The 115,343-nt window shown below is 59.4% G+C and carries 87 protein-coding genes and 15 pseudogenes (1 of these 102 running past the window's edge); 35 read left to right on the forward strand and 67 right to left on the reverse strand.

All coding sequences use genetic code 11. The features are described 5' to 3' along the window. Nucleotides 1-48 precede the first annotated feature (48 nt). From CI41S_RS15895 to CI41S_RS44390, 6 genes are all read right to left on the reverse strand, one after another. Nucleotides 49-621: a hypothetical protein gene (locus CI41S_RS15895; protein ID WP_139860260.1), complete on the reverse strand. Its 573-nt coding sequence runs from the start codon at nt 619-621 to the stop codon at nt 49-51. 534 nt (nt 622-1,155) lie between these two features. Beyond that, on the reverse strand, nt 1,156-1,446 hold the full coding sequence (locus tag CI41S_RS15900; RefSeq protein ID WP_139860262.1) for a hypothetical protein: 291 nt from the start codon (nt 1,444-1,446) through the stop codon (nt 1,156-1,158). Between the two features lie 132 nt (nt 1,447-1,578). Then, complete coding sequence (locus tag CI41S_RS15905) at nt 1,579-1,899, reverse strand: helix-turn-helix domain-containing protein (RefSeq protein WP_139860265.1); 321 nt, start codon at nt 1,897-1,899, stop codon at nt 1,579-1,581. After that, nucleotides 1,896-2,027, reverse strand: coding sequence for a hypothetical protein (locus CI41S_RS44385; RefSeq protein ID WP_347339251.1), 132 nt, complete (start codon nt 2,025-2,027; stop codon nt 1,896-1,898). Before CI41S_RS44385 ends, CI41S_RS15905 begins: the two co-directional genes overlap by 4 nt. A gap of 629 nt (nt 2,028-2,656) precedes the next feature. After that, nucleotides 2,657-2,860: a hypothetical protein gene (locus CI41S_RS15915; RefSeq protein ID WP_139860267.1), complete on the reverse strand. Its 204-nt coding sequence runs from the start codon at nt 2,858-2,860 to the stop codon at nt 2,657-2,659. An 88-nt stretch (nt 2,861-2,948) separates the two neighbouring features. Next, complete coding sequence (locus CI41S_RS44390) at nt 2,949-3,164, reverse strand: ATP dependent DNA ligase (protein ID WP_244626558.1); 216 nt, start codon at nt 3,162-3,164, stop codon at nt 2,949-2,951. A gap of 867 nt (nt 3,165-4,031) precedes the next feature. Here CI41S_RS44390 and CI41S_RS44395 point away from each other — a divergent pair. Continuing rightward, nucleotides 4,032-4,382 (forward strand): hypothetical protein, encoded by a 351-nt coding sequence (locus tag CI41S_RS44395; protein WP_244622473.1) that lies wholly within the window; start codon nt 4,032-4,034, stop codon nt 4,380-4,382. Here the strand turns inward: CI41S_RS44395 and CI41S_RS15930 are convergent. After that, a complete protein-coding gene (locus CI41S_RS15930) occupies nt 4,354-5,247 on the reverse strand; it encodes a hypothetical protein (protein WP_139860269.1) in 894 nt (297 codons plus the stop codon). The two genes, CI41S_RS44395 and CI41S_RS15930, sit on opposite strands and share 29 nt — an antisense overlap. 504 nt (nt 5,248-5,751) lie before the next feature. Here CI41S_RS15930 and CI41S_RS45160 point away from each other — a divergent pair. The 3 genes and pseudogenes from CI41S_RS45160 to CI41S_RS15945 form a co-directional block, all read left to right on the forward strand. Beyond that, a pseudogene (locus CI41S_RS45160) lies at nt 5,752-5,942 on the forward strand (aminoglycoside phosphotransferase); the annotation flags it as partial. A 1,021-nt stretch (nt 5,943-6,963) separates the two neighbouring features. Further along, complete coding sequence (locus tag CI41S_RS15940; RefSeq protein ID WP_244622474.1) at nt 6,964-7,671, forward strand: glycoside hydrolase family 12 protein; 708 nt, start codon at nt 6,964-6,966, stop codon at nt 7,669-7,671. Nucleotides 7,672-7,855: 184 nt separating this feature from the next. Continuing rightward, nucleotides 7,856-9,289: an IS4 family transposase gene (locus CI41S_RS15945; RefSeq protein ID WP_139860272.1), complete on the forward strand. Its 1,434-nt coding sequence runs from the start codon at nt 7,856-7,858 to the stop codon at nt 9,287-9,289. Between the two features lie 102 nt (nt 9,290-9,391). Here CI41S_RS15945 and CI41S_RS15950 read toward each other — a convergent pair. After that, nucleotides 9,392-10,257 (reverse strand): annotated as a pseudogene (locus CI41S_RS15950) (branched-chain amino acid ABC transporter permease). Further along, nucleotides 10,257-10,671: pseudogene (locus CI41S_RS15955) on the reverse strand (ATP-binding cassette domain-containing protein); the annotation flags it as partial. The pseudogenes CI41S_RS15955 and CI41S_RS15950, both read right to left, overlap by 1 nt. Nucleotides 10,672-10,828: 157 nt before the next feature. On the opposite strand from CI41S_RS15955, the gene CI41S_RS15960 reads away from it, so the two are divergent. Both CI41S_RS15960 and CI41S_RS15965 read left to right on the forward strand, forming a co-directional pair. Continuing rightward, on the forward strand, nt 10,829-11,107 hold the full coding sequence (locus tag CI41S_RS15960; RefSeq protein ID WP_139860274.1) for a hypothetical protein: 279 nt from the start codon (nt 10,829-10,831) through the stop codon (nt 11,105-11,107). A gap of 87 nt (nt 11,108-11,194) precedes the next feature. After that, a pseudogene (locus CI41S_RS15965) lies at nt 11,195-12,136 on the forward strand (IS630 family transposase). On the opposite strand, the gene CI41S_RS44400 reads toward CI41S_RS15965, so the two are convergent. From CI41S_RS44400 to CI41S_RS15975, 3 genes are all read right to left on the reverse strand, one after another. Beyond that, nucleotides 12,108-12,539 carry a nucleotidyl transferase AbiEii/AbiGii toxin family protein gene (locus CI41S_RS44400; RefSeq protein WP_244626539.1) on the reverse strand — a complete coding sequence of 144 codons (432 nt, stop codon included), beginning with the start codon at nt 12,537-12,539 and terminating at the stop codon, nt 12,108-12,110. The pseudogene CI41S_RS15965 and the gene CI41S_RS44400 overlap by 29 nt on opposite strands. A 66-nt stretch (nt 12,540-12,605) precedes the next feature. Continuing rightward, the gene (locus CI41S_RS44405) at nt 12,606-12,782 is read right to left on the reverse strand and encodes a hypothetical protein (protein ID WP_244626540.1); all 177 of its coding nucleotides are present in this window, start codon (nt 12,780-12,782) and stop codon (nt 12,606-12,608) included. Beyond that, entirely contained in the window at nt 12,779-13,606 is an 828-nt protein-coding gene (locus CI41S_RS15975) for a type IV toxin-antitoxin system AbiEi family antitoxin domain-containing protein (RefSeq protein WP_139860276.1), read from the reverse strand. Before CI41S_RS15975 ends, CI41S_RS44405 begins: the two co-directional genes overlap by 4 nt. A gap of 263 nt (nt 13,607-13,869) precedes the next feature. On the opposite strand from CI41S_RS15975, the gene CI41S_RS15980 reads away from it, so the two are divergent. After that, the gene (locus CI41S_RS15980; protein ID WP_139486131.1) at nt 13,870-14,394 is read left to right on the forward strand and encodes a hypothetical protein; all 525 of its coding nucleotides are present in this window, start codon (nt 13,870-13,872) and stop codon (nt 14,392-14,394) included. A 146-nt stretch (nt 14,395-14,540) separates the two neighbouring features. Beyond that, nucleotides 14,541-15,128 (forward strand): hypothetical protein, encoded by a 588-nt coding sequence (locus CI41S_RS15985; RefSeq protein WP_139486132.1) that lies wholly within the window; start codon nt 14,541-14,543, stop codon nt 15,126-15,128. Between the two features lie 693 nt (nt 15,129-15,821). On the opposite strand, the gene CI41S_RS15990 is transcribed toward CI41S_RS15985, so the two are convergent. The 11 genes from CI41S_RS15990 to CI41S_RS16040 all read right to left on the reverse strand — a co-directional run bounded on the left by CI41S_RS15990 (nt 15,822) and on the right by CI41S_RS16040 (nt 25,548). Continuing rightward, on the reverse strand, nt 15,822-16,352 hold the full coding sequence (locus CI41S_RS15990; protein ID WP_139860279.1) for a hypothetical protein: 531 nt from the start codon (nt 16,350-16,352) through the stop codon (nt 15,822-15,824). A gap of 48 nt (nt 16,353-16,400) precedes the next feature. Continuing rightward, a complete protein-coding gene (locus CI41S_RS15995; RefSeq protein ID WP_139860282.1) occupies nt 16,401-17,003 on the reverse strand; it encodes a hypothetical protein in 603 nt (200 codons plus the stop codon). A 310-nt stretch (nt 17,004-17,313) separates the two neighbouring features. Beyond that, on the reverse strand, nt 17,314-18,444 hold the full coding sequence (gene sctE / locus CI41S_RS16000; protein ID WP_139486135.1) for a type III secretion system translocon subunit SseC family protein: 1,131 nt from the start codon (nt 18,442-18,444) through the stop codon (nt 17,314-17,316). Next, the gene (locus CI41S_RS16005; protein WP_139486136.1) at nt 18,434-18,964 is read right to left on the reverse strand and encodes a SycD/LcrH family type III secretion system chaperone; all 531 of its coding nucleotides are present in this window, start codon (nt 18,962-18,964) and stop codon (nt 18,434-18,436) included. The genes sctE and CI41S_RS16005 overlap by 11 nt, the downstream gene beginning before the upstream one ends. Nucleotides 18,965-19,970: 1,006 nt before the next feature. Beyond that, nucleotides 19,971-21,035 carry an EscU/YscU/HrcU family type III secretion system export apparatus switch protein gene (locus CI41S_RS16010; protein ID WP_139486137.1) on the reverse strand — a complete coding sequence of 355 codons (1,065 nt, stop codon included), beginning with the start codon at nt 21,033-21,035 and terminating at the stop codon, nt 19,971-19,973. A 6-nt stretch (nt 21,036-21,041) separates the two neighbouring features. Beyond that, on the reverse strand, nt 21,042-21,830 hold the full coding sequence (gene sctT, locus CI41S_RS16015) for a type III secretion system export apparatus subunit SctT (protein ID WP_139860284.1): 789 nt from the start codon (nt 21,828-21,830) through the stop codon (nt 21,042-21,044). A 5-nt stretch (nt 21,831-21,835) separates the two neighbouring features. Next, a complete protein-coding gene (gene sctS, locus CI41S_RS16020) occupies nt 21,836-22,066 on the reverse strand; it encodes a type III secretion system export apparatus subunit SctS (RefSeq protein WP_211434478.1) in 231 nt (76 codons plus the stop codon). A 26-nt stretch (nt 22,067-22,092) separates the two neighbouring features. Next, on the reverse strand, nt 22,093-22,755 hold the full coding sequence (sctR, locus tag CI41S_RS16025) for a type III secretion system export apparatus subunit SctR (protein ID WP_139860286.1): 663 nt from the start codon (nt 22,753-22,755) through the stop codon (nt 22,093-22,095). Further along, nucleotides 22,752-23,738, reverse strand: coding sequence for a FliM/FliN family flagellar motor switch protein (locus CI41S_RS16030; RefSeq protein ID WP_139860288.1), 987 nt, complete (start codon nt 23,736-23,738; stop codon nt 22,752-22,754). The genes sctR and CI41S_RS16030 overlap by 4 nt, the downstream gene beginning before the upstream one ends. Further along, nucleotides 23,735-24,391 carry a hypothetical protein gene (locus CI41S_RS16035; protein WP_139860290.1) on the reverse strand — a complete coding sequence of 219 codons (657 nt, stop codon included), beginning with the start codon at nt 24,389-24,391 and terminating at the stop codon, nt 23,735-23,737. Before CI41S_RS16035 ends, CI41S_RS16030 begins: the two co-directional genes overlap by 4 nt. Nucleotides 24,392-24,774: 383 nt before the next feature. Further along, nucleotides 24,775-25,548 carry a hypothetical protein gene (locus tag CI41S_RS16040; protein ID WP_139860292.1) on the reverse strand — a complete coding sequence of 258 codons (774 nt, stop codon included), beginning with the start codon at nt 25,546-25,548 and terminating at the stop codon, nt 24,775-24,777. Nucleotides 25,549-25,821: 273 nt separating this feature from the next. Here CI41S_RS16040 and CI41S_RS16045 point away from each other — a divergent pair, with 273 nt between their 5' ends. After that, a complete protein-coding gene (locus CI41S_RS16045) occupies nt 25,822-27,210 on the forward strand; it encodes a GSU2403 family nucleotidyltransferase fold protein (protein ID WP_139860294.1) in 1,389 nt (462 codons plus the stop codon). Between the two features lie 13 nt (nt 27,211-27,223). On the opposite strand, the gene CI41S_RS44410 is transcribed toward CI41S_RS16045, so the two are convergent. The 5 genes and pseudogenes from CI41S_RS44410 to CI41S_RS16065 all read right to left on the reverse strand — a co-directional run bounded on the left by CI41S_RS44410 (nt 27,224) and on the right by CI41S_RS16065 (nt 29,379). Beyond that, a complete protein-coding gene (locus CI41S_RS44410) occupies nt 27,224-27,466 on the reverse strand; it encodes a DUF3363 domain-containing protein (protein WP_244626559.1) in 243 nt (80 codons plus the stop codon). Further along, complete coding sequence (locus CI41S_RS16050; RefSeq protein WP_244626541.1) at nt 27,444-28,112, reverse strand: DUF3363 domain-containing protein; 669 nt, start codon at nt 28,110-28,112, stop codon at nt 27,444-27,446. The genes CI41S_RS44410 and CI41S_RS16050 overlap by 23 nt, the downstream gene beginning before the upstream one ends. Nucleotides 28,113-28,222: 110 nt before the next feature. Beyond that, nucleotides 28,223-28,363, reverse strand: a pseudogene (locus CI41S_RS16055) (IS110 family transposase); the annotation flags it as partial. 44 nt (nt 28,364-28,407) lie between these two features. Beyond that, a pseudogene (locus CI41S_RS16060) lies at nt 28,408-28,722 on the reverse strand (ParB/Srx family N-terminal domain-containing protein); the annotation flags it as partial. Nucleotides 28,723-29,007: 285 nt separating this feature from the next. Then, the gene (locus CI41S_RS16065) at nt 29,008-29,379 is read right to left on the reverse strand and encodes a hypothetical protein (protein WP_139486143.1); all 372 of its coding nucleotides are present in this window, start codon (nt 29,377-29,379) and stop codon (nt 29,008-29,010) included. A gap of 61 nt (nt 29,380-29,440) precedes the next feature. Between CI41S_RS16065 and CI41S_RS16070 the strand changes: the two genes are divergently transcribed. Next, nucleotides 29,441-30,271 (forward strand): hypothetical protein, encoded by an 831-nt coding sequence (locus tag CI41S_RS16070; protein ID WP_139486144.1) that lies wholly within the window; start codon nt 29,441-29,443, stop codon nt 30,269-30,271. Here the strand turns inward: CI41S_RS16070 and CI41S_RS16075 are convergent. After that, nucleotides 30,259-30,507: a hypothetical protein gene (locus CI41S_RS16075; protein ID WP_139486145.1), complete on the reverse strand. Its 249-nt coding sequence runs from the start codon at nt 30,505-30,507 to the stop codon at nt 30,259-30,261. The two genes, CI41S_RS16070 and CI41S_RS16075, sit on opposite strands and share 13 nt — an antisense overlap. A 599-nt stretch (nt 30,508-31,106) precedes the next feature. On the opposite strand from CI41S_RS16075, the gene CI41S_RS16080 reads away from it, so the two are divergent. Continuing rightward, nucleotides 31,107-32,018, forward strand: coding sequence for a ComEC/Rec2 family competence protein (locus tag CI41S_RS16080; protein WP_139860296.1), 912 nt, complete (start codon nt 31,107-31,109; stop codon nt 32,016-32,018). Beyond that, nucleotides 32,015-32,659, forward strand: coding sequence for a hypothetical protein (locus tag CI41S_RS16085; protein ID WP_139486147.1), 645 nt, complete (start codon nt 32,015-32,017; stop codon nt 32,657-32,659). Before CI41S_RS16080 ends, CI41S_RS16085 begins: the two co-directional genes overlap by 4 nt. Before the next feature lie 1,329 nt (nt 32,660-33,988). Here CI41S_RS16085 and CI41S_RS16090 read toward each other — a convergent pair. The 5 genes and pseudogenes from CI41S_RS16090 to CI41S_RS16105 form a co-directional block, all read right to left on the reverse strand. Then, nucleotides 33,989-35,035, reverse strand: coding sequence for a phospholipase effector Tle1 domain-containing protein (locus tag CI41S_RS16090; RefSeq protein ID WP_283813126.1), 1,047 nt, complete (start codon nt 35,033-35,035; stop codon nt 33,989-33,991). A gap of 97 nt (nt 35,036-35,132) precedes the next feature. After that, a pseudogene (locus tag CI41S_RS45000) lies at nt 35,133-35,459 on the reverse strand (phospholipase effector Tle1 domain-containing protein); the annotation flags it as partial. Between the two features lie 27 nt (nt 35,460-35,486). Continuing rightward, complete coding sequence (locus CI41S_RS16095; RefSeq protein WP_172627122.1) at nt 35,487-36,425, reverse strand: SMP-30/gluconolactonase/LRE family protein; 939 nt, start codon at nt 36,423-36,425, stop codon at nt 35,487-35,489. After that, the gene (locus CI41S_RS16100; protein ID WP_430650027.1) at nt 36,382-38,379 is read right to left on the reverse strand and encodes a PQQ-dependent sugar dehydrogenase; all 1,998 of its coding nucleotides are present in this window, start codon (nt 38,377-38,379) and stop codon (nt 36,382-36,384) included. Before CI41S_RS16100 ends, CI41S_RS16095 begins: the two co-directional genes overlap by 44 nt. A gap of 828 nt (nt 38,380-39,207) precedes the next feature. Further along, the gene (locus CI41S_RS16105; protein WP_139860299.1) at nt 39,208-39,570 is read right to left on the reverse strand and encodes a hypothetical protein; all 363 of its coding nucleotides are present in this window, start codon (nt 39,568-39,570) and stop codon (nt 39,208-39,210) included. A gap of 654 nt (nt 39,571-40,224) precedes the next feature. Here CI41S_RS16105 and CI41S_RS16110 point away from each other — a divergent pair. The 3 genes from CI41S_RS16110 (at nt 40,225) to CI41S_RS16120 (ending at nt 42,343) form a co-directional block, all read left to right on the forward strand. Further along, nucleotides 40,225-41,025, forward strand: coding sequence for a hypothetical protein (locus CI41S_RS16110; protein WP_139860301.1), 801 nt, complete (start codon nt 40,225-40,227; stop codon nt 41,023-41,025). Between the two features lie 44 nt (nt 41,026-41,069). Continuing rightward, the gene (locus CI41S_RS16115) at nt 41,070-41,402 is read left to right on the forward strand and encodes a hypothetical protein (RefSeq protein ID WP_139860303.1); all 333 of its coding nucleotides are present in this window, start codon (nt 41,070-41,072) and stop codon (nt 41,400-41,402) included. 125 nt (nt 41,403-41,527) lie between these two features. Beyond that, nucleotides 41,528-42,343, forward strand: a complete 816-nt coding sequence (locus tag CI41S_RS16120; protein ID WP_172628068.1) for a S1/P1 nuclease — start codon at nt 41,528-41,530, stop codon at nt 42,341-42,343. A 192-nt stretch (nt 42,344-42,535) separates the two neighbouring features. On the opposite strand, the gene CI41S_RS16125 is transcribed toward CI41S_RS16120, so the two are convergent. Then, nucleotides 42,536-43,858 (reverse strand): DUF2252 domain-containing protein, encoded by a 1,323-nt coding sequence (locus CI41S_RS16125; protein WP_244626542.1) that lies wholly within the window; start codon nt 43,856-43,858, stop codon nt 42,536-42,538. A gap of 424 nt (nt 43,859-44,282) precedes the next feature. On the opposite strand from CI41S_RS16125, the pseudogene CI41S_RS16130 reads away from it, so the two are divergent. Both CI41S_RS16130 and CI41S_RS16140 read left to right on the forward strand, forming a co-directional pair. Then, a pseudogene (locus CI41S_RS16130) lies at nt 44,283-46,240 on the forward strand (S1/P1 nuclease). Between the two features lie 141 nt (nt 46,241-46,381). Next, complete coding sequence (locus tag CI41S_RS16140) at nt 46,382-47,089, forward strand: hypothetical protein (protein WP_139486157.1); 708 nt, start codon at nt 46,382-46,384, stop codon at nt 47,087-47,089. A 1,123-nt stretch (nt 47,090-48,212) separates the two neighbouring features. Here CI41S_RS16140 and CI41S_RS16145 read toward each other — a convergent pair. Continuing rightward, nucleotides 48,213-48,969, reverse strand: a pseudogene (locus CI41S_RS16145) (transporter substrate-binding protein); the annotation flags it as partial. Between the two features lie 165 nt (nt 48,970-49,134). Then, nucleotides 49,135-49,461: pseudogene (locus CI41S_RS44415) on the reverse strand (tyrosine-type recombinase/integrase); the annotation flags it as partial. 386 nt (nt 49,462-49,847) lie between these two features. Between CI41S_RS44415 and CI41S_RS16155 the strand changes: the two are divergent. Together CI41S_RS16155 and CI41S_RS16160 are read left to right on the forward strand one after the other, a co-directional pair. After that, the gene (locus tag CI41S_RS16155) at nt 49,848-51,872 is read left to right on the forward strand and encodes a secretin N-terminal domain-containing protein (RefSeq protein ID WP_172628069.1); all 2,025 of its coding nucleotides are present in this window, start codon (nt 49,848-49,850) and stop codon (nt 51,870-51,872) included. A 508-nt stretch (nt 51,873-52,380) separates the two neighbouring features. Beyond that, a pseudogene (locus CI41S_RS16160) lies at nt 52,381-52,870 on the forward strand (lytic murein transglycosylase); the annotation flags it as partial. Nucleotides 52,871-52,885: 15 nt separating this feature from the next. On the opposite strand, the gene CI41S_RS16165 reads toward CI41S_RS16160, so the two are convergent. From CI41S_RS16165 to CI41S_RS44025, 6 genes and pseudogenes are all read right to left on the reverse strand, one after another. Continuing rightward, on the reverse strand, nt 52,886-57,715 hold the full coding sequence (locus CI41S_RS16165) for a shikimate kinase (protein ID WP_430650028.1): 4,830 nt from the start codon (nt 57,713-57,715) through the stop codon (nt 52,886-52,888). Between the two features lie 1,047 nt (nt 57,716-58,762). Beyond that, the gene (gene trxA, locus CI41S_RS16170; RefSeq protein WP_028349587.1) at nt 58,763-59,083 is read right to left on the reverse strand and encodes a thioredoxin; all 321 of its coding nucleotides are present in this window, start codon (nt 59,081-59,083) and stop codon (nt 58,763-58,765) included. A 446-nt stretch (nt 59,084-59,529) separates the two neighbouring features. Then, a pseudogene (locus tag CI41S_RS16175) lies at nt 59,530-59,661 on the reverse strand (IS110 family RNA-guided transposase); the annotation flags it as partial. 26 nt (nt 59,662-59,687) lie between these two features. Next, a complete protein-coding gene (locus CI41S_RS16180; protein ID WP_139860314.1) occupies nt 59,688-67,220 on the reverse strand; it encodes a shikimate kinase in 7,533 nt (2,510 codons plus the stop codon). A 713-nt stretch (nt 67,221-67,933) separates the two neighbouring features. Beyond that, nucleotides 67,934-69,328, reverse strand: coding sequence for an MATE family efflux transporter (locus CI41S_RS16185; protein WP_244626544.1), 1,395 nt, complete (start codon nt 69,326-69,328; stop codon nt 67,934-67,936). Between the two features lie 429 nt (nt 69,329-69,757). Then, entirely contained in the window at nt 69,758-70,018 is a 261-nt protein-coding gene (locus tag CI41S_RS44025) for a hypothetical protein (RefSeq protein ID WP_175607156.1), read from the reverse strand. Between the two features lie 529 nt (nt 70,019-70,547). On the opposite strand from CI41S_RS44025, the gene CI41S_RS16195 reads away from it, so the two are divergent. The 8 genes from CI41S_RS16195 (at nt 70,548) to CI41S_RS16230 (ending at nt 79,813) form a co-directional block, all read left to right on the forward strand. Then, nucleotides 70,548-71,576 carry a D-alanine--D-alanine ligase family protein gene (locus CI41S_RS16195; RefSeq protein ID WP_139860319.1) on the forward strand — a complete coding sequence of 343 codons (1,029 nt, stop codon included), beginning with the start codon at nt 70,548-70,550 and terminating at the stop codon, nt 71,574-71,576. A 1,378-nt stretch (nt 71,577-72,954) separates the two neighbouring features. Further along, the gene (locus CI41S_RS16200; RefSeq protein WP_139860321.1) at nt 72,955-73,668 is read left to right on the forward strand and encodes a type 1 glutamine amidotransferase; all 714 of its coding nucleotides are present in this window, start codon (nt 72,955-72,957) and stop codon (nt 73,666-73,668) included. 180 nt (nt 73,669-73,848) lie between these two features. Then, nucleotides 73,849-74,808: a MurR/RpiR family transcriptional regulator gene (locus CI41S_RS16205; protein WP_172628070.1), complete on the forward strand. Its 960-nt coding sequence runs from the start codon at nt 73,849-73,851 to the stop codon at nt 74,806-74,808. Between the two features lie 22 nt (nt 74,809-74,830). Continuing rightward, nucleotides 74,831-75,913 (forward strand): ABC transporter substrate-binding protein, encoded by a 1,083-nt coding sequence (locus CI41S_RS16210; protein ID WP_139860325.1) that lies wholly within the window; start codon nt 74,831-74,833, stop codon nt 75,911-75,913. Further along, nucleotides 75,910-77,043 (forward strand): ABC transporter ATP-binding protein, encoded by a 1,134-nt coding sequence (locus CI41S_RS16215; protein WP_139860327.1) that lies wholly within the window; start codon nt 75,910-75,912, stop codon nt 77,041-77,043. The genes CI41S_RS16210 and CI41S_RS16215 overlap by 4 nt, the downstream gene beginning before the upstream one ends. Next, nucleotides 77,040-77,882 (forward strand): ABC transporter permease, encoded by an 843-nt coding sequence (locus tag CI41S_RS16220; protein WP_139860329.1) that lies wholly within the window; start codon nt 77,040-77,042, stop codon nt 77,880-77,882. The genes CI41S_RS16215 and CI41S_RS16220 overlap by 4 nt, the downstream gene beginning before the upstream one ends. Further along, nucleotides 77,879-78,670 carry an ABC transporter permease gene (locus CI41S_RS16225; RefSeq protein WP_139860331.1) on the forward strand — a complete coding sequence of 264 codons (792 nt, stop codon included), beginning with the start codon at nt 77,879-77,881 and terminating at the stop codon, nt 78,668-78,670. The genes CI41S_RS16220 and CI41S_RS16225 overlap by 4 nt, the downstream gene beginning before the upstream one ends. Nucleotides 78,671-78,691: 21 nt before the next feature. Then, complete coding sequence (locus tag CI41S_RS16230) at nt 78,692-79,813, forward strand: M24 family metallopeptidase (RefSeq protein WP_139481355.1); 1,122 nt, start codon at nt 78,692-78,694, stop codon at nt 79,811-79,813. Nucleotides 79,814-80,011: 198 nt separating this feature from the next. Here CI41S_RS16230 and CI41S_RS44420 read toward each other — a convergent pair. The 14 genes and pseudogenes from CI41S_RS44420 to CI41S_RS16295 all read right to left on the reverse strand — a co-directional run. Then, a pseudogene (locus CI41S_RS44420) lies at nt 80,012-80,150 on the reverse strand (IS3 family transposase); the annotation flags it as partial. Nucleotides 80,151-80,714: 564 nt separating this feature from the next. Next, the gene (locus CI41S_RS16235; RefSeq protein WP_139481356.1) at nt 80,715-81,638 is read right to left on the reverse strand and encodes a LysR substrate-binding domain-containing protein; all 924 of its coding nucleotides are present in this window, start codon (nt 81,636-81,638) and stop codon (nt 80,715-80,717) included. A gap of 109 nt (nt 81,639-81,747) precedes the next feature. Then, entirely contained in the window at nt 81,748-81,966 is a 219-nt protein-coding gene (locus tag CI41S_RS16240) for an EscF/YscF/HrpA family type III secretion system needle major subunit (RefSeq protein WP_172628071.1), read from the reverse strand. A gap of 17 nt (nt 81,967-81,983) precedes the next feature. After that, nucleotides 81,984-82,235, reverse strand: coding sequence for an EscE/YscE/SsaE family type III secretion system needle protein co-chaperone (locus tag CI41S_RS16245; protein ID WP_139860336.1), 252 nt, complete (start codon nt 82,233-82,235; stop codon nt 81,984-81,986). Then, on the reverse strand, nt 82,222-83,592 hold the full coding sequence (locus CI41S_RS16250; protein ID WP_139860338.1) for an FHA domain-containing protein: 1,371 nt from the start codon (nt 83,590-83,592) through the stop codon (nt 82,222-82,224). Before CI41S_RS16250 ends, CI41S_RS16245 begins: the two co-directional genes overlap by 14 nt. 5 nt (nt 83,593-83,597) lie before the next feature. Next, nucleotides 83,598-85,694, reverse strand: coding sequence for a type III secretion system export apparatus subunit SctV (gene sctV, locus CI41S_RS16255; RefSeq protein WP_139860340.1), 2,097 nt, complete (start codon nt 85,692-85,694; stop codon nt 83,598-83,600). Between the two features lie 414 nt (nt 85,695-86,108). After that, nucleotides 86,109-86,627 (reverse strand): type III secretion system stalk subunit SctO, encoded by a 519-nt coding sequence (sctO, locus tag CI41S_RS16260; RefSeq protein WP_139860342.1) that lies wholly within the window; start codon nt 86,625-86,627, stop codon nt 86,109-86,111. Continuing rightward, nucleotides 86,615-87,988 carry a type III secretion system ATPase SctN gene (gene sctN / locus CI41S_RS16265; protein ID WP_139860344.1) on the reverse strand — a complete coding sequence of 458 codons (1,374 nt, stop codon included), beginning with the start codon at nt 87,986-87,988 and terminating at the stop codon, nt 86,615-86,617. The genes sctO and sctN overlap by 13 nt, the downstream gene beginning before the upstream one ends. Continuing rightward, nucleotides 87,988-88,611, reverse strand: coding sequence for a FliH/SctL family protein (locus CI41S_RS16270; RefSeq protein WP_139860346.1), 624 nt, complete (start codon nt 88,609-88,611; stop codon nt 87,988-87,990). The genes sctN and CI41S_RS16270 overlap by 1 nt, the downstream gene beginning before the upstream one ends. Next, nucleotides 88,590-89,285 (reverse strand): hypothetical protein, encoded by a 696-nt coding sequence (locus CI41S_RS16275; RefSeq protein ID WP_139860348.1) that lies wholly within the window; start codon nt 89,283-89,285, stop codon nt 88,590-88,592. The genes CI41S_RS16270 and CI41S_RS16275 overlap by 22 nt, the downstream gene beginning before the upstream one ends. A gap of 25 nt (nt 89,286-89,310) precedes the next feature. Further along, nucleotides 89,311-90,096, reverse strand: a complete 786-nt coding sequence (gene sctJ, locus CI41S_RS16280; protein ID WP_139860350.1) for a type III secretion system inner membrane ring lipoprotein SctJ — start codon at nt 90,094-90,096, stop codon at nt 89,311-89,313. After that, nucleotides 90,093-90,521 (reverse strand): type III secretion system inner rod subunit SctI, encoded by a 429-nt coding sequence (gene sctI, locus CI41S_RS16285; RefSeq protein ID WP_139860352.1) that lies wholly within the window; start codon nt 90,519-90,521, stop codon nt 90,093-90,095. The genes sctJ and sctI overlap by 4 nt, the downstream gene beginning before the upstream one ends. Next, nucleotides 90,487-90,765, reverse strand: coding sequence for a hypothetical protein (locus CI41S_RS43520; RefSeq protein ID WP_172628072.1), 279 nt, complete (start codon nt 90,763-90,765; stop codon nt 90,487-90,489). The genes sctI and CI41S_RS43520 overlap by 35 nt, the downstream gene beginning before the upstream one ends. A 933-nt stretch (nt 90,766-91,698) precedes the next feature. Further along, complete coding sequence (locus CI41S_RS16295; protein ID WP_244626545.1) at nt 91,699-93,930, reverse strand: C48 family peptidase; 2,232 nt, start codon at nt 93,928-93,930, stop codon at nt 91,699-91,701. A gap of 813 nt (nt 93,931-94,743) precedes the next feature. Here CI41S_RS16295 and CI41S_RS16300 point away from each other — a divergent pair. From CI41S_RS16300 to CI41S_RS44085, 3 genes are all read left to right on the forward strand, one after another. Further along, complete coding sequence (locus CI41S_RS16300) at nt 94,744-96,666, forward strand: NEL-type E3 ubiquitin ligase domain-containing protein (protein ID WP_139860476.1); 1,923 nt, start codon at nt 94,744-94,746, stop codon at nt 96,664-96,666. A 529-nt stretch (nt 96,667-97,195) separates the two neighbouring features. After that, entirely contained in the window at nt 97,196-97,474 is a 279-nt protein-coding gene (locus tag CI41S_RS16305; RefSeq protein ID WP_139860359.1) for a DNA -binding domain-containing protein, read from the forward strand. Between the two features lie 1,434 nt (nt 97,475-98,908). Next, nucleotides 98,909-99,106 carry a hypothetical protein gene (locus CI41S_RS44085; protein ID WP_210242659.1) on the forward strand — a complete coding sequence of 66 codons (198 nt, stop codon included), beginning with the start codon at nt 98,909-98,911 and terminating at the stop codon, nt 99,104-99,106. A 1,912-nt stretch (nt 99,107-101,018) separates the two neighbouring features. Here the strand turns inward: CI41S_RS44085 and CI41S_RS16320 are convergent. The 4 genes from CI41S_RS16320 to CI41S_RS45005 form a co-directional block, all read right to left on the reverse strand. Then, a complete protein-coding gene (locus CI41S_RS16320) occupies nt 101,019-101,432 on the reverse strand; it encodes a 4'-phosphopantetheinyl transferase superfamily protein (protein WP_244626546.1) in 414 nt (137 codons plus the stop codon). Nucleotides 101,433-101,645: 213 nt separating this feature from the next. Further along, nucleotides 101,646-101,846 carry a type II toxin-antitoxin system RelE/ParE family toxin gene (locus tag CI41S_RS16325; protein ID WP_244626547.1) on the reverse strand — a complete coding sequence of 67 codons (201 nt, stop codon included), beginning with the start codon at nt 101,844-101,846 and terminating at the stop codon, nt 101,646-101,648. A gap of 83 nt (nt 101,847-101,929) precedes the next feature. Continuing rightward, the gene (locus tag CI41S_RS16330; protein WP_139481374.1) at nt 101,930-102,208 is read right to left on the reverse strand and encodes a type II toxin-antitoxin system ParD family antitoxin; all 279 of its coding nucleotides are present in this window, start codon (nt 102,206-102,208) and stop codon (nt 101,930-101,932) included. 30 nt (nt 102,209-102,238) lie between these two features. Next, the gene (locus tag CI41S_RS45005; protein WP_175607157.1) at nt 102,239-102,892 is read right to left on the reverse strand and encodes a hypothetical protein; all 654 of its coding nucleotides are present in this window, start codon (nt 102,890-102,892) and stop codon (nt 102,239-102,241) included. Between the two features lie 241 nt (nt 102,893-103,133). Between CI41S_RS45005 and CI41S_RS16340 the strand changes: the two are divergent. The 3 genes and pseudogenes from CI41S_RS16340 to CI41S_RS16350 form a co-directional block, all read left to right on the forward strand. Continuing rightward, a pseudogene (locus tag CI41S_RS16340) lies at nt 103,134-103,889 on the forward strand (Mu transposase domain-containing protein); the annotation flags it as partial. Nucleotides 103,890-103,903: 14 nt separating this feature from the next. Then, nucleotides 103,904-104,663 (forward strand): annotated as a pseudogene (gene istB / locus CI41S_RS16345) (IS21-like element helper ATPase IstB). 154 nt (nt 104,664-104,817) lie between these two features. Further along, nucleotides 104,818-105,732 (forward strand): DUF3800 domain-containing protein, encoded by a 915-nt coding sequence (locus tag CI41S_RS16350; RefSeq protein WP_139860364.1) that lies wholly within the window; start codon nt 104,818-104,820, stop codon nt 105,730-105,732. 70 nt (nt 105,733-105,802) lie between these two features. Here CI41S_RS16350 and CI41S_RS16355 read toward each other — a convergent pair whose 3' ends face one another. From CI41S_RS16355 to CI41S_RS16365, 3 genes are all read right to left on the reverse strand, one after another. Further along, nucleotides 105,803-105,985, reverse strand: coding sequence for a hypothetical protein (locus tag CI41S_RS16355; protein ID WP_139860366.1), 183 nt, complete (start codon nt 105,983-105,985; stop codon nt 105,803-105,805). A gap of 104 nt (nt 105,986-106,089) precedes the next feature. Beyond that, complete coding sequence (locus CI41S_RS16360; protein WP_139481378.1) at nt 106,090-106,902, reverse strand: S1/P1 nuclease; 813 nt, start codon at nt 106,900-106,902, stop codon at nt 106,090-106,092. A 9-nt stretch (nt 106,903-106,911) separates the two neighbouring features. Beyond that, the gene (locus tag CI41S_RS16365) at nt 106,912-108,588 is read right to left on the reverse strand and encodes a phospholipase D-like domain-containing protein (RefSeq protein ID WP_139860369.1); all 1,677 of its coding nucleotides are present in this window, start codon (nt 108,586-108,588) and stop codon (nt 106,912-106,914) included. A gap of 890 nt (nt 108,589-109,478) precedes the next feature. Between CI41S_RS16365 and CI41S_RS16370 the strand changes: the two genes are divergently transcribed. Next, a complete protein-coding gene (locus tag CI41S_RS16370; protein ID WP_172626743.1) occupies nt 109,479-109,649 on the forward strand; it encodes a nucleotidyl transferase AbiEii/AbiGii toxin family protein in 171 nt (56 codons plus the stop codon). A gap of 793 nt (nt 109,650-110,442) precedes the next feature. Here CI41S_RS16370 and CI41S_RS16375 read toward each other — a convergent pair. The 3 genes from CI41S_RS16375 to CI41S_RS16385 form a co-directional block, all read right to left on the reverse strand. Beyond that, nucleotides 110,443-110,856 carry a hypothetical protein gene (locus CI41S_RS16375; protein ID WP_139860371.1) on the reverse strand — a complete coding sequence of 138 codons (414 nt, stop codon included), beginning with the start codon at nt 110,854-110,856 and terminating at the stop codon, nt 110,443-110,445. A gap of 570 nt (nt 110,857-111,426) precedes the next feature. Next, on the reverse strand, nt 111,427-111,633 hold the full coding sequence (locus CI41S_RS16380) for a cold-shock protein (protein ID WP_283810745.1): 207 nt from the start codon (nt 111,631-111,633) through the stop codon (nt 111,427-111,429). Nucleotides 111,634-111,844: 211 nt separating this feature from the next. Then, nucleotides 111,845-113,473, reverse strand: a complete 1,629-nt coding sequence (locus tag CI41S_RS16385; protein WP_139860373.1) for an acyltransferase family protein — start codon at nt 113,471-113,473, stop codon at nt 111,845-111,847. A gap of 978 nt (nt 113,474-114,451) precedes the next feature. Between CI41S_RS16385 and CI41S_RS16395 the strand changes: the two genes are divergently transcribed. Beyond that, nucleotides 114,452-115,343, forward strand: the start of a protein-coding gene (locus tag CI41S_RS16395; RefSeq protein ID WP_139860375.1) for a tetratricopeptide repeat protein. It continues 1,349 nt past the right edge of the window; 892 of the gene's 2,241 nt are visible here — the first part of the coding sequence; it begins with the start codon at nt 114,452-114,454; its stop codon lies off the right edge, out of view.

Raw genomic sequence — 115,343 nt, forward strand, 5'->3', positions numbered from 1 at the left:
ACTCACGTACCGCCCTTGGTGCCTCGCTAAAATCGTTCGGCAGTACCGCTACAGTTCCCGACCAGAGTCCCGCCTCCCCCTCTGCATGTGCGAAGTGCTCCAAATCCTGAGAGCTCGGGGTGTGAGGCGGGCACCGGCAAGTTCTCTCCAGGACTTCCGCACCTCGATCCAGCGGCTTTTTCGAGCGGGCAAGGCATCAAGCATTTTTTGGGCAGTCGGTGCGAGGCGCGCAGCTTCGGAGTTCGGGTGGAGCTTGGCTTCCTCAAGAATTTTAAGCGCGGTCTTTTCGGACAGCGTCCACCCCGACTCGGTGAACCTGCTCTCCGCGAAATACTCAAAACAAGTGCGGAACGTCAAAGCGCGGCCAATGACCGCATGGTTTGATAGTCCCGCTTGGTCCAGCCACCGCCGGAGATACTCACACCACTCTTGGCTGCCAATTTCGGGAGCCCCGCGACATTCGAAGAGCAAAAGCACCGCCATGCCAGCGATCTCGCGACGGACTTCTCCATCCTGCTTTTCGAACCAGTCCCGGATTGCCTGTAATGGCGTCGCCGGCGGCTTCACGACCGGTGCCGTAGCGGTGCGGTGGAACGAGACCACGTTTTCCAGCGGGGGCATGCGTGGCCATGGCCTTCCGTCTGCGTCCCACAAGACCCATCGCTTTGCGATCTTTCTTGCCTCTTCAGGAGACCTGGTTCGCCAAAGCTCCTTGAGCGCCTCATTGACGTAATATGGGACGTCAGCCTTCAGGCCGCATGTACGTGCTATTGCCGCGAGGCGCCCGGCGTCAATCAGCCGCGCCGCGAAGTTATTCTCTGCATTCATTTGCCGAGGCCCTTCGTGTCCTTTCTAGCGCGTTCCGCTATTGGCTCTTCGGCGGCGTAATACGGACCCGCCGGGATTACACCAGCAGGCGCCATCTCTCGCGTAAGTTCCACGTGTCGCCAATTTCACTGACGAGCCATGGCCTCAACTTACGATGCTGGCCATGCCCAAGAGAGGCGCCCAGTGCATTCCGAGGGTCTGCATTCTTCGTGCCACAGTAACGGTCCGAGATTCGTATTGCGTTGCGTCTGCTTTGTTTTCTTTCCGACTTGCGCCCGTCTTGTTCTTTCCACTCGGGGACCATCCGTGGCAACTTCATGTGTCGCCCTAAGGTAATCGATCGACGTCGGTGAATTGTGCCCGCGCCCAATGAGTGAGCATCGCATCGGGAGCCGCGCGCAGCGTTTGTGTCCGCGCCATTGCGGCAGCGAGCGCCTCGGGCCGAAAATCGATCTGCGCGGCCATGGTCGGCGGCACCGAATCCCACCTAGACAGGACTTGGCTTCTGCCGGTGCTGCTGTGCCCAGACACGGGCACGGTTTTCTCGGTCCGCAATAAGGCCGGCAGCGCCGCCGCGGCGACTGTCAACACGTCCCCCAAAGCAAGCTTGTGGTTCAACCAATAATACGCTTGGCGTGTGGCACTAGGCAAAAAAAGTAGTGCCCTTTCGAATGCCCGGCGTATCCATTATTGCAGAAAGCTCTGCCCCATCTCCCGGCGCTCGCCGGAGGCCAGCGACACGGGGATAGATCACGCGGGCACAAGATGCCGCTGCCGCCTCGGCTTCACCTCAATCCTAACTTCGACGTCCTGATTGAGCTTCACGAGCATGGCAATCAGGCGATCGAGCGTAAAACGGTCGAGATTGGCCTTTCGTACGCGCGAGAAGTCGGCCGCAGCAAACCCCGTTAGATCGTGCGCCTTCCGCACGCTGATATCCTGCTTGTCCAGGACGCCAACGATCTTTGCCGCGAGAATAGCCTTGGCCTGCTGAATATCCGCGTCTGGATAGCCAAAATCACGGAAGACATTGCCGCTGCCACGGACGAGTTCCACAGCTTCCTTTTTCATCGCGAAGCCTCCTTCAATCGCTTGATCCGTTCCTTGATGCGGTCCACGTCCATCTGCGGCGTCTTGATCCCGCTTTTGTACTCCTTCTGGAACGCATCTATTACCGACACGTCATCGCCAATCTGCACCGCATAGATCGCTCGAAACGCATCGCCACGGTGTTCAGGGCAATCTCGAACACACCCGAGCCCACGCCTTTAAATGGCTTGGCGATGTCGGCCTTTCCACCCCGCGCGGCAATCGTCAGTGCTGTCAGGATGTCGCGCCGGGCGGAAACTCCTCGAAGTCTTTTCTCGCGGCCTTCAACCATGAGATCGGGCGGACGAATTCGGGCATACACATGTTGTCATATTTGACAACAGACGTCAAGGACCAGGATTTTGCCAGCGGCCCGGCGCGGCCGGGCATGTCGCGGGAGTGCACCTTGCTGCGAACTGCCGGCCACGCGATCGCTCCGCCAAGGCTCTCCACCTCGCCCCGGAAGAGCGTCGTTCACGCCTGGTGCGACATTGTCTCGATAAGGTTGATCGGGATCCGGGGCATAAAGGGGCGCCGAAGGTGGATTTGTCAGCTCACACGGGAGGCAGGGAGATGTCGACGGCGGCCAGTGCGAAGTGCCCAGCCGGCGGCATTTTCCACAAGGGCGTATACACTCATGGTCCTAGAACACGCCGCAGATAAACTCCGTTCCAAACGAAGGGCCCCCGCCGGATACGAGGGCCCTTCCAGAACTTGGAGGAGGAGATGTCTCCAAGCCCTATGTCGGCGACTGCAAACCTGAAGACGATACCCATTGATCGATGTCAGCTGCGATCTCCGCCGTCCTCGCACGCTTCAGCAGCTGGTCGCGCTCGACGCCTGGCGGAAGCCGCGCTGCCCTGTGGAAGATATCGTCAGCAAACACATTGAGCCGGTCCTGAAGCGATGTGATTTGCTTTGCTCTATTTCTGGTTTTCTTCATAACGTCCTCAGCATTCTTTCTCGGGAGCGTTGAGGCTCACCATTCTAATGAGCGTATGAAGTTATGATGATCGTTTCCACAACCTAGGTTACGATCGCGATAACTTTGAACAATTCGCCCGACGAAGACCTTCGGACCTTATGTCGCGGCATTCGATTTTCGCTGTAAGAACAGGCTCTACCCACATTGCTTTGGGTTTCTTGAGCGGCTTACTCAATTTACCTTTTGGGCTAATTTCACTGCCCAGCGTCTTGCGGATCGTGCTCGACGTCGTTCGCTTCCAACCGGTCCCGACCTTGCCCATGTAGACCAGTTCTTTGCCCACCTGTTTTCCCAGGTACAGTGCGACGAAATCCGACAACCGAAAACTCGCGCCGCCGGACAGTCTTCACCTTCAGCCCGGCTACGTTGCGGTCGGAGCGGTACGGGGCGCCCATCTTCATCGAGATAATACCCTTGTAATTGAGCTTCGCAGCGTGTTCGAACAGCTTCTGTCCATCACCCTCGACATGCTCGTTGAAAAAGTACCGGCGGTTCGAGCTGGCAGGTGTCGAACAGCCCCCTGCAACATGATCTTGCGCTCGACCTGCGGCGTCTTCCGCAAGTCCTGGCCATCCAGCGACAAGAGGTCGAAGGCGTAGTAGGGCAAACGATCATGGCCGCCCCGGGCAAAGCGCGGCCTGCAGTTCGCTGAAATTGGTCCGCCCCTCATGGACGACCACCACCGCGCCATCAACGACGGCCTGGCCGGGGACGTCAAACGCCGGGGCGATGAGCGAGAACTGCTCGATCCAGTCGAGACAGTTGCTCGCGTGAGCCTTACCTCTTTCGCTCCGACAGCGCCGCGCCGGAGAAGGGCACAGCGGCGACAACGTCGCGCATCAACGAGATGATCGACGGCCGATATTCGACCAGTGGCTCGTCGCCGAGGCCCGTCGCCCGCCTAACCTCGGTGCGTGGGCGAAGGACAGAAAGGTTGATCGATCGCGACGAGCACATCACGTCAGACAGCGGACCGCCGGCGCGCCCAAACTACTGTTGGGTTCGCTAGTACAGGCAGGCTAACCTGTAGTCGCGAATTCACTCTTTTTCCCAGCAACTTCGGGCTGGTAGTGGTACATCCAGCCGATCGGAGCCGGCACGAGAGGGTACGTGTTCTGTGTCTCTTGCCTTGAGCTGGATGGCCCACACGTGTAGATGTGAGCCGGGGCCGAGCCGGATCGCCGAACCGCTATCCGCCGAGAGCAATGGCGGCCTCCTCGGGACTTACTCCACCAGCGAACGCGCCACCGGCGGGCACTGGTGGTACAACCTGTCCAAAGCCTCGCGCGACGGCGACGACTATCGCGTCAACGTCGAGAAGTCGTCCACCACCGGCTCGGGCCAAGCCGACTATTACATCGTGCAGACGCGCACCCCGGGCGCCAAGGACCAGGCCGACATCATCTCCTTCGAGATCGGCAGGACAAATGTTCCTTCCGGATCCTCCCCACTCATCCCCTGTATGGATTCGGTTCGCTAGCGGTCCGATAGTCATCCAAATTGCCGCCCAGAAACAGTACCTCGCGCTCTTCGATTGGCGTATCGCTCACCCATGCTAGATCCGGTTCATCATTCTCGGTCCCGTCCTCGAGTATCCGGACGATCTGTTCGGACGTCCAGGTAGCGACTCTCGGCACCGTGTAGGTGTGCAACTCGTTCGAGCTTTCCGCGATCGCTTTTGCGCCATACTCGTTGGCATCGTCAGGCGAAAGCAGCAGTCGCGAGGCGTCCTCGGACAGTGACACAAAGGGCGAAGAATTGGTATCTCCCCTCATGTGCTCTGCCGCTGCGCGACCCAGATCAAGTCGTTGCCCTCCCCAAATATTCCAGGGGGCGTGCTCGTAACGCAAAAACGCCATCGAACGCAAATGGTCCATCGCGCTCTGACGCTCCAACACACGCGGCTTGCAATGGGCCGCGTGATCTTGAAAACGTTGCAGCTGCGCATACGACGATGCCACCACGTCATCGAAAACGCGGCTGCGATCGACACTGCCGGCTGACGGCCCAGTCGCTGTTGGCCACTGTGCTGTTTGTTGCGCAGCCAGTTCGATTTCTCGTCTGAGCGCCCCGGCGTTTGCACAGGTCAACGTTGTGGCTAGCTGAGCGCGCGTTCTGACAAAGGATTCGGCCGCGCACCGTTCGTCAGCCTGGATAGTCCGCGCTCTCTTATTGCCGTCCGTCACAATCCCCGATGATCCAGTCTCCAGTGGAGCTGATGTTCGGTGGATCGGTTGAGTCTCTTCAAGTTGCTGCTCAAACTCTGATTGCAATGCCTCTTCGAGTTGCGGCTCCACAGAGTACGTGCGAGCGGCGGATGGGTTGATATTGTTAGATGGATCCATTTCATTCTCCCTTGACAGCCTTGCCGATAGATGCGCGAACTGTCGCTATGCCATAATTGCGGGAAGATCCGAGCTTGGCTGCTCAGAGGCTACTTTCATGATCACGGCCGCCCGCGATCGAGCATGACGTGCCCGCGGCCTGACGGCGCGGCATTCTCGCCGCGGGCGGTTGCAATCCCTCAGGCGCTCGAAGCTCGATTGCTCCGGACGATAACGTAGCACGTCCGTGAAACGTCTGGACCATTCAATAGATTTGTCTTCAGGTCGGTCTATCCCTATCGGTCTGTTGCGGTCGCTTTGCAGGCTAAAGCACCCCTACGTTTCCAGTCTAGCCGATTTAGCTGTCGAGAAACTGACGCGCACCCTCACTGCCAAATGCGACTCATTGAAGCGCGCGCAGCCTGGCGAACGCATCAAGAAAGTCGAACAATAAAAGCTGCGGCACTTCCCAATCTCGCTCTTTGATGATCTAGAAGTGCAGCGTTTCCATAAGAGTCGTGCTGATTGACCTGGGATGAGTCGCATGTCGACGTCCCCGATCTCGACCTGGTGCTGCCCCACGACGCGGCCGGTCTCGACGACGGCGCGCAAGAGATCGCCGCGCAAGCATCGGCCGCATGGGAAGCCGCCATCTGGTGGGACCACGAATTGCAACCAAGCGGCTTGCCGCAGTTCGGACAGTGGCAACAGCTTGATGACGACTTCAGGTCGAGGACGCCGACTGAGGCTATTTCCGCAAAAGTTCAGTCGGCCACGTGGAGGGAACAGCGCCCAAGCATAAACTTGGTCAAGTTTCCGCTCCGGTCATTGCCTGTTTGCAATAGCGCCGACCTGCGTGATCAAGCCCTCACCGCTTGCCGAGATACGACCAGTATTGTCCACCGGACTGGCCGACCATTGGACGACCCGTTGCACCGGGATAACCAAGTCAGGTTTCCGCCAGATCTGGTGTGTATAGCCATCCGGCGATGCCAATCACGATTTGCCAGCTCGGCTACGAGAGTGGACCGGATATATTGCGCTTCTGGGAAACATTGCCCCGGGCTCCCTGTTCCTTGCCTTTTTCTCAAAACGTCTTCGGCTGATTGCCGGAAACGCGCGGCTAACTCAAGGCTCTCCATGCGGCCCGACCACTTCTCATCACGTTCCGTTCGACAATTGTTTCTGCGTCGCATTCTTTCCACCATTGGCTCACCGCTACGTTTGCGCCGGTAGCTACCCACCTCGATTAATCCCTTTCAGTCGAATGAAGACCGACGAATGATAAGGGTGTCGCCGCCGGCTATTGAAATTGGAAGCAGCCCCAAGATTTGCTAACTCTGACAACGAATTGAGAGCTCCCACTCCTTGTTGGACGTTCGCTCCAACTGTATTCGAACGAGGCTGGCCATCAAATGGAGCGTGCTGTCTGTTTCAGACCGACGGCTGACATCCGAGAGGGAAAACCGGGACGGAGTCCACTTTTTGTCTCGAGCTCGTCAGCTTCTCGAAAGCCATCCTTCCTAGCATTCGAGCCTAGTCTCTAGGTATTGATGCCGCCTGCGACTGAACCGGCCACGAACCTAGAGTGCGTGCTCGGCGGGTACGCAGGAGACCTTGTTCTCAAACCAGATAGGAGAAGCTTTGGAGACCAATCGGATAAGTGGCGCGGGCTCGCCAGGGTCCCCAACGGAAAACGTCCAAACACAGGAGGATCATGACCGATTTAGGCAGGCCGTGAATGAAGCCACGTCATCATCAGCTGCCGCGCCAGGGTCGGCGAAAGCTCCGATTTGGAGGTCGAGCGCTCCATACGGGAGCTTTTCACGCGGTATCTACTCTTGGAACAATGACGTGTGGGGGGCGGGCGCTGGGCCTCAGACGATTTCAGTGAGCGCCGCCAACCAGTGGGACGTCTGGTCGAACCAGCCTAACACTCCTGGTATCAAGAGCTATCCGCACGAGACTATCAACATCGGAAAGCCGCTCAGCTCCATCAAGAGTTTGACCTCGAGCTTCAACCAGCAAGTGCCTGGCGGCGGCGCTTGGGACACCGCCTATGATATTTGGGACAGCTCAAACGAGCACGAGATCATGCTCTGGACAAACTACACCGGAAATCCCGACGGTGGCGGCAACGTTAAGCCAATTTCGTATCATTACGCCCCTTCCGGGGCCGCGATCCCGGTCTACAGCAATGTCAACATAGGTGGAGCGACCTGGAACGTGTTTGAAGGCTTCAATGGTCACAAGGTCATCTCACTGCTACGTACCTCGAAAACCAACAACGGCACGGTGGACATCAAGAGCGTCCTAGACTGGATCAAGTCGAAAAACTACTTTGGCGACATAAAGGTTGGTAGCGTCCAATACGGTGTCGAGATTACTTCGTCACCGGGAGGAATGAACTTCAATTTCAACAATTGGACGGTGACCTCGAAGTGAATATCCACAGGCTGTGAGCTGACCTGCAGTCATGCCATTGAGCCGTACCGACTGACGGGCTCAGCTTGCTTTCAATTACCCACATTTGACTCGGATTTGAGCGAGGCGCGGCGGGCGAAATCTTGAATCGGCAGAATCTGTTGTGATTCATTGTTGAGCACCTGATTCGGAAGTGGGGTGCTCGATGGGGTTGGTGAAGGAACGCGCGGAGACGCGTGCTCAGCGATTGACAACCGGTATCGAGACGTGGGTTGATCGAGAAGCTGCGGGATGCGAGTTTAAGGATGAGCGGCTTGGTCGCCGGTTCTGCAAATTGCTCGCACAAGTCGGGAGCGACATGGGTCAAAGCATCCCGTTGGTTTGTCAGGACTGGGCCAACACCAAGGCCGCCTATCGCTTCTTCTCCAACGAGCGGGTCAACGAGGCGGATATTCTTTGCGGTCATTTCGAGGCGACGCGCGGGCGCGTAGCGGCGACGGAGGGACCGATCCTCGTCCTCCATGACACGACGGAATTCAGCTTCAAGCGCGAGAAGCCGGATCTGATCGGCTTTACGGGCAAGACGGCAGGACGCACACAGTGCGGCATCCTGATGCATTCGAGTCTCGCCGTGACGACCGAGGGGCTTCCGCTCGGACTGTCGGCAATCAAGTTCTGGACCCGCAAGAAGTTCAAGGGGACGACGGCGCTGAAGCGAAAGATCAATCCGACACGGGTGCCGATCGAGCAGAAGGAGAGCATCCGCTGGCTCGAGAATTTGCGGCAATCGACCGACCTTCTCGCTGCTCCTGGACGATGCGTTCATATTGGTGATCGCGAGAGCGACATCTATGAGCTGTTTTGCCTGGCCGAGGAGGTTGGAACGCATTTCCTGGTGCGAACCTGTGTTGATCGGCTTGCCGGGGACGGCAATCATACAATTGCCGACGAAATGGACGAGGTGACGATCAAGGGTCTACATCGGATCAAGGTCAAGGACGACAAAGGCGATCCCGACGACGCCGTTCTTGAGATCAGGTACCGCAAGACACGCGTCCTGCCGCCGATCGGCAAACAGACGAAATATCCCGCACTCACTCTGACCGTGATCCACGCTCAGGAGCGGGGAAGGCCGAAGCGGCGAAAGAAAATCGAGTGGAAGCTCCTCACCGATCTCCCGGTCCAATCGCGCAAGGACGCCATCAATAAGATCGAATGGTATGCCTTGAGGTGGAAGATCGAAGTCTTCCATAAGATCCTCAAATCGGGCTGCAAAGCAGAGGACTCAAAATTGCGAACTGCTGAGCGTCTGGTCAATCTGATCGCGGTCTTCTGCATTGTGAGTTGGCGCGTCTTCTGGATGACGATGCTCAATCGCTCCTCGCCGAATACCCTACCGCAAACCGCGCTGACAGATCCCGAAATCAGGCTTCTTGATCATTTGGTGAAAGACAGGGGTGGCGATTGCTCTCGACGAAGCACGCTCTCGCACTATGTCGTCAAGATCGCGCGGCTCGGAGGATATTTAGCCCGAGCCAACGATCCGCCTCCAGGAAATACCGTGATCTGGCGCGGACTATCGCGGCTGACCGACATCGAACTGGGAGCTGCGATCGAGGCAAAAATTATGGGTAATTGAAAGCTCAGCTTGCCGCTTACTGTTGAAAGGTCCGCCTTCAGTGACACAGCCACCAGAGATGCCAGAACGGAACAGACTCTGGCACAGTTGCCACATCCCCAACTAGCTTCTGCCCCAACAGCCCGACGGCCGCACCAAGAGCAGCACCAGCGCCACGACATAGGCGGCCCAGGCTTCGATGCCGAAGCCGAACAGAGGCCCGACATAGACTTCGGCGCGCTTCTCGATGGCTCCGATCAACAGACCTCCGATGATCGCGCCCGCGATCGAATCGAAGCCGCCCAGCAGTGGCACCGGCAGCGCCTTCAGCACCACCAGGGACGACGAGAACTACATGCCGAAGCCGCGCGCCCCACAGCAGCTCGGCGACCAGCGCGGCAATGCCGGAGGCGGTTCACACGCTGGCCCAGACCCGCGCCAGCCGCAGGCCGATGGCAAGCGCCGCGAACGGGTCGTCGGCGACCGCGCGGAACGACAGCCCGGTGCGCGTGTAGCGGAAGAACAGCGCGAACAGCGCCACCAGGCTGCCGGCAACCGCCGCGGCGAACAAATCGAACCGGCTAATGAAGACCCCGCGATGTCGAGTCGTAACGTCGCTGATGCCGACGTCGAGGCCGTGAACCTGCCCCCCAGCAGCTGCGTCCTCGTGCACGAAGGACAGCCCGAGCGTCGCCATGAACAACGTGATCGGCGGCTGATTGACGAGCGGCCGCGGCACCGCGCGCTCGACGCTGACGCCGGCACGACCATGATCGCGAGCGTGATTAGGAAGCGAGGGGAAAGCGAGATGCCGCGCTCGATCAGGCCGACAAAGGTCAGCGCCGCAAACAGTAGCATCGCGCCCTGCGCGAAGTTGAGCACGCCCGAGGTCTTGTAGATCAGCACGAAGCCGATCGCGACCAGCGAGCATATCCCCCCGACAGCAGACGGCCGACCAGGCTCTCGACCAGAAATTGATAATCGAACATCAGATCGCGAGCTCCGTGACGTCCTGATGCGCGACGCCCAGGTAGGCGTCGACCACCGCCTGATCGGCTCGCGCCGTCGGCAATCTTGCGGCCATTGTCGAGTACTGCGATCCGCCCAGAGAGGCCCATCACAACGCCCATGTCGTGCTCGATCAGCACGATAGTGGCGCCATAGCTGTTGCGCGCGTGGCGCACGTGTTCGGACAGCGCAAGCTTCTCGCTCAACGTGACGCCGGCGAACGGCTCGTCCAGCAGCAGCAGTGTAGGCCGCGCCACCAGCGCCCGCGCCAGTTCGCCCCACTTCTGCGAGCCGTAAGGCAACGCCCCAGCGGTGCGCTCTCGGACGTCGCCAAGATGCAGGAAACCAATGACGTCTTTCGTGGCGGCGCGGTTCTCTGCCTCGATCCGGCGCGACCAGATCCCGACGGGACATCGTCGATTCTTGCTCAACGAATCCTTGGAAAGCCGCAGGAGCCATTAGTCGAAAGCAACGGATCTTTTCGGCGATATGAACTGGAGCTATTTCTCGTCCTCGCGCATAACGCGGACCGTTGGCGAACGAGTCGACGGCTTGGAGATGGTTTCCTTGCCCCGACAAGGGCGCGGTGACGTGGTCTTCGTTCGCGTCTCGACTCGTCGGTCAGATACCGGGCTTTCGCCCCAAGTGCTGCGCAACATGTTGCGCTTTCCACCGGAGCGCGGGAAAGGTCTCGATGCGCTTTTTCATATCGTCGTTCGCAGGAAGCGTATCAACTTGGATGCTTCCGCGGTCGTAGAGCGCGTCGAGGAAGGCCAACTCCCCGTCATTGTGCTTGAAGAGCGGCGCCAGTTTTTCTTGACATTCCGCTAGAGCATGTTGTTTTTTCGCAGAATCGGGATTCCCAGCGGGAGCGATTTCTGATTCAAACTCCGTGCTGGAGAACGGGGGCCAGCATGGATGACGCGACCCTATTCAGAAGACCTTCGTGAACGGGCTCTGGCGCGAGCTGATGCAGGAGAGACAGTTCGTTCGATTGCAGAGGCGCTTCAGATCAGCCCGTCCTGTGTAACGAAGTGGAAGAATCTGAGACGGGAGACTGGGGGCGTTTCGCCCGGCAAGATCGGCGGTCACAAGAAGCCGGTTCTGTCCGGTGCCAATGCTGATTGGCTGCGTAAGCGCGTTCTCTCGGGACCATTCACTTTGCGGAAGCTGACACAGGAACTGGCGGCGCGCGGGATCAAGCCGATGTGCGGGCGGTGTGGACGTTTGTGCATGCCGAAGGGCTGAGCTTCAAAAAAAACGATCCTGCCAGTCGAACAAGATCGCCCCGACATCGCCCGTAAGCGGACACGCTGGAAGGCCCATCAAGGCAAGATTGACGCTTCACGCCTGATCTTTATCGACGAGACCTGGATCAAGACCAATATGGCGCCACTGCGCGGTTGGGGACCGAGTGGACAGCGGCTCCAAGCATCCGCGCCTTTCGGTCACTGGAAGACCATGACTTTCATCGCAGCGCTGCGGCACGACCAGATCAGCGCACCTTGGGTCATCGACGGCCCCATCAATGGCGAACTCTTCACCCTCTATGTCGAGAAGGTGTTGGCCCCAACTCTGGCAAAAGGTGAGGTCGTCATCCTCGACAATCTTGGCAGTCACAAGGGCAAGTCCGCTCGCAATGCGATCCGCGCCACCGGAGCGCACCTGCTCTTCCTGCCGCCCTACAGTCCCGATCTCAATCCGATCGAACAGGTCTTCGCCAAGCTCAAACATCTGATGCGAGCCGCAGAACCGCGCGATGTCGAGGCAACCTGGCGCAAGGTCGGCGAACTCCTCGACCTCTTTTCTGCACAAGAGTGCGCCAACTATCTCAAAAACTCGGGCTATGTTTCCGTATAAAAACAGCGTGCTCTAGGATCCGGTCGCACCATTTCTTCGGGCCGCCCTCCGCGTCGAACATGCCATTCTTGACCACGGACAGCAGCTTGTTGTTCAGGTCGTTGAGATCGTATTTGTAGTCCTTCAGCGACACCGTGCGCCAATCCAGATCCATGGAGGCGGCGCCGATCGCAAGCGCCCCGACCTTGACTTGCGTCCAGTCGATGTTTTCGTTCTGCAGCAGCCTCCAGGCGTCGTACAGGTCACGCGATGCCCGCCGGACCACCAAGGCGACGATCTTGCCGGCGGCAATTTCGTGGAGGTCGACCACGCCGACGTTCTTCGCTTCGTAGTCGCCGAGCTTTGCGGAATTCATCCTCTTCCAGCCGAAGAACGGTGTCCGGAAGAGGTAGTTCACGTCCACTTCCAGCGTGCCCTGTCTGCGGCGCCGACGTAGTTCAGATCGATGTCGACGGACAGCCGGTCTAGTCTAGTGCGAGATAGAACAAGTTGAGCGCGGTGCCGCCTTTGAGGCAAGCAGCTTCCCGAGCTCGCGGTCGTTCGCGATCTGGTGGAGCACGTCGATCAACCGGATGACGCGCTCCACCGAGGCCGGTTGGAACGAAACGTCGGTGGCTATCTTTTCGAGGCGTTCGACCGAGATCACGGCATTATCTCCGGTGACATTCCTTCGAAGGACGGGTTGAGGAAATCCGGAGGTAGGACGACGTTCCAGCCTTCCATCGCACGGCCTTTGGCGTCGCTTCCCAACGCGGGTCGCGGTGCCGGCGGGGCGGCACTCTTCAGTTCGTCTAGTACCTGAGTGTCGACGAAGAGATCGTCCTTCCGGCTCTCAAGCCAGGCACCGCACACACCGACGAGCGTCTGGTTGTCGCGATCGAGCGCGAACTTCGCGAATTTGCCCACGTCGAACGCTTTGACGCTGTGGAGCGCGTTTGCGAGTTCCTCGACGCCGCCGGTCAGGTCCGGGCGCTCGATGCAGTCGACGAGCGTTCGCTCGACGCCGGTCGCGATAACGTCGAGACCGCGGCGGTCCATCGTGATCGTGCCGGACATTTCCTCGGAGCGACGGCGCAGCGAGGCGGGTTGCGCAACGAACCTGACGGGACCGACAAGCGTTTTCATCTCGCCCGGGCGACCTCCGCTGAGGAGTTGGGTCTGAGAGCTTTCCGAATAGGCGAGCCCGTGCAGTTCGAGTGCGGTGTGGTATGCGACCACACCATCGGCGCGTATGCGCGATGCGACCAGAATCCGGTCGGGACGGAAGTTCGCCGGATCCAGGTGCGGCGGGACGAAGGCATACACACCCGGCGCGACATGGCGTACTCGTCCGGAGGCGGCGTGGTACTTAAGCAAAGAGTCCGACGACGAGAGCGGCTGGCCCGGAGACACGGTTTTGCGGAACTCGGTCCGGGTGAAGACCGGATGTGAGGATAGAAACCTTTCAACTTTCCCTTTCTGCCCTACCATCTCGATGCGCTCCTTGGGGTATGTTAATACCCCAAGCCATGCATTAATACAAGGGCACATAAGTTCAATGCGTACTTTAGGGTATATAATACCCAAACTCTACGACGAACGAGACAGCCGAGGTACAGCCGAACCGACCGGCAGCTTTCTCCGTTGAGCTTGGAACTCGTGCAACAAAACCGGGCGCCATCATGCGCCGCTAGCAACCTGAGCGTTTGCTTTCGGCATTGAGCGCGCTGCGAAAGTAGCGTGAGCCTGATCAATTGCAGCACGCCTTTCTCTCCAAAGAGGATGCAAGCCTGATCGACGGCGCCGTCCAGGCAGCTGCTGCGCGTCGAACGTGGATACCCAAGACCACCGAGAGATATTACCAGGCTTTTCACAGGCTGGCGAAATCTCTCAAAGCCCGCGGACAGACAATTGCAGCGCTGGATCACCATGCGCTTCTTGCACATGCCAAGACAGCACACGAGGGCGACAAGCAGATAAGCTTCGCGCTTGAAGTGCTTCTCGAGCATCGTGACCCCGCTATCCTGGAAAGGCGCAACCCGGCCGATCATCCTCCCTCCACGAAAGACAAGAGTCTCATCGAGGCCGCGGCAGCCGCCAGCAAACGCCCCAAGAAAGCCGTCGAAGCTTCCGTCAAGAATCTCCTCAGGTTTGCAGGGGCCCTCGCCGGCTGTGGCCAGGAGATTGATCAGCTGGACCACATCGAACTCCTCGAGCTTGCAAAAACAGCTGTTTCCCAGCAATCAGAGCCTCATCCGCGGGCTCGGCATGATCCGTGAATACCGCAAAGCCGAGCGCACTTCCCGGGGGAAGTAGCTGCGCTGGCGAATGATGATCTGGCCTTCTCGCCGATCTTGAGTGTCGACCCGGAGGACTTCGGCGGCTCCTGGACGACGAACCGATATTCTCGCAGACGATCGACAATTTGGCGGAGCGTCAGGACGGTACCGTTGATCAGCTGCCAACCGAAAGTCTCGATACCGCAGAGCTTATAGCGACGCTCGCTTCTTCCGTCCGCGCGCCAGAAGACGAAGTCAATCAGCCCGATCCGGCTGGTCGCCGGCTGTCGGACGCGGTCGATCCTGGGGAACTCTGGCCGGGCGCGGAGCAGGCTGGCTTATCGCCCACTGGGAGTCTGGATACGGCGAAGCTCCCGGAGATGATCGCTTCGGGCGGCCATTCGCCGACGGACAGCGTCAATCGACCCGGAGCGACCGTTCCCTCGCTGCACCAAGACGTCGATCCCGACAGCATTTGGCTGGAGGCCGAGCAAGCCGGGCGGCTGCCGACCCAAAGCCCGGATACTGCGGAGCTTCTGCAGATGTTCGCTTTCGCTGGCCATTCGCCAGCGGACAGCGTCAATCAACCAAGTTCGACGCCATCATGGGTCATGAAAATTCAACGGCCGGTGCGGCATTTCAGGCGGCGCAATCGCAACCTGCGATGCCAGCACTCGAGTTGTATCTTCCGCAAGGATGGAACCATGGCGAGCAGTGGGCGAGCGAGGACCTAAAGGAAGGAGTGAGGCTGCATGGTGTGCTCCCGCACGAATTACGGCCGGAGACAAGATTGACCATCCGCGGACTGGACTACATAGCCAGCATTGCACCGCCAGGTCTGGAGCACGAGGTGTTTCTTCGCAGAGCCTGACAAGGCATTCGCAGTTAGAGCGAATATGCATGGCGCCTTTCTTAAGACTGCACGTCCGCCTCTTTCCGAGAGGCGGCTCGCTGGCGCGTGTATACTGGCGAATATCACGGGCAGCATGTGGGCACGGCCCCGCTCCCAGGTCGTCAGCCCAGCGCAACGCAACGACCCAATCGGGAGCCCCCGCCATACCTGAAGCGGTAGATCGAGCCCAATGCTTTTGAGATCGCCTCGCATAGACAAGAATTTCAACCTTGAGATCCTGAAGAACGACAAGGCGACTGACAGACCGCAGCGACGCTGATCCTGCTGCTGATCAGCATCTCTGATCCCGGTACTTTTCGAAAGACTGCCAGCGTTTCCTGTTGCCGAGGGCAACGGGCCCCGATCATTCCTTCCACGGATGGACCAAAGACGAGCTCCCTCGATCCATCACAAGCCCAGAACAGGCCGCTATGGGCCTATCAAACTAATTGATTGACCGCATCCTGCTGACCCGTCCTGTGGCGTTTTGTATTGCAACAGCGATTACCTGCCCGCAGCAGTCAATACTGGCCCATCATCGAATATTGCCAATGACAGCCTCCTTGGCCTTTTCGTCTTTCGACAGGACGTTAGATGTCAATTCAGTGACCTGATTGAGCTTATCCAGAAGCCCTTGCAACGAAATCACTGCCATTTGCCCTTCGCTGTTGGCGCTATCAATCGCCGCTTTAACATTGTTGATCGCAGCGTCAAACTCCGCCTGTATGCCATACACGTCGTGATTGTTAGTCTCGATGGCGATGCCATTCGCCTGTATGAACTCATAAACGCTTCGGGTCTTGCCTTGCGAATCGACAAAGGTGCCGTACGCTCTGACAGTCTTATCGTCATTTGGCCTTTCGGCCCGCAGGGTGGCCAATGCGCTATTCATGTCTTTCAAAAGATCGTTGCGCGCCTGCATGCTGGCAAAATCAGCCCGGAGCTCCTTCTCGTAGATGCCGTGTCGCTCCATCATGAGCAGCATCATGGTTGAATACAGCGACTGCCCATCCGTGATGGCATAGTCCGCACTGTAAGACGGCACGCTTGCAGTTCCATTGATCATTTTCTAGCTTCCTTCCGGAACATCGTTTGTTCAAACGATGGGTTGCACTCAGGCCATGTTGACGAGTTTGCTCCTCGTCTCGCTATCTGCGCTACGCATCTCCGCAAGCTTGCTCAGCATGTCCTGAATCTGCGTCTGATAGTAATCGATGAATTGTCTTTCGTCCTCCGCATGCGCCTTCGCCTTGGTGCTATCCGCGTCATGCTTCGCTTTTTCTTCCTGACATTGAGTGGACGCCATGTTCAAGCCGGCCCCGGCGATCTTGGACGTTTCCGTTGTCATGGCGGCCATGCCCCCCCATTTCATGGTCTCCTGTTGGGCTGCGGTTTGCGCGTGAGCCATGCGCGTAACATCTAAATGGCTCATGCTGTCAGAACTGTGGGCTTCAAGGCCAGACGAGGCCTTGGGTGCATTGCTGTCGAACCGCAATTGACTCTGGCGAGCACCCTTGAGGTTCATGCCGGCGCCGGCGATAGCGCCACTCGATGCGACGATTGAGCCAATCAACTGGTAGAGCCCTGAGCTTCGAATCGACTTGGCGGCCGCGTCCTGCGCAGCGATATCGGCGCCAACCGCAGCCCACATGTCCTCTCTGGCAGCTTTGCGAAGCTCGGAATTGAGACGAACAATGAGCGCCGCGATCGCCGACATGCTGTTTCCCGTCGCAAGGTCCTCGAGCTTGGGCGCAATACCTGAAAGCGTCCGTTGACTAACACGCTCAGGACACTCCGCGTTTCCAAGCGGTGCAGAACTTGGCGCGCCGTGAGTACTATGGACAAACGACTGAGTAGTGGTCGGCTCTGGTGCGCGGGTGCCACGCAGGGAGACGGAGGGCGAACTCGGCGAAAGCTGACGATGCGCGGCATTGTCCAATGGATCAACGCCGGCGACATTTACACGCTCGATAGCACCTAGCATGAATACGTTCCCTACGCTCGCAAGAGACGGCTGTTAGAAGTGATTAGGCGAAGGCACGGATGAGAGACGCATCGCTGGCACTGCGGCTCTCGATAGCCTCGGCAATCCTCTGCGTGGTCGCCTTTTGGTCGAGGACGAGCTGCTTGATGAAGTCCATCTCGTTGTTTTGAAGCTGTTTCATCCAATTAATTCGCTTCCTTATGTCCAACGCGTCCGCCTGAGCGTCAGCGGCCTCCTTCTGCTGAACCCCATTCGCTATGCCGGCAGCGGCCTCGCCGAACGAAGCAGTTGCCTCGCCAACGCGGGCGGCGGTCGAAACCTTCTGGCTGATCTGAGCAATCCTGGCAGCGTTCGAGGTTGTATCTGCGATCGTGGAAGCGGCTTGGTTCATGGCCCTTGAGAGGACGGTTGCCAACGCGCCCGGTTGCTTTGCGAGGGAGGCAAGTCCACGGAGAGCCGACGCGCCGGCCTCACCAAGGCGGCTCCACATAGCGGCCGCGCGGGCTCCATTCGCAGCCCCCCCCATAAGCCCGGCGCCCGCCGTCAGCACGGTAACGGACAATATGATGCCCATCGTGATGCCGATAGCCACTTTGTTCGCCTGAGCGGCATCCATGCCGTTTTTCATGAGACTTTTGGCAATCGCTTGGGTCATCTTGTCGACGACACCCGTTTCGTTGAGCACCGCAACGCCAACTGTCACTGCTGCGGCAACTGTCGCAAGAGTGCCACCAGTGACCACGGCGGCCGCGACCGAGAGTCCGACCGCGAGCCATCCGAGGAACTTCCTTATGTGCGCGCTCTTTTTCGCTTTCGCCATGGCGTTAGCGGCTTCGATGATCTTGTTGCCGATCTTCTCGTGCTGCTGCCGTAGCAGTTCGCCTTCATGTCGAACATCCGCCATTCCGCTCGCAATTAGCCGATCAGCCATTTTGATCCTCACTGCCAGCAGACTGTTAGCAAGTTCGATCGGGTCGAGCCCGCGCGGCAACGCCAGGCTCGGAATCGAACCCGATGCGACGATTTTGCGGGAGACTGCTGGCGGCAAATTGCCAATTGCTGTCGTATCGAGCGCGCCTGAACGAGAAATCAAGGAGCGACCGGGTACAAGCAGCGTCCCTGCTTCGTACTGCGCTTCACTGTTCCAACCGGTTACGTTCAAGCTATGCACCATTTGAGTTCCTTTCCGTTTTCAGACGGTCGAGCATCCGCTGCGCGCGCCAGGCGAACGTGTTGAGCTCGGGATTTCCGGCGCTGAGCGTTAGGACATCGCCGAGCGCGACTATGGCTGCTGCCGGGCGCCCGAGCTTGACCAAACATTCTGCGGCGCGAAGCGGTATCTGCGGGTCCTCGCTGTTCAGCAGCGCAGCCAACCTGTAAGCCTGCACCGCCCCCTCTGTATCCTCAAGCATCTGACTGGCGGCAGCCAGGCTGAGCCAGGATCGCGCGTCGGTGTGTCGATGCAAGCATAGGAAGCGAAAAAAGCTCAGCGCGTGCTCATATTTACCGCAGCAGTAATAGCGGTAACCCAGCGCATATAGCGCCTCAAGCTCTTCGTCTGTAATGCCAACGACATCGCCCAACGTCGCGCGGCCCGCCATGAGGTCGAGCGCGAGATGCGACGAGGCTCCGCCGTCAATCGCATCGGCTGCCTCAGGATCGCTCAATAGGTCTTGCTCGACCCCGCTTGCCATATCACACCCTTCGTCCGAACCATGAAAGATTCAAAGTCGTTTCGGGTGAAGGCAAACCATCGCTTGGGGCCGCCTGCTCGCATAAAGAAGATGCGTCAGAGCCCCCGACGCAATCGCCGCTGGCAGGAGGGGACTCCGGGCCGGCAACCCCGGCGTCCGATAGTTGAGCCAGCCACTCAAGTTGAGCGCCCGCCCTCCTTAGAAGGCAGTCCATTTGCTCGATCGTTTGTCGGGACCTTTGTATCGTTTCATCTAGATCCACGTTCGCTTCCTCACCAACACCGCGCCGATCCAACCCAGGTCCGACCTACACCCGACGGCCGCTCGCAAGTGCAAGCCACTCGAGCACGTCGACCGCCAGATCGGCGGCTCGACGCCGGCGCTGAGACAAACAGCGTCTTGCACAAGATGCCCGTTATCCCGACTGAACGACGCCGAGAACCACCTTCCGCATCCAGGAGCATTGGACAGCCCTGCTCTCTTGGTACGCGAGAGTCCGCGGCGTGCAAACTATTGAGTCATTATGAGTGCATCGGCACGAATGATAGGGCCGCTTCGTATCGGCGCAAGCGCGGCTATCGTTCAGGTTGACGGCCAATACGATTATTTTGAACTTTCCCTGAAAGCTGATGAAGGCGGGAGCTCGCAACAGCGACATATCGCGGATGCGAAACGCGTGGCATCCTCCGGACACCTCTTGTTCGATCCGCCACAACCTGCGCCGACCTTGTATTACTCACATCCTAGGGGGCGCCCAATAGCGATCCGAAATCATGTCTTGCAACTTGGCCGGACCTTCTCGCCAAACGACGAGGTTTCCTGGCGGCATGATCCAAGTATGCGGGCAAGCAGCCGCCGGGCATTGTCGATCTGCAAAAGGGAGTGAATGTTGCCGAACAATTCACGACCAAATACTCGGCTCTGATGAGGATGGCGTCGAGGCTGGCCCCAAGGGGTCTATTTCATTCGCGCCATGGTGACTATTCCGAAGCTCGCAACTGATGAATCAGAGCGGACTACCACCAGCCTCGGTCGCAAGATCCCCGAGCGCTCGCAACACCTCTGCGATAGGTTCAATCAAGTGTGACGGGATGTATTCATCGACCAGTCCGTCTTCCAGGAGCGCACGCGCCAGCGGAACATTTCGCATCACGGGCACGCCGGCGGCGGTGGCGGCCGCGATCATTTGCTGTGCGACCAGATCGGTACCGATAGCGTCAATCACGGGTAGCGGAGTCTGTTGCCCATCGTAATAAAGCGCCACTGCAATATGCGTGGGATTGGAGATCAACGCGGTCGCACTGCGCGCCAGGGCGACAGGATTCTTGGTCATTAATTGCGAACGAAGTTGTTTGCGGCGCCTTTTGATCAGGGGATCGCCTTCGTTTTCCTTGTATTCTCGCTTCACTTCCGCCAGCGACATCATATTTTTCTTCTCGAACTGCCACCGCTGGAATGCGAAGTCCGCAATTGCCACGACAAGATGAATCGACCCCGCCCAGACTGCGACATGGAATAAGAGGTTACCCGTCAGCAAAGCCAGGCAGGATATTCCGCAGCTCGGAATCCATACAAGCGAACTTACTGCTGCGCGAACCACAAATAGAAGAACAAGACCGAGCAACAGCACCTTCATGACTGATCGGCTCAGCTCGAAGAGGCTCTGCGACGAGAATATCCTGCTGATGTTCTCACTTGGGTTCAGCTTCATGAGCGATGGCGCCGCTGCTGAGGGCGAGAAGAGCACTCCGATCTGCAACATGTGGGCGCCGACACCGCCGATCAGGACGACGCCGAGAAACGGCATTGTCAGGCTCTGTATCTCACGGCCGTACGATCCGAAGAGTTGCAGCGCGACAACGACAAAGTTCTCATTTTTCAAATACGCGACAGGTAACAGGAGCGCGGCCTCAAGTCGGTCCACCAGGCGAGGCAAAGAGGCGACGAACAAGGCGAAGAACCCAATGGTCAGCACCGCCGAGACAACCTCCCTGCTCTGAGCGACCTGTCCTTTCTTGCGCAGCTCGCGCAGCCTCTGCGGGGTCGGTTTTTCGCTCTTACCAGCTGGCATGAATACTCACATGGCGATGCGGCGAACAAGTGCGACAGGCGATGGCCCGTGATCGCCAGCATGAGTCAAAACTGTCGCGAGCGACAGGATCAGCAGCAGCAAACCAACCACGCTTTTGACCGGCATAGCGACATAGAAGACCTGCAATTGTGGCGCGAACCGACCAATCAGTGCCAGACCCAACTCGCTTAAGAACATGGCGAGGATGGCTGGGCCGGCGAGGAGCAATGTCAACAGCATGACGAGGTCCGCGAGGCTCAGAACCGCCCCGACGAACGCCGGACCAATTGTCGGACGAAAGGTCCACACAGGCCAGATTTCATGCGAGCGATAGAGTGCCTCCAGGAGCTTGGAGAAGCCTCCCGTGACGAACAACCATGTGAGATAAAGCTCACCCAGGAATGTCCCAAGCGGCGAGGTTTGATTGCCGCTTGCCGGATCGAGCAGACTGGCCATCGATGCCCCCCTTTGGTTGTCAATGAACGTGCCGCACGCCTCCACGCCCCACATGACGGCAGCAACTGGCAAGCCGAGTACAAGACCGAGCAGAAGTTCCTTCAGTCCGAGGCCCAGGATCAGCATCAGGCTGGCAAAGTCGAGGTCCTCAGGCCTTGTTGTCCAGGCGCGTCCTATTACAGGGAACGACAATGCGACGATCACGCTGTTGCGTGCCATTCCTGTCACCAGGTTGCGCGCGAGGACTGGGACGACCAGCATCATGCCCGATATGCGCGCGACCGCGAGCACAAGAACAACGAGGGCGGTACGCATCTCATCCGGATCAAATGACAACATGACGCCTATACTGCACCGATCTTGTCGAAGATTCGCGTGGTGTATCGGCCGAGCTCCTCAAACCAGCTCGCGGTGGCGACCAGCACAAGATTTACGCTGATCAGCTTCACGGCGAAGGAAAGTGTCTGCTCTTGAATCTGAGTCATGGCCTGGATCAGACTGATGATCAGTCCCACTATCGTAGCGACGAGGACTGCCGGCAAGGACAGCACAACCGACAGTGTAAGCGCTTCAATGGCGACGTTGACGAGCGTGGCGGAATTCAAGACGCCGGCCCTGCATAGGACAAGACGAGGCCGTGGATGAGGCGCTGCCACCCGTTCACGGCAACGAACAAGAACAGCTTGAATGGCAGGGATATCGTCATGGGCGAAACCATCATCATGCCCATCGCCAGAAGAATGTTGGAGATAACGAGATCGATAACGATGAAGGGCAGGAACAGCAAGCACCCGACCTTGAATGCCTCCTCCAGTTCGGATGTGATGAAAGCCGGGATCAAGATCAAAAACGCGTTGTCGACGACGTCAGCCGAGTCGTCCTTGCTCCACAATTTTTGCGTGGCATTGACGAAGAAATGACGTGTTGTCCTGGACGTGTTTTTGATGAGGAAGTCACGAACTGGCTCGGCACCTATGGCTATCGTGTCGACCAATTCTCCGAACGTTTGGTACGCGATTGGCCTGTCACGCAGAGCCTGATACGCGCTCTTCGCCACTGGCTGCATGATGTAGGCCGAAAGTAAGATGGCGATCGCGTTCAAGGCCATGTTCGGTGGGATATTCTGAACGCCGAGTGCGTTGCGCAGCAGCCCAAAGACAACGACGAGCTTTACGTAGGAAGTTACCGTAATCGCAACGAAGGGGAGGACCGCGATGGCTCCCATCAGGACGACAAGCGTCGCCGGATCGGGCAACTTATTCATCGCTCAGCCCGCGGCAAGCGCAAATCCAGCAGGCGCACCCCGGTCCGCTCAGCAATGCGCACCAGCTCACCCGTTGCCACGACTTGGCCATTGACGCGCAGAGAAACGTTAGTGGTTGCATCAAAGCCAAGATCGATGACCTGGCCCACAGCGAGCTCACGAAGCTGTCCGAGCGGCATGGTCAAACGTCCGACATCCACATCGACGGTCAGATTAAGGCTGTCGAGGTTTTCAGGCGGGAGGAACTCCGGCTTATCCATCAAACGATCCACTACTGATTGGATAGAGAGGCGGCAATCCCGGATCGAGGCACGAAACCAGGGACTGTTGGAGAGGTGCGCGACAACGCTCATCGCGCCATCCTTGCCCACCGATCGGTCGTCGAGCAGGATGACGTCACCTTGCGCAAGTCGTTGCAGTTCCGCCACGGCAAGGCTGATGGAAGCGATGCGCACATCCAGAAGAAGCGGAAGCTCATCGAGCGCTGCGGCTACGACCGGCAGGTCGGAGCAACAGTCGGCGCCCCACTGCAGCCCCTCACCATCGAGTTCCACCAAACCGATCAGATCGTTCGGTTGCTCCAGCCGAACGATCTTGAACGCGTAGGGACGCGGCGCCGCCACGTCGGAGCAGGACCAGGTCGGCCGCTCACCGCACCATCGCTCCACCTCGATCGCCAGATCCTGCAGAACGATATCAAACAATATCTCACCCAGGCCGTGGCCCGGAGGCAATGTGGTGATCTCCGGCCATCGTTCGACGGCCAGCTGCGGAAGGAGCATTGCCCCCAATGCGAGGCGGATTTTGTGGCCGCACACACTCATGACCACGGTGCAACTTGGCACCGGGATGGGTCGATGCGCTGACTCGGACATGACCGCCTGCAGTTCGATGCCGGCGAGACTGAAAGCAAACGGAAGACGGTTCGCAATTCGCGATATTGCGACAGCATCACGTGCCTCATAGCTGGGAAGATCGATCACGAGCTCTTCTCAGCGCTGTAACGAAATGTCGCCTCCGAACCGGAAGAGCGCCAATGACAGTCCTCTTCCCACCAGCCCCGGCCAACGACTACAATCATGACGCGCATGCCGAGCCGATCAGACAAGTGGCGCGCAAACGCTTGGCCTCGCGATTGCAAGATGGACCTAAGGTGGTCGGAGACGATGGAGAGAGATAGCGTATCGTCGCGGCAGCTGACGGACACAGATGCGCTTCCGAACACCACACGATTCAACGTGATGTACGCCGTCGCGTTCCCCGTGCGGCCCGGCAATATCAAAATGCGCTCAATGATCGCCTCCGCCAGCTCAGCGAGCTCCGCGGAACGTGAAAGCCTTCCATCAACTCCCGGATCCGGGGCATAATACAGCATGACGAGTCCGTGCGAGACGACGGGCACACAGGAGGGCGCAACGCTCCCCATCGCCACCGGATCATGCTGATCGTTGCCGAGCTTCGTGCAGCCGGGACCGTCCGCGGGCGACTCGCAGTCATCCAGAGCGGCCTCTTCGAGCCGTCGCCGAAAGCGCTCGTAATCCGCATTAGGCACAGGCTTGCGGGCCGCGAACGGGTGCGGGGGCGAGCGGTCACGTGGCGCGATTGCTGACATCGAAGCGCTGTCACGGACCTTCATCAAGGCAGCTCCATCGCAGCTTCTCCAGACATCGAACGCGCCGCAGCGACAGGCACGCTGAAATGCCACGCAGGCAGCTCATTCCGCGCATTGCAGCACCGCGGCTCATCGCGCCAGTCACCAATCACGACGTCGTACCCCCGAAAGACAAGAGGAGGGTACGCGCGCCCAGCACAAGGCACGGCCTTCCATCCCTTTGATCTGCTTAGGGCCGCTCAGAAGCAAATACATTTTCGATATTGGTCCAGCTGATCGCGCTATGGCGTAGCCCAACGATCGGGCCGGCCCGATCCATATGGTTGTTGAACGGCCGCCTGATCTCCTCCATGAACGGGGGCGGATTCTCAAGGACTTGGCACCGCTTAAGATTCCCGTCAGCTTGGTCAGCCCACCCCGGGAAAGGCGCCTAGTCGATCCCGCAAGGCCTGCCGATCTGCGCCGATGTTGCTAAGGCGCAGCTGCTCTGGCTGCTCTCCTTCCGCCAAACGTCTAACCAGCGCCCGCGTCGCGTCGAGCACGAAGACGCCACAATCATAGCCGTTCTGCTGCTGGGCCATGTCAGCTATCGTGAGGCGGGCATCCAGCCGTGCTGCAAGCTCTTCTGCGGCGGCCCGGTTCCTGTTCCCGTCTGAGTCGTAGTGATAGGCCAGTATCCGTCCGGGCGCGGCGATCGACGAGCAGCAGGGACCAATGGGAGCCCTCCTCGCCAGCTTCGCCATCGTTAACCGGCAGCAACAAATAATTCGCCTCGTTACCATTGTGGTCCCGGACGATCCCCCGAGCGTTTCTTCGACGTCGTTCCTGTTCCTCGCCAAGCGCAACAGTTGAACAGGCGCGGGCGGCACGATCCGGATCTGCGCTACCAGACCAGGGTTCGCCCTGTGCAATTCCTGTTCCAGCAACGCATAATCCGCCGTTATATGCTCGTCGCCCAGCCATTCCTCGGCGCCGAGCACGAGCCTGCGTCCCTGGAGCGAGGCCGTGGAATCCGAGGCTTGCCTGCGAGCATCCGGAGCTTTGGTCGAAGGCGGCCGTAAAGCCTCATCATGCAGCGCGTCCGATGTGGACGGCAAATCAAGCGGAGCCTCAAGGCTGACGTGGATGCCTGACGATTGAACCCTCGCTGATGATGAGGCGGCGGCCTGTACCTGCTCCACGATGATTCGTGATGGTGATCCAACGCCTCAAGAAAAGGTGAGCTACCGGTTCAAGCTGGACGACTCTTGATGCTGACGGGAGCGCAGCGAAACCGGCCTGAAACACAGGGGTCGGAACCGGCCAAGCACCGCAACGGACTCATCGATTCGACGCGGAACCACGGTTAACCGTCCCTATACTCATTCTGCAAAGTGAGTATTAAGTCGCTGGACAGCGGGTTCCACGCCTCTTATACTCACTCCGCTGACTGAGTATAATTCTGGAAAACGACCATGCCGGCCCCTTCCCTGGTTTCCCAGACGACCTATGCCGAGCTCCTCGAGCGCACCGCCAACGCGGCCTTCCAGGAAACATTCGCGGAAAACGGCGCCTTCACCTCCAAGACTGTCAATCAGCGCAAGTACTGGTACTTTCAGACCGGCACTGGCCCCGAGCGGTCCCAACGTTATGTCGGGCCCGAGACGCCCGAACTTCTGGAAAAGATCGAGCGACACAAGGAAATTCGCGAAGACGAACGCGAGCGTCGGACGCTTGTCTCCACCCTTGTCCGCTCGCTCGGCCTGCCTCGTCCCGCCGCCGAGATCGGCGAGATCATTGCAGCTCTGGCTCGCGCCGGCGTCTTCCGTCTTCGCGGCGTCCTCGTCGGAACTATCGCCTATCAGACTTACGCCGCGATGCTTGGCCTCCGCCTGCCGTCCGCCAGCACGATCACCATGGACATCGACATCGCCCAGTTCACCAACGTTTCGATCGCCATTGGTGACCGCACTGCTCCGATGCTCGAGGTCCTCAAGGAGGTCAACAAGAGCTTTCGCCCGGTCTCCAATGTCGTCGACGGTCGTCGCGCGACAAGCTATTCGGCGACGGGCGGTTTACGGGTCGATTTTCTAACACCCGATGACCACGCGGAAATGGGGCGCCCACAAAAGCTGCCGGCGCTTCAAACGGACGCCCAGCCATTGCATTTTCTCGATTTCCTGATCCGCGATCCCGAGCCTGCAGTCGTCCTGCATGGCGCCGGCATTTATGTGCATGTGCCCGCGCCCGCCCGCTACGCCGTCCACAAGCTGATCATTTCACGTCGACGCCCCGAGGGATTTGCAAAGCGCGACAAGGACCTGCATCAGGCCGAGGTGCTTCTTGCAGCACTTGCCGAGAAGCGCCCCCATGATCTGAAGTCCGCCTGGGAGGAAGCCTACGAGCGCGGCCCCAAATGGCGCCAGCTGATGATCGAGGGACTGGGCTTGCTTGAGCCTTTGGCTCGAGATGTCGTGCTCGATAACATCGGCGCGCCCCGCTCGATCGTTCCCGGCATCGACTTGTCCTTCGACAATCCTCCCGCTCGCTACGATTTTAGCCGCGACATCGTGACCTTTGTCGGTAAGGCCCTTGGCAGTTCAGTCAATTGCGCGATCAGCCGCGAGGCCATGGATGATCATTTCGGCAGCGACGGACTTGGACAAGAGGGCCGGCTCGAAGCTTTCCTCAAGAACAGGTCGAGGATTGAGGCGATCGCACGCGCCAAATACCTGTCCGCTCCGGTCGAGGAACCAGGTTCGCTCTTGATCAGGACATCCGACGTTGGTCATTTCTCGCAACACGTTTTGGCGAACAAGCCCCGAGAATCCGGAAAACGCCCAGCATCTCCTAAGCGGCAATAAATGATCGTTCGTTTCATCGTCCAATCCCGCGTTTGATGCCGATCGACCAGGAAATTCCCTCCCCGCCGACCTGACCGGTAACCAATTGCCCGCGCACGCGCTCCAATAGGGGCCGCCACGGCGCCAGCACGAACTCATGGGAACGCTCGATCAGGGCGAACCGTCCGCTGTTCAGCGTCAGCGAGCGCCGGTAGATGCCACTGACCTTGTCGCTGGCCCTGGCATCGACATGTTCAAGGGCGGTGCGCGCGGATATCTCCCGCGGCGGTCCGCTCCAGTTCGCGTGCCTTGAGCGTCTCGATCATATTCCGCGCAAAGCGCACCTGGCCCCCCTCCTCTTGCGCCAACCCCTGTTCGATCAGCCACCGCCGTCTCGCTCGTACCGCCGCCTCGACGTCCGCGCCAAAGCCGGTCGAGGCGTGTTCATTGGGCCCCTCTCCAACGAGCTTGCGATCCAGCCAGGTTGCACCCAGCGCCTGCGGCAGATTCTCTAGCTTTTGCCACGACAGCACTGTGGCCCGGACCGGATTGCGCGATTGCTGGAGTTTCTCGTATCGAAGTGCCCGCTCGAGATAGTCCCGTCCCACGCTCCAACTGCCATCGGCAAGACGGCTTACTATCCCCTCGCGCCGCATCGCTTCCAGCCGGCGGACGTGGGCGCCGACAAATTCGCCCGCTGCTTGCGGGTCGAATTCCCGATGCAGACGCTCGCCGTAAATGCCGTCACGAACCGCGGCGATCTCTGCGATCGTCCGATCGACCGCGCGCGGTTCAGCGACGCGCGACCTGAGCTCCAGAATTGTGTTCTGGACAGGCGGCTCATTGGCCCCGAGGGTACCAATCTCGGCATAGTGCGTCCGCCCGTCTATACCATCGATCAGGACGTAGCGGCGCTCCGACATTTTGTCTGCAAACCCCTCTGCACGAGGTCTCATCCGCGCGTCGCGGAGCTCCGTGTTCAGATGACTGCGTTCATCAGCTCAATCGATCCCCAAAATCAGGCCTTGCGACCTCACGCGAGGGGCGCGAGCAGCCTGCGTTCCTTGACGGCGGCGCGGGCGCTGGCGTCCGCTTTTGGAGCATCCGTATCACCACAATAGAACGTGCCATCGACCCACATCGCGTGCATGATCACGGCGAGTTTGCGCGCCACCCGCGACGGTTCCGTAGCTTGCTCCGGGAACCGTGCTCTCGATTCGCACTCCCGGCGCCGAGCACCACACAGGGGACGGGCTGGGTCTTTGCCATGCGCTTTTGCTTCACGAGCAGCTCCAGGGCGCGATAGCGCCTGCCACCGGCCGGCACCTCGTACATGCCGGTCGCGTTTCCCTCCGCATCGACCACCGCCCGCACGTTCAAGCTCTGCAGCAGGCTACGCTGGGCGATGCTCTCCGCGAGTTGCTCGATTGATATGCCCGCCTTCACCCTCCGCATATTGGACTGGCTGAGCACCAGCTTGTTGAAGGGAATGTCGCGCGACGGCGACAGCGTGATCTTATCGACTTTCGTCATTGGCGCTTCCCTACGACGGGTCCCCGGAGCCTCGCTCTCGGTCCTCAACTCGTCGGAGAACACAGCCCACTCCTCTTACTCTGGCGCGGCCGCCAAGCTGCAGGCGGCCCTCGCACCGCAGGCCCGGCACATTCGCGTGCACTCCTGCAGCAGGATCGGAAACGACTCCGCGCCGCACGACGTGCGTCGTCTCGTGACGCGCTGGCGCCCCTGCATCGGATCGGACAGGTTCAGGCCGTTGCCCGACGGCCGGTCCGTCCCCCTGCCTTCCACTTGCCTCGCAAATCAGTTAAACAGGGTGCGAATCAGTTGGGGAACCAACTCGTACAGCTGGCCGACAAAAATCGCGCCCAGCGCCAGTATCCCAAGTTGCGTAAGCTCATCCCCGCCCAACGGCAGATGAGGCTCGAGTTGCGGAACGAGCTTCCGCAGAATCAACAACGGGATTTCGCAAGCGATCGCCAACGCGACCAACACCAAAGAAACGCTCATAACTGAACCCTTCGCCTTGACATCAGGGTCACAGAAAAGCATGGGCCACGTTGCTGAGTCTCGATCGCCAGCTTCGCGCTGAATGTTCGTTTCCGCTTTCCAGCCTCCGAGATAAATAAGAGGAAAAACGCCTTTTAGGCGTTTTACACGTTCGGCGCGGCCCATAATCGCGAGATCGATTCGACCGCGACAGGGGCTGACGCTGTTCGACAAGCTTGTACTGAGGGTGCCTGGCAGCGAGCGCGATCTGCTCAGCCAGCCGGAAGGGTTCGATGCCGAAGTGTACCGCAAGCACTTCGCACCGTATCCCTGGACCCATATTCGGGGATTTCGGGAGCTGTTCGAGCTGCTGTTTCTGCAGCCCAATATCGGGTCCGACCTCGAAGCGATCGAATTCATGAAGGGCCTTTGGCCACAGATCGTACGGCGGGTGCCCGCCGAATGGCGCGCGTTCGACTTCAGGAACGCCCATTGGTCAGTTTGCAACAGCAGACAGATCGAATGGGTCTACATGGGAAAACCGGCGCGTCTCGACCGCAGCTGCCACGCCGCCATCGCGCTGCAGATTGCCTTCGAGTTCGCGGACAATGACGTCGTGCGCGGCCTCAATGTGTTGGACTATCTCGAACTGGTGCCGGCCACTTTCGCTCTCGACAACATCAGCGCCGTCGCCAAGACCTGGCTGAAGGGCGCTGTCCGGCCGGAGCATGTCGAGTACGATCGGACGCTGTTCGAGGGGCTCATCAAGAGCCTGTGTCCTGAGGATGGCCAGGACGAACAGCGCGGGCGGGTGCAGAAGGCAAAGACATTCCTGTCAAACGTCGCCGACGGGCATGCTCTGACTTTTGAGAACGCCGATCTGATCAAGAGGCACTTGCCCAGTGGCTGGGGCTCGCCGCGGATCGTGCCGCTCCAATCCCGCAAGGACGGCAAGCGGCGCGACAGCGGGGTCAAGCTACGGTGCTGCGATTTCGAGAGCGAGTTCGTCAAGCTCGACCAGGCCCGGTTCGAGCAACTCCGCCAGCGTGCCGCCGAGGCGAGACGTCAGGCCGGCTGACGGCCAGCACGGAGCGTCCTGATCTTTGCGCTATCGGTCGCAAACGAGCGACGCGGGCGGCCGATCCTTTGCTTGAATCTGGCCCTCAGTTCATCGGCCAGTCCAAATCCATCAAATACGCTGAGCGGCGCGGCATCCCAGTCGCGGACGCTGAAGACGCCGTGCTCGTTGAGCAGATAACGCACGAACGGGAGCATGTCGCGGTCGAAGCGGAATACGCTGACCAGCGGCGTCAAGACCGAGAGGTTGTCCGGCCGGACCGGGAATCCCTCGTCGGCGGAATGAAAAGCAATAAGCGTACCCATCGCATAACCAACGCGCCGGCCATGTCAGCGCTCCAAAAACAGTTACGTCACAACCGCAAACACTTTCTTAACCGCGTTCGAGCGCGATGCTGCCCGCAGTAGTGCGGCAGATGACGGCCGAGGGGGAGCGAGTCGTTGATTGATGCCCTCGCGAGTGTGACGGAGCACAGCACCGGCCAAGACTGGCCAGATCCCGGGGCAGCGCCGGACTGCCCTACAAATAGTCACGTCAGCATTATTGTCCTATCTTGGGCCAACAATCTGGTGTGATTCGCGTGTCAAATCGCAAATTTATAGAAAATGCTTACGAACTGGACTTGCGCAGTTCCTAGGCAGCCCCATATCGCCGACCAGCAGGCGGGACCACTCGCACGAGTTTTTCCGACTTCTCCAGGGTTGAAAAACGACCGCCCCGTAAGGGCGGGCGAACGCAGGAGCATGCCTTTGCGACACGTATCTGACCATCTTTGCCACGGCCTGCGCGAAGCACGGCCGACGCGGACCGGAAGCCGCCGGAAGGCGGTGCTGCAATGACCATCATCAAGAGCTTCGCCGTCGGCAACGGCGACACGTTCTATATCCGGCACGCAAGCGACAACTTCACGATCATCGATTGCGACCTGAACGACGACAACGCCGACGGCATCATCAAGGAACTGAAGGAGCAGTCGGCCGACAGGGGAATCACGAGGTTCATCTCCACACACCCCGACGACGACCATTTCGGCGGCATCGAGCGGCTCGACGCCAAGATGCCGATCCTGAATTTCTACGTGGTCAAGAATAAGGTCATCAAGGAAGAGGAGACCGAGTCCTTCAAGCACTACTGCAAGCTCCGCGACGATACTGGCAAGGCGTTCTACATCTACAAGGGATGTTCGCGTCGCTGGATGAACCAGGACAACGACGAGCGAGGCTCCGCCGGCATCAGCATCCTGTGGCCGGACACGTCGAACGCGCACTTCAAGGAGGCGCTTGCGGACGGCGAGGAAGGGATCAGCTACAACAACATGTCCGCGGTGATCCGCTATGCCATGAACGGCGGTGCCAGCTTCTTGTGGCTCGGGGACCTCGAGACCGAGTTCATGGAGAGCATCACCGACAGCATCAAGCTGGAGAAGACCACTGTGGTGTTCGCGGCACATCACGGCCGGAAGTCCGGCAAAATCCCCGACAGTTGGTTGGAGAAGCTCGATCCGCAGATCATCGTCATCGGCGAGGCGCCTTCCCGGCATCTCCACTACTACACCGGGTACAAGAAGATCACCCAGAATCACGCAGGTGACATCCTGTTCGATCTGCAGGGCGATAAGGTGCATATCTATGCATCAAATCCAAAATACTCGCGGGACGATCTCGACAACGAAAACCAGAACGCGTTTTCTGGCTACATCGGCAGCATCACCATCGAGACCGAGTACACTCTGCAGCCCGCGAAATGACTGCAGCAGCCCGATCCCAGGTCCTCAAGGCCGGCAATATCAAGTGGCTGGTCATGCTGGCGATGCTCGACGCCGGCGTGATCTTTCTGTTCGTCGCGCCGGGCCTGGTGCAGGCCGATACGTTCACGGCTCTGCGCGCGAGCCTGGCGCCAGTGCTACCCGTGGCGGTTCTGATCCTGAACGGGCTCATCTCCCACGAGACCAAGGCGCGCCTGGTCTACTGGAAGCTCACCAACCCGCTGCCGGGCAGCGAAGCCTTCACCAGGCATGCGCCCGCCGATGCGCGTATCGACATGGCCGCGCTCAAGCGCAACGTCGGCGTGCTGCCTACCGATCCGGCGGACCAGAATGCGAAATGGTACAAACTGTACCGGAGGGTGAGTGGCGATCCCGCCGTCGTGGAGGCACACAGGCTGTACCTCCTGTACCGTGACATGGCGGCGATCTCGATCATGCTCGTGCCGCTCGTGCCTGCCGCACTGTTTCACGCAGGTTCGTCCGGCATGGCATGCGCGGCAGCGAGCGCGCTGTTCGCCGTGCAGTATCTGCTCTGCGCTATTTCGGCACGTCACAGCGGCATTCGCCTTGTGACCAACGTGCTCGCGATCCACGCCACCAGGAAGGTCGCTGCCGCTCCATGACGCCATGAGGATCCGGCGCAACAAGGCGATTGGCGGCACATCGCGCTTGAGCGATCGATCGCAGGCGGCCGTGCCGCCGGAGAAAAGACCAAGGCGGCGTGCGCCGCTGGCGCATCGCCGCGAACAAACTTAGCGTGTCAGACGCAGCGCAGAGAAGTGAACCCGCGGACGTGGAGACCGGTGCTTGCTGGGCACCCGGACGAGGGGAGTGATAGCGACGGTGGCATCGCAGATGCCGACGGCCCGAGGCCGAGAGCCCCCGACGTGCATGGCTATCTTGCGCGAAGGATCGTCACCCGTAAGGGCCGAGACCGATCCTGGGCTCGGTGAGCGCCAGCGCATAGAGCCTGACCGGCGAAGCCGGACGCGCCGCGGCCGCACACGTTGCTGGGAAGATCATCGCAGGGCAACTCTGCGAGCGGAGGTCAGGGCCTTGCCGAGAAAGCGCGAATACGGCGTCTGCCGGCTGACAGGCCAGCTGGGCAAATTTGTAAAAGCCCATCTCCTGCCGAAGGCGCTGACGCGGCCGGGCGTCGCCGGAACGCCGTTCGTGGAAATGTCTACATATGGGACCGGCCAAAGCGGACGTGGAGCAGCTGGTACGACACCAGCCTCGTCACCGCCGACGGCGAGGCGATACTCGCTGAGTTCGACAACGCGGCGATCGCCGAGCTGCGGAAGCAGAAGCTGGTGTGGAGCGGCTTTGGGCCGCTGCAAAGCTTGCCCTATAGGCCGGAACATGACATCTTCGGTGAGACGGACCTCGGCCTGCGCAGGCTCGAGGGCACCGACTGCCGTGCCTTGCGGCTGTTTTTCCTGAGCCTCTTGTGGCGCGCCGCCGCCTCCAGGCACGAGGCATTCGGCGGAGTGCACCTTGCAGCCGACGAGCTCGCCGAACTCGGTTCAAGGCTGGTCGCGCGCGATCCTGGGCCGCCGACCTATTTTGCCGTGCATCTGATCCAGCTCTCGACGGTCGGCGCAGTGCAGAACCTGACGCCGTTCGGGATGACCATGCGAATTCCTGAACTCGGCGAGGTCGAAGCGCACTCCATTCCGGTCTTCCGTATCTATCTTGATGGCCTGATTGCGCATGTTCACCCGAACCGTAACACCGCTTATGACGGCGAGAAAATGGGCACGCTGGTTCTTGGCCAGTGCGAATTTACGGCGATCCTCACCATCGCGGACAAGATATCGCTCAGCATGAGGACATGCAAAAACGCCTCGCAGAGGCGTGGAGCAGCTGGCCCGATCTGGTGGAGAAGTTGTAGCCGGAAACCGCAACACCTAAGGACCGGCCGGCGCGGCGCGCTTGACGATAGAGCGGCCTCACAACCGTCCCGGAAACAGCCGCCCCGGAAATCCCGCGAGCTGCCAATTGGCTTCGATGTCGTCGGCCACACATTGCGGATCTGGTGCGGGCTGATTGGTCGCCCTCGTCCCGAAATACTGCGCGAACTCGACATGAACCGCCATGTTGATCGGCCGGTAGGGCCCGCGACGATCGAAGATCTGCACTTCATCGCACGCGAAGCGCTTGTAGACCGACTTGTGCATGATCGCCCCCGACGTCTTCGTGACGCGGCCGACCGGCAGATCACGAAGCCCTTTCTTCAGCCATCCGCCGGCCTGCTCATCGTGCTGCGGACCGGCCGCGTCGGGCCATAGTCTCAGAACGCTGCTGTCGTGCTTCAGACCGTCGGGGATGATCGAGGCCGCGGCCAGCATCCAGCCCATGGCGTTGTCCGACAGCCGCGCCTCGTTCTCGAGATAGCCGCCCCCCACATTGGCATCGACGCCGGGAAACCAGACCTGCTCGAAATAGAGATTCCTATAGGCATCGCGCTTGTCGAGCTTTTCATCGGTCGGCTGCCAGCCGACGCGGGCAAAGTCAGCACGATTCTCATCGATCGAGATGGCATGCTTGGCGTAGCCGACATTGACGTTGAGGGTCTTGTCGTAGAACTCGTGCTTGAAACGGGTCAGGTGCAGCGTCGCCAGGCGCTTGAAGAAACCGTAGCCGCGCAAGCGGGGCGCGATCTTCAGATAGTTCTGCAGATAGATCAGGGCGGCACCAACGACCGCGAGATAGCTGAGGTCGCGCGCAAGATGGCCGGTCCAGGGCCAGTTCGGAGCAAGCAGAGCGGCGAGCTTTTGCAGGACCACCGGCAGAGCGACGATCACGAAAGCGAGCACCAGCGGCAGCCACTTGTTGCCAAGGGCCGCGACCGTATCGAACACGCCGATGAAGTACGGAAACACATTGGCCTCCCCGGTTTGCGGGTTGGCGCAAGCATGGTCGGCACGGAACCTGGCGGCGATGGCATTGCGCGTGTCGAGCATGAAGTTCAGATAGCGCCCGGGAGCCCGCGACATCGAGCGGCAACGCAGCTCCGCCCGGCAACTGCCGCGGAATGCCGCAATATGACATGACGCCGGCAAGGGAGCGCACCGTATAGGCGCCACGGCTGAACCCGATCAGGAAGATGCGGTCGCCATCCTCGTAGAGACGGATGATCGCGGCATAGCAATCGATGATGTTGGCGGTGATGCCGAGCCCGGTCGCCATGCTGAGCAGATTGTAGATCTTACGCATCCAGCCGAAGTCGAGATGGCCGCCATCGGCCGCGGAGCCGAGCCCCGGATCATAGAAAGCGACTTGCTCGCCGGGATCGATCCGGGTGTCGGGCCCGGCCCGGCAGGCGCGGTACAGCTTGTAGACGTTGGTGCGCACCTCATCGAAATCGATGCCACCGGCCTGACCGGTGCCGTCCGAGAAGATGACGATGTTCTTCGGCATGGGCCGCCACCCCTCCAACTCTGCCGGCTAGCAATGGCCACGCTGCAGACAATGCTCGCGGCCTTCCTGATCGGTGCGAAACGTCTCGATGAAGCCGCCCTGCCGCTGGCTGACAAAGACGGTCTTGCCATCACTGCCGCCGAACGCGAGGTTCGTCGGCTCTTTGGCACCGAGCGCGACTTCCCGTTCAACGGCGCCGTCCGGCCGCAGAACGGCGATCGCGCCGCGCATGATGCGGGCAACGAAGATCCTGCCGGCAACGTCAGTGCGCAGGCCATCGACCGTATCGGGCTCGAATGTCCTGATCAGCCTCGCATCGGCGAGGCCGCCCTCACCCACCGCATAGGACCATATCTGCCCGGAATTGGACTCGCTGACATAGAGCCGCTTCCCGTCGGGACTAAGATCGATGCCGTTGGTGGTTCCCATGGCGCGGGGAGCTGCCATCACCTCGCCGCCCACCGCTCCATCGGCACCGCGCACGATGCGCCATATCCGGCCGCTGCGTCCTTTCCAGTTCGGATCGCTGGCATAGATCACGCCATTGCTTGCAAGCGTGATGTCATTGGGCTGGTTCATCTGATCGGAATGAAAAAACACCTGCGGCTCGCGGCTGCCCGGCCTGAGCATGAAGATGTTGTGCTTCTTGTAATCGGCGATGAACATCGTGCCGTCGCGGTCGATGCGGATGGCGTTGCCGACGCTTCCTTCCGGCAGATCGATGAACTTCTCCGATCGCGCCGCGCCAGCGGCAAGCTTTCCGATCGTGCCCGGCTTGCCGATATTGACGACGAACAGGTTGCCGTCGCGGTCGGCGGCCGGCCCCTCGATGCCGAACGTGTATTCACCGTTAGGCGTTGCCTGGCTGCTCTGAAAGAGCCGCGGCTCGGTGGCTGCGGCCGCGCAGCCTGCCAGCAGGATCTCACAACAGAGGCACCAGGTAATTGCTCTGGATGTAATAGCCATCGCCGTCGCTGCAGTCGCCATTAAGGAAGGGGTCGGCCGGCCGGTAGAAACGGCTGAAGCCGGGCTTACCGGTGGCGTCCTTTTGCGTCACCACGACGACCTTGGTGGTCGGGATTTCGCCGCAGACCTTGCCCTCCTTGCTGAAGAACTGGCGTTCGGGCCGCCCCGGCTTGATGCGCATGCGGGTCCCCGGAACCATCTTTCCAACCAGATAGTCGGCAAGATTGAGCACCCGCAAATAGCCCGGCTCGGTCTTTGGCAGGTTCTCGCCGCCCGGCGGCATCTGCTTCTCGGCCCCGATGCCGCGGAGCCGGATGCGCAGCCTCCCGGAATCCGGGTCTCCGGGATACATCCAGCCGTCCTGCCCCAGCATGAAGCGCAGCACCGCCTCATCCTTTTGGGCATCGCTCTGGCCGGCTTTAAGGCCGAAATCCGTATGGCAACCGACACAGTGCTTTTCGACCAGGTTGGCACGGACCGAGGCGAGGTAGCCGGACTTCTGCGCATCCTGCTTGACGAACGACACCAGTTCGTCGATCTGGGCCTGGGAGCGCATGTCGCATGGCAATGCCGACGGTGGCTCGCCACTGGCGCGGTCGATCCGGATGATGGTCTGGTTCTTGTCCTCGACCAGCCAGATCGCGCCATCGCCGGCGACCGTCATTCCGACGGGGGCGCCGCGGGGACGCGCGCCGTTGACGCGGTGCCAACCCGAGATCAGCTCCTCGTAGGGCGCTGCCTTGACCGGGCCATCGTCGGTCTGAAAGGCCCGGGTTGGCTCCGAGGCGCAGCTGACCTGGTAGCGAACCGGCGGCGGGCTGAGCTTTGGAAAGCCGTGGTCGTCGACGTCGTAGATCAGGAGGCGATTGCCGGTCGGCCGGTAACCGTGAAGGCTGATCAGCAACCTGCCCTCGAGCTCGGGAAACTTGCTGCCGTGGTAATAGAGCATGCCGAGCGGCGCGCTGTGCGGCGGCAACAGCGAGTAAGGCTGCTTATAGAGGACGGCGTTGTTGCACAGGTTCTTGTAGGGGCCCGACTGCAATACGGCCTTGAATTCCGGGCTCGCGGTCGAAAGGTCATAGCAATACGGCCAGCCATAGTGCTTGCCCTTCTCCAGCGCGTTAATTTCCTCGTTCGGCTTGAAGATGTCCTGCAGATCGCGTCCATTCTCGCCCTGCAGGAAGGCGTAGCCCGGATCCGGAAACCGCGGATGGACGGCGAGCGCCATCGAGTTGCGCAAGCCACGCGCATAGATCTCGCGCGGCGGATTGGCATCTCCGGGCTTGAGTACCGGAAAGATGCCGCCGGCCGGCGGCGTGAACATCCAGATCGATGCCAGCGGCCACGGGCCCTCGCCCGCCGAACATGGCCTCGTGATCGGCGTCCTTGTGATGCAGTCATCGCTATGCGAGCCGACATTGACAAAGATGCGTCCCAGCCGATCGAAGATGAAATGCTTCAGCGAGTGGCTGCTCTCGGCGATCTTTGTGCCATCCGGCAGTGTGATCCTGCGGCCCGGCAGCCCCTGCACGATCACCTCCATCGTGCCGCGCGGGTCGGCGGCGAGCGGGTCGAAGCGGAAGATCATTTCGGCGGTCGAAGCATAGACCTTCCTGTCGGGTCCGATCGCCAGTCCAAATGGATATTCGAGGTTTGTGATTGCTTCCTTGAGCCGCTTGCCTTCGGCCGCCTTGGGATCGAGCACCAGGAGCCGGCCATTGGCACGATTCCAGCCTCCCATATCGGCGACGACGAACAATTCATGGCCGGGGATCTGCACGATGGAACGGGGGAATTCGAGGCCGTCCTCATCGCTGGCGACGAGACCGGCACAAAAGCCTTTCTTCATGTCGATCTGGATCCGGGGAAACGCCCCACAGCGATCCGCGCCAACGGCATAGCCGCTCTTGCGGACCGGCTCGGCGAGACCAGCCGTGCTGAATGCCACGAGCATAAGAACCATGGCGATCGGACTGGCGGCGAAGACTGCAACGGCACGGATGCCAGCGGCGCGCGCCGGCCTTAGGGCCGGTGCCCGGCGACAAAATAGGCTCACGGGAAGCACCCAATCATTGCGAGAGAAAAACTGTCCGAATACACGCGCCAGAATTTCACAACTTTTGCGATAGTCAAGGCTTGCGAGAATCGGTCCGGCGGACTCCGTTTGCCCTTTTATTCAAGAATTGAGTTTCGGTTCCTGGTCCGCCAGCATCCGCTCCAGAATCAAGGGGATGATTCCGGTGACCAGCAAACTCGAAACTCCAAGTTCGTTTGCTTTGCGTCGAGGCTCGGCGTGGGGAACACGGGCGTCCCAAGCCCGCCGCCTAGCGGTCATGTTGTCTCCGCCGGACGCGCGCCTGGAGGAAGCCTATGCGCTGGAGTGCGATGCCCAAAGCCGGCGCTGACGAGGCCGGGGACCTTCCATCTGCAACATCCTTGGTTGCAAGATACGTCAGCTGGGCAGGCCGGGCAGCCGCGAGCAAGGTCGGGATCGGCCAGCATCAGCGCGGAGGCTGATCGACCGCGATCACCGGCTTGTTGCCGAGGTTCTCCTCCGCTTCGAACGGTGACATCCCGCGGAACATCACGGGTTTTCCCCGGGCCGCTGGTGCATCCCTTCGGCAAGTCTGAGACTTTCTCTCCAATAGCTGTCCGACGCTCGGGACCGGGCTGGTAGCCCCAGCTCTGCTCGAGGGACAGCCGCAATTCATCGGACAGGCACTCCATCCAACGCAAATCGTGGCGGTCGCGCGCAGGATTGTGCTCCACTTCAGCGATCCGCTCACCGACCCGCCGCGCGGCCTCGCGGATGGCCGGCGTCGCCAACCATCTCAAGCTCGCTCCATCGCAGAGCCAGGAATCGTTGGACGTTGACTTTCCATTCAGGGCTCGTCGGAGCCAAAGCCTGATCGGTCAGCCTGCCGGCAGCGCGGACTGCATCGAAATAGACTTCGAGCTTCTTCTGAAGAAACGGACGCTGGGCCTCGAGCTTTCGCGCGTCATCGCGCTCGACCCGGAATTTGTAATAGGCCCAGGCGCCTCCCGCCATGCCGGAATGACCGTCCACAGCGCGCCGGCGACGAGAACGGCAAACGGCTGCCAGCCGCCGTTCGCGGCGGAAAAAACCTGTCAACCGGTCTGCCATGCTCCTCTCCACCGGGTTGTAGCCCTCCCTTCGTGCACTGTAAGCGCGAATCTTGAACGGCAAAGGCACGCACGCGCCATCCAGGCCGATCCCAGTAAAATCCTGGACTCTCGACAAAGCGGTTCAACCGTCCGGGTCGTGCAGTAGCGACGTCCCGGCATGACGGTCCAGGCTCTATCGGCAAAAAGCCCCCGGATGATCGAACCCATCCCCAGCCCGCAGATCAAGCGCCGCAATCCAACAGGGGCGATATCCGCTTTACTCTCATAGTCGTCAAGTCCCCACGGCCCCACGCTATGATTGATCGACCAGAATCCGAAGCGCTCCAGGCGCCCGCGACACCCGCTCACAACCCGTACGATCCGGGGTGCGACGGGCGGCAACGTCAGCGGATCTGGCAATGATCGAACGGACCGCCCACAGCAGCCCAGTTCTTTCCTCCGAGAGCTGCGTGCGCCGCGACCCGAACAAGGCCTTACCTTGACATCTGACAAATAAGTTGAGCGCCCCACTCGACTCCAGATGGTACTTATGTATGGTTACGTCTATACAATCATAGGTCGAAGCACTCTTTCAGACTTGTGAATGCCGGTTACGAAACCGACGCGATAGCACTTGCAAATTTTTTAGAAGTTTATTTTCAGGATTTCAGTAGTGTGGCGCCACGTTATTTCCGCCCTTTTGGTCTGCGTCGTAATTGGCGGCGGCATCGCCGGCTATTCTGCGATACGCGAAGGACAGTTCTACCTCGCTCCTGTTGTTTTGATCTTGATGGCAATGATGTTGACGGCGCTGCCGCTGCTGATCTGCTATGCGCAGTCCACCTCGCTGCAGAGGCAAGTTGAGAAACTCGCATCACTCGACGACCGAACTGTTTCGAATACCTCGCACAAGATCGCCTTCAGCAACCTTAATTCGATCAAGCCGGCGATCTTCGACCAGTATTATGCGCTGCCAATGACCACCTTTGCGTTCGTCGTCATGTTCTGCTGGATGATGACCAACGCCGTCTACTTTAAACCGGAGTATTTCCAAGTACCGAATGTCATTCTCGGCGGCCTTGCAGTGATCGGAAAGGCTGATCCCGCGACGATCCAGAGCTATCAAAGCGGCACCTTCGTTGCCGGCTGCTTCGGCTTCATCGGCGCCTACATCTACATCAACTGGCGGCTGCTCGACCGGATCAACAATAACGACATTTACCCCATTTCGTTTTACTACTACGCCGCGCGCATGCTTGCGGCAGCCATCATCGCCGGGATTGTACGTCATATCACCCCGCAATACGGGGCGAATGTCTCGGTCATTCTGCTTTCCTTCACCATAGGTTTCATACCCGACATCTTTATCACCTCGATTGTCCGGCGCGCTTCGCAGGTCATCAAGATCAACAGCGATCAGCCAGACCCCGTGGCGGAGTTCGTGCCAAGAAATTCATCGCTTCTGATGATCTAGGGTATGGACCGCGACAAGATCGACCGGCTCTCGGAGTTGGAGTTGTGACCAACTCCGAAGTGCTCGCTTGTCAGAATCCGTTCATTCTGTGGCTGCGGCTGCCCTACGAGCTCCTTCTCATCATCGATTGGATCTCGCAAGCACAGCTCTGTCGCCTGATGCGGGACGAACATGTCGCGCAGCTCAGACGGACGGGCATCTGCGGCAGCCTCGACTTCTTTACGATCGCATCGTCTCCGACTGCTCGACAGGTCTTGTCGCAGACAATCGGCCTTCCCGCCGATCTCGTCGAGGCCATTCTACAATCGCTGCAAACCGACCCGATTTTTCTTCGCCTGGCGGAGGTTCAGGACGCCCTGCGCAAACCCGTTAACTGACCAAGCTTGTTCATCGCTCGTCCGACTATCCTAGAGGAGATGCTCATGACCCGACTCCGCTTAGGCCTGGCCGCACTCGCCTGCGGCGCCATGTTCAACAGCTCTCAGATCAACCCGAGCCTTGCGTGGGGCCCGAAGGCCATCAGATCGTTGCGTTGGTCGCACAATCGTTTCTGGAGCCTGACGTTCGCAAGCGCGTCAACGCCTTGCTTGCGGCTGATACGGATACGCTCACCCCGCACGATATGGCATCAGCGGCGAACTGGGCGGACAGATACCGAGATGCCAACATCGATAACTCGCGGGTAAGAACCCGGCAATGGCACTTCGTCGATATTGAGATCTCTGACGGGAACCTTGACTCTGCGTGCTTCAATCATCCGGCGGTTCCGGGCGGATCGCCGGCGTCGGATGGACCGGCTGCGGATTGCATTGCCAATAAAATTGAGCAATTCGCAGCTGAACTTGCGGATCCCGCCACCGATGCTGAGGAGCGCGTGGTTGCGCTCAAATTTCTGCTTCACTTCGTCGGTGACGTGCACCAGCCTTTGCACAGCTCCGACGATCAGGATCGCGGGGGCAACGACAGGCGCGTCTCCGCGGCGGGCTTGAGCGCGGGGAATCTCCACGATTTCTGGACACCGAATTCGTCGAGCCCGCTGGGAACAGATCCAGAAACAGTCGCCTCCGGCCTGATCGGTCACATCACGGTCAATCAGCAGAACGAACGGCAATCCGGCGGGCCCGCCGACTGGGCCAGGGAGGCTTTCGCACTCTCCAAGAATGACACCTACGGCCAGCTCCCAAGCCCCGGTACCCACGGCAGCTTCCGGCTGACGGACGACTACGTGACGACCGCGACCAACGATGTTGCCATCCAGCTCAGCAGGGCCGGCGTCAGATTGGCCATGATGCTAAACAAGGCGCTCCATGCGCGTTAGACGGCTGGAAGCCGCGCGAGGATCGAATGGCTGGCTTTGGGCGAGCCGCGCGGCAGAAAATACAGGGAATCTTTCTCGTCGATCGCGTTACCGATGGCGTGCGCCATCGCCGGATCGCTCGAGCGGCGTGTCTTGCAGGAGGAGACTTCGGTCGGACCTTTGATCTCCCCACCTGGTCGCCGCGAAGCCGCACTACTTCGCGCCTCGTCGCGTCGGACCTGACCGACGAGAGCGGACTAACTCATCATGGTCTGTGACGGTCTGATCGGCATAAGCCATCGCGAAAGATGCAATTGCCCGATCCATAATGGCGCTTCTTCCGATGTAGCCTGCAATCTTGGCGGGCTCTCCCGATCGAGCGTGCGCCCGCGCGAGCGTCCTGGCGCATAGCGCCGCGTATTCATACAGCGCTTCCAGCTCGGCTATCTCACCAACGCCACCCAACCTGCGGTTCTTGAGCGTGCGGACGTAGAATTCGCGACGCGAAGCGGAATCATGGGAGAAGCCCAAGAATATGTCACTGGCGGCCTGCATTTTTCGCTGGCCCTCGACCACGCGACGTCCCTGATTACCATCGTATGCTGCGTTGGGATCGACACGCTCCATGGCGGATCGCTGCGCTTGCTTGATTTGCAAAAAGAGCGGCTCGTCGTCGGCCGTCAAGAAGAGCGCAACGCAACAGAACGTGCCGACCGAACCGACGCCGACGGCCTTGAACACGATATCCCGCATCCGGTAGCGATCGAGAAGAACCGACCGGTCGGGCGTCAAGGCATCGCGGTAGTTCTCGAAGAGCCGTTTGGGGTCGGGCGGACGCTCTTTGGGCGGCATCTGATCGAAGTGGAAAATCGTCGGACACTTGTCGGCGATACGGTGTCGCTTCCTGACAAAATGCGGGAAATTGTCATCCTTAGAGAGGCCACTCCCCTTCGCCCGGTCGACGGTCGTCCGAAGTTTGTGCCGCAATGCTCGGCTCCCGAACCTCTCGATCTCGTTTTCCAGGTCGATGCGGCTGTGCCATATCTCGGCAGGGGAAAGCATGGACAGAATACGCATCCGCTTTCGGTATGCACTCGCTACGTGCTCGGCTACGGATCGAGCTTCGCGCGCCGAAAAACCAGCGTTCAGCGCCGCTACAGCGGCGCTTGCGGCGAGACGCTTCAAATCGACCGTGAAATCGATGCCGTCCAGTGTCTCATCAAAATCGTTGACATCGAACGCAATATTGCCTTCCGGAGTAACAAGAGCACCAAAGTTCATGAGATGACCGTCACCACAGGCCTGAACCGTCAGGCCGGTCATCGGCCCGAGGGCCAGATCATGCGCCATGACTGCCGCCGCCCCCCGGAGATACGCGAATGGGCTTTCGGCCATTCTTTTGTACCGGAGCGGAAGAAGTGTCTTTACCCGGTCGACGTCGCCTTCCTTAAGGATTGCCAAGGCGCTTCGGTTGCCGGGGATACGCAATTCCGCGTGCGCCTCTCTGGGCACCGAGCGGCGGAGCGCCTTGCCCATGCTCAGCCGGTCGTTTCTCGATCTAAGGTCCGCATCCCTTCCGGGCCGCTTCATTTCGCTCCACGCTCCGTTGACATTTCGCCTAAAGGTTGCAATGCTCCATCGCTATTTTCAAGAGCTTTTGCGCTCGAGCCTTGGTTAGCGGCTTGAGGCCGTCCGGCGCAGGCTCGTCAAAAAGCATTTGCGCCAACAACTTGTCTGACGGGACATTTTGCAATCCCGTCCTGAGCCTCGAAGGACCATGGCTGACGCTGGACCGATCGTCACCGGTTCTGCTCAGGCCCCCGTTTGCATGAGCTTCGGTTGATTTCGCCGGGTGATTTCTAAAGGAGATTTTCGTATGCGAGCCAGTCAGCGAGCCGCCGGTCACTCGATGCGCGCTCAAGCAATTGCCGGCAACCACGTCGTCACCATCGGCGTCAACATGGACCAGGTTGAAACCAACGACTTGTTGGGCTTCGGCTTCCATAGAACCGATAGGACCGAGAACGACGCGTATTGGCTTGAAGGTCAGAAGCGGTTCAAGATCAGCGATCCGGGGCTGCCGCCCGGCACCGGTGTGCCAACCAATAAACACCCGATCCAGTCCTTCCTTTGGGCTGACTTCACAGCGAAAGGCGCGCATTCCTACGTTTACAGGGTAGTGGCGATCCGCGGCACACCCGATGCACCACAGGAGGCGGAATCGGTCGAACTGGCGGTCTCTACTGAGGGACACGACCTCGAGGAGGTTCACGACGTCTTCTTCAATCGGGGCGCTATCGCTTCGCAAGCTTACGCGAACCGATACGGAAACAAGGATCCCGATGAAGTTGGTCCCGAAGCTTATGCCTGGTTGTCGCGGGGTCTCCACGAAGCGTTGATCGGCTTTATCGGACAAGCAAAGGACCGCACCTTCTCGTTGAGAGCCGCGATCTACGAGTTCCAGTATCCGGACGTCCTCGACGCCTTCCACACGAGCGGCATGAACGGCGCTGACATCAAGATCATTTACGACGCAAAGAAGAACGCAAAGGGTCCGAAGCAGAAGAACGAAGAAGCGATCAAGACCGAGCAGATCAAGGCGCTTTGTATCCCGCGTACGGCCAACCCAAGTTACATCGCCCATAACAAGTTCATCGTCTTGCTTGAGAACGGCAGACCGATATCGGTCTGGACCGGCTCAACAAATGTGACGACCAATGGAATCTTTGGACATTTGAACGTTGGCCACATTATTCGTGACCCGGCCATCGCGGCTCAATACCTTGAGTATTGGACCGCACTTTCCGATGATCCTGAAGCCAAGGATCTCAAGCCCGTCAACGTGAAGAACACTCCGGCTCCGCGAGACGTAGCCGCGAAGGATGGCCGAATCGCTGTGTTCAGCCCACGCTCCAACCTCGATGCTCTCGATTGGTATGTCGAGATGATGGCTGACGCAAAGAAGGCGGCTTTCCTTACCGGCGCGTTCGGTGTCCCTGCCCCCTTTGTCGACCTGCTCAAGACGGAATCCGACGTTGTCCGATATATTCTCCTCGAGAAGCCCGGCCAGGGCCCTAACGCCGGCGAAGTCCTTAGCGAAATCCGCGCAGTGCGCTCCAATCAGATCGTCGTCGGGCCGCCCAAGTGGTTCTCTCTGAACGCCTTCGATGATTGGCTCGAAGAGAGAAAGAACCCGTTCAGTGAGAACGTCGAGTACATTCACACGAAGTTTCTTCTTGCCGACCCGCTTGGCGATGATCCTTGGGTGGTTACCGGATCCGCGAACTTCAGCGGAGCGTCGACGAACCAGAACGACGAGAACATGGTGGTGATACGAGGCAACGGCCGCGTCACCGACATCTATCTCGGTGAATTCATGCGGATCTACAATCACCTCTCCTTCCGCTCATGGGCTGCCGGCAAGACGAAGGAAGAATTGAACTGCTCGAAGTCAGCCGCTGATCGTGCTGATGCCCTGAAATTTGTTATTCATTTCGTAGGCGACGTACACCAGCCGCTTCACGATGAGACACACTTCGGTGTCGACGGTAAGGATGACAGGGGGGAAATAGTGTTTCCGTCTCGTTTTTCGGACAGCCCAGCAACTTGTACGCCGTGTGGGACACGGGCCTGATCATGCACACGGTTTATGCTTGGGGAACCTATGTAACGCGGCTGCAGACGGGTTGGCTTGATGGCCGAGATATCAGCGCGCTGGAAGGGGGGACGCCTGTCGATTGGGCGACTGAGGCTCATCGATTCGTCGAGACCGCCTACGACATCCCCGCTGACGGCAACTTGGGGGATGCCTACTACGCGAAAATGATTCCGGTCGTTGATCGCCAGCTCGCTCTCGGCGGCGTCCGGCTGGCACACGTTTTGACGGACGCCCTCCGAAATGCCGATAGCTGTCACTAGGGGCTGACTATGATCAAAGGCGCAATTACAGCATGGACTGCAAGCCTCATCATCGGAGGGCTTACAGCGTTATCGGAACCAGCGCGAGCCGAAAACGTGACAGAATGCGTCGGTACGTTCTGCTACTGCGTGCGATCAGAGATGCGCGATCCCATCCAGAAAAAGGTGCAGGAGATCCGATCGCGCATCGACGCAGAAAAGGCCAAAGGGAAGGTTGTCGGCTATCTCAGCATCCCGATCTCGACAATCGCGGGAAGCTATTTCGGCGAAAACGTCAAGGTCGCGGCCGAGATCAAGGAGCGTGTCGAAAGCGGGTTCGGTCCGAAAGCCGCTTGGCTCCTGGACTCTGCAGGGCCCGAAGTATCGCTGCCGTCCGGCGCGAACGGTGCGGAATACATGTTGATGTGGACCAACGTTCTCGCCGGTCCAGATGGGCTGGGCGCTTTCGATTTTGTCTACTTCACCGGACCGTCCGACTTTGCTTACCATTTTGGGCTCGATGGTCACGATGATCTGACGAAGCTCGACCAATATTACGACAGCGCCTCCAAGACGGATCCGGGACTGAAGGCCGTCTCAAAAAAGGAGTTTCGCGCCTACTATGGCATTGGCGCATCGGTGACTTACAGCTATGGGTCACACGACGAATGGGACATCGTTCGTTCCATCAAGGAGGCTAGGCGTAAGTTGGATGAGAAGACAACGGCCGATAAGCAGAAGGTCGGTATTGCCATCCAGATGGGCGTCTATTTTGACGGGCAGGCGGTTGCCCCTGGATTGTTCGAAACGGGGATCGCTGCCGGCAATGCGGGAAAGTGTGCCGCGCCGGACGATACCAAAACGCGCTGACCGAGCCTCGATTTGGACTGCGCGTTCTCACAGCAGGTTGTTCGAGCCAAGCCGAAGGTTCACGAACGCGTCCGACGGCGGCGATGAAGCAAGGCCGGCACGAACGTTCCCGAGTGCGCCCATTGGTCTAGGGGCAAAAATACTCCCTCTGCAGCATCCGGCGCTTCCCGGGCGTGTAGAAATCACCGATCCAGCTTCCGGTCGTGTCCAAATAGGAAATCTACTCGGCTACGATAGCGCGCATGATGTTACGCTGCAACCATGGCGACATAGAACCGAGGAGCGACAGCGAGCGCCATGCTGGCCTAACAGAGAAAACAGAATGACAGGCCACAGGAACTCGATCAGCAATTCTGGCGCAAACCGGCTTACCATGACGGGAAGCTCGGCAGGTGTTATGCCGGGTGCGGTCATACTTCTTCTCAAGTTGGAAGAGCGCTTTCACGGTGAGGCGCTACGTCCATTTGACCGCTAGGCGAAGGCGTCCGAAAGGCCGCCGCGGGGCCGTGGCACCAAGCGGTTCGTAGTGGACGAGCGGCCCTTGGGGCGGGGTTACAGAGGAGGGACGGTCCCAACCGTGCTCATTAGTCAGCTCGAACGCCATTGAAGCCGTTCTTGGTTGGGTCATAGTCGAACGCATCGTCTGCGACCCGCAGCGAGCGGGCGTCACTGTCCTGGTCTCTCTCCTTCCCGGCCATCAAAAATCAATGCGTCGCCATTGTCCGGCAGCCCATTCGACGAATTCATCGGAAAGGCTCCGATCAAGATGCAGTTAGTCCGAATTTGCGGCGTGTCTCCCCGCCAAGACAAGGAGCGAATTCATGAGGAAACAACGCGACCGCCAAGCGGCGTCTTCGATAGCCCTCGAGCGTTCTTCGGGATTCCGGCGATCATGTGCACCCCGTCTCTCGCGCGTCGATTGCCGTCGTTCACGGAGGATGCCAATCGAAGTCGAGAGCCTTGAGGCGTTAGTCCCGCGAGAACCTGTTTCACCGGGATCGGATGGTCAGCAGCACAACGAAATACAGGGAGCCAACACCGAGCGATACAACCGTCGAATTGGCCGAAAGACGGCTGCCGCTCACATTTCTGGGCCGCGCTAAGATTGCGTTGATCGGTGCGATTAGTGAAAGCTCGAACCCAAACATTTGTTGGTCTTGGAGCTGTAGTTGCCGCACTTCTTGTCGACCCAGTGGCCGATTAGGTCCTTGGAACCGTCGAGCTCCTTCGACCAAGCGTCGCCGGCCACCAGACCAGGCGCCTTCCAGACTGCGTCGAACTGGCCGTTCGCCCTGATCGCGCCGATAAGGACCGGCTTCGTGATGGGGTGCTTGGGCAGCATTTTGGCCATGCCACCGGTCAGGTTTGGTACTTCGATGCCAGGAAGCGCGTCGATCACCTTGTCCGGATCCGTCGACTTCACTTTCTCCACTGCCTTCACCCACATGTTGAACCCGATATAGTGAGCATCCATTGGAGCGTTGGTCACGCGCTTGGGGTTCTTGGTGTAGACTTGCCAGTCCTTGATGAATTTCTTGTTCTCCGGAGTCTTAATCGACTGGAAATAGTTCCAGGCAGCAAGGTGACCGAGCAATGGCTAAGTGTCGATACCGGAGAGTTCTTCTTCACCAACCGAGAAGGTACCGACCGGAATGTCGGTCGCCCTAGTCCCTTGGTTGCCCAGTTCATTGTAGAATGGAATGTTGGCGTCGCCGTTGATGGTGACCACGGCCGTCTTCTTGCCGACCGAACTGTATATCAGACACGATCGTCTGCCAGTCGGAGTAGCCGAACGGCGTGTAGTTGATCATAATGTCTCCCTGAGATAACCCCTTCGACTTCAGATAGGCCTCAAGTATCTTGTTTGTTGTCCGAGGATAATCGGCACAACCTTTTTCGAATCGGCAAAGCCATCGATGCGATCGGCCCAATGTTGCATCAACTTGGTGCGCGACCCGATCAACGCTAATGGTCCGTGCCAGTTTGTAGATCGACCTTACCGAGTCGCTATCAAGGTGCGCCAACTGCCTTTCGACAATGTCGCCGTCCCAGACCTTGGCTTCATTGATCTCTTCGTGGCGGCAAAGGGTCGAGAAGGTTGCACGGAAGCCGTGGGCGCAATGCTCCGTTTTGGTGTCGATGCCAAGTGAACGCAGCCGATGACAAAGCGTTCTGCTGGACAGTGGCGCGTCCTTGGCACAAGCAAATACGTACCGCCGATTGCCGGTAATATGTTGCACACGCTTCAGGATCGCGAGCGCTTGCCGCGATAGCGGCACGACATGGTCCCAACCATTCTTCATCTTCGTCGCAGGAATGGTCCAGCGTTTAGCGTCCCAATCGACCTCGGTACGGAGCACTCGCAGCTCCATCACTTCCCGTTATGGAGCCATATCGATGAATTAATTTGCAGCTTGGCGGGTGTCCGGTACTCACACTCGGAAGAATCATCAAGCTGCTATTTGTCTTATCCTCGGGAAAGTTTCGCCGCTGAGCGCCAGCCCAACATCGCTCGCGCTGCCAAAACTCTAGAGGATGGCTTTGCGCTGGCACATGGAAACATTGAATGAATGCACATCTTCCGCAAGTGTGCCCCTCTTCGCGCCCGACAGTACTCACGTTTCTTTGTCTACTCCTCACCGGATGCGCAGGCTCAACCGCTGAGCGCAGCGTTCTACTGAATCCGCCGAGCGGCATCCGGAAGGTGTCCGAACATACATATTCGGAGGGCGCGCCGCTCGCGGGAGGCTTTGAAGTGTTGACCCAGCCATCCGCCCCGCCCGCCGAAACCTCGGAACGGCGGCTACCAGTCACCACCAATAGCACACGCGTCAGTCTGGACTACGTCAATGCTGATATTCGGCGGGTCGTGAATGACGTCGTCGGCAATATCTTGGCCATGCCCGTTGTGATCGATCCAGGCGTAGAGGGAAAGATAACGCTCCGGACGTCCGGCAAGGTGCCGGCGAGTGATGTTCCGCGGCTTCTGGACGAAGTGCTGGGAAAGTCCGGTTACGGACTGGCGGCAGTTGACCGGGGAGTCAGGGTGGCGCGTCTGGCTGACCTCGCCGACGGAGGGCGCGGCGATGTTAAGGTAATTCCCGTTCGTTATGTCGATCCAGTCGAGGTCATCAAGGTCATCCGACCGAACGTCGAGGAAAACGTTCATTTGGCGCCTGCCCCCGGACAACGAGGCATTGCGATCAGCGGGCCGCCCGGTGGCGTCAGTTCCGCTCGTGAACTCATAGGCCTGTTGGACATCGATAGCATGCTCCACAAGTCCTTTGCACTGTATACCCTGGCTCAGGCAAGTCCCGCCGCAGTCGAGAAAGACCTCAATTTTCTGTTCAATCAGAATGCTGGGGGCCCAGCGCGAGTCCGGTTTGCATCACTGGAGCGGTTGAACGGCATTCTTGTGGTTGCCGACGACCCTGCGGCGCTCCAGCACGCGCGTGAGACAATCGAGAAGCTCGACAGAACGTCGAAGGCAGCAGCAAACGTTCAAGTGCGGCCACTGAAGTACCGAAGGGCGACGGAAGTGGCTCAGGTGCTCGCCCAAATCTTCGGCGCTGAGCCGAACGTTGCGGCGCCCGCACAGTCCGATGGAGAGTCCGGCAAGGTGCCGGTGGCAAGCCTGCCCGGTCGATCGGACCTTCTCCCCAACCCGTCCAGCCCGGCGAACGAAGGCTCCGACTCGAACACGCAAACGGTGCAAGCAAAGCACGAAGCGGTGGTGGTCCCGGCCAGTCTCGGTTTGTCGGCGCCGGTGCGGATCCAGGCGGATCGCAGCCAGAACGCGCTTGTTATTCTGGCGGCACCGCACGATGCCAAGATCATCGACGCCGCAATCCGTCGTCTTGATGTCAAACCTCGTCAGGTTCTCATCCAGGCAATTGTCGCGGAAGTCCGGCTAAACGATGGCCTGGGGTACGGGGTGGACTATCTTTTGTCCTCTCGTGGCCTGGGTGCCGTTCCAAAAGGTGGCTTGTCCTATGTGTTTCCCGGTACAAGTGCCAACGTTGTGCTGCATGCGCTAAGCGAGGTGGCGGACGTCAAGGTTGTATCCGCGCCACGCATTCTCGCGGTCGACAATCAGCCGGCGACGATCCAGGTCGGCGAGCAGGTCCCTATCTTGTCCCGATCATCCCAATCCCCGGCAAGCGAGAACTCACCGATCATCAGCAACGTCGAACTGCGTGACACAGGCGTGATTTTGGCTGTTACGCCGAGAATAGGCGCCGGCGGTAGTGTCACACTCGACACTTTTCAGGAGGTTAGCACCGCCAACAAGAACAAGCTCACCAATATCCAGTCCCCTGTGATTTCGCTACGCCGCCTGCAGAGTACCGTATCGACACGAAACGGGGATACGATTGCAATTGGTGGGTTGATGCAGGATAGCACTTCCCGGGCCGATTCCGGGCTTCCTTTGCTGATGAACATTCCGCTTCTGGGAGCGGCATTCCGGCGTACTGAACAAACCAAAGAGCGAACTGAGCTCCTGGTGTTACTCAATCCTCTCGTGCTTCAAGGTGACGCAGAGGCAGGAGCCCTAACCGACGAGTTGCGGGCGAAGTTCGAATCGCTCGCGCCCGAACTCGGCCGCCAGCTCACGCCCGGACCGCGACGAGAGGCTGTCTCACCAAAGCGCGAACAAGCTGCGAAGGTTCGGAGAGAGCTGGCAATCCCGGCCGTCACCGGCTCGATTTCGGTACCCAGAACGTTTCCTGAGTCCCAGTCGTCTCCCCTGCCAGATGGCAATATGCGAGGCGCACTCGATTGAGTGATCGCGTGAAACAGTCTTACGATCGAAACGCCTTGCGCCGATAAAGTGGCAATCCAGCTGATTGGGGGCAATCGGCAGTCGTGGCGGCTGTCAGCGGTCCGCCCCCGGCGTGGCCGCGCCTGATGGCCCCGGTGCCATGACGCTACAGCGACCGCTCGATGCGACCACGGCTCGCCCCGTGGCCCTGCGCCTTCCAACCGACGTGGATAGACGGGCGGCCATAATGCCCGCTGGCGTCGCGGTGACCGCGCCGGATGTCGTGAAGAGGTCACAATCGGCGGCAGACGTCGCTTTCCGGGCGCGAGCGCCAAGCATCATAGCCGCCCGGCGAGACGCCAAGCACCTCCCACATCCCCACCGAATAATCGGCGCCGATCTTCGATGAAGCGGACTCTCAGGTCCGCTTTCCAGCAAAGATCGCGATGGACTTTCTTAAGATCTCGGGCTCTATGGGCAACCGCTCGTTCGCTCGCCGCAATCGCGCGATCTCTGCCGCGGTTCTGCGCTGCTCGATGCCGGCGAGGTACGCGGGCAATCACAAAGCGGCAGCGGCTCTTCCGGCCTGCTCTCCGACCAGAAGGCCGACATCCCCATACCTGGAGCCAACGGAATGGTGTGCTGGAGCGGCGAGGACGGCGCTTGCGGCCATCCCTTGATGACAGCGGACGCCATCCGTCAGGCGGCGACCAATTTTGATAATTGCATTGCCGGAATGTGGCCGGATGCAGCCCGGCGCAACGCTTCATCGTCGCGCCTTCACTGCACATCATGGACCTCTTGGACGCCCAACCGGAATTCACCAAGTCGATCTGGGACTGTCTCGACGTCCTGGTGAACGACAACCGCCTCGCCGTGGGCCGCGAGATGCTCGCCAAATACAAGATGCAGTTCGACGCACTGAAAGGGCCTCTGGCGTCGACCGCTACATCATCGCTGCGATCTGGGGCATCGAATCCAACTATTCGACCCAGATCGGTGATCGCAGCGTGCTGCAATAGCCGTTGTGATGATCATCGTGCATGCGCCGTTGGGGACATGCTGATGGCGGCGCCGGAAGCACCGGAGACATGTGATATCTCGGCAGCGGGCAGAGCGGCTTCCCTGTCGCTGCACAGCAAAGCGTAGAGTTCCTTCACGCAAATGCGGGCGTCCTTCTTTTCTTTTTGAAAGGGCGGGACGATGGGCAACCTGATATCGGCCTTTTGGTAGAACGGACTGCGCTCTTTGTGCAGCTGGTCAACCTTCTGCTCGATGTCGACGCCTTGCAGCAGCGCCCGGCTGGTGTCTCCCTTCAGGCGCCTGCGGAGCTCTTTCAGCTCGGTGTCGAGCCAGATCGACTTCGCCTTATTAAGGATCAGGGCTCGATTGGACTCCTTGCCAAAGCAGCCGCCGCCGGTTGCGATGACGATGGGCCCTCTCTCCAACTGCTTGGCGAGCTCTTTGGTCTCCAGGTCCCTGAAGTGCGCCTCGCCGCGGCCAGGGTCGGCGAACATCTCCATCAGACTGCCGTGCTCGGCGACGATACGCTGATCGATGTCGACAAACTCCACCCCCAACTCCTTGGCAAGCTGGGCGCCGATGCGCGACTTGCCGCTCGCCGGCATGCCGACGAGCACTACCGGCCGCGTACCGAGGGCCGCGAGGATCTCGCCGGCTTGCGGCGAGCGAGCGACCGCAATCTGTTGTCTTGCGACGGTGGTCGACCTGGAGGTCGCTGCCGCCCTCGACCTGCTTTCTCCTGACGAGCCCCAGTGCAATATCTCCCAGGCGCCACGGGGAACGGGGACCAGCTCGCCTTCGCTCTGCGCGAGCTCGGCCCGGTAACTGGCCGGCGTATGGAACTCGACCTCGAAGCGATAATTCTGCGCGGTTCTGAACGTCGTGCGAACGCCGCGTAACCGCGGGGTGTCCATCCTGATGAACCAGTTGGTGGTCTCGACCTCGCTGCAGTCCCGCTCCTCGAAGGCCAGTGCCGCCTTCCTGAAGGCGCGCGTAAAAGCCTCGTCCGGGATCTCGAAGACATGGCGCACGGCATTGGTGACCCATTGGGCCGCCTGCGCCGCACTCACGCTCTGGCCGGTCAACTCGTCGGCTACCTGCCCGAGCGACCGTTGGTCAAGATGCGGCATTTTCACCTCGATGCCGTCCTGCTGCAAAAGCTCAGCAACCGCATGCACAGTTTCGGTAATCGCGCTTTCTTGCGTGGCGCGCTCCAGGGCCTGTTCGCTGCTCAGCGTTATCCTGCTGGCGGGGTCGTCGTCGGCCGAGATTGCCAAGGCGCTGGGCAGGATCCGCTTTTCGACGGCGAGGCTGATCGAGGCCTCCATGACCGAGGCTGCCAGCGTGGGGTTGTCCTTCAGATCCGCCAGGCTGCCATCGACGTCGAACCGGCCCTGGTGGAGCTTTGCCGCCTGCCCCTTGACATAGGGCGCCGGCCTGAAGCCCGGCCTCCGCTCCAAGAGCCGCTGCAATTCGTTGGCTTTTTGCGTGAACACCTGCGTACCGGTATCGGACTTGTAGGCGTCCGTGCCGACCTTGATGCCGACGCTCAACAGATTGATGGCGCTTTCACGCAGATCGTCCGGGTTGTAGCCGTCGGGCCGCGGATCGATGCGCGGCTGGTAGTGGTTGAGCAGGAAGTCGATACGCTTCCTGGCGTCAGCGGCTGCCGGATAGGATTCGCTGAGTTTCGGGAAGAGCGCGCCGGCGTCGGCGCTGACGGCGGGCTTCGCGCCGGTTGAGGTCACGGATCGCGCTAACTGCTGCTTGACGTCCGATGGCTCATGAGCCGGCTCGCTATTGAGCTGCAGGTTCCAGTCCTGGAGCTCGGCCACTAGCAAGGCGGCCAGTTCGCAGGCCACCGGATGCCTGGCGGCCTTGCTGTCTTCCCTCGCCCTGGCGATGAGCTCATGGAGGGTCTGGCCATCAGGCCGATCTTCCTGCAACAGTGCGCGGATGTCGGCCTTGAGCTCAGGATGAATGCCCTCGTAGGTGCCGAAGATGGCACGCTCGGCAAACCAGCGTTGCGCCTCCAGCGGCTGCGCCAGCATGTTGCGCTGCAGGCAGCTGTAGGTCTCCAGCACCAGCCCGGAGGCCGACAGGATCTGCTTGGCCCGGCTGAACTGGTAGCCGCCTTTCTCAATGGCCGGCGTGTGCGACTTCGGCGGCTTCAGCGAGGCGATGCCGCGCGCCTGCAGCTGCGCGTCGAACTGGCTCACATGCTCGTAAAGGCGAGCTCGGTCGCCGATGATGATGACGGCGTCGCCGTCAAAATCGCCGTCGAGCTTTTTTTGTTCGGCGCTCGGAACCGCAACCAAAGAGCCGGGCGCGAACACCTCCGTCGCCTGCAGGATGCCGACGCACTCGAGCGCGGTGTCGGCCTTGACCCGGTCCTTTGCCTCCAGCCAGCGCGAATGGCACTTTACGTCCTCGGCAGACATCACCACCCCGCGCTCGGCAAAGTCTGCCGGCCACATTTCGTCGGGCACAACGATCAAGATGCCTTTGGCAAAGAAGGTCGGATCGTCGGCGGCAAGCCCAGCCTCCGACTTGTGCGCGACGTTGAAGCTGTATTGGAAGGCCACGCACCGATCCAGGAACGCCGCGGTCCGATCGCCATCGCGCGCCGACCTGACCCGGTCGGCGGCGAACGGGCGCAGGTTGGGCTTGTCATAGGGGGAGCGTCCGACAAGCACGCCAGCGTCACGGGTCAAGGTCTTGCTCTTGCCCGTCGGCACATGCAGGTATTCGTCGCTGGACGGCACGGCGATAGCGCCCGAACCTTCGATATGCCCGCCCGTGACCGTCCGGAACAACTCCTCGGGGGTGAGGCTTTGATGGGTTTCGAGCCAAGCCAGAGCCTTCTCGCGGGTCTCCTGTGCCACCTCGACGCTGCGCGGATAATGTTGCAGCGCTGAGGGCGGTACCGCCGATTGCCTTTTATCGGCAAAGGCCGGCATCCGCCTAGGAGCGTCGTGGCGAGCCCGGGCAATGGCCGGCATGCGCTCGGCCAGTGAGGCCCTGATGAAGCCGCAGCCGTCATGCGGCCGCAAGGCGATCTCGCCGTCTCGCCCCTCGAACCGGAAGGGATGCACTGCAGCTGCGGGGCGATCGGGCAGAAGGGAAAGCTTGAAGCACCCTTCCAGCGCATAATCGTGCGGACCAATGTCGGGGATGCCCGGCGGCGAGGCAAATCCGCGGCGCTGGGTATAGTAATAGGCTTCCTTGAACGGCGCCCAGGCCCGCGACAGCTGCTCAAAGGCCGTACCCGGAGCCGTCTCGGCATAGGGGATCGCCAAAAGCTTGCCGCTTGGGACCTCTTCGGCCGCGAAGGGCAGCTGAGAGGCAAGCTGGTTCAAGCTCTTTTCCGGCGGCCTCAGTTTGCTGCCGCCGAACAGGTCCATGCGGTAGGGCACGCCCTCCACGGTGAGCGTGCGTGTCAGCATGGCGCCAGTCGGAACTCCCTTTAGCTGCACCGCCACCACCTTCACCGCGCCCGAGGTCAAGCGGTGGAAAATGGAATAGCGCAACTCAGCTTCGCTGCCCAGCGGCCGGCCTTGCATGTCAACCACCGGCAGCCGCATCAGTCCGGCATCGCCTTGCGGCGGTCTCGGCTCGTGGTCCATGGTCTGAAGGACCCGATGGACATCGAAGCTGGCGGCTGCATGCTGGGCCTGGATCATCGATGCGTTCTGCGCCATGAAGGTGTCGAGCGCTTCGAGCGGCTCCTTCGCCTCGATCTCGGCGATCACGTTCCAGCTCTTGCAGGAAAGGTCGGCGTAGATGAGGGCGCGGGTACTGTCCAGGATCTGCCTGGTCTTGCCGTGCAGCTCTTGCTGCCTGGCCTGCAAGGCGAGCTCGTCGCCATCGACATAGGGCCGCCGGTAGAGCGTCTCCAGCACCGCCCGGCTCTTGAGCACCTGGTAGATCGAAAGCGCCGGGAAGCGGCTTGCATTGGCGCCGCTGGTGCGCTCGGCCTGGCTTGGCTTGAGATAGGCATCGATCTTGTGTTCCACCACCGGCTGGATGGCGTTGAGCAGGTTCAGCGCCGACCTGCGGTGCCAGCGCAACACCGGCTTCGGGCTGCGAGCCAGTGGCAGCAGGGAGGCGCAAAGATTGCCCATCGTCTCGAGGTTGTTGTCGCGCTTAAACCCGGGAGCGGCACGTAACACCTCGAGCCTGTCCAGCCCCGGTTGTGCCAGCGCACCGAGATCGTCCAACAACTGCGCCTTGCCCAACGACCTGAATATACTCGCGATGGCATGGACATCGGCCTGCTGCAGCCGATCCTCGGCATATTGGAGGTAGTGCGCCAGCCGATGCAGCCGGTCCTTCAGCAAGGCCGGTTCGGCAACCTCGCCGGCGATCTCTCCCGCCTCGATACTCCGCGACAAACCGTTGGCGACCCTGACTAGCGCAGACGTGCTGAAAGTGCTGAAGCGACGGCCCTTGGAACCGAGCTCGCCGGCGATGGCAACGATCGCCTTGCGTGCTTTTTCTTCTTCCGGCCACTTGCCGAAACCGTTCACCAGATTGGCCAATTCTTGATCCGAGAATCCGTGAAGATTGCCGGCGCGGGCAACCACCGCGCCGGCGATGGCAACCGTCGCTTCACGCGTCTTCTGCTGGTCCGGCCATCTGCTGAAGCCGTTCACCAAATCGGCCAACTCTGAATCCGAAAATCCGTCGAGATTGCCGGCGCGGGCAAGCACAGCGCCGGCGATGGCAAGCGTCGCTTCGCGCGTCTTCTGCTGGTCCGACATTGCGTTGGAGATGCGGTGCGGGCCTCCTTCGCTATCAGGACGCCCTGCTTGTCCGACCAACTCTCCGCGATCCACCAACACGCATCTCAGGGCCTGGGCATCTTGATGACGCACGGGCTCGACGGAACGTGATGAGGCGGCTTGCTGACCCGGGATAGTCGGCTCACGACCATCATCGCGCTCCGTCGAAGCGGCGGACAAGGTCAATGTATTGGCTTCCTGCCCGCTTCTGGTCCCCCGCTCGAGGCACCACTGCCGATAACTGCGAATGTCCATCTGCGAAGCGATACCGCCAAAGGAATCCAAGATGGCGTTGCGGTCGATGATCCCCGTCGGCCCGCAATTAGCGCGCCCCTGTGACGGATTTCGCAAAAGGCGAGGGCTGTCAAACAACGCGGACTCACGATAGGGGCGATTCAAGCGAGGATTCGGGCGACGTTCAATCTCGGCCAGCACCGTGCCTAGCTGCGGCGACATACTGCCCAGCGAATTGTCTTCCCCGTCGGATAATTCCACCCAGCTCACTGCGCTTGACTGCTCCAGATGGTCAGTTGCTGACGGAGAAGCTTCCGTGCTCGAATGCTGGATTTCCTCATCTTCTTCGATGATGGTATACAAAGCACGATCAGCCCGGCCTCGCTCGACAAACTCCATGCCTAGTCTCCCGTTTAGAAGGCCCGCCGCCGGTTTCTGATCACGGGATATTGCGGAGTCCAGCTTACGAGATGCTGACGATCGCGACGAGAATATCCGCGTCAGGGTGTCGCGTCATAAGCCCCCCAAGCTCGCCGAATAGCAACTATGGATATCAGTGTGAGAAAGCTTGGAAGCTCGAGATTTCCAAATGCAGCAAGGCCACAGCTCCCTTTCTCTAGTTCGGTTGGGTGGCCCTTAGCAGAAAGCAACGCGTCCCTAAGCCACCATCAGCCTCGCGTCATTTGCCGGCCACTGAGGCCGCCTTCTTCCCGTTTCAGTTCCTGAAACTCGACTCGCACCGTCGTCTGGACAGCGGGAGCACGGGCTCTTTCTCCGTCCAGGCAAATACCTAACCAACCAAGAGCCACCGATCCGCACGAGTGGAAATCAAGCAGCCCCGCGCCAATAAGGCAAATTGAGCGATATCGATCAGGCAGCGTTCGAAATCCAGTTCAAAAGAGCTGTCTTCGGTTTGGCGCCGACCGAGAAATCGGCCACCTCGCCGCCTTTGAAGATCGCGAGGGCCGGAATGGAGCGCACGCCCAATTGGGCGGCGAGTTCCGGGTTTTCATCGATGTTGAGCTTGGCGACCTTGATCTTGCCTTCCATTTCGACGGAGATTTCCTCGAGGCTCGGAGCAATCATCTTGCAGGGATCGCACCATTCGGCCCAGAAATCGACGACCACGGGTGCTGCGGATTCCAGAACTTCCGACTGGAAGTTATTGATATCGACTTTCACGGTAGCCATGGCTGCTCCTTTGACCGAAGAAGATGTTGAACCACATGTGACGGTGCGGTGCAGAATTTTCAATTATCAACCCGACCATGGTGGCTGTAGAACTCATGCGCAGCACGCGCGAAACGCTGCTGCCGACTGCCCTTTGACAGCCGGCCTCCCCCACTAACACGCCGCTGCGTGCGCAAGTTTTTCAGGTTCACAAGCTAGTCGTCCGTTCTTTAATCGCGGGCACGGTGTCAACCCCGATCGACAAAAATGATCCGCTGCCGGGTTCATGGTTGTTTCCGCGGTCGTCTCTGCAGGAGCGCCACATGATGGCGCTCAAGAGGTGTGGCATCCCGATGTAAAGACGCGGTGCGTAAGCCCGCTGGGACGACTTCGAGATTGCCCACACCTTCGTCTCGGCAGGGACGCTTGTTCCGCCGAAGGCGGATTCCGGTTGGTTTAAGATTGGTTCAGGCGGTGCGCATATTTGCCTGGAATTCGGTGCCATCAGTCCAGATGGCATGGAGGATGACAGCCATTTTGCGAGCGACGGTAACCTTGGCCTTTTTGGTGCCGATGCGTTTGGCCAGCTTGCTGCCCCAGCCGTGGCAGTCGATAGTGAAGCGGATCATGGCATCTGCTCCTGCGCAACCGAAGCTCGCGCCCTCAGGGCGCTTGAGGCTGCGAGCTCCTCTTTAACCGAGCCAGATTGCCCAGCGTCTAGCTCGCCACCGGCGCAGAGATAGCTGTGCAGCTCGCTAAGACAAGCATCCGCGCTGTTGAGTTCCCGCCGGTCCTGTGGGGCAATCGTGAGATTGGCCAGCTTATACACAGGATTGCGCTGTTCCATCAGGTTTGTGATCGTCTCGTCCCGGTCTGCGGTTTGTATTTTCGGACGGTTGGTGTCGTTTCGCAGGTTGCGCCTGATCACGTCCTCGTTGGTATTAAGCCAGATCGAGACCGCCTTCTCGCCGACACGACGCCGGACTTCTTCGGTCATGAAGGCTCCACCGCCGGTTGCGAGCACCAGCGGCCCCCGATCGAGCAGCCGGCTGATCTCATTCGCCTCGATATCCCTGAAATGCGCCTCACCGTCCTCCTCGAAAATCCGGGTTATGGACTTGCCAGCCTTCGCCTCGATCTCTTTATCGGAGTCGACGAACGTCAGCCCCAGCTGCTTTGCGAGTGCACGTCCCACACCGGATTTCCCGGCCCCCATCATGCCAACGAGCACGATCGGGCGGTTGTCGAGGGCACCAACAATCTCTGTTGCGCGTGCCGACCGCGCTGCGCGTGTCGGCCGGGCCACGTTCGACACACGAGCAGGGCTAGCGCCAACGCTGTTGCCGGCTTCGGCTTCCCAATGGGGGATCTCTGTGGCCCCCTCGGGGATGACAACCTTGTTGCACGCGCGTCGCACGCGCTCCAGGAGTTGCTCGGCTAAAGACTCATCCGGGGGCTCTTCGCTCCCTCGCTGCAACCGTCTGAGCTTCTGCAGCTCCTTGTAGGTCTCGTGATTGTCGAGCTTGGCCTTGTAGCTGTCTGCCGTGTGAAACTCGATCTCAAAACGGTAACCGCCAGGCGTGGCGAGCACTGTCTTGATGCCAGCGAAGGTCCGCGATCGCGTCCTGAACCAGTTGGTCGTGCTGACCTCGCTATACCCGCTCTCCTCGAACGCTAGAATGGCATTCTTGAAGGCACGTGTAAAATCCCTGTCAGAGAATTCGAAGACGTGGCGTACAGCGTTGTTGAAAAGCTGGGCGCCGGTCTCAGAGCTGGCCTGGATTCCGGTGAGCTCGTCTGTCATTGAGCTTGCCGATCTCAGACGCTTGGGCAAATGGGGCATCTTCACCTCGATGCCGGCCCCCTTAAGGGCTTCGGCAACCGACGTTGCCGTCCGGGTGATGTCCTTCTCTTCGGCTTGAGCGCGGGAAGCCTCCATTTGGGCGCGCTGTGCCGCCTCCTCGCGAGTCAACGTGATTGTGGTGGCGACATCTTCGGCAGCAAGCGTTGGAGCCGAGAGTTCGCGCAGAATGCCCCGCTCGGCAGCAAGCTTGATCGAGGCTTGCATGACCGAAGCCGCCAGCGTCGGATTGTCCTTGAGATTTTCCAAGGCCGCATCGACATCGAAACGACCTTGGTCGAGGGTAGCCGCCAAGCTCTTGGTGTATGGAGCCGATTTCAACCCGGGTGTCTGTTGAAGCAGGCGCTGAAGGTGCCTGCTCTTGATCATAAAGGCGTAAGCGCCAGTGTCGGATTTGTAGGCGTCAGCTCCGACCTTGATGCCGATGCTCAGCAGATTTTTTGCACTTTGGACGAGGTCGTGCGGCATGTAACCATCCGGTCGGGGGTCGATGCGCGTAGGGTAACGATCGACCAGAAGCTGGACGCGGTCCCGGGGGTGAGCCGTTGCCGGATAGGTCTCGGCTAGCTGCGGAAACAGCTCGCAAAGCGCCTGGCTCATTGCGAGCTGTCTCTCACTCGCAGTGGCAGCTGTTTCGGGCAGGAGTAGTTCGGGCGGAACTTGCTCGTCGAGACTTGCCGCCCACGCCTCGAGTTCGGTGAGGAGCAACTCGGCCGTCTCGAGCGCGGCCGGATGGTGTGCCAGCTCGATATCGTGCCGCGCCTTCTCGAGCTTGTCCCGGACGTCGTGAGCACTAACCTGTTCCTGCTCCAGCAGGCCGCGGATGTCTCGCTTGAGCTCTCGGTCAATGCCTTCGTACGTGCCGAATATGGCACGTTCTGCAAACCACTGCCGGGCTTGATGTGATTGAGCCAGAAAGCCTCGCTGCAGGCCGGTATAGGTTTCCAGAACGCTCCGCGTGGCGGCGAGAATCTGGCTGGCGCGACCGAAATTATAGCGACCGTCCTCAATCGCCGGGGTATGGGATTTTGGCGGCTTGAGCGAGCGCAGGCCACGAGCTTGCTCCTCTTGGTCGAATTGCCTGACATGCTCGTAAAGCTGCGGCCGGTCGGCAATGATAATGGCCGTATCGCCGTCGAAGTCGCCGTCGAGTTTTTTCTGCTCATCAGGCGGGATGGCAACCAGGGACCCCGGTGCGAAGATCTCAGTGGCCTGCAGGATCCCGATACAATCGAGCGAGCTGTCCGCCGTTACGCGGTCCTTGCCCTTGATCCAGCTCGAATGGCACTTGACGTCCTCGGCGGACATCACCAAGCCACGGTCGGCGAAGTCGGCCGGCCACATTTCATCGGGTACCACGATCAGAAGCCCCTTGGCAAAGAAAGTCGGATCGTCGACTGTCAGTTCCTCCCCCGACTTTTGGGCGACATTGAAGCTGTATTGTATGGTCACGCACTGATCGAGAAACGCCGCAGTCGGGTCCCCATCCGCGGCGGACCTGACCCGGTCGGGGGCAAACGGGCGGAGGTTGGGCTTGTCGTAGGGCGATCGCCCGATCAGCACGCCACCACCGGTCAATGTTTCGCTCTTGAGCCTCGGCACATGCAGACGGCCATCAGCGGATGGGATGGCGACAGCGCCCGGACCATTGATGTTCGCGGCTGTTACGACGCGAAACAGCTCCTCCGGCGTCAGCTCTTGCTTTACCCGACCCTCAAGCCAGCTCATCGCCTTCTGCCGGGCCTCATCCGCTACTTGCTCGCTGCGCGGATAATGTTGCAAGGCCGACGCTGGCAAGGATGCTCTGCTTCCCTCGGCAAAGGCATGCACGCGGTCAGGACCTTCCTGCTCGCCGGCGCGGCGGACAGCTGGCATAAGCTTGGCCAGCGAGGCCCGGATGAAGCCGCAGCCGTCGTGCGGTCGCAATGCAATGGGTCCGTCCGGCCCCCTCAGCTGGAAGGGATGCTCCTCGTTGGCAGGGCGGTCCGGCAGCAGCACCAGTTTGAAGGCGCCTTCCAGCGCGGAGTCGTGGGGTGACAGACCTTTGATCGCCGGAGGCGCCGCAAAGCCTCTACGCTGAGTATAATAATAGGCCTCTTTGAAAGGGGCCCACGCGCGCGACAGCTGCTCGAATGCTGTACCCAGCGCGGTTTCGGCATAGGGAATCGCCAGCAGCTTTCCCCCCGAAAGCTTTGTTTGCTCGTCTGGAGCGCGGGTCGCAACTTGAGACACAGTCAATCGTGGCGGCTTTAACTTGCTGCCGCCGAACAGGTCCATGCGGTATGGGATACCGTTTACATTTACCGTACGCGCCAGCATGAAGGCACTCGGGGGTCCCGGCAGTTGTACCGCGACGACGGGCAGGACCCCTGAAGTCAGGCGATGGAAAATCGAGTACCGCATCCCGGGCTCAATGGCCAACGGCCGCCCATGCATGTCCACGACCGGCAACTGCATCAGTCCCGCCTCACCCTGCGGAGACCTCGGGGCGTGGTCCATGGCTCGCAATACCTGATGCATGTCGAACACCGACGGAGGATGTTGCGCCTGGATCGCCGCCGCATCCTGCTCCATGAACAAGTCCAGCGCATCCACTGGACTGTCCGCCTCGACCTGCGCTATCAGATTCCAGCTCATGCTGGACAGATCGCCTTGAATCAGGTCGCGAGCGCCAGCCAGGATCTCTCTCGTGCCGCGCTGTAGCTCTTTCTGCCTGGCCCGTAAATTTGCCCCGTTGTCCTCGACATAGGGTGACCTGAACAATCTCTCCAGCGCCGCACGAGCCTTGAGCGTCTGAAAGATCGATAAAGCGGGGCGGCGGCTCGCAAGGGGCCCGCGGCTCCGCTCCGCATCGCCCGCGTTCAGATGCGCCTTGATCTTTTGCTCGAGCAAGGGCTGAAGATCGTTAAGCACGTTGAGGGCCTGCCTGCGGTGCCAGCGCAGTGGTTTCTCTAGGCTGCGCGCGAGCGGCAGCAGAGCAGCACTCAGATTACCCATGGTTTCGAGGTTGTTCTCGGCGGAAAAACCAGGAGCTGATTGCAATTCAGACAGCCGACTCAAGCCTGTCGGCGCGAGCAAACCAAGATCATCGAACAGGCCGGCCTTACCCAGCGCCTTGAAAATGTTCGTGATGCTCAGAGCCTCAGCCTTCAAAAGGCGATCATTATCATAGTGCAGGTAGTGGGCGAGCTTGTGCAACCGATCCTTCGGCAGAGCGGCATCCGTAATCTCCCCACTCTCCTGCGCCCTCATGATCGCTCGGGACAGAGCGTTGGCGAGCATAGCCAGTTCAGGCGTGGTGAACACACCAAATCGCTGTGCTCCAGCCCCCAATTCGCGCGCGATGTCCATGGTGGACTGGCAGCACATCGCCTCCTCAGGCCACTTGCTGAAGCCGTTCAGAAGGTTCGCCACTGCCTGCGGAGGGAAATTAGAGAGCTGATGCTGACGGGTTTCCCCGGCGATTGCCATCGTGGCTTTGCGACAATCCTCATTCTCCGGCCATTTGCTGAAGCCGTTTACGAGGTTCGCCAGCCCGTGCGCAGTAAAATCAGACAGCCGGACATCGCGGCGAAGGACCTCACCCGCAATGTCAAACGCAGCCTTGCGACAGTTCGGCGCCTCCGGCCACTTGCTGAAGCCGTTCACCAGGTTTTCCAATCCCTGCGGGGAAAAGTCAGAGAGCTCGGTGCGGCGAAGGACCTCATGCGCGATCGCACACGTCGCGCGCCGACAGTCCGGCGCCTCCGCCCACTTGCTGAGCCCGTTCACCAGGTTTGCCAGTGCCTGCGGGGCAAAATCGGAGAGTTCGGCGCGAAGGACCTCACGCGCGATCGCAAACGTGGCGTCGCGACAGTCCCGCGCGTCCGGCCATTTGCTGAAGCCGTTCACCAGGTTCGACAGGTTTTGGTGCGTAAAATCTGAGAGTTTGGCGTGACGAAGGACCTCACGCGCGATCGCAATCGTCGCGTCCCGGGAGTCCTGCGCGTCCGGCATTTTGCCGAAGCCGTTCACCAGGTTCGCAAGGTCCTGACGATTGAAATCAGAGAGTCTGAACTCACCGCGCGCGGCGCGGCGAACGACCTCACCCGCGATCGCAAGCGTGGCGTCGCCACAGTCCGGCGCGCCAGGCCACTTGCTGAAGCCGTTCACCAGGCTCGCCAACTCCTGCGGAGTAAACTGAGAGAGCCGGGCGTCCCGGAGTACCTCTTGCGCTATCGCAAAGGTCGCGCCGCGACAGTCCTCAGCTTCCGGCCACTTGCTGAAGCCGTTCACCAGGTTCGCCAGCTGCTGCCGAGTAAAATCAGAGAACTGGGTACCCCGGCTAAGGACCTCGTGCGCGATCGCAAGCGTCGCGCCGCGACAGTCCTCCGCGTCCAGCCACTTGCTGAAGCCGTTCACGAGGTTTCCCAGCTCCTGCGGAGTAAAATGATTGAGCCGCTCGCCGCGCCGAAGGACCTCACCCGCAATGGCAAACGCCGCCTTGCGACAGTCCGGCGCCCCCGCCCACTTGCTGAGCCCGTTCACCAGATTAGCCAATTCCTGGTGAGTGAATTCAGAGAGCTGGGCATGGCGGTCGCGGCGAAGGACCTCATCCGCGATCGCAAACGTGGCGTCGCGCGAGCCCTCCTCGTCCGGCCACTTGCTAAAGCCGTTCACCAGGTTGGCCACTTGCTGGTGAGTGAGTCCGGAGAGCCGGGCATTGCGGTCGCGGCGAAGGACCTCATCCGCGATCGCAAGCGTCGCCTTGCGACAGTCTCGCGCATCCGGCCATTTACTGAAGCCGTTCACAAGCATCGCCAGGTGCTGGTTGTCAAAATGCCGGGCGCCGCGGCGAAGGACCTCCCCCCCGATCGCAAGCGTGGCGCCGCGCGAGTCCTGCCCGTCCGGCCACTTGGCGAACCCGTTGACCAGATTCGCCAGTTCCTGCGAGTTGAATTGGAAGAGCTCGCCGCGGCGAATGACCTCACGTGCGATTGCAACGGTAGCATCGCGACACTTCGGCTCGTCCCGCCACTTGCAGAAGCCGTTCACCAGGTTAGCCAGATTCTGGTGAGTGAATTTGGAGAGCCGAGCATGGCGGTCCCGGCGAACGACCTCCCTCGCGATCGCCAAAGTCGCTTCGCCCGACTCCGCTCCGTCCGGCCACTTGCTCAAGCCGTTCACGAGATTCGCCAGTGTCTGCGTGGCAAAATCGGATAGTCCGAACTCACCGCGGGCGGCCCGGCGAACGACCTCAGACGCGATCGCAAACGCGCCTTTGCGACAGTGGCGCGCACCCGGCCATTTGCTGAACCCGTTCACAAGCATCGCCAAATGTTTCTGATCAAAATCAGAGAACTCGGCACGACGGGCCTCGCGGGCAATAGCTTCCGTGCCTTCACGAGTTTCCGCCTCCCTCGTCCACTTGCTGAAACCGTTCACCAGCAGCGAGAGATTTTGGCTATCGGCCGCGCCGAGTACCTTGGGTTCATCGCGACAAAACTCGGCAATTCTAATGACTCCATTGCGGCATGTCTTCGACTGTTGATGCCGACCGAATGATGTCGCGAACAGCGAAAGAGCAGCGGGGTTAAGTTCGCGCAGCAACGAATTGGAAAGCTGCGACACCCGAGATGCCACCGCCTTGCAAGCTTCGAGGCCTTCCTGACCGCCGGCCTCGCGACTCACAGCGTTGCATGCCGTGGCGTAGCCCCAGAATTTCCTGCGGCGGATATCGTCCTCGAAGTGGGTGACAAATTGGCTTCTGAACTGGGCGGCTGCCTTTTGCATAAAGGCCGCATGGATCTTCTCGTCCACCCGCTGCAGCCGCTTGTCGTTTTCCACCACTGCACGTGAGAATTCGACAATGTCGCGAGCGAAATAAATGGCGTCCAGAGCGGCGTTACATTGCCGTTCTGAAATCGCAGCTTGCGTGCCCTGCGGGGCGACACAATCCAGGCGCCGCCGTTTTGGCACTGCCTCCAAGTCCGATACAGATTGCCTGTGCGAGGAAGAGGCAGCTCGTGAACTCCTGGACTGATCGGCACAGCGGCTCTCGGCACCGGAACGCGACGAACTTTCTTCCCAATTTGGCGCGCCGCGATGCGCCAAATACCGCAAAGCTGGCTCGTCGACATGCGTATTCACTGAAGGATCGGTTGACGTACGGCATCGGGCATCGCTGGCCGAAGTCGGCCTTCGGGCCGAGCTCGCAGCCAGGTCCTGATTTTCAGAGCGCAATCCCTGCAGGACAGAACTGAATTTCGAGCGATCGTTTCCGCCGCCAAGATCTGCTTCAGGGCTGGACCAGTCCATCTCTGATCCGCGGGCTTCCATCGCTCTCCAGTCGGCTCTCGTCAAAATCAATCTCCCATGCGAGCTAGAATGCGCCGATTACGACGGTGGCATAGAGGTCCGCGGTGCCGGCCTCAACGACTTTTGTTTCAGAGCGGAGCTCCTTGGCCGCGTCGACAGGACCGCACTCGCCACAAACCTGACGTGCAAGTCAGTTTTGTACGATTGTGCGCTCTAGTGCCGAAGATATGCCCTGCACCTGACGTAAATCTGACTATTGGTTGATCTCAGTGATTTGACTTTTTTTGGCGGTTGCTGGATAGGCGCGGCCGAGTTTGGTGCGTGCTTGTCGGTTGTGACCATCCACGTGATGCGAACTCGGGGCTTTGCGTCGCCGCCTTTGCCATGCTGCGATCTGATTTCGGAGCCTTTTGGGGTCGTCGATGCAGCGGCCGAGACACTGGCGCCGCAGCACGCTGATCTCGCCGCAAGCTTGCTCGAACCGCACACGTTTGATCTGGCATCCGATACTCTCTGCCTCAGGGCGGTCGCACCTAAGCCTGACCGAATTGAATCCCCTGCCCGGCCTACCATCACACTCGACTGCATTTATCTGCGACTCGCAGACTGCGTGCTTCTTCTCGGAGACACGTTAGCGCAGACAACGAACGCCTTTGCTGAGAAGTCGATCCGTTTTCAATACGTCTGCAGACCCATATCCAACAAAAGTCGGCTTAGCGCTTACGAACGAGCATGTTCGCCAGTTTCAGAAAGCGCACGATGAGGAGCACCGCGTAGACCGCTGTACCGGTTGATAAGCCGATCCAGACGCCAATGACGCCAAGACTCAGCTTCAAACCAAGGACGTAACCGAGGCAAAAGCCGATGAGTCCATGAGATACGCCAGCCAAGAGAAGTGGCACTCGTGTGTCCTTCAGTCCTCGCAGGCCGCCGGCCGCAATACTCTGCGCGGCGTCACTGATAGAAAACACCGCAGCAATCAAGAGGAGCTTCGCAGCCAGTCCGATAGTCGCCTCGGTGTTGCCAGCCGAGTCGGCTATGAATAATTTGGCGATCTCAAAGCGCACGACGGTCACCGCAAGCGCCAGCACTGCAATGGTCGCGACACCTAGCAGGAGCGCGGTTAAGCCTGCTCGCTTGACCGCGAAGCCGTCGTCGCGGCCTATCGCATGGCCAACGCGCACGGCCGTTGCCATGCTGATCCCGAAAGAGATCAAGAACAGGATCACGGCGACCTGAAGCGCGATCTGATGAGCGGCAAGTGCGGTAGTGCTGACCAGGCCCGCGAGGAGAGCCGCGGCCGAGGTTGCGCCAAAGCCGATCAGCGAGGCTATTGAGATCGGCCCCCCAACGATTATCAACTGCCGCATTAGAGGCCAATCGAAGGACAGAGTATTCGTAAACAAATGATAGTCACGAAACGGGCGCCGCACTCTGACGAACCACAAACTTGAAAAAAACATCCCACAGTTAACGAGGCTGGTCGCAAGGCCCGCGCCGAATAATTCCAGCCGGGGCACACCGAGCTTCCCATTGATCAGCACATAGACCAGTACGGCGTTGACGGGGATAGCCGCGGCCGTGATCCATAAGACCGGCTCCGGCCGATTTACCGCGCCCATTGAAATGCGGATAACTTGAAAGCATAGCGCTGGCGCCACACCCCAGACCAGTCCGAACAGATATCGCTGCGCGAGCCGCGCTGTGACAGGTGCTTGGCCAAGAACAAGCAGCATCTGCTCGCCGTGCAGTGCAAACGCAATGATAGGCAAGGATACCAGCATCGCCAGCCAGAGGCCCGTGCAAAGCGAACGCCGTACCACAGCTAGATTACCCGCCCCAAAAGCCTGCGCCGTCAGCGGTGCGATCGACGCCAGCAAGCCAAGGCCGGCAGTAAAGCTACCTAGATAGATTCTGCTGGCCAGCGCCGTCCCAGCGAGCGCCTCGGCGCCGATGTGCCCGATAAATGCAACGTCCGTCGTCATCATCGCGATCTGCCCAACTTGGGTTAGCACCATCGGCAGCGCGAGTTTCGCGGTCTCGCTAAGCTCGCCAGCGAGCTGGCTGCCACCCTTTCTGGTCGCGAGATTTCGCGAGGTCGCCGCCATCTCAGTTATCTTGTCCATAGAACGGCAATCCGCGTCTGTTGCTTCGGCGACAATCGATTTCCTTGTTGCAGCCCACGACTCTACTTCCCTGCCCGAATTCGCAACGAAGCTTGAGAAAGAACCTGCGTAGCTCTTAGCTAGGCGTCACCACAGACCTTTCCGTGTACTGATTTGAACGGTTCCGGTGTCCTGGCTGGCCATGTCGCTGGCGACCCTTGCTCCTCGGATAACCGCAGCGACTGGGCAGGTCGCAAGCACAACGGGGCATTGGAGGACACGAAACGCCTTCACCGATAAGAGACAATTTGTAACAACCACTACGATCCGTTGAGCAGCCGCCCTGAATGAGAGCCACTCCTGTGCAACGCACGTGCCAATCTCCCGACATTGATTCATGATCATTACCTTCCAGCCACCGCAGGTCGGTAATCAGCTTCCAATCGATTTCCAATCGATCTTATTTCTGTTGTTCGGCGTCTCGCGCTCTTCGGCATGGATCACCGGTAGGGTTAGAGCGGGATAGTACTTCGGCATTCCGATCGGCCGCAGGATGCGAATCTTACGATACCTGATCTCAAGAACGGCCTGGTCGGGATCGCCGTTGCCGTCTCTGACTTCGATGCGATGGAGCCTTTTGACGGCGACCTCGTCCATCTCGTCGGCGATCGTGTGATCCCAGTCTTCAGCCAAGCTCGTCGACGCAGGTCCTGACCAGAAAATGGTCCGATCTCCTGTGCTGCGCAGAAAGTTCGTAGGTGTCACTGTCGCGATCGCAACATGGATGCATCGTCCGCGATGATCCAAGAGTTGCGTAGACCGAGACTTTCTAACCGCCGGACGCTTTCCTTTCTTGTTGGGAATCCGGGTCGGATTGATCTTCTTTCTAAGCGCTGCCGTCCCCTTGAATTCGGGTCCAGAACTTGACGGCTGCCAACCCCGGCGGCACTTCCTCGATACCGCGAGGCTCGAATGCATCAGGATGCCGGAAAGCGCGTGCGGATGGTAGGCCGGCGAGGTGCTTGCCGAATGCTTACGTCATGTCTGGTCGGCGTTGCGAACTTGACCTATTCGGCCGGCGCAGAATACGTGCTTGGCCGTGTTGCCGGCGCAACCACTTCAGTGGCACGCCTATTGCTAACGATCGACGCGCTGGATCAGGTCGGGCAAGCAAGTCCGTAAGCTTATCACAGCGGGCAATCATCATCCAAGGACTAGACTTATGCGAATAGCCGTCGTGCGGAACTGGGATCATACAGGCGTCATCAACCGGTTCGGCCAGTCTTGTCCGGAGGAATACGACCGCGAGACCGTCGAGAAAGTAGAGGCGGCATTACAAGAGTGCGGCCACGAGACACTGTTGTGTGAAGGTGACAAAGGTCTGCTCGCTGCGCTTGAGCGGTTCATGCCACCCGATCCGCAAGGCCGCCCCTCCGGAATGGTCTTTAACACGGCTCAAGGAATTCAGGGCGAATACCGTTACACCCACGTTCCGGCCATGCTCGAGATGGCTGGTATTCCGTACATCGGATCGAGTCCGCTCGGGCATGCGCTGGCGCATGACAAGGCTCTTACCAAGAGACTCCTGCGGGATAGCGGCGTACCAACACCGAATTTTCGCGTAATGCGTCGCGGCACCGAGAGCACCGGTGATCTGCGATTTCCGGTGGTAGTGAAGCCACGTCAAGAAACCATGAGCTTGGGATTGCAACTCCTAGAAGCGCGTGGTCAGTTGAAGCAGGCCGTGGAAGGGATCGTCGATCAGTATGGGCAGGATGCCCTCGTGGAAGAATACATCGAGGGCAGAGAAATCTATGTCGCGCTGCTCGGAAACGAAGAGCTCGAAGTGTTGCCTCTTGTGGAGCAGGACTTTGGTGATCGCAAAACGCGTATGTTCACTTGGGAAGACAAGATGCACATATCTGACGAAGAGCCCCAGGCCATTTGCCCGGCGCAGATCGGGAGTAGCCTTGCCAAGATGCTTGAGGATGTTGCGATTGCGGCCTTCCGTGTTTGCCAATGCCGGGATTTTGCTCGTGTCGATTTCCGGATTGATCGCTCCGGCCAGCCCTTTGTGCTGGAGATCAACTCCATGCCGGGGCTCCGTACGACCAGCATGTATCCCGTGGCCGCCCGCACCGCGGGACACAGCTACTCAAGCATGATTAATCGTATACTGGATGTAGCTCACGTGCGTTATTTTGGGATCTGCATCCCCGGTCAAGGGTCGCCTCCGCACCGGAAGGCCTGAGCGCGGGGCGCTGTGGCCACGACGCTTCTCTTGAACAACGCCAAGGCGTTGTTCGAACACCCACAGCAATCGCAGCAAACGAAAAAACAGATTCAAGCCGCGATTTCGAGATTGACCACGCGGCTTGCCCTCCGCCAGAGAACCAACCAGCCATAACGCCTTGCCGCCCCCCCGGCGAGACGAAATCGGAGAGGTAGACGACATCGTCTCGGAATCCGCGAGCTACTTCGTCGGAATCCGCAAATGCGTGACTATCAGACTGTCATAGACGAAGCGCGGTACGCTGCTCACAGCAAAGAAGCCGCTCGCCAAGCTCGACCTCAGTTGAGACCCCGCTCCGAGTAGGTTTCTCCGCGCATGTCCGACCTTAAGCTGGAGGATAGCTTCCGCCATCAGGCGTTCCGCGTCCCTGATGGCAGGCGCCTGGTCCGATACCTCAGATGCGGAGCTGCACCGATCGCCGGCACCCGCAGGTCTCCCGCAACAGCCGCAATCGCGCGGTTGTACGAATTTTTTGTAAAGACTGTGAAGAGTGAACGTAGTGTCCCGCCATCAAGAATGAGCATCAGTGGCGTGGCCGACGAGTCTGCTTGGCCGCACCGATCGGTCAAGTCCAAAGCCGCGGAGCGGAGCGCCGCAGGCGCCGGGACTTGACGACGGGCCGTATCGAGCCATCGATACCGTTGCCATGATGCCGTTTGTCAAAGCGTCGATCCCGGGAAACACTCGCCGCGGCGGATGGCAAACTAGCTCATCGAGGAGATCCATTCGTAATCGGCATGAGGATTTTACCTCGTCGTCCCGCCCATCGGCTGAGATACAGTCCTGGCATGAGCTCAGTGGCGTATGGTGGTCAGCGCCGCGCTTGGCGTAGCCACAAGAACAGTCCATTCCGCAATACTCCAGGATCGGAGCCAGTACCGGATGCTGATTTCGGCTGTCCTTTGGTTTTGCCTTTCAACCATAGCGACTCAGTCGTAACGAACCAACGCTGCAGCGTGACCGCAACGCCTGCAGCCAAGAGCCCCAATCGCGCTTGCCGCCCAAGCATCTAGGGCGGGTGATTCACCGTCGCGGCGCGCCAAGGGCAAGGGGCATTTCGCCTGCCGCTGCATTCGCAGAACCCGCACCTTTTCAACCACCTTCATCGTCGCCGTTTGAGTCGCGTTCGGCAAAAAATGTCGCAGGTCAAATGTCGCATTTGCTACAATTATCATTTTTTATGTAGTATATTCTACATCTCGGATGTAATGAGATACAATCTTGGTTCCTACCCACCCCGCAACAGGGGCCTGGTGGTCGAGATCGACACAAGCTTCCCGCCTGATGCGATGATCTGCGACCTTGTTAGACATCTTGCTTGCGTTGAGGACCGCTAATGCCACGCATTACGATCATGGAAGCCGGACTTGTCTCGCCCGAATTGCGGGAGCGCCATGGATCATATCCACAGATGTTCGAGCGGATGATCCGCGCGGTCGATGAATCGATCGACTTTGATGTTGTGGAGATTGCCGCGGGTGAGCCAGTTCCCGACGCGACCGGCCTGGAAGCGATCCTCATCACCGGATCGTCGGCAGGCGTCCATGAGAGGCTCGTCTGGATCCCACCACTCGAAGATCTCGTGCGGGCTGCCTATGTACGTAAAGTTCCGATGGTCGGAGTCTGTTTCGGCCATCAACTAATCGCGCAGGCGCTAGGCGGCATAGTACGCAAATCGGAGAACGGCTGGGGAATCGGACGGCACGTCTACCAGGTGGCATCAGGCAACGGCCTTATCGAGTCTAGACATTTGGCCGTCGCCTGCTCGCATCAGGACCAGGTCGTCGAGGCGCCACAGGAGGCGCGCACCATTCTCTTGTCGGACTTCACGCCGCATGCAGGACTGCTCTACGCGAACGGCAGAACGCTGTCCGTGCAGCCGCACCCGGAGTTCGATGCGGAATACGCCACTGCGTTGTGCGAGGCGCGCGAGGGAACCGTGCCGGATGTGGTCGTGGCGGCCGCAAAGGAGTCGCTGGCGAAGCCGCTGGATAGCGCAACACTAGGCGGTGTGATCGCACGCTTCCTCACCGGGCGCACGGCTCTTTGAAGCCGCAGGTCTGGGGTGCGATCCGCCCAGGATCCTCGTTGCAAAAGCCTTTCGCCGCACCCTACCAGGGAACCGCGGCGCTCGAAATGGGCCCGCGACCGTGCAATTGGCCTTGCTTGCCTTTGTCGCATATGCTACCAATCTTACAAATTACTGTAGCACTTGCAACAGGAGGGGCCTTTGGCGGCCTTTCAAGATCAAGTCTCAGAAAATTTCGACCAGCTTACAGTGGCGCAACAGGATCTGGCGCGTCGCGTCTTGGAGCTAGGCGAGCGCGTGGCGTTCATGACAAGCCGTCAGCTCGGGGAAGCGGTCGGCCAGAGCGACGCTGCAATCATCCGTTTCGCAAAGGCCTTGGGCTATGACGGCTTTCCGGACATGCGGGATGCGGTACGTGCGCGCCTGCTGGACGAGGTCGGTTCCAGCGGAATGCGACAATCGGAAACCAACGATATCAGCGCATTCCGGCGAGCGCTGGTAACCAGCGGGACGTCAATGATCGAGGAGACCGAACGTCTCAACGCTCACGGCAAGGTCAGCGCGGTGGTCGATCTGCTCATTTCGGCCCGGCAGATCTTCGTCACTGGCCACGGCACGACCTATCCGATGGCGGTCTACCTAGCCATGCATCTCCGTCAGTCGCTCGACAAGGCGCAGGTCTTCAACATCGAGCACGGCGACCTCGCTGATCGGTTTCGTTCCGTCGGTCCCAAGGACGTGTTCATCGGAATAGGCTATCCGCGCTACCTACCCTATACGAGCGATATCTTGAAACTCGCCCGCGAGGCAGGTGCCAGTATTGTCGCGATTACCGATCGAGCCTCCTCGCCCCTGGCTCGGATTGCACAGCAGACACTTTACGCGGCGCGCGCCGGCAGCGCTTCCGCGTGGTGGTCCCAGCTTGGCACAATGTTCATTGCCGACTGGCTCAACGCGCTAGTGCTGGCGCGCGACGAAACCACAATCACGCATTTGCGGCGCTCGGATGAGGAATGGAAGCGCCTCGGTCACTGGAAGAGCGACAGCAACAATGCGCGCGAGCTATCGCTTGAACAGCATCGCCTGAGGAGCCTTCGCAACGGCGCCGAGAAGCGCCCCGATAGTCTCAACGCCAGCGCCCCCCGCCGTCCACGCAAGTAACCAAGTGAAGGGAGTTCGCACAATGTCAGCAAAGACCCGCTTGTCCCGTCGCCGCTTCCTCAGGTCTTCGGCCGCAGCTAGCCTCGCCCTTGGGGTTGGCGGCCTAGGCATACCCGTTGTCCGGGCCGCTGGAGGCCAAGTGATCGTGCGCGGCCTGGGTGGTGCTTACCAGGACGCGATGACCGCCGCCATTTACAGGCCATTCACTGCAACCACAGGCATCGAGGTCGTTGTTCAGCCCGCAACAGCCGCACAGGTGCGGGCCATGGTCGAAGCCAAGCGCGTCAGCATGGATGTTATCGACCTGGTCGACGTCTCGCTGTTCTCGCTCGACAACATCGGCGCGCTAGAGGAAATTGATTACGCTTCAATGAGCTTCAGCAACCCGGACGATCTGCAGCCGACGGTTCGCCGGCGCAACATGGCCGGCAATCTCTACTTCTCGACGGTGCTTGCCTATAATACGGAGGTCTTCAAGCCCGACGCTCACCCACATAATTGGGCTGAGTTCTGGAGCATGACGAACTTTCCGGGCGCGCGGACACTGGCCGATCAGAGAGCTGGCGCAGCCGAACTCGAATTTGCGCTGCTCGCAGATGGCGTCCCTCGGAACAAGCTCTATCCGATCGATACCGATCGTGCGTTCGCCTCACTTGATAAGATCAAACGCGGCGTCGTGAAATGGTGGGACACTGGTGCCGTTTCGGCCGAGTTGCTCGAGCGGAAGGAAGCCGTCGTCGGGGGCATCTGGAATGGACGTGCGCAGGCGCTGATCGACAAGGGTGCGCCGCTAGCCATTGAATGGAATGAGGCCAAACGACAGGTTCAGTACTGGGGCATCGTCAAGGGTGCGCCGAACGCTGCCAATGCGCAGAAGTTTATCGACTTTGCGCTGCAGCCCAAGGTGCAGGGCGAACTGACGCGCTACATTGCTTATGGCCCCACCAACAAGAAGGCCTTCGATTTCGTGCGCGATGCTGATCGCCGCAAGCTGCCGAGCTTGCCGGAACATTTCGCGCAGTCTTTCGAACAGGACGCCGAATGGTGGCTTTCGAACCTCTCCGGCGTGGGCCGGCGGTGGCAGTCGTGGATTCTCAGCCGATGATCCAATCCACCAAGCCGTTTGTGTCCCGAGGAGGCACTGAGCTGAGGCTCGAAGGCGTCACCAAGCTGTATGCGGGAACGGCCGCAGTGGACCGGCTCGACCTGACCGTGGCCCAGGGCGAGTTCGTGACCTTGCTCGGCGCCTCCGGCTCCGGAAAAACGACCACGCTGATGATGTTGGCCGGCTTCACCCAGGCTGACAGTGGCCGCATCTCCATCGGCGGGCGCGACGTCACTGCGCTTCCGCCCGGCAAGCGCAATCTCGGCGTCGTCTTCCAGAACTATTCCCTTTTTCCGCACCTAACGGTCGCACAGAACCTCGCCTTTCCCCTCGAAATGCGAAAACTCGGCAGGGCTGAGATCAAGGATGCGGTCTTGCGCGCCTTGGAGATAGTGCATTTACCCGATAAGGCCGAGCGCTACCCGCGCGAGCTCTCCGGCGGGCAGCAGCAACGCGTCGCGCTCGCGCGCGCGATTATCTTTCATCCGCAGGCTCTCCTGATGGACGAGCCGCTCGGTGCACTCGACAAGAATTTACGCGAACATATGCAGATCGAGATTAAGCGGCTGCATGCCTCCCTCGGTGCAACCATCGTCTTTGTGACGCACGATCAGGAGGAGGCGCTAACCATGTCGAACCGCGTCGCAGTGATGGACAATGGCAAGATCGCGCAGATCGCATCCCCGCGCGCGATCTATGAAGAGCCGTTAAACCGCTTTGTGGCGAGCTTCATTGGCCAGTCCAACTTCCTTCCCGGCAAGGTTCTCGGAGGACGGGGCGATGGCTTCGTTGTCCAGCTGACGACTGGCGACAAACTGAACTGCCGCGGGCCTCATCAGCCGGCTCCCGGCGACGAGGTACTGGCGGTAGTGCGGCCCGAGCACATCGCCGTGTATCGTGAGGCCCAGATCGATGGGCACAGGAAGACCATCAGCGGCAAAGTCGTGGACACGCTCTACCTCGGCCACACTATTAAGCTCGAAGTCTGTCTCGCCGACGGCACCAGATTAATGACGCAGAGTACGAGCGCCGCCCTCGACGGCGTGGTACCGCCGCCCGGCAGCGCGGTACAACTCGATCTCGGTAGCCGTTCCATCTGGTGCATTCCGGCCGTGGAGGAAGCGAAATGATCCTCTCGCGCAAAGCGGTTGGTCCGTGGCTCCTGCTGACGCCGGCCCTATTATTCCTCTGTATTTTCTTCGTGTATCCGCTTTGCAACATGCTCGCTCGCAGCGCTTTCGATCCCGCACCGACGCTACGGCACTACACCCGTCTGATCAACGAACCGGCTTACCTGCGCGTCCTCCTGACCACGTTCGAGATCTCGTTGTCGGTTACGCTGAGCGCGCTCGTGATCGGATATCCGCTGGCCTATTTTCTATCCCAGCTGAAACTCCGCACGGCCAACTTCTTGATGGTGCTGGTGATCGTGCCCTATTTCACGAGCGTGCTGGTTCGCACCTATGCGTGGATGGTGCTGCTTGGCACCGAGGGCATTCTGAATCAAGTCCTGCTTGGGCTCGGACTCGTCACCCGGCCGCTCGCAATCATGTTCAGCCGCACCAGCGTCGTGATCGGCATGACTTATATTCTTTTGCCTTACATGGTGCTGGCGCTCTATAGCGTGATGCGCGGCATCGATACCCACCTGCTCCACGCCGCCGAGAGCCTGGGCGCTGGACGCATCAGGGCCTTCTGGCGCGTCTTCGTCCCCCTATCTATGCCGGGCGTCGCTGCCGGCGGTCTTCTCGTCGCGATCTTGTCGATAGGCTTCTTCATTACACCGGCACTGATGGGCAATCAGCAGGACAGCATGATTTCGATGCTCATCGAGGCACAAGTCGAGACCTATTTCGACTGGGGTTTTGCCTCGGCGCTGGCAAGCATCTTGCTTGCCTGCACCCTGCTGCTATTCCTCGCCTATGACCGCATGGTCGGCCTGAATCGCTTGTTCGAGGCCAAGCAATGAAGCCGCGCCAGACCGGATGGTTCGTCAAGCTTTGCGCGTTTTTCGCGCTGACGTACCTCACGGTGCCAATCCTCGTGATCATTCCACTGGCGATCAACTCGTCCGACTACCTGCGCTTTCCGCCACAGGGCATTTCGCTCAGATGGTTCATGACGGTGCTTGAAAGCTCGGCCTGGATGGGCTCGGCCGCGGTCAGCCTCCAGATCGCCTTGACGTCGACTCTTCTGGGTGTTTCCCTGAGCATGCTTGCTGCCGTCGCGCTGGTGCGGGCACGAATCCGCTTCAAGCAGGCCGTGTATGCGCTCATTCTGCTACCCATGATCGTGCCGAACATCATCTCCGCGATCGCCATGTTCTTCTTCTTCGCCGATATCCAGCTCGGATCCGGCTCGCTTGCGATCATTATCGGGCACACGGTTCTGGCGGTGCCGGTCTCGGTTATCATCCTGTGCGCGACGTTGCAGGGAGTCGACAGCCGGCTTGAGAGCGCTGCGCTCAGCCTAGGCGCAGACCGTTTCACGGCCTTCCGTCGTATCACCTTACCGCTGATCGCGCCCGGCATCGCCTCTGCAGCGATCTTTGCCTTCCTGTCATCCTTCGACGAACTAGTGATCGCTCTGTTCATGGCAAGCCCCTCGACGCAAACCCTTCCGGTTCGTATTTGGAATGCCGTGCTGTTCCAGCTGGACCCGACTATCGCTGCTGTTAGCACTCTCCTGATCCTCGTGTCTGCGCTCTGTCTTGTGGCCGCAAACACGCTGTCGATGCGCTTCAAGGCGCGCATGTGATCCCGCGAAAGGTGAATTCCAATGTTGTTTCCGAAGGACGAATATGAAGCACGAGTAGCGCAGGTACGCCAGCACATGGCTGCGCGTAACATCGATGTCCTGATCATCGATCAGAGCGAATTCCTCGTCTATCTGACCGGATTTCCAATTTCAGAAAACATGTACCGTGCCTGCCTTCTGCCGTGCGAGGGCGATCCGATTATGATCCTGCGCGCTGTCGACCTCGGGCCGTTCAATGAAAGCTCGTGGGTGACAAAGTCCGTAGCCTTTGCCGATTGGGAAGACCCGATCCAGATCCTAGCCGATACGATCAGGCGCACCGGCTATGCTGGCGCGCGCCTGGGGATCGATGAAGAGTCCTATTGTATGCCATTGCGTCGCTTTAAGCAGCTCGCGGCTCGATTGACAGATGCAACTTTCGTGGATTTCTCCGGGGTCATGGCAACACTCCGCGCGCGAAAAACCGAGAGGGAAATCGCGGTGCTCAGGCGCGCCGCCAAGATCGGTGATCTCGGCATCGCGGCCGCGCTTAACGTCGCTGGAGCCGGCAAGTCGGCGCGCGATGCGACTGCCGCGGTCTACCAAGTGTTTATGCAGGAAGGGGCAGACGCCGCGCGCGCTGGCATTATTACGACGGGAGTAGGAAACGCATTTCTTCATGGCGCACTGACTGAGGGACCGCTCGATAAGGGCGATATTCTGCATATGGAGCTATTGCCGTATATTGACGGCTACAGTGCCCGCGTGATGCGTTCCGCTGTGATCGGTGAGATCGAGCCTCGCCTGTCGGAACTTGGCCGGCGCCTGATCGAAATACAGGACCGGCAGTTCGAGGCGATGAAGCCGGGGGCCAGTGCCGCTGAGGTCGACGCCGTGGCACGAAACGCTATGCTCGTCGGCGGGCTACGAACTGATTATTCCAATATCACGGGCTATTCGCTCGGGTGCTATCCGCTGCATACCCCGCGAACTAGTGACTTCTCGCGCATCTTTCTGCCCACAGCCGATTGGGCGCTGGAGCGCGGCATGGTATTCCACATGTATCTGTCCGCCGACGGCCTCGCAATCAGCGAGACGGTGCTCATCACGAAGACCGGCTATGAGCGTCTAACGCAATCGCCGCGGCAAATATTTCAAGTGTGAGTCACCAACCCGAACGCCGCCCGGCGACACATTAGCGTACAGGGCATGATCTGCGGCCTTTGCAAAAGCGACACGATACCCGCCGTCGCTGTGGTACGGTTTAGGGGAATCGGCGCCTTCACCCGGCTTCTCCGTTCTGAGCTGGTCCCGATTGTCTGAACAGGATCTCCGCGTTCATAAGTGGAGCGTCTGCCGGGGTTAGGTCGCCAGGCGGAGTGGCTGCGGGGTGAAGTAGGCTTGATCCGACGCGCGGCCGTCAGGACTCGAATGGGGACGTCTGCTGTTATAGATATCGGCCGATCGAGCTTAACGCCTCGCTGACGCTGTCATAGGCCCGCTACGGCAAGTTGTATGCTCCTTTTGCGCAAGGGCTGAGCGATTCGCAGCGAATTGCCGTTGTAGCCGTTCGGCTCGTCCAACCTCAAAATGCTCCCGTCGGCGGAGCATTTTTTTGCGCCCGAACTTACATCAATTTCCTGAGGCGTCCTGCGCGGACAGGTTTGTCCGTCATTGGTGGACACTGCTTCCTCACCCATTCTCAAAAAACGCAGAAAATAGGAGCTTTGTCGCTTTCGAAGGGCAACCTAGTTTGGTTTTCACACGTGGGGAACTATGCCGGAATTGACGTGTCATTAGAACTAAGTTGGCCGTCAGGACGGCTTGTGGGACAAATAGAAGGGCTTTGCGGGAAGGATTTCTGAATCATCTTCGCCACCAGGAACGAAGATGAAGCAGAAATCCGGCCCCGGCGACCCCAGTACCGCCCTTCTCCAAGATCCTGATCAGTCTCGAATTATCTGACGACGGACAGTCAATCATATGGCAGTTCGACCGGTCTGCCGCCGTCGGAACAGAAGCGATGAGGCGAACGCTCTGGCGTTCGGCCACCGCACGGCGCTCTTCACGTTGCTCCGCCACTTTTCTGAAGCGCAAGGTCCACATGGGTTGCCAGGAGGTCACCTACCGCCTGTGCCGCGAAGGGAAGCGGAGTATTGCCGGAAGAGATCAGGCATGCCGTCACATGGATCGGCGGCTCTATCGAGATCAGCCTCAGACGGCCATGTCCCGGTATGTCAGAGAAGACGATCTTCGGAACGATCACATTGCCGATGCCTGCATTGACCAGGGAGAGCGCACTGGCGAACGTGTCGACTTCCGCGATGCAATTGGGAGTCAGGCCGACCTCTTGGAACGCCCTGTCCAACGCGCTGCGAACTGTGTTGGGCCGTGTCGGCAGTACAAGAGGAAGATGAGCCAGCCGTTCGAGTGAGATGGTATGCGCGACATCTTCGGCAAACAGAGGTCCAACCAGCGCTAGTGGCTGATGAAAAAGCGGCTGCCGGGATAAGCCCTGGATAGGCTCATCTTCCAGAAGGAAGCAGAGATCGAGCGCACGCGATGCGATAAGCGATCTCATGCGCAGAATATCACCTGCAACCAGACGAAGATGCACTTTCGGCAGGATCATCCGGCAGGCTTCCATAAAGTCGCAAGCCCAGCACACCGCAAATCCCGATGACATGCCAAGCCTTACGAGGCCTTCCGGTTCTCCTGCCGCCGACCGGACGACGCGGCCGAGCTGGTCCACCTGCCCAATGATCGATGCGGCCTCACGGTAGAAGATTTCGCCCGCGGCAGTTGGACGAATGCCGCGTTGACTGCGCTGGAGCAGTTCGACGCCAAGCTCGGCTTCAAGGGCAGTCATTTGCTGGCTGAGGGCGGGCTGCGCCACGTGCAGCATGCCTGCCGCCCCCGTAAAGCTACCAGCATCCACGATGCCCAGGAAATAGCGCAGATGACGAAGTTGCAGGAAGTTAGGTGACATCAGTCGCGTTCGATTTCGTTCGGTCGATTCAAGCCTGATCAGGATATCCGGACTCGCCTGCAGCCCGGATATCGTGCCGGCACCGAACGACCAAACCTACCGATGAAGATCAGGCAATATTCCGGATGATACCATTGAGTGCGTCGTGAACCGCCTTGATGATGGTGGAGTTCAAGTTCAACAGCGTCGTGTGTTTGCTCATTGAGAGCTGAAACCGAAGCTGATCCACGGTGTCATCCGGGTTCATGGTTGCCATACGTTCTCTCACATTGCGTTCCGATTGGGCAACGGATTGCCCAATCGAGCTGGTTATGCTGCCGAAATCCATTTTCACCTCTCCATTACTCAGCGGACTATTTCGCGGTGATGCCCCATCCATGTAGCATCAACGACTTCCGTCGCGCAATCTATTGCCTCGAGCAGCGCCTGCAGTGCTTCGAACTGCCGCGTCGTGACACCGCGATCGATGTGACGTTTCACAGACCGCCTCCAGTTCTGGAGGTCTTCATTGATGGCAGCTCTGCTAGAGCCATCAACGTCGTTTAGCAGCCGCTTTTCGAGCTCAAGCACGATGGACTCCTCTTCACCGTTGATCATCCTCGGTTAACCACTCTGGGTTGTCTCGATAGAGCATGCGAAGGTTCGATTCTCCGACGCGCACGATAAGTCCGTCGTGGTCGATGGCAGCAATCTTGCCGATGTGATCGATGCTGTCGCCCACTTTCAACTGCGCTCCGTTCTCAACCACGACAAAAGGTGTGCGGCCAAGGTGCACCCCTCGCACGGCGGGCAATACCATCAGCTCGCACCGCGACTCGAGCCTGATATAGGGCCTAAATCTTTCTTCGAACCGGGCGGCAACGTCCTTCCACTCATGATATGTAGCCGAGGCCAGCGCCCCGGACACGGATAGGACATCGGGCCTTACGGTGATGCGGATGGACCGGCGGAGTTCGGCGGACGCCGCCCCTAGCAGAAAAGCGCGTGCGCGATCTGGTGTTGCCACTTCATCATTGGTCTTGTAGACGCCCGGGATGTCCTGCTGGAGACGACGAAGGGCCGCTTCTACTTTGGCATCGCTGCGACCGTACCCTATCACCGTGAGTTCGCCTGCACCTTCTATGCGAACGCGACCGTCGATATCAAACGCGTGTAAGATCGTAGCTGCGAGGTCGATGAGCCTTGCGTCTGACAATTTGGCGGTGGCCGGTCGCTTTGCTGCAAGCTCAGCCGCAAGCCTTGGATCTTGCGAGCCAGACTGGCTCTTGTTGGTATTCTCTCCGGGCTCCGGCTCGACCGCCAGCCCGCCGGCAGTCGACGGAATGGTGACGTCGGGTGCAATGTCCAGCCCACGAGTATCCGCCGTCTGCGTCCCGATCGGTTGAATCCCCGGAGCGGTAGAAAAGGCTCGGGAGTGGAGGCGGTCTATCCCTGCCCAAGCGCCACCTACTATCACGAGGAGGCCACAAACGAGTGCGCCTAGCCGCAATCGCCACGGTATCCAGCTCACCGCGAGACGTGTTCGCCGGCTGCCCAAAGCCGTTGACTCTGTCGCATCAGAACCTGCCCTGCTTGCATCTTTCCCTTCGCGCCCGAGTACGGTCTCCTCCTCAGGAAAGCCGAGCCCGACGGGGCCAAGGCTAAAGATGGTGCGGCCAACACGAATTGGGGTGAACGGATCAAGGATAATCGGATCGTTAGTGGTGCATTCCCTACCCTTGATCAGCACGCCCGGCGCGAACGCAGTGATCTGGATTTTTCCCGACTCGTTAACAACACGAATATGCGACCCGACCAGTTCCGGATCGCCGAAGGTGAGGTCATCCGTATCATGGCTACCGATGAGCCACGTTCCCTCGCCCAGCCATGTCTCCGCGCCGAGGTTTGGCCCGGACAGGACGCGCAAAGTGAGCTTGGCCTGTTCACCTCTCAGAACATTGTTTTCCGCTGGCATGTTCGTCACTGCAGCGCAATTCGCGCCAAGGGCTGGACGGAGATGTCGGGGGTAAGCTCCTGATAGGAGAGAACCGGGAGCTCGTACAAATCGACCTCGACAAGCTTGCGGACATATCGACGGATATCGATCGAGGTGAGTAGCACGGGTTTATACGGCAGCGATTCAAGGATGCCGGCGGCATCCTTTATCCTGCCAACGATCTGTTGCGTGGTCCGCGGATCGAGAGCGAGATAGCTTCCGGCAGACGTCTGTCGAATTGACTTGCGCACGGTGTCTTCCACATCCGCCGTCAAAATGTAGGCCGGCAACAGATTCGTACCGGCACAGTGCTGATGGCAGATCTGCCTCTTGAGCGCGCCACGCACATACTCGGTTAGCAGGACTGTATCCTTCTCGTTCTGTCCCCATTGGACCAACGTGTTGAGGATAGCGCGCATGTTTCGCAGCGAAACCTGCTCCGAAACGAGCCGTTTAAGCACCTCCGCGATCTTCTGCATAGGGACCAGGCGCAACGCCTCCTTCACGAGTTCCGGAAAGGATACCTCCGCCTGTTTCAAAAGCGCTTTCGTTTCCTGGATGCCGATGAACTCATCGGCGTGCCGACGCACGATGAGACCAACATGGCAGGAGACAATCTGGGCTGATTCCAGATACGGGACACCCGCCGCTCGCAGCGACTCGAGATGTGCGACATCAACCCAGACGGTCTCGATCTGAGGCAAGAATGAGGGCTCTTCCACTACACATGGAATGTCCACCATTTCGAGGCTCTCGGGAGTATCACGCGCCAGGATGTGTTGGGGCCGCAATCGTCCCGATCCGTATGGAACTTCATTTAGCCTGATAATATATTCGCCCTTGCGACAATCATCGCTTATTCGGACATTGATCACTGGAACCGGGACACCAAGATCGAGCATCAGCGCCTGGCGCGTGGCTATTAACGCGTTATCAAGTACATCCGGCTGAATCATGGTCTGGATATCCCGGTCAACGTCGATCATCAGCGGCACAGTAAGCATGATGTCGTTGCTGCCTGCCTTGTTTGCCTCAGAGGCCTCAGTCGGATTCGTCGACAGCGCTCTCCCACTGAGTTGCTGGCCGTGCGAGTCAGTGCGCAATAGCTGGCCACGACGCTGCAGCAGCCAGCCGGCCCCACCCACCGCTGCTGCCAAAACTATAAAAATCATTGTCGGAAAGCCGGGTACAAGGGAGAACAGGACGAGCATGAATGCTCCAACCATGAGCGCACGTGGTTGCGCACTCAGTTCATTGCCGATTGCATTGCCGAGATCTGCGCTGTTGTCTTCGGAGCGTACTCTCGTGACGATGAATCCTGCCGTGATCGAGGTGAACAGTGCCGGAATCTGACCGACCAGACCATCGCCAATGGTCAAGGTCGTATAGACTTCTAGCGCCTCCGAGAATCCCATTCCCTTTTGGAGTGAACCAATCGTGATCCCTCCAATGATGTTCACGATAATGCTGATCAGGCCTGCGATCGCATCCCCTTTGAGGAACTTCATGGCGCCGTCCGTAGCACCGTACAATTGACTTTCGCGCTCGATGGCAACGCGGCGCCTGCGCGCCTCTCGCATGTCGATGCTGCCGGCCCGCAAGTCGCCATCGACGCTCATCTGCTTTCCCGGCATGGAATCCAGAGAGAAACGTGCAGCGACCTCGGCGACGCGCTCTGATCCTTTGGTGATGACGACAAATTGTACAATTGTCATGATCAAGAAGGTGACCGCGCCTACGACGAGATTACCGGCTACGACAAAGTTACCGAAGGTCTTGATGATCTGGCCAGCTTCCGCATGAAGCAGGATGGTGCGAGTTGCCGCAATACCGAGCGCCAGACGAAACAGCGTTGCCAGCAAGAGCACCGATGGAAATGAGACGAATGCGAGTGGCGATTTGATGTAGACAGCCACCATCAGCAGGAGGGCTGCAATTCCCAGATTGACCGCCTGCAGCACATCCATAAGCACTGACGGAAGCGGAATAATCATCATGAAAACGATCGTGATCAGCAACGTCACCAGAACAATGTCGTTGCGGCCGGTCGCGATGGTCAGCAGTTTGTTGAGTGGCTTCATGTGATCAACCTAACGCGACTTGCCCCGTGAAATGCCAGTCCATAGCCAGAAGCGCAACACGCTGCTGACGATGGCTCGCTCGGGCCCTGAGCAGACTGCCGACCCGCCTTCAAACCCTCCCGAGTAGCAAATTTGACCTCTCCCCGCCGATTAGCTGCGTCCAAAGCCAACTCGCCCGGGTCACAACAGTGACTCTCATGTTTTCTCGATAGTTTGTCGGAAGCCCGCAGTCTTTGGCCTGGACGACAGGCACACGCGATTGAGCCAGCGGGACGATAGGTCGAGCGTATCGCCATCAGCCTAACCGCACGATCTGCATCGACGTAAACCGCAGAATCCGATGCACCACGGATGAGATCGACCACTAGACCCGCCAAATCCAACGCCGTATCGACGCTCGCCTGATCCCCTCCCCTAGCTTTCACATCCCTGAAATTCTTCGAACGCCAAGGCCGACCCGGCTTGCGAGGTGTTCACACCGGCCCTGTTCTCGCAAACCTGCTCCGGCCTCCTCATGTCGGCATCGCGCAAGGCGCGCGCCAAATGTTCGCACTTATCGAATTGCTTGCCTGTTTGACGCACGACATTGCGCGCCTCGTCGCGAGCCAGCCGGGCCTGATCGGCTTGCGCGACCGCCTTCTCAATATCCTTTTCGAGCAGCTGATCTTGATCATGCAGAGAGGTTGTCTTTGCCTTCAGACCGATAAGAGCGCCGAGAGCGACGGCTTGTCCGATCACGGAATCATACAGCTCAGCTTCAAGCCGAAGACGCTTTCGCCGCCAGGCACGGTGATTTTCGGCGGCGGCCTCCACAGCAGCGGCAGCGCTCTCAAGAGCCAGCTCTCGCGCCCGCAGAATATCTTGCTGACGATGATGCCGCAATTTCCGCAGCTGCAGAAGACGGGGCACGGCGTTCGAGATCATCCCACGCATGTTTCAAGCTCCTGGAGCGTGATTTCGAAGTCCATCTGCTCACTTGTCGATTGGCGCAGGAAGTTCTGTATTTCGTCCTTTCTGGCGATCGCCTCATCCGCGAGTGCGTCGCTTCCGTTCTTGTATTCACCCACGCGAATCAACAGCTCGACCTCCTGGTATTTCGCCATCAACTCGCGCAGTCTCCGCGCCATGCTTTCATGCTGCGTAGCCACGATCATGCTCATGACGCGGCTCACGCTCGCAAGAATGTCGATGGCAGGATAGTGGTTCGACATCGCCAGGGCACGCGAGAGCACAATGTGGCCATCAAGGATCGAACGCGTTTCGTCGGCGACGGGTTCAGTCATGTCATCCCCCTCGACAAGCACGGTGTAGAAGGCCGTGATCGACCCACGCGCATTGTTGCCCGCACGTTCCAAAAGTTGCGGCAGCGTTGCAAACACGGATGGCGGAAAACCATGCCGGGTCGGTGGCTCACCCGCTGCAAGGCCGATCTCCCTGTGCGCCCGTGCAAAACGCGTTAGCGAGTCCATGAGAAGCAGCACGCGTTTGCCTTGATCGCGAAACCATTCGGCTATTGCTGTGGCGACATAGGCCGCCTTGGCGCGCTCCATGGCGGGTCGGTCGGACGTCGCGACAACAAAAACCGCTTTGGTTCGTGACTCCGAGCCGAGCTGCGTGATGAACTCTTGCACCTCCCGTCCGCGCTCGCCGATAAGTGCTATCACCGCGACGTCAACCTCGGCGCCCCGTATGAGCATCGACAGCAGTGTACTTTTGCCAGCGCCTGCAGCGGCAAAGATACCGACGCGTTGCCCTTCCCCGCACGTCAGCAGGGCATCGATCGCCCGTACACCGACCGGAAGAACCTGGTCTATGCTACGCCGGGTTAGCGGATCCGGTGCGCTGCCATGAACCGGCACGTTAGCCTCCGCGATCATGGGCCCATGCGTGGTTGCATCGAGCGGGCGGCCAAGGCCGTCAAGCACCCGACCGAGCAAGTTCCAGCCCGCCGGCACCAGCAGGGCCTTTCTCGTCGGAATCACCTCCGTGAGGGTAGAAAGTCCCCGCATTTCCCCGAGCGGCGTCAGAACGGCAACGTCGCGCTGAACACCGACAACCTCGGCGGTCAGTTCACGGTTATTTTTGGGATCGCGGAGTTCGCACAAATCCCCGATACGCACGCCAGGAGCCGTCGCACGGATGATTGTTCCAACGACTTGAAGGACACGACCACGGACATTCATCGTCGGCGTTTGCTCAACCGCTCTGCTCGCGAAGTGGAAGAATCGATCGATGCTTTCATGCGAACAACCTGTGGGATCTACCGCCGTTGACGGCTCGGCTGGCTCCGACATCACTTCGACGCCTCCAGGCTTTTGCGAAGGCCGCTTTCGATCAACGTGAGCTGGCTTTCGATCGTCGCGTCGACCAGTCCGCCATCGGTCTCGAGAATACACCCGGCATCATTGATTTGCGGATCAGAAATAACTTCGACGACTGCGCGTGACGTGACCGCCGGGACTATCTCGTCGACCCGCCCGCGAACCGTCTCGACCAGCGACGGTGCCACTCGCAGCCGAACGACAGGGCTGTGGCCCACGACGCGCAGGGTTCGCAGCGCGATCTGCACCGCGGCCTCGTCTGGCGCCGTCGTGTCGATGATCCGGCGCGCGATCTGCAGGCCGAGGTCCACGATCCTTTCCTTGTTTTGCTCCATGACCTGCAGCGACGCTACGGCGATTGCGGCCAAGCGCTGCTGGATTGTCACTTGCGCTTCCCTGAGCCCGGCTTCTCTGGCGGCCGCTTCAATCCTGCTTGCGGACACGCGCGCCTCCTCAACAAGCGCCTCTGCATCACGCTGCGCCTGGGTCAGCAGTTGCTCGGCCTGCAGGAGCGCCAGCGCGCTTGCCGCCGGCACGACTTGCCCTGGTCCGAGAATACTGATCGTCTCGGACGTCAATCGAACCAGTGCGACCATAGAGCCATCCTTTTGCGGACCAACCGCCGCATCGCATGAAAGGCGTCCTCTCCGGCACTGTCGTTGCGACAGGCGTTCGCCGCCACCGTCCAGATCGACGCAGGGCTGCGTAATCTCAGTCGTACCTGCAATGCATCCGGGATGCAGCCCATTGCGAGGCCGAACATTGCAGCTCCGCAGTGGAGCAATTCAACAGGACCGCTCGGCAGCTTGGAAGCACCGATAGCCGACATCAGTCCGGCGGTCGGTCGTGGCAGCAGCGCGGCTTGGAAAGCGAACGCGAGGGCGTCTTCTCCGAGGACGGAACGTGTTGCAACGACATCGGCGTTGCGAAGCTGACCGACAAGACTGGGCACCCCTGTCCACGCCGCGGCAAGGCAGATGAGGCGCACGGCGTCCGACACCGGTAAAAATGCGAGCCGGGTCCGCGGCGCATGTCCAGCGGAGATGATGGCCGACGCCCCCCTGTCTTGATCGCGAAGCAGCCGACTTCCAAGTCTCATACGGATGAACGCATCTGTCCGTGCAGGCTCCAGCGGCAGCCATTCGGGCCAATCCTTGGCTATAGCATCATCGAAGTCGGCGGCGGGATCGGCGATGCAGCGCATCATTTCTCCAGCCCACGGCTTGTGAAGCCAGTTGTCCGAAATTGCTGCCGATCCGGTCGCGATCATCGCGGGATTGCTCGCTTGCATTGATCTATGGCGTCACAGCATTCGTTGTGCGGCTCACTCGCTTCCGCCACACGAGAAAGGCAAGAACTGCATTGCCGATGAGCGATATCACCAGCCCAGCCGCGAGCCCGACCAGGAGATAGAGCGGAGCGCTGGCCTCGGCGGCGACGGGAAGCCCATCGAGTGGCGGCAAGCTGTTATCGCTTTGAGCTGCCTCGACGAGCGTAACCGAGACCCCGTCGTAGGATACGCCCTTCAGGCTATTTGCGACCAACTCCTTGATCTTCGGTACGATCTGATCAACGGCAGTACCAGCCTTAAAGCGGACCAACACGGCAGCCGTGGAGGGAGCAGGTGGGACGCGATCGTCGATCGTATTTTCGGGCAGGACGGCATGGACGCGGGCACTGAGCACGCCATCGATCCTGGAGAGCGTCTCCGACAATTCCTGCGTCGTGCCATGGATAAATCGCACACGCTCCTCCGTTGGCGATGACAACATCCCCTCTTTCTTGAAGAGGGCGCCCAAGTCGGCAAGCCGATCGCGAGGCAATCCGGCGCCATCCAGTACACTCATGGCACGCGGCACGTCTTTCGTCGAAACAATCAGGGAGGCCGCCCCATTATGCTCGGCCACCCGCTCGGCATCGACGCCGTGCCGCATCAGCAATGCGAGCATCTCGTTGGCGTCATGCGCCGGAAGATTGCGATAAAGCTCGATCTTTGCTCCGCAGCCCGTCAACGCGAACATCGCCAAAAGTATCAACGCGCGCTTCAACACCAACGTCACGCTCGCATAACGATTGTTCACTGGCTCTTCAGGAGAGTATCAAGGCTTTGCACGGCTTTCCCAACCACTTTCGACGCGATATCGTATTGCAGCGTCAGGGCTGACAGGGTGGATTGCGCATTCAGCCACTCAGTCGAATTGAACTCCCCGGAAGCATAGTTTTCCGCGACCCCGGCCGCGACTTTCGCAGCGTCGCCGAAAGAGGCGCTGAGCTTCTCCATTCCACTGAGGATATCGTCAGCTATGCGAACACGACCAATCAGCTCCTCGGTGGGGGCAAGGTCAGTGACCACTGCGAGATCATTATTCGGTGATGACGGCGCCGGCCGATCGAGTGCCGCACGAAAGGCCTCGACCGAGTCACTCGGCGCCCTTGACGCCGGCGGCCCGCCGCTCGCCGGCGACAGGGTCTCAAGTAGCGCCGCGACCCCATTCACACCGCTCATTGACTGAACCTCCTGTATGCACCTTGGCTGCACCACCTAACGCCGCAACAAGTCCATCGAACGCCAGATCGTCACGAGGAAGACGCCGAAGCACAGCATCCCGCTCGCTCAAGCGGCCAACAACCCCAAGCGCCAGCGCCTGAAATGCCATTCCATAGGGATCATTCGCGCGGGCAAGAGGATCGAGGCGCTCCAGCGCCGCTTCAACGTCGCTTGCCGCCAGGTCGACGAGCACGCTAGCCATGACAGCCTCTCGGCCACCTGGGGCGATGACATCGATTCCCTTGGCAATTCGCCTCGCTCGCTCCACCTCGTTTTTAACACAAGCCAGAAATGCAACCTCGGTCAGGCACCGCAGGAGGCGGCGTCGGCTTTCCGGCGTAGCAAACGGGAGCAAATCAAACATAACGACGAATAGTCCTTATACCGCTTTAAACTCACCTCATCCGCCACAACGCAGCGAGGCCCTCACCGAAGAGTTGCACTTGCTGCGGGCTGTTTTGGCCACTACATCTGATACCGCCGAGCCCGTCATAAGCATCCGGATGAAGCTCCTGCCGCCCGGCATGCCGTCGTCCACGGTTGACTGTTTGAGCGGTTCTAGTCCGCGGCACGATCGAGTGGAAATACCGTTCGCAGATAGAAGCATAGTGAATGCATATGGACGGCAACTCCGGGCCAAACGGAAGACCGCGCAAGAAAGGAGTAAGGCGATGGACACGGCGGACAACGCCGACGCGGTGACCACTTGCTCGCAGAAGTCGCAATAGAGAGAGTTCAGACAATACAGCCCTCAAGCACTTCGAGCGGAGTGACTTCAACCTGAACGCCGACTGGCGGGGGCGAGCGGGCGCCGACCAACATGACGCGCGCTCTGGTTAAAATTAGCACGTTCGGAGTTCTGATCCACGCAGTCGTGGCTGGCGCAATCTTGCGTTCGCTCGATGCGCACTGTCTGTTCGTCCGAAATCCAAGCGAGGAATGACCTTGAAGTGCAGCCTCGCTTGCAAGCTTGAAGATTGCGAATTTCTTGCGTACGGCTCGCGAACAAACAGCGAGCCGACGTCGGCCCGACCGAGTTCAACAGCGATCGAGATACCGAGACGCAGGTTCAGATGACATGACCGTGGATAATCTGTAATCTACAGATTAGGCATCGATGCTTGGTCCGTTCCTGCTATTGCATAAAAACGTGAATGTCATTCTGCTTGCCTGATGGCCCCAGTGTGGCCGTGTAGAGTACCCCATGGATACTGATGTTGGTCTGGGGTCGGGCCGCGCTCGGCAGCACGTTATACCAATGCATTCCGCGCATGAGGTCTTGTGGCGCCCGTTGATTACCGTGTTGCCAGCTCGGCGGGACAAATGCTCCTAATTCTTGCGGATACGGCATGTACTGTGATGCACCGAAGATCGATGCCCCGAGGCTTTCCTCAAATGATGGTGGGTGGCTCTCCACTGGCGGATAGGCCGGTCTCGGCGAGAAGTTCGCCATATTCCAGCTATCGGCGGCAGGCTGGCCTGCTTGATCCCCTTCATGCCAAAACGGCGTCGGCAAATCTCGCACCCAGGTTGAGTCCGATGACGCCGGGTCGACAAATTGTGATGAGGGCCCCGGTCGATCCGCCGCAACCGCCCCTTGCCCACTGCTCAGACGTATTTGAAGTTGCTCCCGATTGGCGACGAGGTTGTCGAGGGGTACCGCGCCTGGCGATCGGCGCCGTGCTAATCCTTGAACCAGCGCCCGCGTGCCATCCACGACAAAGACGCCGCAATCAAAGCCGTTCTCCTGTTGCCTCATGGGGGCATCTCGCAAATCGGCTCCCACCCGACCTGCGAGCATTGCTGCAGGTCGGGCATTGTACCCGACGGAGGAGTTGTAATGATAGGCAACCGGCCTGTCGCGATCGCGGCGATCTACCAGCAGCAACGACCAATGGGAGCCGCGGCTACTGCGGTCCGTAGCGCTCGCATCATTCACCGGCAAGAACAGGAAATCGGCCGTGTCGTTGCCATTCCGATCGTTGACAATGCGATGGAATGCGTTCAGGGCGACGTCGTCTGTACCTTGGCCCACCTGAAAGGCGATGAGAGGATCGACGAACCGGGTCCGGGCGGCGAGGTTTGGATTGCTTTGGCGCAACTCCTGCGACAGAAGCTCGTAGTCGCGCTGGATATGCTCGTCACCCAGCCACTCCCTTGGACCAAGCGACAAACCGCTGTGGCCTTGGATCGACGCATCAACCTGCTCCAACGGCCAGGTTGATCCGATCCCGACGGGTTGATCCGACTGGGAACGGCCGCGCTGACCTGCTTCCTCCTGCTCGCTTGCCTCGTCAGAAGACAAATCCACAACCGCGTCCGCCTCAACGGCTTCCTTGAACCGCTTGAAACCCACGTCGGTCTTGCCCATAATTTCGGTGAATTGCTGGTAGTCTATTTTCAAGGACCACCTCTGCATTTCATCGCTGTTGATACGGCTCGCTATGCTCCCCTTATTCTTAGCCTGGAGCCAATCACTAAACTTCCGTTGATGGTTGGCCGAATTCCAGGCAGCTTTCCTTTTGTTAGTCTCGTTCTTTTTGAGCTTGCTCAGCGTTTTATTGACTATGCCATCGATGATGCGAGCGTCGTCGGGATAAGGATAATACGGATCCTGCTTCCTTTGGGGTTCGGCGCCAAAGTAGAGCCGAAGCCGATCAAAATTCACGATCACTTTTCCATGGGCTTTTGTGAATTCCCTGTAATCGTCGTCCAGTGACTGCCGCTGCTGATCGCTGCCGATAAGCCGGCTCACTATGCTCTCCTTGGCTTCCCTTCGGAGCCAATCACTAAACCTGCGTTGCCTGCTGGCAACATGTTGGGCTTTGATTCTTTCGTCGGGTTCGAGCTTGCTCAAATCCTCACGACATATCGCATCGATGACGCGGCCGTCATCGGGATGTGGATAAGTTGTTTGACGCCCCATCAGACGGGGCCCTGGTCCGGCAGCTTTGAGTTCGCGCTCGCCAGGCCCAAATCCCCGGGGACCTGGCACAAATCTCCGCAGATGAGACAGCGCCGACTGGAGGCGGTTATGAACGTCCCCACCGCTGGCCCTGTAGTCCTCTATATCTGCGTCTAGTGACCCTGAATCAATAAAAACCCGAGAAGCCATCGGATCCCTGCCCTTTGCTCGGAGCCAACGAGCAAACCCCCTAAGAAGTCCTGCATTGGTCCTGATGGTACCCTCGGGCACCTTTCCGTCCCCTCGGCCGATGCTACCGTCGGGCATAATTTCGTACCTTCGGACTGCCTCCACGAACTGATCAATGCAGCGCTCGTCGTCGGGATGCATTGCCTCGCGCTTGGCGAAATCCATGCGCAGCTCTGTATGGACCACATCCTCCGAATAGGCCGCATCCGACATCGAGCCTTCGGACCACTTTTTGTCACGACGATTCTTCCCGAAAGCTTTTCCGAACTCTGATCTGATACGAGAAAACAATCCGCGACCCTTGCTATCCTTCGCCCGGCTTGCAGGCGACTGCACCTCCGATGGCGCTGTGTAGCGCATGCTACTGAATGGCTTGCCACTCAAGTCGGACTGGGAGGCCACGGCACCCGAAGGAAGGTGAGCGCGAGGAATATCGACGCTGTGCCGCGAACTGCTGGACCAGTCACTCCGTAGGCTTGACTGCGGCGACATCCGCATCGAACCGCCGACATCACTGCGCCGGACCCCTGCAGGTGGCTCCGCCGGACTGCTATCAGGAGAACTACCCCCCTCTTCAGACTCACTGAGCTGCAAGCCACTCAGCTGCTCTTTGACGCTCTGGTGCTCAGCAGGCCCGGTCTGCGAGTGCTGCGATGCCTGTCGTGCGCTCACGCTGCAAATCCTTGAGGCTGTCTCCGGTCGGGCTGTTGAAGCAGCGATATTGGTGCCCGACCAGCTTGAGCGGTGGTGACCTGTCTCTGAGTATTTCGTCCAGATGGAGTTATAGTCCGGCCTGAGCAGCATTCTCGAGTTCGATGCTGCGAATTTTGGAACTGCAATATTTGAACAGCTGCGCGACAGCGCAGGATCCTCACCGCGCGAACGAAGAGTAGCTTGGCAACCGCTTCATGTCAGATGACCTGACCTCGTCAGGTTATCGACAGCTGAGCTTCCTAGCATGCAAACGTCTCGATCTAGCCGAATGAACCGCCTTATCGGCTGAGACGAAACATGTCGTGGAATTCAATGAATACAGAACGGGCCCAACCTCGCGCAGGCATACCTTCCGAATCCGAAAGCACCGAGCCAACGTCTGGGGCCGCCGGGCAGTCCCCCTCATGCCTGCCCCAGTGGGCGTCAGCCTTGACTCGGTGGGCCACAGGAGCGGCCGCCGCCGACCTCGTCTCGTCGCAGGACCGCGTCCTGGCGAGCTGGGCAGCGGAAGAGGGGCAGGGCGAAAACGAGAATCGGCAAGAGGGGGTCAACCGGACGAGGGCATGGCGGGACGAGGGTCATGTCAGAGACGAGCTGAATTTGTCGTCATTGTCCCTGACCGCCTTGCCAGCCTCACTCCCGCCAAGGCTCCGGACCCTCATCGTCATCGGTAACCAGTTGAGCAGCCTGCCGGCCCAGCTTCCGGGCGGACTCCGGGACCTCTACGCCTCTGACAACCGGCTGACGAGCCTGCCCGCCCTTCCGAGCAGGCTGCGGCACCTCCACCTCATGGCCAACGATCTGACCAGCCTGCCGGCAGAGCTGCCGTCCAGGCTTCGCAGCTTGACTGTCGATGGCAACCAACTGACCGATCTGCCCGCCCTTCCGGCAACGATCGAGGAGTTCTCCGCCTGCAATAACCAGCTGACCAGTCTGCCCGAGCTTCCAGCCAGGCTCCGCCGCCTGGACGTCAGCGAAAATCAGCTGACGAGCCTGCCCGATCTTCCGGCAAGGCTGCGCTACCTGGACGCAGGCGGCAACCAGCTGACAAGCCTGCCCGACATTCCGGCCGGACTTCGATACCTGGACGTCAGCGAAAATCAGCTGACCAATCTGCCCGAGACACTCCCGGTCAGCCTTGAAATGCTCGGCGCCAGCAATAATCAGCTGACCAGCCTGCCCGCGACCGTGCTGACGCAGCTCGGCAGCGCGTCCAGCATCGACCTGCGGTCTAATCCGATACCGGCCCCGGTGCTGGCCGATTTGGCGACAGCCACGCGCGGCGCGGACTATGCCGGCCCGCAGGTCTTGCTGTCGATGCCGCTACAACCGATGGAACACCAGTCGCGGCCCCTGCACGAGGTTGTCGCGGACTGGCTGGCGGACCAGCCCGGCGCAGTGGACGCGTGGCAGGGCTTCGCCGCAGAGCGGGGTGCGCAGGACTTCGCTCTGTTTCTCGAAAGACTTGCGGGCACCGTAAACTATGGTCATCAGGCGTTCCGCGACCAGGTGGCCGAGAATCTGCTCCAGGCCGCGATGAGGCCGCGACTGCGCAAGCAGTTTTTCGAGCTGGCCAATGGAGCGACTGCGTCCTGCGAGGACCGCATCACTTTGACCTGGAACGGCATGCAGACCGCACGCCTGAACGCTGATGTCAAGGACGGGCTCTATGACAGTCGGCTCGACCAACTGCTCCAACACGGCCGTGTCATGTTTCGTTTGGGGGCGCTTGACGACATCGCACGCGAGACGGTCAGCTCGCTCCGCCGTGCCGACCCGGAGGCCGATATCGACGAGATCGAGGTCTATCTTGCCTATCAGACCCAGCTACGGGATCAGCTGGAACTGCGCCACATCGCCCCTGATATGCGCTTCTTGAATCTCGCTGACGTCACTGCGGACGACGTTGCCAGGGCTGAGAGGTCGGTGCGGGAACAGGAAGCGACAGATTTTGCGGACTTTCTGGCAACGCGCTGGGAGCCTTGGGATACGGTGGTGAGGCGGATCGCCCCCGATGATCATGCCGCCATGCGGAACCGGATTGCCGATGCGATGGAAGATGAGTTTCCGACGCGCTTGAACGAGCGGCTCGCGGAGCATGGCCTGACGGATGATGTCGATGCCCAGCGGGTGGTCGGAGCCCAGATCCTCAGCGAAATCGCCAGCGAGATCAAAGGCGAGCTGATGCACAAGGTTCTCCGGGATCACGGCCTCGAGCCCAGATCGATGCGATAGCCGCCCCGATTATGCCCTCTCATTTAGTCGCAGGAGGAGCGATTGTTCAGGTTGAATGGATGCGTGCAGTTGCCGTGTGCTGACAACCTCCGACCACGTCGGCCTGTTGTTCGCTCGAGGGCCGTACCGAGGAAATCAATTCTCAACTTGTAAGCGATGCCAGAGTTCAAGGTCATTGCTCGCCTAGAATCGACGAACAGACCATGTTCGTCGGTGCGAATACAAGGAGTCGGCGGCGAGGACGCGCTCTATCTTGCTCGCGAGTTTTTCGGCTTGGCGCGGGTGGTTTCGTCACCCTCGAAATCATCATATGTATCTCAAGCTCATCATCGACGACGTGCCAAGCCGGTCATTCAGCGCGGCGACGATAAGGCCTCCAGCAGCGAGGCGCTTCAGATGTCGTTGCGTGAAGCGCATCGCAGCATGTGGTACATGCATCACCAAAACTATTCCATAATCGGAGGACACCCTCGCTATCAACTTCGGCGACGATCGACTTCGTTGCCCTCTATTGCGTGGAGACTAGTCAGTGCGGGAACCCCTACTCGATTTGACCGTCGATGACATTGCCCCATCGGGTGCGAACCTGACCGTCTATGACGAGGAGCATTTGGCTACATACTGGCGACTGCTCGACGCTGATGCTGAGGGTGCAGATTGGCGCGAGGTAGCTCGCTTTGTTCTTCACGTTGACCCCGCCTGCGAATGGGATCGGGCGCGTCGGGCTTTCGACAGCCATCTCGCCCGGGCACACTGGATGGCAGATCACGGATATCGACAGCTGCTTCAGACTGGCGCTCGACGCTAGAAAATGCGAATCTACTGTTGCGTCCCAATGGGGTCACAATCGCCACTCACTTCCAAATTCTGATTGTTTGCGTCTGGCGGCGCTTTGCCGCGCAGCTACTCCGCGAAATATAAACGTTGCGCATTGCATCTATTCTCGCATGAGAGTCTATCGGAAGCTCCGATTGTCGGGCTTGGGACATCAGTCGGCGCGCTGACGCGACAAAGAGTTGATCTTGACCGGCTCGAAACTGCCTCTCAAACCATCCGAAACCTGCTCGTACCGGGCGCGAAGGCTGCCACTGCTGACCATCCGATAGGGCGTCGTGCGGCTCACCTTCAGAATCTCGACGATCCAAAGTCAGTTCGCGCGCTCGGCTCGACACCATGCCCGAGGCGGCCGATGACGTCGGCGTGACGGACTAGATCGAAGCCAATGTCGTCCTGTTCGAGTGCTAACAGCTACGCTGCGGCTTCGTCAGCTTTTCGAAAGCTTGCTCGGGTAGAGCGTCTGCTCAGGCGATCTTGGACGTGAAGGCTGCGTGGACCCGCACAATCGTGACCCATCCAATGTAACAGTTTGGTCGCAGATGCAGCATGCCACCTCAGAAGAGCAGCAAAAAGGGTCGGCGAGGTAAAAGGCGTTTGAGCCGTCCTTCAACGGCTCTCCCAGCCAACACCGGTACCTGTCCTCCTCAGCCGGAAGAAGACCGGCGCCGAATTGACGACGCGGCAGATAATGCTGCAGCCCGGAATCATTAGAAAGGGGTACATTAAAGCCGCATACCACCCAACTTCGCCGATTGCGGGCATGCTCTCCGCATCAATCGCTTGATCTGCGCAATCAGCATTCCTATCGCTCATGTCAACGAATTCTAATAAACGAACAATGAAAGCAGTGTCGAGCGACCTTCACGATTTCTACGAGCCAGTTGCTCGCAGTGCGCTTCCGCCCAGGGCACGCTCAGAGGACGACGAGAGTTTTATTGAAATGATGACTCGTGCCAATAGGTGCAGCGAGGCCGACCTTCGCCAGTATCGTCCTGCTCTTCGCAGATTCTCCGAGGCGCTTATTCTAGAGGGACAGACGATATCTGGACTGGACCACGACTCGCGGATCAAGTCCGCTCGGCGGCTGTTTCCGCGCGACAAGAGTCTCATCTCCGCGTTAAATTTGTTTCGTGCTGCGGAGCTCTCCGCTAAATTCGGTTCGTGATGCCGGGCGCGGCTTCCGGTCCGGGCGCTTCGAGCGGGCAGCTGAGCATTACAGCCTTGGCGGAGTCGTCTTCTATCGTCATTTGCACGGCTTCGGTTGGGTTGGGCGACACGGCACGTGACCACTTATGGCATTCAAGAGCGTGTCGCCCTGATGGAAACTCGCTATTGCCGTGGCGTTGGCAAATAACCCAGCGTTCGACCTAGCCGGCGGCGATCAGCTAGCTCTGTCCGAAATCAGATGACGGGCGACATTCAGGTACGGCGCATCGACGCCGACGAAGTGGATAAGCGTTTGGAGCGTCTCACCGACACCCTCATTGACTGCGTCGCCCACGGCGACTCGGTCAGCTTTCTGCCGCCGCTAACTCGACGAGGTGCGCTGGTGTATTGGCGTAGCGTCGCGGGGCGGTCATTTGCAATCGATGCGTGTTACTAGCTGCGGAAGATGGCGCAGGTCAGATTGTTGGCACAACGCAGATGGCACCTGCCGCGTCTGAGAACCAATTGCATAGCGCTCGCGTCGTCAAAGTCCTGGTGAAAGAAGTGCACGCCGTCGCGGCATCGGGCGCCGGCTGCTCTCGGGTGTCAGCGAGTTAGCCCGAAAGGAGGGAAAGACGTTGTTGACGCTCAGCACGGCCACAGGTTCTGCTGCCGAGCGCCTTTACGCCAGCGAGGGATGGCAGCGGGTGGGTATCATATCCGGGTGCGTGCTCGCCTCACGGAACATATCGCTCGGCGACCTTCTGCTACAAGCATCTCTGATACTGCGCAGCTGGGTTCGCGCTTGCTATTCACCGACAAGATCTGCCCGGTCCCATCATCCTAATAAATCATCATCGTCGGGGAGCATCACTGACATTGCAGCTTTGTTTATGGTTTTGAAAGCAACGACGACTTTGGCTCTCGAGATAAGAAATCAAACGGGTCAGACGATGGATCATTCAATTGCCGCACGGCCTGTCATCACAATGCCGAGCCGACGATCGGCAAAGCAACGTCGATTTGCCGCTCTGGTTCTCATTCCACGTCCATAGCGCAGGGGCCGCGGGCTTGAAGCAATCCCTTCCATTGTGCTTGACATACTGACCCAGTTCCTAACGACCTCCTGTTGAGGCCTCAAGATAGTGGGTATGTCGCCGCAATTTCGATATGCGAAGCGGAGGCGATTAGCGACTCGTGAACGAGCTCTACGAAGGCCGTCGGATTATTTTGCTGCTCGGGCAGCCGTTGGACCAAATGTGCGAGCCAGGCGAACGTCGGCCATAAACTTTCGTATCGTCAGGTGCTCCCCTTGGGGTGCCCAATCTTTACCAAGGTTCGATTGAGCCGCTGATCACGATCCTCTTAGCTGCATGTGCGGCTGGCTACAGCGACAACTCATTCGTCTTTCGCCGGCTTCGCCAACTGATAGCTGATCAGGAGGTCGCGAATTCTATTTTTCGTCGGAATGGCAGCCTTTGCCGAAATGTGGATAGAGATACTGATGGAACCATTCGAGCTTGCGTGGCGCGAGATCGAATACCAACGGGCTCTCAGATTCCTCGAAAAGATGGAGAACAAGGCGGATGATGTCCGGTCCCAGACCGCGGAAATTCAGCCATTCTGATCCGCCATGCGGGAGGACCTGTAGGGCCAAACACTCTATGAGAGCGCACGGCTACGCACGCCACGAGCGGCGATACAGCGATCGAAAGCTCGCTCAAAGGATTAAATAATTAGCCCGACGGTCCCAATCAGAAGACCATCGCCGAGCAGCGTAAAGGCGGCTTCGTGCACGATGCACCGATGGGCTGCAAGGCCGTCCGATCGATTGCGGAAGAGGCAATAGTCGTTGCCTTTCGCAAAAACACCTCGTGAGCCGCACATTTATCGAGAAGACAGTGCTTGCGACCGCAATTTCTTGCCGTGACTAAAATCAGAGCTTGGGCCTGACTGATGAGGCTGCGCGAATCTTATGCGCGCCGCAACGGAGTTCTGACCAAATCCAAAGCGACGCTCGGCATCTGAGATTCAAGGCGCTTCTCGCCAGATCGCAGGCTCAGCCAGAAGTGCACGAGCGGGTATAAAAACGCCCTTTAAGGGAACGAAAGCAGCGACCCAAGTGCGAACGGGCGACTTTTGTTATGCTGACATCGTGGGGGCGATGCACTTTGCCCGACGGCCAGCAACACCTCCAAGATAAGCCGGAGCGAAGGGCTACACATGGAGCCAAGGCTAGTTGCCTGCGTTACCTTGCACTACACAGCCGCACGGTTTTCTAGCCCGACCGGATCAAGGAACGCGCGAACGAGCCGGGGCATCGACTGCTTCAGGGGGTTGACTGCTGATCTTGGAGAGGCTCGTCAACTTCATTCGGCCGCGAATACGCCACTCCGATTCTCAGAAATAAGTAACTCGAGCGAAAACGTGCGATTTGCCTTGGACACGCGTCCTGATCGCGCAAAGATATCAATCTCCACGTCCTTGAAATCAAGAAACTGGCGATCCATTGGAAAACAGGCCTTATACACCGCCTCTTTCAAAACGAAAAGATCCCGCTGCTTGAGCGTGCGTCGATCGTACATTCGCTGCTCATGAGGAGTGGCAATCAATTCGATCAGGTTCTCCGGCAGAGGTTCATTAGGCTCAATGTCGATGCCGAGAGCTGCAATCCTTTTCGTTCCTGCAATAGCGGCGGCGGCTGCTGTATCGTGGTGCGCCAAAGATCCGACCACGCCGGCTGGCCAGATCGGAACACCAGAGCACGTCTTCAAGATCGCCATTGGTGGGAATCCCTATTGCCCAAGAAGTGTTCGGGCGGCTACTCTTGCGGCACCACTTTCGCGGCGGACTTTGGCAACGGCGCGTCGCATAGACATAACTTCGGAAGCGTACAGGGTGGATTCGTCGCAACGTTCTATCATAGCGACTGTGCAACATCAGCCCGCGCCTCATAATCGTAAATGCGATTGTGCGACGGCTGACAAAGCAAGTTCTCAGTCGAGATCCTCCGGCGTGATATCGCGAGCACCGTGCAGCACTCGCACGATCTCAACGCCGTTGGGAAACGCTTCGTAGAAGAGTACGTAGTTGCCGACCGGAAAGCTCCGAATGCTTATACCCAACTCGGGCCGCTGTCGGCCCGCCAGTGGATTCTCGGCAAGCATCTGAAGGACGTTGCCAATACGATCGAGCAAGCGGTGCAGCAGCGATATTGTCTGATGCGATGAAGAGCCAAATCTCGTCCAGGTCGGTCTCGGCCTGGGGCCGCCTTGTGAGATTACCCGCCATGCTTCCCGGCTTTCAGCCGTTCACGTCCTCGGGCCTTAATTTGTTCGACCAGTTCGCCGGGCTCGAACGGTTCGGCCGGACCGCTTTCAAGGCCTTCCTGTATGGCAGCACGCAATGCTTCAAGCTTCACCTTGCGACGCTCCTCGCGTTCTTCAACAAGGCGCAGTCCCTCCCGCATCACTTCGCTAGCGGTTGCATAGCGACCGCTGTCGACGAGATCCTTGATGAAGCTCTCGTAGTGTTTGCCGACAGTATAACTCGTGGCCATACGCACCTCCCTGCCTCATAATATATTATTTTATGCTATAGCTCGCAAGAGGTTTTTAAATACCGCACCTCGGTTCTCCAGCCACGTGGGGATGGGGGCAAACGGTTGGTAAGTGACGAAATCTCTTGGCCCAGCCCGTCCGAGGCGCTTTTTGCTAGCGCCCACCAACTTCGTGTGGGAGGCATGAACAACGACCAAGGGGATCAGCCCGCAATGCGCTGAGCACGGGCCCACTATTTTGCGGCGGAAGGCCGGCGCCGGGGAGCGACGTTGTGAGGCCATAGCGTTCAGATCGATGCGGTGGCATACCAATGATGCCAGGCTCTCAGCTCCTCGACGAGCCGCCGGACTTGCCGCGCCGGCGCCTTGGGATTGGCGGTCAGCTGCGAGGATCAGTACAAGCGCACCACCGAGAAAGATCCCGGCCCGGTGACCGGTCGCCGTGCCTCCATTGATGACGAGCCGGTCCGACCGCGAGCCGTCGGTGTCGAGGCGGGTGTCGAGCCCGATGATGCCGCCCGCGCCGGTGTAGTTGACGACGGTCAGTGTCTCGTGGCTCGACAACAGCGTCGGATCGCCGATGGGCACCATAAACTGGATCAGGCTCGGGTCGTTGACGAGGTAGGTCCGCAGCAGCACGCTACGGCCTCTCAGCAAGAGATCTCCGACGTCGAATTCGGACACCAAACTCGCCCCCCGCACATCCGCGCCTTGGGAGGACACCTTTCCGCTTCGTGGGCCTCCGGCGACGCCCGGGTTCGGATGGCATTTCGGAAATCCGCGAAGGGACCAAACGACAGAAACTCGTCCAGAATGAACAGGACAGGAGGATCCGGTTTGGCCGGATTATCCGGCATGGCGTCGAGCGCGGCCTTGCGCAGCACTTTCAAGAACGGTGCATAGGGTTCCATCCGATTGAATGGCACAAATCGTCCAGCGGTTCGTGCTGGCGCGGCTGCGCAACCGGCGCTTCTTCTCGCTTGACGAACTCAACGCGGCCATCCGCGAGGCGGTTGCCGACCTCAACGCCAGGATCATGCGCAAGCTCGGTGTGAGCCGCAACGAGTTGTTCGCACAGAGCGACAAGACGGCGCTCAAAGCCTTGCCGCCGCTGCCGTATCAGTACGCCGAGTGGAAGAAGTGCCGCGTCGCGCCCGACTATCACGTCGAGATCGCCGGTCACTACTACTCGGTGCCCTCACGTCTGATCGGCGAAGAGCTTGAGGCGCGCATTACCGACCGGACGATCGAGATCCTGCACAAGGGCGTCCGGGTCGCCAGCCACGCCCGCTCTGACGTGCCCCATCGCCACACCACGATCCCGGAGCACATGCCGAGCGCGCACCGGCGCTATGCCGAATGGACGCCAGCACGGATCAAACGAGAAGCCGCCAAGATCGGCCCCGCCACGATCGCTCTCGTCGAGGCGATCATGAAAGCCAAGCCACACCCCGAGCAGGGCTTCCGGGCTTGTCTCGGCATTCTGCGGCTCGCGCGCAGCTACGGCTCGGCCCGCATCGAGGCCGCCTGCCGGCGCGGTAACGACATCGGCGCGACCTCCTACGGCTCGATCAAGTCGATCCTGCAGCACGGGCTCGATCGCGCCTACGCAAACGAGAGGCCGCCGGACGACCCACCGATCCGCCACGGCAATATCCGCGGCACCGATTACTACCACTGAAGAAAGGAGAGACGATGTTGACACATCCCACCCACAATCGCCTCGTCGCACTCGGGCTTAACGGCATGGCGAAGGCCCTCGACGAACAGCAGCGACAGCCCGACATCGCCACGCTGGCCTTTGAGGAGCGCCTCGCACTACTGGTCGACCGTGAGGCGACCGAGCGCGAGAACAAGCGGCTGATTGCTCGGTTGCGGTTCGCCAGCCTCCGGCAGAACGCCGTCGTCGAGGATATCGACATGAAGGCGCCGCGCGGGCTCGACAAGCCGCTGTTCCAAAAGCTCGTCGCCGGCGAGTGGATCGACCGGCATCAGAACCTGCTCATCATCGGCCCGACCGGCGTCGGCAAGAGCTGGATCGCTTGCGCCTTGGGCCACAAGGCCTGCCGGGACAACCGCTCCGTGCTCTATCAGCGGCTGCCGCGGCTGTTCGAGGCGCTCACCCTCGCGCGGGGCGACGGCCGCCATGCTCGCCTCCTCAGGACCCTGGCGCGCGTCGAGCTTCTGGTCCTCGACGACTGGGGACTTGCCCCGATGACTGCCGAGCAGCAACGCGACCTGTTGGAGATGATGGAGGATCGCCATGGCCGCGGCTCGACCGTGGTGACAAGCCAGCTCCCGGTCGAGCATTGGCACGAGCTCATCGGCAACCCAACCATTGCCGACGCTATCCTCGATCGCCTCGTGCAAAGCCCACAGGCTCACCCTCAAGGGCGAGAGCCTACGCAAAGCCGCCGCCAAGCGTCAGACGCTTGACGACGAGCCCGCCAACTGACCTGATGACGACGTCGTCGCGAGAGCCCGCCTCGGCAGGCGGCCGGGATCATCGGAATCCCTGGCCGGCTTCGCTCGGAATCCGCGGCCGACTTCGTCGGAATGCGCATTGGGCCGCCTGCTGGTTTCTGAGGCGGACTGGAAGGAATAAGCGGTTGAACTTGCTTCAGGCCTTTACCGATGATTCCAAAGCGCAAGCTGGCGACAAGCGATTGTTCATGGCTGGCTACCTTCATCGGGCCGACGTCTGGGCCGCATTCTCGAGGGACTGGCAAAGCGAACTGAAAGCCTGGCCCGCGATCGAGTACCTGAAAGCATCCGAAGCTTATAGCCGTAACGGGCAATTTCATCATAGCCGGTGGGATGACAAGATGCGGGATGCCAAGCTCAACTCCCTTGCGGACATCATCGCCCACTACAGGCCAATCTCCTACCAGGTTTCGGCGAACGGCCAGCTGTTTGAGAAGGAGCTAAAGCCGGTCTCGCCTTATGGCTTCGGCCGGCTACATTTCACGATATGCTTTTCCGTCATCTCTGCCGTCTCGCGCTATGTCGCGGAGAGCCCGGTACGGGCGCCTATCCAGTTCATATTCGACGAGCAACAGGGCATCGATGCCGATGTCGAGATGCTCTTTGACGAGATGATCAAGTCCCTCCCGAGGGAGGCCCAGAAACTGATCGATGGGCGCCCGGTATTCAAGAGTGACAAGGAGCTTCAGTACGCTCCATTACAGGCAGCCGATCTCCTTGCATGGCATTTGCGCCGTGAGCACGAGACGGGTGAGAAGCTTGTGCTGACGAGCCGACTCATGAGCGGCGATGCCCACATCGTCCAAGAAATTCCAGATGAAATGCTTCGCAGTTGGGCCAGCCACCACGCCACGTTACCAGGCGTTCCGCTCCTCCGATCAAAGCAGCAATGGAAGGATTTCAAGGCGACGCTGAAGACGCTTACCGACACCGGCATCTACCCCTCAAAGATCAAGGGTCCCGGCATCTATTATCCGGAAGGAACAAGCGCGCTGGCGCGAGCAATAGATTGGGTAAGGCGCCGGTTTAGAAAGGCATAAAACCGTGATCACGGCCAGCGCATAGCGCTTAGAAGGAGTTTAGCTCCGTTGCATCCCTGTCGCTATTTCTTCAGCGAATGGCAAGAAAGCCGGTAATGATCGTAGCAGCCATGGCTGCGAGGAAGAGACCCACCATGGCTAAGGCCGGGATACGAATGTTTGAACTGTTGCAAAGCTGTTCAACCGCTTCCTCGCGCGGCTCGGCCGGATCAGGGGCGTTCATCGCGCGATCTAGCGCATCAAGTGAATACATGTGAGCAACACATCGACCGGAACATGGTAGCCCCACAACATCAATTCCGGCTTCATAAAATGTCTCACACGAGAGAAAAGCAGCCACGCAGGTCCCTGCGGCCGTCAATCTGCGAAGATGCTGTCGAGGAGATGCGCAAGACGAACGCCTGCTTTCTGCAGTTGCTCCCTCACGATCGGATCGCTCACGGCAAAGTACGCAGCGTCGATGTTCACGCTGCCGCCCTCGGGCGGGTCACAAGACTTTCCATGCATCGTGCAGTATCCGGTCTTGACGGCCTCGGCGATGCCAAAGGACTCATTCGCCCAGTCATGCGTTTCAGAAGCGTTCCAATCCGAAATCTGCTGTGGCGTCATGGCATCGATAAGCTTATCGGCCGCGGCCTTCACGTCCGTCCCGACGGCATGAGCCACGAGGCAGTTATCCCACGCCGAGTGAAGATTCCGGCTGCATGCCCCCGTGACGTCGATGTTGTTTCCGCCGCGGTCGTCGGCAAAGGAAACATGGAGCGGTTGATGGATATCGCCGACCCAATGACCCAACGACTTGAGTGCAATCAGCCGGTCGGCGGTTTTCTCCGCCTTGGAGGCGACGTTCTTCGTATCATTGAGGATCGCGGTTACGACGCATTCGCTCGCGCCGCCACAGTCATCCGCGTCGAGGCCCTTCGAGTCCCGGGGGAGATTGAGGAAATGGCGTGGCGGGTGAATGCGAGGATGATCTGGGAATACGCAAGAGTCTGAGAAATTGTCGAACTCCGAGTCCGATTTGATCAGCTTACGGACGGCGGCCCGGGTGTCCGGCTGCGCAAGGCGGAATGCGATTTCACATACGATCTTGTGACCCTCGTCACCCCAAGCCGCGGCCTGCCCGCAGAAGGCCATCCACATGACGATCGCAAACGACAGACAACGCATGATGCTCTCCTACTGTCCCGAGAAGTACAGCCGCTTCAAGAACCGATCGGTCCCCTTCCCGAAATAGTTGGCGCTGGGCCGCTCCCCGTCGATCCAGCTTGGGTTATCGATCAGGTATTTGCGGAGAAGGGCCGCGGCGGGTGTCTGATTGTCCTTGAACGACAGGGACTCGCGGAAGGCGTAGTGCGAAAACAGCCTCATGAATTCGCCGAGATAGATGTCGGCCAGGATTTCATTGCCCTGGATCACCAGCATGTTTTCATCGTTGGTGATCGCAGACGCATCAGAGAAGTTTGCAGAGCCGACGATGATGACCGGGTTCGGGCCAAGCGGGTCGGAGATCATATATTTGGTGTGAACGTAGAGAACGTGTTGCTCGTCGGTGATCCTGTCGATTTCCTGGAGCCAGCGGTCAAAATTGTTCAGCTCTACCTTGTGGCCCACCGACACGATCGTATTGGGCAATTTCCGGATGCGATCGATCTCGGCGGACTGTTGCTTCATCGTCTTGCCGTTGCCCTTTTTCTCCATCAGGGCGAACCGCAAAACGTCGTCCTTGCGTTCGTAAACCTCCACGAAGCGGCTGTTCATGCCGAAAGCAAACGTCATGAAGAGCGCCCGATCGCTCTTGCCGGCAATTTCGGCGTACCAGTCCATCGCACTCAATTCGGTCTGGGGCGAGAAAACGGGCACGACCTCCTTGTCCCAGGGGTCCGCAGGGACGGGCGTCGCCTCGTCATTCGCTTCGGCCGTGGGCTTCTTGGTCAAATCCTTGTTTAGCAAGGTCCAGTATTCGAAATACTTCTCCGCGATGTCGGGATCGCGCACGATGTGGGCATTGTTGGAATGGCCGTAGATGCCGTTCTCGCTAAGATTGGTCGATCCGGTCCAGACCTGCTTCGACTTGTCGCCCTTGCGAAAAATGAGAAACTTGTTGTGTGCGAACTGCCCCGTATGGAGGCGCGGCTTTACCATCTTGCCAAGGCCGCTCCCCTTCATGGCGTCCTTGTTCTTTTCGCCTTGGGTCTTCCCATCGTAAAGTATCTTGACGGTTGCGCCGCGATCCTGGGCCTCTTTGAGCGCGGCATATATCTCTTTGTTCTTGAACTCGAAGAAGGCGCCGTAGAGCTCGTCGCCATCACCCGCTTGCTTGATATATGTCTGGAGCCCTTCAACCAGACCGCGTGACAGCCAGTTGAAAGCGGCTTGGCCGACCTCATCGGGTGGCCGGTTTTGAAAGCGCCGCGCATATTCCTGCGACGCCACGGCGCCCCGGTTGAAGAAGACGGCATGCTTGCCGATCTCTGTGCCTTCCGTTTTGACCTTTAGCGAGACGCTCTCGCCGTCCTCCAGCGCTTTTGGCGTCCCGCACCGTGGGACGATGCGGTAGGTGTAGTCGGTAACCTCATCGACGGTGTAGTCCGACCACTGAAAGGTCTGTAGGGGGTTCTTGTAGGACGAGACGGGAACCCCTGGCGCCGGCGTCGGGTCTACCGCTTCGAACGTCTTCATGCCCGGCAGCCAGATGACCTCACCGTCCGAGTGACGGGTCCGCTCAACGGCAAAACCCAAAACCTTGTCCTTGCGAATGGACGCGGCGGGGTAGTCCCATCCCATCAACACGACATGTGTGCCTGCGACGGCGAGTGCGGGAAATGGGTCGTTCGGCTTGCTTTTCTTGCGCATGAGGCCTCCTCAATGACTTCCAGGATGGGCATCAAGTATTCGGATGGTGAAGTAACGCCTGCGTTGCCGCGAAAATCGTCTTACAAACAATTCAATCCGCGCGGCCGACATTGCCGGTCACGAGGGGACGGCCCCGAAATCCTTGTCGGATACAGGTCCATAGAGATTTCAAATTCTTCTTGGCGCCCCAAGCCCGGCGCGCTGTGAAATTGTGCAACATGTCGCATGCAATTACAAGACGTGCGGAAAGATCGCACGCCTGCGGTGGGTTGCCGCAGCACCTAGTGCTCGCCGATGATCATCGCGTTGTCGATCAGGAAATTGCGGCCCGTCATCTCGGACGGGTTGTTCTGAAGGTACAGGTCCACGGCAAACTGAAATGTCTTTGCACCGGGCTTCACGGGAAAGGAGAATAGGTTGCGTTCCCAGGAAACGCTCTCACCGGGATACGCCCCGCAAATGACACTGTGAATCGTTCACTCGCCACCATCAAAGCGGCCCTGCATCCGCAACGATGAAATCGCAGTTGTGCTCCGCAGCCGGCCTTGGATTTGTCGACCTCTTGAAGTCAAACCGTGCCCAGATCTTGGAGACGTTGCTCACATCAAAAATGACGGAATTCTTCGTGCTGGTGAGGACGGTTGCGCCGGAAACCAAAGGATTATCTGCGGCGCGAAGTTCATCGATTTCCGGCCGCTGACGGCTTCGGTGCTATTTTCGATTGGGCTAAGCAACCGTGGTTGACGAATGGGAGGCGGTGAGAGCTCATGCGCTCTGCGGAGCTTGTGTTTGAACGATAAGCCGACACTCGATGAACTGGTCGACGTGCAGGCCCATTACGGCTTGCCGAGCGCGGCGCTTGTCGAGAAGGTTGGCACGTCGTTCGGGCCTTGGCGGCCATCGCCGCCGTCGATCCGGGCGATTTCCGGCTCGTTTTCGGGGGCGGCACGGCCTTGAGCCGCCCCTACAGGCTGACGAAGCGAATGTCAGCAGACGTTGACCTGAAAATCGTCGGCAATGCCAATCCCTCGCGCGGTGCTCTTCCGCAAATCCCGGACTGACATTACCAACGTCATGCTCGCAGCGGGCTTCGCGTTCGATCCCGAGAACGAGGAACACCGCGTCTCGATGTAGTCATTACACCAAATACATGCTGCCCTACGTGGCTCAGGCCGAGGGCAGCCGGGGGCTTCGGGCTTATCCAGCCTATGATGGGAGGGGATATTAGGAGCGCCCCATTCGTCTTGAGGATCGCAGTACGTAGCAGTCGTCCCCGGACGCGAGGGACGCGATCGTGAGGATCGCCGCAAGCGGCTCAAATACGAGATACAAAGTGATTAAGCCGCATCGTGGCGCTTCACCTCGAAGTCCATCGTGCTGAACTCGACGCGTTCAACATGGCAGACCCGGATGCTGTTTGGATCGAGTTTCAGCGCGGGTTTGCGCTTGTCCGCATTCCAATCAATAAAACTCCCTGCTTCGAACTGAAAATCGGGCAGCGGGAATCATCAAAGGCCGTCTTTTTCTTTTTCCCGGTAGTTGCACCCAGACCCAATAATCGTGACCTCCGTCCTCGCCATGATCGTACAGTGAGGCCGAAAGCTTGACGCTCAAAGTCGTCGCGTCCGTGTAATGAACGGTCTGTTCGGCGATGGTGCGGCCGCTGTTGACGGTATCAGCGGGGCGGAGCCTGACTCAACGACACTAAGCGCGGGATGATGTCCGTCAATGGCCTGGTTGCATACGACCCATGTTACGCAGCATCACACTTGTTTGTCGCATCTCCTCCGTCCAACGGATCGAATGCCGCACCCATCTTGCGAGGGGACGGGAAATAGTTGGCGTCAAGCCACTTCATGCTGTACGCCGATCAGACCGGGCCTTCCTGCGGCGCCGCCGCGGCCAGCGACGACGATCGCAGGGAGCACCATGTGGCTTAGCGGCATCCAACGCATGCGCATGAAGTTCGCTGGACGGAGGATCGATGGCTGATTGGGGCCGCTCTCTTTGATCGGCGACCGTTTTTTCGAGCGCAGAGAGGAATTGCCGCCCCTCTTGCGTGATTTCCCATCCGAGAGCATCGCGAATGACAAGCTTCGCGGAAAAGATATTCAGATCCGGCACCTGTTCGGCCAAACGCTTCATGCGATCGGTCCAGTCGCGGCCGCTGTTCATCAGGATTTCCACGGCCCGTCGGACTTCGGCAACGGAGGCCCGCCCGGCGGACTGGCCGGCCAGCACTTTCAGGACGGTCAGCTGGAAGGACACTTGCCGTGTCTCCGATGGGCTGTGTGTGTAGTTCCCTGTGCAGTGGATCAAGGTCGGGGGCGGATCGTCAATAACGTGCCGCCGTTAACCTCAACTATATTGGGTAAGGAAGCGAGCGCCGGCCTCTCCTGAAATCGCTCGTTGGCTCGTGCGCGAGCGATGCTTGAGCGGGCACGGACGTCAGCGCTGCAGGCTCGTACGTCCATAACGGACAAATTCCCCTCGGTAAGCTCCTTCAGAAGCGACAGCACAAACTTTGCGCCGTGAGCGACGGCGGTGCAGTAAGTTGCTGTGAGACATGCGCGGCGTACACCTCCTAATCCGCCGGGCAGGAGCGTACGGTTCGGACCCTTCATGGCACCAAGGTTATCGTGTCAGATCCGCACTGCTCCAACGCAAAATCCGGAACTCGCTGTGGCATCGGCGAGTAATGCCTTGATTGAAGACTGCCATGGGGCTTGCGGCAAAGTCTCAGTTGGAAGCGACAGTCGTAAAGGACCGTCCGGCGCACCAGACACAGCATCGCCTGACAGGTGCAAGATCACAGGCGAGCCCGGAGGCGCACGTCAATCAGCCAACCCGAAGATCCTCAGCTGAGGTCTTGCCCGAGCGCCCGGCCTTGATCTCGTAACTGACCCGAGCCCCCTCTTCGAGGGTGGCGTAGCCGGCCTTTTCCACGGCGCTGATGTGCACGAAGACATCGGCACTTCCGTCGTCCGGCCGAATAAAGCCATAACCTTTGCTGGAATTGAACCACTTTACAATACCCATCGCCACGGCGGCATCTCCATCAGTGAACCTTCGTGATCTAGCGAAGAGTCTCGCAGCCATCAAGGTGGGCGGCAAAAAGACGCCCGTCCGCTGCGGAAGTCACGTCCGCGACTTTTTTTGCCCGATGACTGAGGTGCTGCCCCTTTTGTGCGGCGGCCGACAACAAGACTCTGATGTCGGAGATCCTCGCTTCAGGTGGCGGGATTCCGCATGCGACTCAATCATCGCGCGCCACCTGGTCACAGGAGAGCCGCAGAGCCGACGACGTAGCATTTGCATCCGGAGCCGAGTTGAAGCGAATGCTGCGGTCCCCCTTGCAGAACCAGGCGACGGCAAACTCCTTTGCGCAACCCGGAGCAGGATCAGCAATCCGCGCCATCTCTGCACGAAACGTACACTCGCTCTTACCATTACACGCTTCTGCAAGCGCATCCGTGGTGTTGCCGCGCGCTGACATCCAGCGGCAATTGCCGCCATACGTTCCGGAAACGACCGAAATACCCGATTGCGTGATGGCATCTCCGGTCGCATTCCGCAGTGCATACGCGGCCGCCGCACCAACAAGAGCGGCAAAGCCGACAGTTCCCAATCGCACCAGGAGCCTGCGCTGTTCCGCCGAGGCCGCCTGATAGGCGCCGCGAATTCGCCTGCGGGCCGGCACCTCGAAGCCGAAATGCAACAGGATCGCGGCGCAAGTCGCCAGGGCGAAAGCAAGAGCGAACGCACCGAGATGGCCAAGCAGTTGGCTCGCCGTTTCCCAACGCACCACCGGAAAACGCCGGAAGATGATGATGTGTATAAGATAGAGGGCAAAGCTGGCCTCGCCCAGAAAGACAAGCCACCTTGCGGACAACAGCCGTCCTGCAGTGCTGGCGGGCTGAGCCGCGGCGACAACGATGAGCGCAACCGGCGCCGCCAGAGCGATATTGTTGCGTGCAATATCGAACAGGCTCATGGAAACCCCAAATGCCGGCTTGTGGGCGGTAAACCAGAACACCCAACCGATCGTGCCGACGCCAACAAGCGTCGCGATGTCGAGCAGAGCGCGAGACGGTCTGAAATCCTGCGCCGACCACACTTCATGGAGCCGCGCCAGGCAACAGCCCAGAACAAACTCCCACACCCTGCAAAACGGCGAAAAGTAAACGATCCAGAGAATCAACGTGTTCTTCCAGTTCGGCAGAGCCGCCTCCGCCCCGTAGGCATGAAGCGCAAACAGGTTGATGCGGCCCTGCAGCATGCGCACGGCAAGGTCAATGCCAAGCTCGATTGCGACCGCTCCAATGGCGCACAAAATCGCAGCCGGCGCAGTTCTGATTCGCACAAGGAGAGGGCAAACGAGAGGAAAAACGAGATAGAAGAACCATTCGGTGCTCACTGACCAGGAGACGATGCCGACCTCCTCGTACTGCCAGACCGGCGCAACACCAGCAACATTTGCGAAAAACCAGCTTTGCACCATCCCGAGTTGAAACGGGACAAGGTGCGCTGAGAATCCTTCGGCCGGCGCCTTGGTTCCGAGAAGCCACGGCCAGACCATCGGTCCAGTCAGTAATTCGACGAGGAAGAGAACAACAAACAGAGGATAGATTCGCGCTATGCGCGCCACGAGAAAGTCCGGGATCGCTTTCCGCGGGCTGCTCACAATCGAGCTGCCATAGTTATACTGAATGACAAAACCACTCAGCGTGAAGAAGACGGACATCCCGAGCAGGCCCAGTGTCCCGATGCTGATATCGAGTGCGAGACTCGGTCCCTGCAGGAAAAGGCTGCCGCCGTGAGACAAGGCTACCGCTGCTGCCGCGACAAACCGGATGCCGGTCAGCGCGGGTATCTGCTTAACCATCGATGTCGCTCGTCATTTGCGAGGTGGGTACAAATCCTGGCGATCGATGGCACCAAAGGCACGCAGGACAGAACGCGAGCGGCAAGGAGGGCTGATCGCATGGCGCGAGCGCGCCATGCCATCAGCCAAACTCCTTCGGAAGCTCAAATCCGTCATCAGAGCGCCCGCGCAGCTTATTGGAAAGCCGGCTGGCGCTGAAACTCCGCCTTCTGGTAGGGCTACTCGGATTTAAGGCCCATATTCCGACCTGCTCCGGTCCAAGCTACGGGTCCAATCCCTGCCATGCTTGAGCCGCCAGTGTCTCACCGAAGGCTTTTCTGAATGGGTCGTAGCAAGCCGACCCGCTTCCTCTGCGAACGGAAGTTGGGGCGCAAGGTGTCCGATGAAAGTCCAGCTCGGAGCAAGTCGCTGTTATTCGTGGCGGGCAGCCTCACAACGGGTCCATACGCCAGATCAGCTCCGTTTGCGAGAAAGCGCAAAGGCTATCATCAGCCAGCCGCAAGGGGTTTCATATGCAGCAGTGGACCGCACAAAGTATCGATCCTCATGGCACTCCTTGCGACGAGGTCCATCCCACCAACCGGACCAAGGCACCTTAGGGTGAGATCGCGACAGCTGAACCCATCGCGAAGGCGCGCAACTATTGAGCCGACCGGACAGTCACTCCGAGCCGCGCGTTCAATCTTTTTGACAGCGACTGTCAAGGAATCTCGCTGCGGATTGGTAGAGCAATTCATTATTATTGTCCTGCACGACTGGCCGCGCTTTCGCTTCGGCCTGGCGTGCCAGAGAAGGAAAGGACATGTGATGAAAAAGAAGATCGCTGAGATCAAGACCACGATCCGCACCACCACTCCGTACACGGGTACGCTCTAGGTTGGTGCGACGGATGAATGAATCTACCTGATGAGAGCATAGCGGCATTGGAGGGTGGTCGTTTCGACCACCCTCTTTTTTGTGACAATTCGGGAGAGTAATATGGTTGATTTGATCCAGCAGCGCGTGCTTTCAGCCATATCAGCATCCGTCGAACTCAGTCCCATCACGATTTTGAAGGCGGAAGCGGGTATGACACCGGTGCCGACGATCAAATCGGCACTCGCGAGCTCTCATTTCAACATCTTGATCAGCGATGGCGACTGGCGGACCGGCGGCTATCTTGCCGGGCTGCAAACACTCATCGACGGCGAACTGAGCTGGGCCAAAGAAAATAGGCCAAAACTGGTTGAGGCGGCACAACAATCCCTGAAGCGGCTGTTCCCTCTCCTAGACAGCGACGCCTTCACCGTGCCGAAAGATCTCACCAATACCTCGAGCAAGGAGGAGCGTACCCGGTTCTATCATCATGAATATCAAAATAAGCTCCTGGTCGGGCTAGCCGAATTCCTGATCAACTGTGTCAAACAGCGCAACGAGCGTCACATCATTGTCATCGACCGGGCGGCTGCCCTGTCCGGCTCGGCCAGGAACCTGATCAAGCTGCTCGTCAGGCTGGATGACGATGGACGGCTGTTTCGGTTCGTTCTGATCGATTATGAGCAACGCCTTTATTTCCCGGACGCCAGCGAAGTTCATTTCGGCAGATATAGCTCGCAAGAGCTGGGGCCAACCTTTGATCCGGATCTCGCCCCGGAGAAGCACCGGCAGATCTATGAGGCAAGTGGCGGCAATCCGTTGATTGCAGAGGCTTTAAGCAAATGCGCAGCCGCCGGATTGCCGGTCATCGGCTATCTCGACCCGGTCGCAATCGTGGACCTCTATCTGGCCGGTCTCGATACCGGGGAACGCCACGTTCTTCTCAAATCGTACATCGAATCCAACTGCACGACGACTGATCTGATCGCCCAACGAAACTATGCAATTTTCGAGC

The organism is Bradyrhizobium ivorense, from assembly GCF_900696085.1.
GTDB classification, from domain to species: Bacteria; Pseudomonadota; Alphaproteobacteria; order Rhizobiales; family Xanthobacteraceae; genus Bradyrhizobium; species Bradyrhizobium ivorense.

Bases quoted from the DNA above. Each gene is read 5' to 3' on its own strand.
- CI41S_RS15895 (WP_139860260.1), bottom strand. From the start codon at position 621: ATGCCCCCGCTGGAAAACGTGGTCTCGTTCCACCGCACCGCTACGGCA.
- CI41S_RS15905 (WP_139860265.1), bottom strand. From the start codon at position 1,899: ATGAAAAAGGAAGCTGTGGAACTCGTCCGTGGCAGCGGCAATGTCTTC.
- CI41S_RS15915 (WP_139860267.1), bottom strand. From the start codon at position 2,860: ATGAAGAAAACCAGAAATAGAGCAAAGCAAATCACATCGCTTCAGGAC.
- CI41S_RS44390 (WP_244626558.1), bottom strand. From the start codon at position 3,164: ATGGGCAAGGTCGGGACCGGTTGGAAGCGAACGACGTCGAGCACGATC.
- CI41S_RS15930 (WP_139860269.1), bottom strand. From the start codon at position 5,247: ATGGATCCATCTAACAATATCAACCCATCCGCCGCTCGCACGTACTCT.
- CI41S_RS15945 (WP_139860272.1), top strand. From the start codon at position 7,856: ATGGGGTTGGTGAAGGAACGCGCGGAGACGCGTGCTCAGCGATTGACA.
- CI41S_RS15975 (WP_139860276.1), bottom strand. From the start codon at position 13,606: ATGGTAGGGCAGAAAGGGAAAGTTGAAAGGTTTCTATCCTCACATCCG.
- CI41S_RS15990 (WP_139860279.1), bottom strand. From the start codon at position 16,352: ATGATCAATGGAACTGCAAGCGTGCCGTCTTACAGTGCGGACTATGCC.
- CI41S_RS15995 (WP_139860282.1), bottom strand. From the start codon at position 17,003: ATGTCGGCGATCGCGGCGCTCATTGTTCGTCTCAATTCCGAGCTTCGC.
- sctE (WP_139486135.1), bottom strand. From the start codon at position 18,444: ATGGTGCATAGCTTGAACGTAACCGGTTGGAACAGTGAAGCGCAGTAC.
- CI41S_RS16005 (WP_139486136.1), bottom strand. From the start codon at position 18,964: ATGGCAAGCGGGGTCGAGCAAGACCTATTGAGCGATCCTGAGGCAGCC.
- CI41S_RS16010 (WP_139486137.1), bottom strand. From the start codon at position 21,035: ATGCCAGCTGGTAAGAGCGAAAAACCGACCCCGCAGAGGCTGCGCGAG.
- sctT (WP_139860284.1), bottom strand. From the start codon at position 21,830: ATGTTGTCATTTGATCCGGATGAGATGCGTACCGCCCTCGTTGTTCTT.
- sctR (WP_139860286.1), bottom strand. From the start codon at position 22,755: ATGAATAAGTTGCCCGATCCGGCGACGCTTGTCGTCCTGATGGGAGCC.
- CI41S_RS16035 (WP_139860290.1), bottom strand. From the start codon at position 24,391: ATGAAGGTCCGTGACAGCGCTTCGATGTCAGCAATCGCGCCACGTGAC.
- CI41S_RS16045 (WP_139860294.1), top strand. From the start codon at position 25,822: ATGCCGGCCCCTTCCCTGGTTTCCCAGACGACCTATGCCGAGCTCCTC.
- CI41S_RS16050 (WP_244626541.1), bottom strand. From the start codon at position 28,112: ATGTCGGAGCGCCGCTACGTCCTGATCGATGGTATAGACGGGCGGACG.
- CI41S_RS16065 (WP_139486143.1), bottom strand. From the start codon at position 29,379: ATGGGCCGCGCCGAACGTGTAAAACGCCTAAAAGGCGTTTTTCCTCTT.
- CI41S_RS16080 (WP_139860296.1), top strand. From the start codon at position 31,107: ATGACCATCATCAAGAGCTTCGCCGTCGGCAACGGCGACACGTTCTAT.
- CI41S_RS16085 (WP_139486147.1), top strand. From the start codon at position 32,015: ATGACTGCAGCAGCCCGATCCCAGGTCCTCAAGGCCGGCAATATCAAG.
- CI41S_RS16090 (WP_283813126.1), bottom strand. From the start codon at position 35,035: ATGTCGCGGGCTCCCGGGCGCTATCTGAACTTCATGCTCGACACGCGC.
- CI41S_RS16095 (WP_172627122.1), bottom strand. From the start codon at position 36,425: ATGGCTATTACATCCAGAGCAATTACCTGGTGCCTCTGTTGTGAGATC.
- CI41S_RS16100 (WP_430650027.1), bottom strand. From the start codon at position 38,379: ATGCTCGTGGCATTCAGCACGGCTGGTCTCGCCGAGCCGGTCCGCAAG.
- CI41S_RS16105 (WP_139860299.1), bottom strand. From the start codon at position 39,570: ATGGCAGACCGGTTGACAGGTTTTTTCCGCCGCGAACGGCGGCTGGCA.
- CI41S_RS16125 (WP_244626542.1), bottom strand. From the start codon at position 43,858: ATGGGCAAGGCGCTCCGCCGCTCGGTGCCCAGAGAGGCGCACGCGGAA.
- CI41S_RS16140 (WP_139486157.1), top strand. From the start codon at position 46,382: ATGCGCGATCCCATCCAGAAAAAGGTGCAGGAGATCCGATCGCGCATC.
- trxA (WP_028349587.1), bottom strand. From the start codon at position 59,083: ATGGCTACCGTGAAAGTCGATATCAATAACTTCCAGTCGGAAGTTCTG.
- CI41S_RS16180 (WP_139860314.1), bottom strand. From the start codon at position 67,220: ATGGACTGGTCCAGCCCTGAAGCAGATCTTGGCGGCGGAAACGATCGC.
- CI41S_RS16185 (WP_244626544.1), bottom strand. From the start codon at position 69,328: ATGGCGGCGACCTCGCGAAATCTCGCGACCAGAAAGGGTGGCAGCCAG.
- CI41S_RS16195 (WP_139860319.1), top strand. From the start codon at position 70,548: ATGCGAATAGCCGTCGTGCGGAACTGGGATCATACAGGCGTCATCAAC.
- CI41S_RS16200 (WP_139860321.1), top strand. From the start codon at position 72,955: ATGCCACGCATTACGATCATGGAAGCCGGACTTGTCTCGCCCGAATTG.
- CI41S_RS16210 (WP_139860325.1), top strand. From the start codon at position 74,831: ATGTCAGCAAAGACCCGCTTGTCCCGTCGCCGCTTCCTCAGGTCTTCG.
- CI41S_RS16215 (WP_139860327.1), top strand. From the start codon at position 75,910: ATGATCCAATCCACCAAGCCGTTTGTGTCCCGAGGAGGCACTGAGCTG.
- CI41S_RS16220 (WP_139860329.1), top strand. From the start codon at position 77,040: ATGATCCTCTCGCGCAAAGCGGTTGGTCCGTGGCTCCTGCTGACGCCG.
- CI41S_RS16225 (WP_139860331.1), top strand. From the start codon at position 77,879: ATGAAGCCGCGCCAGACCGGATGGTTCGTCAAGCTTTGCGCGTTTTTC.
- CI41S_RS16230 (WP_139481355.1), top strand. From the start codon at position 78,692: ATGTTGTTTCCGAAGGACGAATATGAAGCACGAGTAGCGCAGGTACGC.
- CI41S_RS16235 (WP_139481356.1), bottom strand. From the start codon at position 81,638: ATGTCACCTAACTTCCTGCAACTTCGTCATCTGCGCTATTTCCTGGGC.
- CI41S_RS16240 (WP_172628071.1), bottom strand. From the start codon at position 81,966: ATGGATTTCGGCAGCATAACCAGCTCGATTGGGCAATCCGTTGCCCAA.
- CI41S_RS16245 (WP_139860336.1), bottom strand. From the start codon at position 82,235: ATGATCAACGGTGAAGAGGAGTCCATCGTGCTTGAGCTCGAAAAGCGG.
- CI41S_RS16250 (WP_139860338.1), bottom strand. From the start codon at position 83,592: ATGCCAGCGGAAAACAATGTTCTGAGAGGTGAACAGGCCAAGCTCACT.
- sctV (WP_139860340.1), bottom strand. From the start codon at position 85,694: ATGAAGCCACTCAACAAACTGCTGACCATCGCGACCGGCCGCAACGAC.
- sctO (WP_139860342.1), bottom strand. From the start codon at position 86,627: ATGCGTGGGATGATCTCGAACGCCGTGCCCCGTCTTCTGCAGCTGCGG.
- sctN (WP_139860344.1), bottom strand. From the start codon at position 87,988: ATGTCGGAGCCAGCCGAGCCGTCAACGGCGGTAGATCCCACAGGTTGT.
- CI41S_RS16270 (WP_139860346.1), bottom strand. From the start codon at position 88,611: ATGGTCGCACTGGTTCGATTGACGTCCGAGACGATCAGTATTCTCGGA.
- CI41S_RS16275 (WP_139860348.1), bottom strand. From the start codon at position 89,285: ATGATCGCGACCGGATCGGCAGCAATTTCGGACAACTGGCTTCACAAG.
- sctI (WP_139860352.1), bottom strand. From the start codon at position 90,521: ATGAGCGGTGTGAATGGGGTCGCGGCGCTACTTGAGACCCTGTCGCCG.
- CI41S_RS43520 (WP_172628072.1), bottom strand. From the start codon at position 90,765: ATGGCTAGCGTGCTCGTCGACCTGGCGGCAAGCGACGTTGAAGCGGCG.
- CI41S_RS16295 (WP_244626545.1), bottom strand. From the start codon at position 93,930: ATGTCGGATGCGGCCTATTCGGAGGATGTGGTCCATACAGAGCTGCGC.
- CI41S_RS16300 (WP_139860476.1), top strand. From the start codon at position 94,744: ATGAATACAGAACGGGCCCAACCTCGCGCAGGCATACCTTCCGAATCC.
- CI41S_RS44085 (WP_210242659.1), top strand. From the start codon at position 98,909: ATGACGGGCGACATTCAGGTACGGCGCATCGACGCCGACGAAGTGGAT.
- CI41S_RS16320 (WP_244626546.1), bottom strand. From the start codon at position 101,432: ATGGCGATCTTGAAGACGTGCTCTGGTGTTCCGATCTGGCCAGCCGGC.
- CI41S_RS16330 (WP_139481374.1), bottom strand. From the start codon at position 102,208: ATGGCCACGAGTTATACTGTCGGCAAACACTACGAGAGCTTCATCAAG.
- CI41S_RS16355 (WP_139860366.1), bottom strand. From the start codon at position 105,985: ATGTATTCACTTGATGCGCTAGATCGCGCGATGAACGCCCCTGATCCG.
- CI41S_RS16360 (WP_139481378.1), bottom strand. From the start codon at position 106,902: ATGCGTTGTCTGTCGTTTGCGATCGTCATGTGGATGGCCTTCTGCGGG.
- CI41S_RS16365 (WP_139860369.1), bottom strand. From the start codon at position 108,588: ATGCGCAAGAAAAGCAAGCCGAACGACCCATTTCCCGCACTCGCCGTC.
- CI41S_RS16385 (WP_139860373.1), bottom strand. From the start codon at position 113,473: ATGGTTAAGCAGATACCCGCGCTGACCGGCATCCGGTTTGTCGCGGCA.